This is a genomic window from Streptomyces sp. NPDC056144 (assembly GCF_042264145.1).
Lineage (GTDB): Bacteria > Actinomycetota > Actinomycetes > Streptomycetales > Streptomycetaceae > Streptomyces.
This window is the reverse complement of sequence record NZ_JBHJVF010000005.1, coordinates 300,518-415,860: the sequence shown is the minus strand read 5'-3', so window position 1 is coordinate 415,860 and position 115,343 is coordinate 300,518. Positions and strand designations below refer to the sequence as shown.

Here is a 115,343-nt window from a genome sequence, read left to right as displayed (position 1 = left end):
CGCTGCCGCTGGCCGAGGTCGAGGCCCGTATCGCCGACTTCGACGGCCGCATCGAGACAGCCGCCGTCAACGGCCCCGGCTCCACGGTCGTCGCCGGAAACGCCGACGCCCTCGACGAACTGCACACCGCGTACGAGGCGGAGGGCGTCCGCGCCCGCAAGATCCCCGTCGACTACGCCTCGCACACCAGCCACGTCGAGCGGATCGAGGAGGAACTCGCCCGCGTCCTCGACGGGTTGGCTCCCTCCTCCCCCCGCATCCCGATGTTCTCCACCCTGCGGGGCGCGTGGCTCGACGGCGACACCGTCCTCGACGGCGGCTACTGGTACGCGAACCTCCGCCATCAGGTCCGCTTCGGCGAGTCCGTCGCCCAGCTCGTCGACGCCGGATTCCGCGCGTTCGTCGAGGTCAGCGCCCACCCGGTGCTCAGCATGCCGGTCCAGGAGATCCTGGAGGCGCGGGCCGACGGCCCCTGGGTGACCAGCGGTTCGCTGCGCCGGAACGACGGCGACCTCCAGCGCTTCCTGACCTCCGCCGCCGAGCTGCACGTCCGCGGCGTGGCGCTCGACTGGCGGACCGTGCTCACCGAGGCCCACCCGGCCCGGGTCGAGCTGCCCACCTACCCGTTCCAGCGCCGCCGTTACTGGCTGGAGGGCACCGGCAGCACGGACGCGGGCGCGCTCGGCCTGGCGACCGAGGAGCACCCGCTGCTCGGCGCGCTCGTCGAACTCCCCGGCTCCGGCGGTGTCCTGGCGACGGGCCTGCTGTCCCTGAAGACGCACCCGTGGCTGGCCGCCGACGCGGCCGGCGGGTCCTCCGCCGTCCCCGGCTCGGTCCTCTTCGAGCTCGCGGTGCGCGCCGGTGACCACGTGTCCGCCGGAATGATCGAGGAACTGGTCCTGGAGGAGCCGCTCGTCCTGCCCGAGCGCGGTGCCGTCCGGGTCCGCGTCCAGGTCGGCGCGGCCGGGGAGACCGGTCTTCGCGCGGTCAGCGTCCACTCCCGTACCGACGACTCGGACGACTGGACGCGGAACGCGATCGGCCACCTCGCCGCCCAGGCCCCCTCGTTCGCCGGGGACTTCACGGTCCGCCCGCCGCAGAGCGCCGAGGCCGTCGACGTCGAGGGCCTCGCCGAGGGGCTGCGGAAGGTCTGGCGCCACGGCGACGAGGTGTACGCCGAGGTGGCGCTGCCCGAGGAGCTCGCGGGTGACGCGACCGCCTTCGGCCTGCACCCGGCGCTGCTCGACGCGGCCCTGTCGGTCGCGGCCTTCGGCCCGCTCGGCTCCGCCGCCCGCGACGGCAAGGTGCTGCTCCCGCACACCTGGCGCCGGGTCTCCCTGTACGCGTCGGGCGCGGCCCGCCTCCAGGTCCGCGTCAGCCCGCACGGCGACGGCTCGGTCACCCTGGCGGCGGCCGACTCGGCGGGCTCCCCCGTCCTGTCGGTGCGCGAACTCACCTACCGCGCGGTCGACTCGGCCCGTCTCGCGGGCGGCGGCGACTCCCTGCGGGACTCGCTCTTCCGCGTGGAGTGGCAGGAGACCGCCGCGCCCGGCACCACCGCCGGCGAGCGGTGGCCGCTCCTGGACCTGACCGAGAACACCGAGGACGTGCGGACCGTCACGGCCCGCGCCCTCGCCCTCGTCCAGGCCCACCTGGCCACCGACCCCGACGACACCCGGCTCGTGGTCCTCACCCGGGGCGCGGTCGACAGCCCGGCCCAGGCCGCCGTACGCGGTCTCGTCCGCACGGCGCAGAACGAGCACCCGGACCGGCTGGTCCTGGTCGACACGGACGTCGAGTCGGCGGGCCTGCTCCACGCGGCCCTCGCCACCGGCGAACCGCAGCTCGCCCTGACCGGCGGGAAGATCACCGTCCCCCGCCTGGCCCGCACCACCGTCCCCGGCACCGCGAGCCCGCTGTACGCCGACGGCACGGCCCTGATCACCGGCGGCACCGGCACCCTCGGAGCCCTCACCGCCCGCCACCTGATCACCGAGCACGGCATCCGCCACCTCCTCCTGATCAGCCGCCGCGGCCCGGAGACCCCGGGCGCCGACCAGCTGCGCCAGGAGCTCACCGCCCTCGGCGCGACGGTCACCGTCAAGGCCGTCGACGCGACCGACCTCGACCAGGTCACGGCGCTGGTCGCCGGGATCGACCCGGCCCACCCGCTCACCGCCGTCATCCACACGGCCGGTGTCCTCGACGACGGCGTCATCACCGCCCAGACCCCCGAGCGGCTCGACACCGCCTTCCGCGCCAAGATCGACGCGGCCGAGGTGCTCCACGCGGCCACGAAGCACCTGGACCTGTCCGCCTTCGTGCTCTTCTCCTCCGCCGCCGGCACCCTCGGCAACCCCGGCCAGGCCAACTACGCCGCCGCCAACGCCGCCCTCGACGCCTACGCCCACCAGCTGCGCGCCGAAGGCACCCCGGCGACCTCGCTCGCCTGGGGCTACTGGTCCGACGTCAGCGGCATGACCGCCCACCTCGACGAGGCGGCGCTCCAGCGCCACCGCAGGGACGGCATGCTCGGCCTCTCCGCCGAGGCCGGCATGGCGCTCCTCGACGCCGGATTCCGCTCCCCCGAGGCCGCGTTCGTCGCCGCCCGGCTCGACCTCGCCGGGCTCCGCGCCCGCTCGGTCACGGACCCGGTCCCGCCGCTGCTCCGCGGCCTCGTCCGGCCGCTGCGCCGGGTCGCCGCGCAGGCCGGTCCCGCCGCCACCGCCGGCGGCGGGAACGCCCTGGCGGAGCGGCTCGCCGGGCTCGCCCCCGCCGAGCGCGAGCGGACCCTCGTGGACATCGTGCGGGCCGAGGCCGCGACCGTCCTCGGGCACGCGACCGCCGACGCCATCGACGAGAAGCGCGCCTTCAAGGAGCTGGGCTTCGACTCGCTGACCGCCGTCGAGCTGCGCAACCGCATCGGCAAGCGGGCCGGGCTCACCCTGCCCACCACGCTGGTCTTCGACTACCCGACGCCCACCGTCCTCGCCCGCAAGCTCCTCGCCGACCTGGTCGGCGACGAGCCCGAGCAGGCCGTGAAGGAGCTGGGCCGTACGACGGCCTCCGAGGACGACGACCCGATCGTGATCGTCGCCATGGGCTGCCGCTTCCCCGGCGGCGCGGACGGCCCCGAGGAGCTGTGGCGGATCGTCGCCGACGGCGCCGACATCATCGGCGGGCTCCCGCAGGACCGCGGCTGGGACCTGGAGGCGCTCTACCACGAGGACCCGGAGCACCTGGGGACCTCGTACGCCAAGCACGGGGCGTTCCTGGACACGGCGACCGTGTTCGACGCCGGGTTCTTCGGGATCTCGCCGCGCGAGGCCGTCGCCATGGACCCGCAGCAGCGGCTCCTCCTGGAGACGACCTGGGAGACGTTCGAGCGGGCGGGCATCGACCCGACCGGTCTGGGCGGCGAGCGCGTCGGCGTCTTCGTCGGCGTCAACGACCGCGACTACATCCTGCGGATGCAGCACGGCGCGGGCGAGCTGGAGGGCTACCGGCTGACCGGCACGTCCGGCAGCGTCGCCTCCGGCCGCATCTCGTACACCTTCGGCCTCGAAGGCCCGGCCCTCACGGTCGACACGGCCTGCTCCTCCTCGCTCGTCGCGCTCCACCTGGCCGCGCAGTCGCTGCGCACCGGCGAGTCGACGATGGCGCTCGCCGGCGGTGTCGCGCTGATGACGACCCCGGACGCCTTCGTGGAGTTCTCCCGCCAGCGCGGTCTGTCGACCGACGGCCGCTGCAAGGCCTTCGCCGACGCCGCCGACGGCACCGGCTGGGCCGAGGGCGTGGCGCTGCTGCTCGTCGAGCGGCTCTCCGACGCCGAGCGGCTCGGCCACCCGGTCCTCGCGGTCGTGAAGGGCACGGCGGTCAACCAGGACGGCGCGTCCAACGGCCTCACCGCCCCCAACGGCCCCTCGCAGCAGCGCGTGATCCGCGCCGCCCTCCAGGACGCCGGTCTGACCGGCTCCGAGGTCGACGCGATCGAGGCGCACGGCACGGGCACGCGGCTCGGCGACCCGATCGAGGCGCAGGCGCTGCTCGCCACCTACGGCCAGGACCGCGACGCGGACCGGGAGCCGCTGTGGCTCGGCTCGCTCAAGTCGAACATCGGGCACACGCAGGGCGCCGCCGGCGCCGCGAGCGTGATCAAGATGGTCCAGGCGATCCGGCACGGCGTCCTGCCGCAGACCCTGCACGTGGACGAGCCGTCGACGAAGGTCGACTGGTCGGCCGGCGCGGTGGAGCTCCTCACGGAGGCCCGCCCGTGGCCCGAGGTGGACCGTCCGCGCCGCGCGGCCGTCTCCTCCTTCGGCGTGAGCGGCACCAACGCCCACGTCATCATCGAGCAGGCCCCGGAGAGGGCCCCCGAGGCGGCGGCCGTACGGGAACCCGCCGAGGTCATCCCCTACGTCCTGTCCGCCAAGTCCCCCGAGGCGCTGGCCGGTCAGGCCGCGCGCCTCGCCGAGTGGCTCCGCGACAGCGGGCGCACCACCCGGTCCGAGTTCGCGGACGTCGCGTACTCCCTGGCCGCCTCCCGCGCCGAGCTCGACCACCGGGCCGTCGTCGTGGCGGCCGACCGCGAGGAGCTGCTCGCCGGGCTCGACGGACTCGCCTCCGGCGCGCTCCCGGGCTCGGTCGTCGGCGGCGCCCCCGCCGCGGGCCGTACGGCGTTCCTCTTCACCGGCCAGGGCAGCCAGCGGACCGGCATGGGCCGCGAGCTGTACGACCAGTACCCGGTGTACGCGGAGGCCTTCGACGCGGCCTGCGCCGAGCTCGACACGCACCTGGTCGCCGCCGGTCACGTCGAACTCCCCGTCAAGGACGTGGTGTTCGCCGAGACCGACACCCCGGCCGCCGAGCTGCTGCACCGCACGGTCTACACCCAGTCCGCGCTGTTCGCCGCCCAGGTCGCCCTGTTCCGCCTCGTCGAGTCCTGGGGCGTACGGCCCGACGCGGTCGCCGGTCACTCGATCGGCGAACTGGCCGCCGCCCACGTGGCGGGCGTCTACTCGCTCGCCGACGGTGCCGCCCTGGTCGCCGCGCGCGGCCGGCTCATGCAGGCCCTGCCCGAGGGCGGCGCGATGGTCGCCGTCCAGGCGACCGAGGCCGAGCTGCTCCCGCTGCTGCCGGCCGACGGCCGGGCGGGCGTCGCGGCGGTCAACGGGCCCTCGGCCCTGGTGATCTCGGGCGACGAGGACGCGGTCCTCGCGGTCGCCGAGGTCTGCAAGGCGAAGGGCTGGAAGACGAAGCGCCTCCGGGTCAGCCACGCCTTCCACTCGGCCCGCATGGAGCCGATGCTCGCCGAGTTCCGGAAGATCGCCGCCGGACTCTCGTACGCGGAGCCCCGTATCCCCGTGGTCTCCACCCTGACCGGCACCGGCGTCGGCCTGGACCGGCTCGGCACCGCCGACTACTGGGCGGACCACGTCCGGCAGCCGGTGCGGTTCGCCGACGCCGTGCGCGACCTGCGGGCCGCGGGCACCACCCGCTTCCTGGAGATCGGCCCGGACGCCGTCCTGACGGCGATGGCCCGCGAGACGCTCGACGCCGACGCCTCGGCGAACGGCTCCGAGGTCCTCGTGCCGGGTCTGCGCCGCGAGCGCTCCGAGCCGCGCACCCTCCTCGCCGCCCTCGCCGGGCTGTACGTCCACGGCACCCGCGCCGACTGGTCCGCCGCCTTCGACGGGACCGGCGCCGCCCGCGTCGACCTGCCGACGTACGCCTTCCAGCGCGAGCGGTACTGGGCCGAGGCGACGGCCGGCACGACGGACGTGGCCGGGCTCGGCCTCGCCTCCGCCGAACACCCGCTGCTCGGCGCGGTCGTCGAACTCCCCGAGGACGGCGGGGTCCTGGCCACCGGCCGGCTCTCCCTCAAGAGCCACGCCTGGCTCGCCGACCACGCCAAGTCGGGCACGGTCCTCGTGCCGGGCACCGCGCTCGTCGAGCTGGCCGTCCGCACCGGCGACCAGATCGACGCCGGGGTCCTGGAGGAGCTGGTGCTCCAGTCGCCGATGGTCCTCCCGGAGCGCGGCAGCGTCGAGGTCCGCGTCCTGGTCGGCGCCGCCGACGGCGAGGGCCGCCGCACGGTCGGCATCCACTCCCGTACGGAAGGGGCCGACGGCACCGACGAGTGGGTCCGGCACGCCACCGGCTCCCTCACCTCCGCCGGGCAGGCGCCCGCGCAGACGCTGACGGCCTGGCCGCCGGCGGACGCGGAGCCCGTCGACATCGACGGCTTCTACGACCGGCAGGCCGCCGCGGGCCACGAGTTCGGCCCGCTGTTCCAGGGCCTGCGGACGGTGTGGCGCCGGGGCGAGGAGCTGTTCGCCGAGGTCGCCCTGCCGGACGAGGCCGCCGCCGAGGCCGCCGCGTTCGGTCTGCACCCGGCGCTGCTCGACGCGGCCCTGCACACGACCAGCTTCGGCGCGGTCGCCGAGACGGAGGCAGGACAGGTCCTGCTCCCGTTCGCCTGGAACGGGGTCACCCTGCACGCCGCCGGCGCGGCCCGCCTGCGGGTCCGCATCACCCCCCGGGGCGGCGACACCGTCGCCGTCGAGGCGGCGGACGCCACCGGCGCCCCCGTCGCCACGGTCGGCTCGCTCGCCTTCCGGGCCGTCGACCCGGCGCAGCTGGGCGGCGAGCAGGACCGGCTGAAGGACGCCCTGTTCCGCGTCGAGTGGCAGGAGATCGCCGCCCCCGGCACCACCGCCGGAGCCGACTGGCCGGTCCTGGACCTGACGGAGAGCACCGAGGAGGTGCGGGCCCTCACCGGCCGCGTCCTCGCCGCCGTCCAGGCCCACCTGGCGGGCGACCCCGACGGCAGCCGGCTCGTGGTCCTCACCCGCAACGCGGTGGAGAACCCCGACCAGTCGGCCGTCTGGGGCCTGGTCCGCACCGCGCAGAACGAGCACCCGGACCGCCTGGTCCTGGTCGACACCGACCCCCGGTCGGCCTCGCTGCTCGGCTCCGCGCTGGCGACCGGCGAGCCCCAGCTCGCCCTGCGGGACCGGAAGATCACCGTCCCGCGCCTCGCCCGCACCTCCGTCGCGGACACGAGCAGCCCGCTCGACCCGGACGGCACGGTCCTCGTCACCGGCGGTACGGGCACCCTCGGCGCCCTCACCGCCCGCCACCTGATCACCGAGCACGGCATCAAGCACCTCCAGCTGATCAGCCGGCGCGGCCTCGCGGCGCCCGGCGCGGAGGAGCTCCGCCAGGAGCTCACCGCCCTCGGCGCCACCGTCACCGTGTCGGCGACCGACGCCACCGACCCCGACCAGCTCGCGGCCCTGCTCGCGACGGTCGACCCGGCGCACCCGCTCACCGCCGTCATCCACACGGCCGGTGTGCTCGACGACGGTGTCATCACCGCCCAGACCCCGGAGCGGCTCGACACCGCCTTCCGCGCCAAGATCGACGCGGCGCACCGGCTCCACGAGGCCACGAAGGACCAGGACCTGGCCGCCTTCGTCCTCTTCTCCTCGGCTGCGGGCACGCTCGGCAACCCCGGGCAGGCCAACTACGCGGCGGCCAACACCTACGTGGACGCCCTCGCGGGCCGGCTCCGCGCCGAAGGCACCCCGGCGGTCTCCCTCGCCTGGGGCCTGTGGGCCGAGGCGAGCGGCATGACGGGCGAGCTGAGCGAGGCCGACCTCAAGCGCGGCAAGCGCACCGGCATCACCGCGATGCCGACCGAGCAGGCGCTCGCGCTGCTCGACGCGGGCCTCGCCGCCAAGGACGACACCGCCCTGGTGACCGCCCGGCTCGACCTGGCGGGTCTGCGCAGGCAGGCCGCCACCGACGCCGACGGGATCCCTGCCCTGCTCCGGTCCCTGGTCCGCGCCCCCCGCAAGGCGGCCCGGACGGCGACGGTCGTCGAGGAGTCCCTGACCGACCGCCTGGCGGCCCTGCCGGCCGCCGAACGCTCCAAGGCCGTCCTGGAACTCGTCCGCACGGAGGCGGCGACGGTCCTCGGACACGCCACCGCCAAGGCGATCGGCGCTTCGAGCGCGTTCAAGGAGATCGGCTTCGACTCCCTGGCCGCCGTGGAGCTCCGCAACCGCCTCGCCGCCGCGACCGGGGTCCGGCTGCCGGCCACGCTGATCTTCGACTACCCGACGCCCGGGGAGCTCGCGGAGCAGCTGACCGAGGAGCTCGGCCTCACCGACGCGGCCCCCGACGCCGACGAGGCCCCGTCCGAGCCGTCCACCGGCGAGCTCGGCATCGACCTCGACCTGGACATCGACATCGAGTCGGCGACCGACGACGAGCTGTTCGCGCTCATGGACGGTGAACTCGACCTCTCCTGATCCCTCCTGGTTCCCAGCCGTCCATCCACCGACATCCACGACGTCTCCGACGCCTTGAAGGGGCAGACCCGGTCATGTCCAACGAGTCCCACACGACAGCCACCAGCACCACCGACACCGACAACCAGAAGCTCCGCGACTACCTGAAGCGGGCCCTCGTCGACCTGAAGACGGCCAACAAGCGTCTCCGTGACGCCGAGGCGGCCAAGGCCGAGCCCATCGCCATCGTCGGGATGGCCTGCCGCCTCCCCGGCGGGATATCCACCCCCGACGAGCTGTGGCGGCTCGTCGAGGCCGGCGGCGACGCCGTCGCCGGCTTCCCCGAGGACCGCGGCTGGGACCTGGAGCGGCTCTTCGACCCGGACCCGGAGCGCCGGGGCACCTCGTACGTCAGCGAGGGCGGGTTCCTCGACGGCGCCACCGAGTTCGACGCCGGGTTCTTCGGCATCAACCAGCGCGAGGCGCTGTCGATGAACCCGCAGCAGCGCCTGCTCCTCGAAGCCTCCTGGGAGTCCTTCGAGCGGGCCGGCATCAACCCGGCGGGGCTGAAGGGAAGCCGCGTCGGCGTCTACTCCGGCGTCATGTACCACGACTACGCCACGGACATGGAGAACGCCCCGGCCGAGGTCGAGGGGTACCTGAGCACCGGCACGGCCCCCGCCGTCGCCTCCGGCCGCGTCTCCTACACCCTGGGCCTGGAAGGCCCGTCCCTCACCCTGGACACGGCCTGCTCGTCCTCGCTGGTCGCCCTGCACCTCGCGGTGCGGGCGCTGCGGGACGGCGAGATCGACATGGCGCTCGCGGGCGGCGCCGCCATCATGGCGACGCCCGGCACCTTCGTGGAGTTCTCCCGTCAGCGCGGTCTGTCGACCGACGGCCGCTGCAAGGCCTTCGCCGACGCCGCCGACGGCACCGGCTGGGCCGAGGGCGTCGGCGTCATCCTCGTGGAGCGGCTCTCCGACGCGGAGCGCCTCGGCCACACCGTGCTCGCGGTCGTCCGCGGCACGGCGGTCAACCAGGACGGCGCCTCCAACGGTCTCACCGCCCCCAACGGCCCCTCCCAGCAGCGCGTCATCCGTGCCGCACTCAAGAACGCCGGGCTCACCGGCGACGACGTCGACGCGGTCGAGGCGCACGGCACGGGCACCACGCTCGGCGACCCGATCGAGGCGCAGGCGCTCCTCGCCACCTACGGCAAGGGCCGCAAGGCCGAACAGCCGCTGTGGCTCGGCTCGTTGAAGTCGAACATCGGGCACGCCCAGTCGGCGGCCGGTGTCGCCGGCATCATCAAGATGGTCCAGGCGATCCGGCACGGGGTCCTCCCGAAGACCCTGCACGTCGACAAGCCGTCGACGAAGGTCGACTGGGAGGCGGGGGCCGTCGAGCTCCTCACCGAGGCCCGCGCCTGGCCCGAGACGGCCCGCCCGCGCCGCGCCGCCGTCTCGGCGTTCGGCGTGAGCGGCACCAACGCGCACGTCATCATCGAGCAGGCCCCGGAGGCCACCGCCCCGGCCGAGACGCCGACGGCCCCCGGTGTCGTCCCGTGGCTGCTCTCCGCCAAGTCCCCGGCGGCCCTGCGCGAGCAGGGCGGCCGGCTGGCCGCCGCCGCGGGCGGCCTGACCCCCGCCGATGTCGCGCACACCCTGCTGACCTCCCGGGCGCTCTTCTCCGAGCGTGCCGTGGTGATCGGCGAGGAGCAGGAAGGTTTCGCCGCCGGTCTCGGCGCGCTGGCCTCGGGCGCCCCGGCCGCCGAGCTGGTCTCGGGCACGGCCGACGTGGACGGCAAGACGGCGTTCGTCTTCCCCGGCCAGGGCCACCAGTGGGCCGGCATGGGCGCCCGCCTGATCGGCTCCTCCCCGGTCTTCGCCGAGGCGATCGAGGAGTGCGCCAAGGCCTTCGAGCCGTACGTCGACTGGAACCTCCTCGACGTCGTCTGCCAGACCCCCGACGCCCCCGCCTTCGACCGCGTGGACGTCGTCCAGCCCGCCTCCTTCGCCATCATGGTGTCGCTGGCCCGGCTCTGGCAGCACCACGGTGTCACCCCCGACGCCGTCATCGGCCACTCCCAGGGCGAGATCGCCGCGGCCCACATCGCGGGGGCGCTCACCCTCGACGACGCCGCCCGGATCGTGACCCTGCGCAGCCAGGCCATCGGCGCCCACCTCGCCGGACTCGGCGGCATGATGTCCGTGCCGCTGCCGCTGGCGGACGTGGAGGCGCGCCTCACCGCCTACGCGGGCCGCATAGAGATCGCCGCCGTCAACGGCCCCACCTCCACGGTCGTCGCCGGTGACGCCGACGCCCTCGACGAACTCCACACCGCGTACGAGGCGGAGGGCGTCCGCGCCCGCAAGATCCCCGTCGACTACGCCTCCCACACCAGCCACGTCGAGCGGATCGAGGACGAACTCGCCCGCGTGCTCGCCGAGGTGGCGCCCCGCGCGGCCGAGGTCCCGCTCTTCTCGACGCTGCACGCGGACTGGCTCGACACCACCGCCATGGGCGCCGGGTACTGGTACAGCAACCTGCGCCACCAGGTCCGCTTCGGCGAGTCCGTCGAGAAGCTCGTCGCCGAGGACTTCCGGGTCTTCGTCGAGGTCAGCGCCCACCCGGTGGTCTCCATGGCGGTCCAGGACGTCCTGGACACCCACGCCGACTCCCCCTTCGTCACCACCGGCACCCTGCGCCGGGGCGAGGACACGACGACCCGCTTCCTCACCTCGCTCGCGAGCCTGCACGTCCGGGGCGTCGAGGTCGACTGGGCGCCGACGCTCGCCGACGCCCGTCCGCGCCTGGTCGAGCTGCCCACGTACGCCTTCCAGCGCAGCCGTTACTGGCTGGAGAAGTCCGACAAGGCCGGCGACGTCGGTTCCGCCGGGCTCGACGCGGCGGAGCACCCGCTGCTCGGCGCCTTGGTCGAACTCCCCGACACGGGCGGGATCCTGGCCACCGGCCGGCTGTCCCTGAAGAGCCACCCGTGGCTCGCCGACCACGCCGTCGCGGGCACCGTCCTGCTGCCCGGCACGGCGCTCGTGGAGCTGGCCGTCCGCGCCGGCGACGAGGCGGGCACCGGCGTCCTCGACGAGCTGGTCATCGAGGCCCCGCTGACGCTCCCGGCCTCGGGCGCGGTCCGCGTCCAGGTGGCCGTCGGCGCGCTCGACACGTTCGGCCGTCGCCCGGTGACCGTCCACTCGCGCGCCGAGGACGCCGAGGCCGCCGGTTCGTGGGTCCGCCACGCCACCGGCTTCACCTCCGCGTCGGCGGCCCCGCGGGCGGAGGCGTACGACTTCGGCGTCTGGCCGCCGAAGGGCGCCGAGGGGCTGTCCGTCGAGGACTTCTACGACCTGCGCTTCGCGGCAGGGTACGAGTACGGGCCCGCGTTCCAGGGTCTGCGGGCGGTCTGGCGCCGGGGCGAGGAGCTGTTCGCCGAGGTCGCGCTCCCGGACGGGGCCGCCGACGAGGCCGCCGCGTTCGGCCTGCACCCGGCGCTGCTCGACGCGGCCCTGCACACGGCGGCCTTCGGCACCGGCCCCCAGGCCGACGAGGGCACGACGCTGCTGCCGTTCTCCTGGAACGGCGTGGCCCTGCACGCCACCGGCGCGAACCGGCTGCGGATCCGGCTGGCCCCGCAGGGCGGCGAGACGGTCGTCATCGAGGCGGCCGACGCCACCGGCGCCCCCGTCGCCACGGTCGGCGGCCTCACCTTCCGCGCGGTCGACGCGAGCCGGCTCGGCGAGGGGCAGGACCCGCTGCGGGACTCCCTGTTCCGCCTGGAGTGGCAGGAGATCGCCGCTCCCGCCTCCGCGCAGAGCCCGGACTGGCCGGTCCTGGACCTGACCGGCGGCGCCGAGGACGTCCGGACGCTGGCCGGCCACGCCCTCACCGCCGTCCAGGCCCACCTGGACACCGCCCCCGACGAGACCCGTCTCGTCGTCCTGACCCGGGGCGCGCTCGACGACCCGGCGCAGGCCGCCGTGTGGGGCCTGGTCCGCACCGCGCAGAACGAGCACCCGGACCGCCTGGTCCTGGTCGACACCGACGACCGGTCCGCCCCGCTCCTGAAGGCCGCGCTGGCCACCGGCGAGCCCCAGCTCGCCCTGACCGGCGGGAGGATCACCGTCCCGCGCCTGGCCCGCACGAGCGTCCCGGAGGCGGGCAGCCCGCTCGACCCGGACGGCACGGTCCTGATCACCGGCGGCACCGGCACCCTCGGCGCCCTCACCGCCCGCCACCTGATCACCGAGCACGGCATCAAGCACCTCCAGCTGATCAGCCGTCGCGGCCCGGCCTCCCCGGGCGCCGCCGAACTCCACGCGGAGCTGACGGCCCTCGGCGCGACGGTCACCGTCACGGCGACCGACGCCGGCGACGCCGGCCAGGTCGCGGCCCTGCTCGCCACGGTCGACCCGGCGCACCCGCTCACCGCCGTCATCCACACGGCCGGTGTGCTCGACGACGCCACCGTCACCGCCCAGACCGCCCGCCACCTCGACACCGTCCTCACCCCGAAGACGGACGCCGCCGAGGTGCTCCACGCGGCCACGAAGGACCTCGGCCTCGCCGCCTTCGTCCTCTTCTCCTCCGCCGCCGGCACCCTCGGCAACCCCGGCCAGGCCAACTACGCCGCCGCCAACGCCGCCCTCGACGCATACGCCCACAAGCTCCGCGCCGAAGGCACCCCGGCCGTCTCCCTGGCCTGGGGCCTGTGGGGCGACGCGAGCGGCATGACCGGGCACCTGGACAGCGGCGACCAGACCCGCATGAGCCGCCAGGGCGCCTCCGCGCTGACCGCCGAGGAGGGCATGGCGCTCCTCGACGCGGGCCTGCGCTCCCCGCACCCGGCGCTCGTCACCAGCAAGATGAACTTCCCCGCCCTGCGGCAGGCGGCGGCGGACGGCAGCCTCCAGGTCGTCCTCCAGGGGCTCGTCCGGGTCCCCCGCAAGGCCGCGCACAGCGCGGAGGCCGGCGAGGAGTCCCTCGCCGACCAGCTCGCCGCGCTCCCCGTGGCCGACCGGCAGCGCCGCCTGCTCGACCTCGTACGGAGCCACGCGTCGACCGTCCTCGGCGACACGCCCATCCGGGCCGAACAGCCCTTCAAGGACGTCGGCTTCGACTCCCTCACCGCCGTCGAGCTGCGCAACCGGCTCGCCACGGCGACCGGCATCCGCCTCCCGGCGACGCTGATCTTCGACTACCCGACCCCGGCCGCGCTGACCCGGCACCTGCTCTCCGAGCTGGTCCCCGACACCGACGCGACGGCCGACGACCTCCAGGCCGACGGGATCCCCGCGCAGTCGACCGCCGAGGCCGAGGCGGCCACCGCCGAGGAACTCGACCGGATCGCCTCGATGGACGCCGACGATCTCGTGGCCCGCGCCCTGGGCGCCATCGGCAACTGACGCCGACCGACCGATACCTACGGACTGTTGACAGTGGAGGACACGATGGGAACGCCCAGCGACAAGCTCGTGGAGGCGCTGCGCGCCTCGCTCATGGAGAACGAGCGGCTCAAGCTGGAGAACCAGCGGATCACGGACGCGGCCCGCGAGCCGATCGCCCTGGTCGGCATGGCCTGCCGGCTCCCCGGCGGGGTGTCGACGCCCGAGGAGCTGTGGCGCCTGGTCGACGCGGGCGGGGACGCCGTCTCCGGCTTCCCCGAGACCCGGGGCTGGGACCTGGAGCGGCTCTTCGACCCGGACCCGGAGCGGCCGGGGACCTCGTACGTCAGCGAGGGCGGGTTCCTGCACGAGGCGGGCGAGTTCGACGCCGGCTTCTTCGGGATCTCGCCGCGCGAGGCGCTCGCGATGGACCCGCAGCAGCGGCTGCTCCTGGAGACCTCCTGGGAGGCGTTCGAGCGGGCCGGGATCGACCCGAGCGCGCTCGGCGGCAGCCGGGTCGGCGTGTACTCGGGCGTGATGTACCACGACTACGCGCCGGGTCTGGAGTTCTCCCCGAAGGGCCTGGAGGGCTTCCTCGGGACCGGCAACTCCGGCAGCGTGGCCTCGGGCCGCGTCGCGTACACGCTGGGTCTCGAAGGCCCCGCGATCACCGTGGACACGGCCTGCTCCTCCTCGCTGGTCGCCCTGCACCTCGCGGTGCAGGCGCTGCGCAACGGCGAGATCGACATGGCCCTCGCGGGCGGCGCCGCCGTCATGGGCACGCCGGGCGTCTTCGTCGAGTTCTCGACGCAGCGCGGTCTGTCGGAGGACGGCCGCTGCAAGGCCTTCGCGGAGGCCGCCGACGGCACCGGCTGGGCCGAGGGCGTCGGCGTGCTCCTCGTGGAGCGGCTCTCCGACGCCGAGCGCCTGGGCCACCCGGTCCTCGCGGTCGTGCGCGGTTCGGCGGTCAACCAGGACGGCGCCTCCAACGGCCTCACCGCCCCCAACGGCCCGTCCCAGCAGCGGGTGATCCGCGCCGCGCTCAAGAACGCCGGTCTGACCGCCGCCGACGTCGACACGGTCGAGGCGCACGGCACGGGCACCACGCTCGGCGACCCGATCGAGGCCCAGGCGCTCCTGGCCACCTACGGCAAGGGGCGGGACGCCGATCAGCCGCTGTGGCTCGGCTCGCTCAAGTCGAACATCGGGCACGCGCAGTCGGCGGCCGGTGTCGCCGGCATCATCAAGATGGTCGAGGCGATCCGCCACGGTGTGCTGCCGAAGACCCTGCACGTGGACGAGCCGTCGACGAAGGTCGACTGGTCGGCCGGCGCGGTGGAGCTGCTCACCGAGGCCCGCCCGTGGCCGGAGCTCGACCGTCCGCGCCGGGCGGCCGTCTCCTCCTTCGGCGTGAGCGGCACCAACGCCCACGTCATCATCGAGCAGGCGCCGGAGAAGGCCGTCGAGGAGGCGCCGGCTCAGGATTCGGCCGCCCCCGCGGCCCTCCCCTGGCTGCTCTCCGCCAAGAACGCGGGCGCCCTGCGCGCCCAGGCGGAGCGGCTGCTCACCGGTGCCGAGCGGCTCGACTCCGTGGCGGTCGGCCACGCGCTCGCCTTCGGGCGGGCCCGGCTCGACCGGCGCGCGGTGGTCGTGGGCACGGACCGCGAGGAGCTCAACGGCGGCCTGAAGGCGCTCGCCGCGGGCGAGTCGTCGCCGCTGGTCGTCTCGGGCACGGCGGACGTGGACGGCAAGACGGCGTTCGTCTTCCCCGGCCAGGGCCACCAGTGGGCCGGCATGGGCGCCACGCTCCTCGACTCCTCCCCGGTGTTCGCCGCGGCGATCGAGGAGTGCGCCACGGCCCTGTCCGCGTACGTGGACTGGAACCTGCTCGACGTCCTCCGCCAGGCCCCCGACGCCCCCGCCTTCGACCGCGTGGACGTCGTCCAGCCCGCCTCCTTCGCCATCATGGTGTCCCTCGCGCGGCTCTGGCAGCACCACGGGCTCGTCCCGGACGCCGTCATCGGCCACTCCCAGGGCGAGATCGCGGCGGCCCACATCGCGGGGGCGCTCACCCTCGACGACGCCGCCCGTGTCGTGACCCTGCGCAGCCAGGCCATCGGCGCCCACCTCGCCGGTCTCGGCGGCATGATGTCGGTACCTCTGCCGCTGGCGGACGTGGAGAACCGCCTCACCGCCTACGCGGGCCGCATAGAGATCGCCGCCGTCAACGGCCCCACCTCCACCGTGGTCGCCGGAAACGCCGACGCCCTCGACGAGCTGCACGCCGCGTACGAGGCGGAGGGCGTCCGCGCCCGCAAGATCCCCGTGGACTACGCTTCCCACACGAGCCACGTCGAGCGGATCGAGGACGAACTTTCCCTCGTGCTCGACGGGTTGGCGCCCACCGCCCCGCAGATCCCGATGTTCTCGACCCTGCGCGCCACCTGGCTCGACGGCGGGACCCGCCTGGACCGCACGTACTGGTACGAGAACCTCCGCCACCAGGTCCGCTTCGGCGAGTCCGTCGAGCAGCTCGTCGCCGACGGCTTCCGGGTCTTCGTCGAGGTCAGCGCCCACCCGGTGCTCAACATGCCGGTGCGCGAGATCGCCGAGAGCCGGGCCGGCGCCCCCACCGTGGTCGGCGGGACGCTCCGCCGGAACGACGGCGACCTCCAGCGCTTCCTGACCTCCGCCGCCGAACTGCACGTGCGCGGCGCGGTCCTCGACTGGGCCCCGGCGCTCGGCGGGGCGAAGCCCGCCCACGTCGAACTCCCCACCTATCCCTTCCAGCGCCGCCAGTACTGGCTCGCGCAGGTCCAGCCCTCCGGCGCCGTCGCCGGGGAGCTGTCGGCCGCAGACCTCATCGACCCCGAGAAGGAGAACGCCATGACGTCGTCCGAGGAATCGTTCGCCGAGCGGATCGCCGGCCTGGCCGGCGAGGAGCGCGTCGAGGCGCTGCTCGACCTGGTGCGGACCGAGACGGCCGCCGTCCTCGGGCACGCGACGCCGGACGACGTCGACGACGACGAGGCCTTCTTCGACGTCGGCTTCAACTCGCTGACCGCCGTGGAGCTGCGCAACCGCCTCGCCGAGGAACTCGCCGTCGAGCTGCCCGTGATGCTGCTCTTCGACCACCCGACGCCGTCGATGGTGGCCGAGTTCCTGCTCACCAAGGTCGCCGAGCCGGCCGCCGCCGCCCAGGCCTGACACCCCCTTCTTCTTCCACCAGACACGGAGACCCTCATGTTCGACATCGACGACTACCTCGGGAAACTCGGCCACACCGGTCCGCTCCCGGAGCCGACCCTGGAGACCCTGCGGGTCCTGCACCACGCCCACATGCGGGTGGTCCCCTTCGACAACTTCCTCAACGCCGAGCGCGGCACCCGGATCTGGGAGGGCGTCGACATCGACGTCGACCTGGTCTACAAGGAGGTCGTCACCGGCGGGCGCGGCGGCGTCTGCTACGAACTCAACGGCCTGTTCCGGGCGTTGCTCGGCCGTCTCGGCTTCGAGGTGGTCGTCCTCTCGGCCGGCGTGCGCGGCGCGGACGGCAGCTTCGGCCCCGAGCTGGAGCACCTCTTCAACGGGGTCCGGATCGACGGCGAGTGGTACGTCGCGGACGTCGGCTTCTCCGGCCCGTCGCTGATCGAGCCGGTGCGGGTCTCGCCGGAGCCGCAGGAGCAGTACGGCAGCGAGTTCCGGATCACGGAGACCTCGGCGGCCGACCCGGACGGGGAGGGCTTCCACTACCTGGAGCGCCGGGCGCGGGACGGCGAGTGGGGCACGATCCACCGCTTCCGGCTCCAGCCGCGCCACTTCTCGGAGTGGCTGGAGGCCGACAACCCGGTGCTCGACGCGTACGCCCAGATGCTGGCGGCGAACGTCACGTACATCCGCGGGCGGGCCCTGGAGAACGGTCAGCTCACGCTGACCGGCCGGCGGCTGCTGACGGTGGAGGACGGGCGGGAGACGGTCCGGGTGCTGGTGAAGCAGCCCGACCTCGACGCCGTCATCAACACCATCCTGCTGCAGGACTGATCCCGACCGACCTGCCCTGTCCGGGCGAGAGGAGAGAACGATGGCTGCGTCGGCTGTGAGCGACGCGTGGTGGCCCGAGGACGAGGCCGATCTGCTGGTGGTCGGCTACGGGCCGGTGGGGCAGGTGCTCGCGAACCTGATGGCCCAGCGGGGCCGCCGGGTGATCGTGGTGGAGCGGCACGCCAAGCCGTACACGATGCCGCGCGCGGTGGCGTTCGACGGGGAGGCGGCCCGCGTCCTCGCGACGGCGGGGGTCGCCGACCACCTGACGTCGGTCGGCGAGCCGTCCGGCGACTACATGTGGCGCAACGGCGCCGGCCAGGACCTGCTGTACATCGGGGCGGCGGAGGTGCACGGCCGCAACGGCTGGCCCGAGTCGACGTCGATGTACCAGCCGGGCCTGGAGACGGCGCTGATCGAGCGCGGGGCGGAGCTGCCGCAGCTGACGGTGGTGCGCGGGTACGAGGCCGTGGACCTGGTGGAGACGGGCGACGGCGTCGAGCTGGCGGTCCAGGACCGGGAGGGCGTCCGGCGGACGCTGCGCGGCAAGTGGATCGTGGGCTGCGACGGCGCCAACAGCTTCGTCCGGCGCAGGATCGGTTCGCCGGCGGTCGACCTGGACTTCCACCACGAGTGGCTGATCTGCGACCTGATCCTGCACGACCGGCGGGAGTTCACCCCGAACAACCTCCAGATCTGCGACCCGGCCCGGCCGCGCACCCAGGTGTCGGCGGGCCCCGGGCACCGGCGGTGGGAGTTCATGCTCCTGCCGGGCGAGACCAAGGAGGAGATGGACACGGCGGACACGGCGTGGCGCCTCCTGGAGCTCTGCGGGATCTCGCGCGAGGACGGGATCATGGAGCGGCACGCGGTGTACACGTTCCAGGCGTCCACGGTGAAGGAGTGGCGCTCGGGACGGCTGCTGATCGCCGGCGACGCGGCGCACCTGATGCCGCCGTTCGCGGGGCAGGGCATGAGCTCGGGCTTCCGGGACGTGGCGAACCTGGTGTGGAAGCTGGACCTGGTGCTGTCCGGGCTCGCGGACGAGTCGCTGCTCGACTCGTATCCGGAGGAGCGGCGGGCGCACGTCCAGCACGCGATCACGATGTCGATGAACCTCGGCAAGGTCATCTGCCAGACGGACGCGAAGGCGGCGGCGGACCGGGACGAGGTGATGATCGCGGCCCGTGAGCGGAACCTGGCGCGGCCGCAGCAGTCGCCGTTCCAGCCGCTGACGAAGGGTCTGCTGGCCCGGGACGCGAAGGGCCGGCGGCGGCCGGGCTCGGGCGACCAGGTGCCGCAGCCGCGGGTGGCGGCGGCGGACGGGACGACGGGCCTCTTCGACGAGGTCGTGGGCCGCGGGTTCGTGTTCGTCTCCCGCGACAACCCGGCGGATCAACTGGATGCCGGACGACGGGAGTTCCTCGACCGTCTCGGTGCCCGCCTGGTGTGGCTCCGCGACGCGGACGCCGTCCTCGATGCCCCCGTCGAGGGCGTCGTGCAGGTCCGTGACGTCGAGGGCGCCTTCACGGCGTACGTGGACGGGATCGGCGGCGCGGCGGGTCTGGGCGGCGAAAGGGCCCGGACGGTCCTGGTCCGGCCCGACACCTACGTGTACGGCGCGGCCTTCGACACGGCCTCCGCCGAGCAGCTCGTCGACGGGCTGCGCGAGCGGCTGACGGCTCCCGCGCCGGTGGCGTGAGTCCGGTGACGCGGGCGCCCCTCACCCCTGTGCGGGGCGCCCCGTCGCCGGCCTCCTCGCCGGCCTCCTCGCCGGCCCCGTCGCCGGCAACCGGCTCAGCTCGCCGCGGCGGCCATCAGGTCGTAGTCCTGGCGGGCCCGGTCGATCTCCTCGACGTGCCGTTCGGCCCAGCCGCTGAGGCCGACGAGCGAGTCGTACAGCTCGCGCGCCATCGGCGTCGCCGTGTACTCGACCTTCGGCGGCACCGTCGGGTAGACGGTGCGGGTCAGCAGGCCGTCCCGCTCCAGATTGCGCAGGGTCAGCGTCAGCATGCGGCGGCTGATGCCCTTGACCTGACGCTCCAGCTCGGTGAAACGGGCCGGGCCCTGCGTGGTGACGAGCAGGATGCCGATGCTCCACTTCCCGCTGACCCTGCCGAGCACTTCCAGCACCGAACAGGCGGCCTGCGCGGCAGGAGTTTCGCACTCCTTCAACGCGCTGACCTCGGCGGTCACATCGGTGTTCCCCTGAGACATAAAAGTGCCTCCTTCCACTCCGGTTCATGGTCCCAGACCATGTTCTCTGTAACAAGACGTGCACTTAGGCAGCCGCCCTGAGTGCAGCCGCACTTGTCAGCCCACGTGCAGCACATCCCCTGAACCCCCGAATCCCCCGAAAGAAGAGACCTGTGACTTCAGAGACGAAATCCAGCTCGCGCGGGCTGGCGCTCGCCATTCTCTGCGCCATGCAGTTGATGATCGTCCTGGACGGGACGATCGTGACGGTCGCCCTGCCCACCATCCAGAGCGAACTGGGCTTCACCCAGGGCGGTCTGTCCTGGGTCGTGAACTCGTACCTCATCGCCTTCGCCGGCCTGCTGCTCCTCTCCGGCCGCCTGGGCGACCTCATCGGCACCAAGAAGGTCTTCCTCTCCGGCCTGGTGACCTTCACCCTCGCCTCGCTGCTGTGCGGCATCGCCACCAACTCGGAGATGCTGATCGCCGGCCGCTTCCTCCAGGGCGTGGGCGCGGCACTGGCTTCCGCCGTGGTCCTCGGCATGATCATCGGGCTCTACTCGGAGCCCGCCGAGCAGGTCAAGGCCATGGGCATCTACGGCTTCGTCTCCGCGGGCGGCGCCTCGCTCGGTCTGATCGCCGGTGGCGTCATCACCGAGACGCTGGGCTGGCACTGGGTGTTCCTCATCAACCTGCCGATCGGCGCGGTCGCCCTGGTCTCCGGTCTGAAGCTGCTCCAGGGCCGTCCGGGCCTCGGCCTCAAGGCCGGTGCCGACGCGATCGGCGCGGTCCTGGTCACCGCCGGCCTCTCGCTGGGCGTCTTCACCATCTCGCAGATCTCCGACGAGAACTTCACCGCCGGTGAGCTCTCGGTCTACGGCGCGCTCGCGGTCGTCCTCCTCGTCGCCTTCCTCGTCCGCCAGGCCAAGGCGGCGCGTCCGCTGCTCGCCCTGCGCATCTTCCGCAACCGCGAGATCTCCGGCGCCAACCTGACGGTCGTCCTGCTCTTCGCGGCCGGTTTCGGCTTCCAGTTCCTCAACGCCCTGTACCTCCAGCGCATCCTCGGCTTCGACTCGATGGAGACCGGCCTCGGCTTCCTCCCGGCGCCGATCGTCATCGGCACCATGTCGCTCTTCTTCACCTCGAAGCTGACCGCCAAGTTCGGCACCCGCAAGGTCCTCCTCTCCGGTCTCTTCTTCCTCTCCATCGGTCTGCTCCTGCTCAGCCGGGCGCCCGTCGACGGCAGCTACGCCGCCGACGTCCTGCCGACGCTGATCATCCAGGGCTTCGGCATGGGCCTCACCGTCCCGGCCGTCATCATGCGGGCCATGTCCGCCGCCGCCCCGGAGGACGCCGGTCTCGCCTCCGGCCTCAACACCACCGCCCAGCAGGCCGGTGCCGCCGTCGGCCTCGCGGTCCTCGCCACGGTCGCCACCACCTACAGCAACAACCTGATCGCCGAGGGCACCGCGCAGGTCCAGGCCCTCCGGGACGGCTACAGCCTCGGCTTCATGCTCTCCGCCGGCTTCGTCCTCGCCGCCTGGCTCGTGACCTTCTTCGTCCTGCGGGACAAGCCGGCCGCCGCCCAGGCCGCCGACAAGCCCGCCGAGCAGGCCGCCGTTCCCGCCGAGCCCGTCGTGGTCCACTGACACCGACGGACCGGACACTCTCGGAGCGGGGCGCGACCGGTGAGGAACACCGGTCGCGCCCCGCTCCGTTCACCAGCAGACTCGACCAGAACAACGAAAGATCAAGGGGTTTCACCGTGGCGGACAGGATCCGAGTGGGAGTGGTCGGGGCGCACGCCGAACGCGGCTGGGGACGGGCCATCCACCTCCCCGCCCTCGCGGCCTCGCCGGACGACTACGAGATCACCGCGGTCGCCGGGACCAGCCAGGAGTCGGCCCGTGCCGCCGCCGGGGTGTGGGGCGCCCGGCACGCCTTCGACGACGCCCGCGCCCTGATGGAGCACCCGGAGGTGGACCTCGTCACCATCGCCGTACAACTCCCGCAGCGGGACGGCCTGGTGGACGCGGCCCTCGCGGCCGGCAAGCACGTGTACAGCGAGTGGCCCCTCGCCCTCGACGCGGAGACCGCCGAGCGGTTCCGCGCGGGCGCGGCGGCGGCCGGCGTCCAGGCGGCGGTCGGGCTCCAGTCCCGGCACCACCCGATGGTCCGGTACCTGCGCGACCTCATCGCGGAGGGCGTGATCGGGGACGTGCTGTCGGCCTCGCTGACGTACTCGATCTCCTCCCCCGAGGTCTGGTCGCAGCGGTACGCCAACCTCTTCGACCACACCAAGGGCGTCAACCACGTGGCCGTCATCGGCGGCCACTCGCTCGACATGTTCGGCTCCGCCGTCGGCGGCTTCACCGAGCTGTCCGCGACCCTGACGACCCGGATCCCCACCATCACCATCCAGGAGACCGGCGCGCCCCTCGCGGTGACCTCGCCGGACCAGATCGTGGTGGCGGGCCTCCTGGAGTCGGGCGCCGCGGCCTCCGCCCACTTCATGACGGGCGGACCGCGCGGCGACGGCTTCCGCATCGAGGTGCACGGGCGGGCCGGCCGGTTCGTGCTCCGCTCCACCGACGACTCGCTCGTGGCGCCCACCTGGGTCCTCACGCTCGCCGAGGCGAACGGCGGACCGGTCGAGACGCTCGAACTCCCCCACCGCTACGCCCCCGCGCTCGGCGGCGTGATGTCGGCCGTGAGCAACGTGCACCAGGTGTACGGGGACCTCGCGCGGGCCATCCGTACCGGCGAGTCCTTCGACCCGGACTTCGCCACCGCCGTCCGCACCCACCGCACGCTCGACGCGATCAAGCGGTCCGCGGCGACCGGCGAGCGGCAGCGGCTCGTCTGACGGACCGAACGGTTCCGCGTACGACGGAGGCCGCCTCCAGGCTCTGGAGGCGGCCTCCGTCGTGTACTCCCCCCGGGGGAGTCAGGACGTCGTGGACGACTTCGCGAGCGCGGCCTTGCGCCGGGCCTCGCGGGCCTTGTAGCGGGCCGTGGCGCCCCGCTCGATCAGCCACCACTCGGCGATGAGCAGCGGGATGATCCAGCCCGGCCAGGACGCGAGTCCGGCACGGGCCTGACCCCAGGCGATCAGGGTCGGGATGTCGGTGGTGACCGGCGGCGGCAGCAGCGTGTAGTCGTAGATCACGCCGAGGACGCGGCTGACGATGATCGACATCGTCAGGGCGAAGCTGCGCACCATCCAGCGCTTGTGCTCGTCCATCCGGCCCTGGAGCGCCATCCGGAAGCCCATGAGGGCGGTGAAGACCCACAGCGTGGACGAGGTGACGGTGGCCAGCTGCATGATGAGGCCGGACGGGCTGGCGATCGCGGAGGCGACGCCGGCGATCGAGGACGGCACCACACCGGCGAAGACGTAGAGACGGCCGCTGGTCCGGTGGACCTGCGGGTAACGGTCGCGCAGCACCGGCCACACCTGGAGGCAGCAGGTCACCAGGGCGATGGTGCCGCACAGGATGTGGGTCACGAGGACCGGGTAGTGCCAGGCGTAGTTCGGGTTCGCCGGGATCTTGGAGGTCGCCGGGTCGAAGGTGAGGTAGGGCGGCACCGCGTAGACGATGAATATCGCGGCCACGGTCGCGAGCGGGCCGACCCAGGGGCGACGCCACCAGCTGACGGACGGGGTGCCGGGACCGGTGCCAGAGCCGGAACCGGAGGGCCGCCCGGTGGCGGACTTTCTCTCCGGCTCGGTCGTCGTGATCGTCACGACCGTTCTCCTGTCTTGATGGTCAGGGAGTGTGGGGAGGGGAGGGGGGAGACTTCCGGGCCGCCGCGCGCGGCGGTGCGGCGGCGGCCCGGGAGACGTCCGGCCGTACGGTGGGGACGTACGGCTCAGTCGAGCGCGACGAGGGATTCGCCGGTGGCCTCGACGGTGATGTTGATCGCCCGGTAGGGGCAGTAGTCGGCCGCGTCCAGCACGTCCTCGTCCGGTTCGACGAGGGCCTCGACGGGGACGGCCTTGCCGTTCTCCAGCCGGAAGCGGTCGGGCAGGTTGCCGTTGCAGAGACCGGCACCCATGCAGGCGTGCTGGTCGACCTCGATGCGCCAGGTCATCGGGTCACCACCGGACGGGCAGGGCGGCGACGCCGCGCACCACGTTGTCGGTCTTCCAGGGGACCTCCGCGGCGGGAACGGCGAGTTCGAGCTCGGGCAGCCGGCGGAGCAGGGTGCCGATGGCGACCTGGAGCTCCAGGCGGGCCAGCGGGGCGCCCAGGCAGTGGTGGATGCCGTGGCCGAACGCGATGTGCGGGTTGTGCTCGCGGGTGAGGTCGAGCTCCTCGGGGTTCTCGAAGACCCGCGGGTCGCGGTTGCCGACCGCCGGGAAGATCATGACGGCCTCGCCGGCCTTCACGAGCTGGCCGCCGAGTTCGAGGTCCTCGGTGGCGATGCGGGTGTTCTCCGAGTAGGGGCTGAGCGGGGTGACGCGCAGCAGCTCCTCGATGGCCTTGTTGAGCAGCTCGGGGCTGTCGACCAGGCGCTGCCACTCCTCGCGGCGGTCGAGCAGGATGTACAGGTGGTTGGCGAGCTGGTTCGCCGTGGTGTGGTGGCCGGTCGCGAGGAGCGCGATCGACATGGTGATCAGCTCCTCCTCACTCAGCTTGTCCTCCTCGTCGCGGGCGGCGACGAGGGCGGACAGCAGGTCGTCGCCGGGCTCGGCGCGCCGCTTGGCGATGAGGTCGGCCATGTAGTCCGGGAGCTTCTCGAAGCGGGCTTCGTTCATCTCCTCGACCGTGTACTCGTCGCCGAGGGTCAGCCAGGTGTCGATCCAGGCGCGGAACTTGTAGTGGTCCTCCAGCGGGACGTCGAGCATCTCGCAGATGACGGTGATCGGCAGCATCCAGGCGTACTGGGAGGCCAGGTCGCCGGTGTTGCCGCCGGCCAGCATCTTGTCGAGCAGCTCGTCGGCGATCTCCTGGGCGCGCGGGCGGATCTGCTCCACCCGGCGGACGGTGAACGCCTTGGCGACGAGCTTGCGCAGACGGCCGTGCTCCGGGTCGTCCATGCTGATGATGTTCAGCTCTTCGAAGGTCTTGCGGACCCGGGGCACGTCCTTGCCGACGGTCGCCTCGCGGCTGAACCGGGGGTCGGCGAGGACCGTCTTGACGTCGGCGTGGCGGGTGGCGAGCCACGCCTCGCCGCCGTAGATCATGTCGACGCGGGTGAGCGCCGCCTCCTCGCGCACCTGGGCGTAGGCCGGGTGCAGGTCGGTGGCGACGGGCTCACCGAAGGGGTAGGCCGGGATCTTGCCGTGCATGGGGCAGCCCGGAGGGGGCGTGGCGGCCGCCTGGAGCTCGCCGGTCTCGTTCTCGGTGACCGTCATCGCAAAAGCCTCTCTCAGTGGTGGGGTGACGCGTTGTCAGTTGCCGATGGCGCGGGGGTGGTTGAAGAACTTGTTCGGGTCGTAGGTCTTCTTGACCTGGACCAGGCGGCTGTAGTTCGAGCCGTAGTAGGCGTTCTGCCAGTTCGGCAGGTAGGTGTCCGGGAAGTTGATGTACGAGTGGCCCGTGGACAGCGGGTCGATCGTGTTGAAGCCGTTGGTGGCCCAGGCGACGGCGGCGGAGGACTCCTCCGTGGTCGGCGTCGGGGTGTGCAGCGCGACGCCGAAGCCGACGTGGAAGAGCGCGTTGCGGTGGATGAAGGGGGTGTCGGCGACGGCCTTGTCGGCGACGGCGCCGCCGAGGCCCATGAAGCTGAGGTAGCGGGTCTGGCCGGCGACCGGGGTGCCCTCGAAGGCGGCGAGCGCGGCGGCGGTGCCGGTGGTGCCGAGCGGCTTGGAGACCATGCGGGCGCGCATCCGCTGCCACTGGGTGCGCGGCGGGTGCTGGGCGCCGTCGCCGAGGCCGTACACGTACTGCATGCCGTCGGAGAAGGGCAGGTCGAGGACCTTGCTGGCGACCGGGGTGGCGCCGACACGGCTCTGGAGGTCCGCGAGACCGGCGTCGGCCTGGGCCTTGGTGCCGTAGTACGCGCCCTGCTGGAGGATGATCGGCGGGTTGCCGGAGCCGGCGTCCGGCTGGATCACGATGACCTGGGCGCTGCTGTTGCGCGGGGTCGTGACGTACCACTTCTGCCAGGCGTCGAGGAACGCGTCGGCGTTGTCCCAGCTCCAGATCTGCTCGTAGAAGACCATGCGGGGCGCGGAGACCGGCTTGACCTCGAAGTCGACGACGACGCCGAAGTTGCCGCCGCCGGAGCCGCGGATCGCCCAGAACAGGTCGGAGTTGCAGTCCTTGGAGGCGCGGACGACGCGGCCGTCGGCGAGGACGATCTTCGCGGAGACGACGTTGTCGGAGCCGATGCCGAAGGCGCGGCTCTGGTAGCCGATGCCGCCGCCGGAGAGGAAGCCGCCGACGCAGACGTCGGGGCAGGTGCCGGTGACGAACTGCTGGTTGAACGGCTTGAGGGCGGTGACGGCCTCGATGGACTGGACGCCGGGGCCCAGGTGGACGGTGGGCTGGCCGCCGCCGGTGATGTGCTTGATGCGGCTGACGTCGAGGAGGACGCCGCTGCCGGTGGACCAGCCCGCGAAGTTGTGGCCGCCGCTGCGGGTGCGCAGGGTGAGGCCGCTGTCCTGGGCGAAGCGGATGACGTTGCTGACGTCGGCCGCGGTCTCGGCGTAGACGACGCCGGCCGGGGTGATGGCGTCGAACTCGCCGATGGTGAGCTGCTTGGCGGCCTCGTACGCGGTGTCGCCGGGGAGCACGATGTCGCCCTGGATACGGGTGCTGAGCCCGGCCCAGTCCGCCGAGGCGGTGGCGCCGGCGCTGCCGCCGCCGTCGGCGTAGGCGGCGGTCCCGGTACCGACGGCCGCGGCCGTCGCGGCGAGGGCGCCACCGGCACGGAGCAGGTTCCTGCGGTCGAGCATGAGTCCTCCGTAGAAAGTACGTACTGTCAAAAAGCGAAGTGAGCGGTAATGCCTGATCAGCAATGCCGAAGCAAGGCAGTAATGCAGGTAAACCGTATTCAGCCACCGCGTGACGCGTATTCCCCTAGCGACCCCCTTATTCGCCGGGAGGCGCGGGGCAGGGGGGCGCTAAGGGTTTGCGCCCCGGCGCGCCTTTCCTAATCTCGTCGTGCCGCCATAAACAAGCCACACCGTCCCGAACGAGGAGACACGACGTGTCCGCAACCATGCCCACGGTGGATACCGATCCGGCGATACGAAGAAAGCGTGCCGCGCTGCCCTCGCTGACCGGCGTCCGGTTCTTCGCCGCACTGCTGGTGTTCTTCATCCACGCGCTCCAGCCGATCGGCCCGGTGGACCACACGGGACCGGTCAACCCCTTCGCGGACCAGGACATCGCGAACGGCCTGCTGAAGTTCTTCGGCCCCGCCGGATTCCTCGGCGTCTCCTTCTTCTTCCTGCTCAGCGGCTTCGTCATCACCTGGTCGGTGAAGCCCGGCGAGAAGCTCACCGCGTACTGGCGGCGCCGGTTCGTCAAGGTCTTCCCGAACCACCTCGTGACCTGGGGTCTGGCGCTCGGCCTCTTCGCCTACGCCTACACCTCGGTGACCACCGGATTCCTCAGCTTCTTCCTGGCGAATTCCTGGGTGAACAAGCTCGAAGTGCAGATGAGCGTGAACGCGCCGTCCTGGTCGCTCTGCGCCGAGATGCTCTTCTACCTGACCTTCCCGGCCCTGCTCCTGCTGGTCCGGAAGATCCCGGTGAACCGGCTCTACCACTGGGCCGCCGCGATGGTCGCCGGCACCATCGGCGTGGGCCTGGTGACGACGTACTTCATCACCCCGCTGCCCAGCAACCCGATGATCCCGCTGTCGCCCTCGCAGATGTGGTTCAACTACACCTTCCCGCCGAACCGCATGTTCGAGTTCGTCCTCGGCATGCTGCTCGCCCGGATCGTGCTCGCCGGCAAGTGGCCGAAGATCGGCCCCGTCCCGGTCATCGCGCTCACCGCGATCGGCTACGCGGCCTCCATCTACGTGCCGGCCCCGTACAACTTCGTCGCCACGACCGCGATCCCGTTCAGCGTGGTCATCGCCTCCCTCGCGGCCGCCGACGTCCGCGGCGCCAAGACCCGCCTCAACGGCAAGGTCATGGTGTGGCTGGGCAACGTCTCCTTCGGCTTCTACCTGGCCCAGGGCATCGTGATCTTCTGGGGCCGTCAGGCGCTGCTCGGCAACGGCCAGTTCAGCACCCCGGTCGCCGTCCTGGTCATGATCGGCATGTTCGCGGCGACGCTGCTCGCGGGCTGGCTGCTCTACTACTTCGTCGAGATGCCGGCGATGCGCCTGTGGGCCCGCTCCAAGAAGGACCGTGAGGCCTACGCGGCGGCGCAGCGCGTCGACGAGCCGGCCGGCGACCTCGGCACCGTCCCGGGCCAGCGCCCGGCCGACCGCGCCGAGTCGGAGCGGGTCGCCCGCTCCTGACACACCCCGCACGTCTCCCGGACAGGTCCTCCCCCGTCCGGCTCCGGGAGACCCCCCGTCCGGTGGGCACGGCAGCAGCCGTGCCCACCGGCCTTTTCGCGTGTGCGACGGGGGGACCCCCGGAGTACGGGACACGTCAGCCGCGCATCAGTTCGGCGACGAGGAAGGCGAGCTCGACCGACTGCTCCGGGTTGAGCCGGGGGTCGCAGTTGGTCTCGTAGCGGGCCACGAGCGAGGCGTCGTCGAGCTGCCGGGCGCCGCCGAGGCACTCGGTCACGTCGTCGCCGGTGAGCTCGATGTGCAGGCCGCCGGGGTGGGTGCCGAGGTCGCGGTGGACCTGGAAGAAGCCCTTGACCTCGTCGAGGATGTCGTCGAAGTGGCGGGACTTGTAACCGCTCGGCGTCTCACGGGTGTTGCCGTGCATCGGGTCGCACTGCCAGATCACCTTGTGACCGGTGGCGGTGACCTTCTCGACGATCGCCGGGAGCACCTCGCGGACCTTCCCGGCGCCCATCCGGCTGATCAGCGTGAGCCGGCCCGGCGTGTTCTCCGGGTCCAGCCGCTCGACGTACTCGGCGGCCTGCTCGGGCGTGGTCGTCGGGCCGATCTTGAGCCCGATGGGGTTGGCGAGCAGCTGGGCGAGGGCCACGTGGGCGCCGTCGAGCTGCCGGGTGCGCTCGCCGATCCACAGGAAGTGGCCGGAGAGCCCGTACAGCTTCTCCTCGCCGTCCGCGCCGGTGCCGGTGCGGAGCAGTCCGCGCTCGTAGTCGAGCAGCAGCGCCTCGTGGCTGGCGTAGATCTCGGTGGTGTGCAGGGAGCTGTGGTCGGCCTTGCACGCGGACATGAAGCGGAGTCCGGCGTCGATCTCGGAGGCGAGGGCGCGGTAGCGCTCCCCGGCGGGCGAGTCGCGGACGAAGTCGAGGTTCCAGCCCTGGACGCGACCGAGGTCGGCCATGCCGGAGTCGACGACCGCGCGGACGTGGTTGAGGGCGGCGCTGGAGTGCGCGTACGCCTGGACCATGCGCTGCGGGTCGGCGACCCGGGCGCCCGGGGACGGGGTGACGGCGTTGATGATGTCGCCGCGGTAGACGGGCAGGCCGAGTTCGTCGGTGTCCTTGGAGCGCGGCTTGGCGTACTGTCCGGCGATCCGGCCGACCTTCACCACGGGCAGGCTCGCGCCGTAGGTGAGGACGACGGCCATCTGGAGCAGGGTGCGCAGGTTGGAGCCGACGTGGGCCTCGGTGTTGCCGTCGAAGGTCTCGGCGCAGTCTCCGCCGTGCAGGAGGAAGGCCTGGCCGTTGGCGACCTCGGCGAGGCGGCTGTGGAGGCGGTCGACCTCCCCGGGCAGGACGAGGGAGGGCAGACGCTCCAGGCCGGCGCGGGCGGCGGCGACGGCTTCGGGGTCCGGATAGGTGGGCTGCTGGGCGGCCGGGCGGTCGAGGGCTTCGGCGACCCGTTCCTCCAGCGCCGGCGGAAGCTGCCGGGCCGGAGCGCCGGGACGGGCGGCGGTCTCTATGAGTGCGGGCATGGAAGGGAGAGTAGGAAGAGATCACCGAGGGGAGGCCATCCCCCGGTAATCGTCCCCCCACTGTCCCCCCTACCGCCGCTCAGAGCCGGAAGAAGTCCCTGTACAGGGCCAGTTGTTCGGCGAGCATCGGCGCTCCGTACTGCACCGGAAGCCCCCGTTCCTCGGCGGCCGCGAGCAGGGCGGTGCGGCGCGGCTTCATGACGATGTCGGCGACGACGGTGCCCGGGTCGAGGTCCGCCGGGTCGAAGGGCAGCGGGTCCTCGGGCCGCAGGCCCATGGGGGTCGCGTTGACCGCGATGTCGGCCGGTACGGGTGCGCCGGCGCCGGCGACCCGGTCCGGCCACCGCTCGGCGAGCCGGTCGACGAGGGCCCGGACGCGGTCGGCGTCCCGGTCCCAGACGGTGAGGTCCGCGCCCGCGTCGAGCAGGGCGACGGCGATGGAGCAGCCCGCGCCGCCCGCGCCCGCGAGGCTGACGCGGCGTCCCGCCGGGTCGTGTCCGGCGGCGCGCAGGCCGCGGACGAAGCCCTCGCCGTCGAAGTTGGCGGCCTCCCAGCGGCCGTCGTCGAGGCGGCGGAGCGCGTTGGTGGAGCCGCCGAGCCGGGCGGCGGGGCTGACGACGTCGGCGAAGCCGAGGAGGGCGGTCTTGTGCGGGACCGTGATGAGGAGCCCGTCGAGGTTCCCGATCGCCTGGAGGCCCCGGACGACGTCGGCGAGCCGCTCGGGGGTCGCGTGGACGGGGACGAGGACGGCGTCGGTGCCGAGCCGGGCGAAGAGCGGGTTGAGCATGGCGGGTGCCTGGACCTGCGCCACCGGGTCGCCGAGGACGGCGAACAGCCGGGTGGTGCCGGTGATCTGGGGGCCCTCCGGTGCGGTCTTCACGCGAGGACGCTAGGCGGCGGCGCCGGGGCCCGTCATCCCCTACCGACCCCCTTCTGTGGCACGTGGGGTTCGTCGGGCGTACAACGGGCGGCCACGAGAAAGAAGCTGAACAGTGGTTCACGTTTGCTGTCCTGGGCCCTAGATTCACCCCCGTACGGTCCGCACCCCCTTACCCTCGAAGGGTCCCCCATGGCCGACCTCAATCGCCGCCGGTTCCTCCAACTGACCGGTGGTGCCGCCGCGTTCACCATGCTCTCGGAGAGCATCGCCCGCGCGGCCTCGATACCCGCGCAGGGCTCGACCGGCACCATCCAGGACGTCGAGCACATCGTCGTCCTCATGCAGGAGAACCGCTCCTTCGACCACTACTTCGGCGCGATGAAGGGCGTCCGCGGTTTCGGCGACCCCCGCCCCGTCACCCTGCCCAGCGGCAAGTCGGTCTGGAACCAGTCCTCCGGCGGACAGGTCACCCTCCCCTTCCGCCCCACCAGCGACAAGCTCGGCATGGAGTACCTCCAGGGCCTCAACCACGACTGGGCGGGCGGCCAGAGCGCGTTCAACAAGGGCAAGTACGACAACTGGATCCCGGCCAAGACCAAGGCCACGATGGCGTACCTCAACCGCGAGGACATCCCCTTCCACTACGCCCTCGCCGACGCGTTCACCGTCTGCGACGCGTACCACTGTTCGTTCATCGGCGCGACCGACCCGAACCGGTACTACCTCTGGTCCGGCCACACCGGCAACGACGGCACCGGCGGCGGCCCCGTCCTCAACAACGCCGAGGCGGGCTACGGCTGGAAGACGTACCCCGAGCGCCTGGAGGCGGCCGGGGTCTCCTGGAAGGTGTACCAGGACATCGGCGACGGCCTGAACGCCGCCGGTTCCTGGGGCTGGATCAACGACGCCTTCCGGGGCAACTACGGCGACAACTCGCTCCTGTACTTCAACAGTTACCGCAACGCCCAGCCCGGCAACCCGCTGTACGAGAAGGCCCGCACCGGCACCGACGCCAAGTCCGGGCAGAACTACTTCGACATCCTCCGCGCCGACGTCCAGGCCGGCCGGCTGCCGCAGGTCTCCTGGATCGCCGCCCCCGAGGCCTTCTCCGAGCACGCCAACTGGCCCTCCAACTACGGCGCCTGGTACATCGCGCAGGTCCTCGACGCGCTCACCTCGAACCCGGACGTGTGGGCCCGTACGGCCCTGTTCATCACGTACGACGAGAACGACGGCTTCTTCGACCACGTCGTCCCGCCGTTCGCCCCGGGCGACTCCTCCTGGGGCAAGTCGACGACCGCCACCTCCCTGGACTGGTTCGGCGGCAAGACCGGCTACGTCGCCGGGCCCTACGGCCTCGGCCCGCGCGTCCCGATGATCGTCGTCTCCCCCTGGTCCACCGGCGGTTACGCCTGCTCCGAGACCTTCGACCACACCTCGGTCATCCGGTTCATGGAGAAGCGGTTCGGCGTGCAGGAGCCCCAGATCTCCCCCTGGCGCCGCGCCGTCTGCGGCGACCTGACCTCCGCCTTCGACTTCACCCGGACCAACACCCAGCCCGCCCCGCTCCCGCCGACCGCCGGCTACTTCCCGCCGGACAAGAACCGCCACCCCGACTTCCTCGCCACCGCACCGGCCGTCGGCACCATGCCCCGCCAGGAGCCGGGCTCCAAGCCCACCCGCCCGCTCAAGTACGCCCCGTACGTGGACGGGAGCGCCGACGTCACGGCCGGCACCTACCGCCTCGTCTTCAGCGGCGGCCCGGCCGCCGGCGCCCAGTTCTACGTGACCTCGGCCAACCGCACCGACGTTCCCTGGACGTACACGGCCGAGGCCGGAAAGTCGATCGACGACGTCTGGAACACCAAGTGGTCCAAGGGCGTCACCGACCTCACGGTCCACGGCCCCAACGGCTTCCTGCGCCGCTTCCGCTCCCCCGGCAAGACCGCGGTCCCGGAGGTCACCGCCCGCCACAACGCCACCACGGGCGCCCTGGACCTCACCTTCACCAACGGGACGGCCGCCGCCGTCCAGCTCACCGTGACCAACGCCTACGGCGGCGGCACCGCCAACGTCTCCGTCCCGAAGGGCGCGACGGTCACCCACGCCGTGGCCCCGACCGGCGCCTCCCGCTGGTACGACGTCACGGTCACGACCCCGTCGAACGCCGACTTCGTCCGCCGCCTCGCCGGCCACGTGGAGACCGGCGCGTCCGGCGTCAGCGACCCGGCGATCCTCACGTACTGACACGAAGGCGAGGGCCCGCGCACGGCGTGCGCGGGCCCTCGCCCCTTTCCCGAACGGGGCACGGCTCAGCCGAAGCGGCCCTCCACGTAGTCAGCCGTCCGCTGGTCGCGCGGGCTGGAGAACATCGCGTCCGTCGGGCCGTGCTCGACGATCAGCCCCGGCGTGGCCTGCTCCGCGAGGAAGAACGCGCACTGGTCGGAGACCCGCGCCGCCTGCTGCATGTTGTGCGTGACGATCACGATCGTCACCTCGTCCGCCAGCTCGCGGATGGTCTCCTCGATCCGCCGCGTCGAGGTCGGGTCGAGCGCCGAGCACGGCTCGTCCATCAGCAGGATCCTCGGCCGGACCGCCAGCGAACGCGCGATGCACAGCCGCTGCTGCTGCCCGCCCGACAGCGCCCCGCCCGGCTGCCGCAGCCGGTCGCGGACCTCCTTCCACAGCCCCGCCCGGGTCAGGCACTCCTCGACCAGGCTGTCCCGGTCGGCCGCGCCGACCCGGGTGCCGGTGAGCTTCAGCCCGGCCGTGACGTTGTCGTACACCGACATCGCGGGGAACGGGTTCGGCTTCTGGAAGACCATGCCGATCCGGCGCCGGGCCTCGGTGAGCCGCCGCCCGCGCGCGTAGATGTCCTCGCCGTCGAGGAGCACCTCACCGGCGAGCTCGGCGCCCGGGATCAGCTCGTGCATCCGGTTGAGGATGCGCAGGAACGTCGACTTCCCGCAGCCCGAGGGGCCGATCAGCGCGGTGACCCGGCCCGCCGGCATGGTCAGCGAGACGCGGTTGAGGACCTTGCGGGGCCCGAACCAGGCGGAGATGGAGCGTGCGTCCAGATGGGATGCCACAGCTGTCCTTTGCTTGCCGGATCACGGATCAGAGGAGGTTGGGGAGGAGACGGGCCGCGTGGTCCCCGGCCGTCAGGCCGAGCGCGGCCAGGACCGGGAAACCGACCAGCCACACGTGCGCCCGGGGCACCCGGGAGCGCACCCAGACCAGGAGCCCGGCGGCGAGCAGCAGCGCCTGCGACCACAGGACCAGCGGGATCCAGGCCGAGGGCTGCCCGGCGAGCGGCAGCTCGTCGGCCGGGACCCGGCCGAAGCGGAAGGCGGGCAGGGCGCCGGGCTGCGGGTCCGAGATCAGCTCGGCGTCGACCTGGAGGACCCCCGTCGGGCGGTACGCGGAGCCGGTCGCCGTCATCAGCGTCAGCCGGCCCGTCCCCGCCTGGATGGCGGGCGGCTTCGGGTCCCCGGCCCGGCGGACGCCCATGACCCGGTACGTGTGCTCGCCCTGGCCCGTCGTGACCTGGAAGGTCTCGCCGCGCTGGAGCTCCGCGAGGTCCCGGAACGGGCCGCCGTACCCCGCGAACCGCCCCATGAGGATGCTGTTCCCGGCCTGCCCCGGCAGCACGGTGTCGCGGCGGTGGCCCGGGCCCGAGGACAGCACCTCCGCCGAACTGCCCTCCCGCACGACCTCCTTGAGGCCCAGCTGCGGGACGGTCAGCAGCGCCATCGGCGTACCCGGCTCGATGGCCGCGCCGATCGGGGTGGTCGCGTTGGCGAGGGTGCCGCGCACGTCGGCGTACCCGACGCGGAGGTCGCGCTCGTGGCGCAGGCTCCCGAGCGGGCCGACCCCGGCGACGAAGCCGAGGAGCAGCGCGCCGAGGATGGCCAGGGTCCCGCCGACGGTCCACAGGCGGCTGGAGCGGGGGGCCGCCTCTCTCGTCGCCGTCATCGCGAGAGCAGGCCGCGGCGACGGGCCCAGCGGACGGTGAGGACACCGGCGGCGAGCAGGGCGGCGCTGAGGAGACCGAGGACGACGGGGTCGGAACCGGTGTCGGCGAGCCCGCCGCCGTGACTGCCGCCCGAGCCGCCGGTGGTGCCCGTGGAGCCGCCCGTGCCCCCTCCGGAGGACGAGCCCGACGTCGTGCCCGGCGCCGTGGTGGTCGCCGAGGCCGAGGGGAGCGGCGGGATGCTGGTGGAGACGCCGACGGTGTCACCGCCGGTCGCGGTGGCGGTGGCGGTGGGCGTCGGTGCGGTCGCCGTCGCGGTCGGCGTGGGCGTCGCGGTGTCGGTGGGCGAGGGGGTGCCGGTCGGCGTTCCGGTGGTCGGCGGCGTGCTGGAGGGCGTACCGGACGGGGTTCCGGAGGGCGTACCCGAGGGGGTCCCGGACGGCGTGCCCGACGGGGTTCCCGAGGGAGTGCCCGTGGGGTTCGGACCCGCCGGGTCCGTGTCCTGGTAGACGGTGTTCGAGGTGAACCAGAGCGAGCCGGTGAACTCCCCGAACGTCTCGGTACCGAAGGCCTTCCGGCAGATCACCGTCAGGTCGTACCGCCCCTCCAGGGTGGTGAACCCGGCCTCGTTGGCGTAGTCCCGCATGGTCATCGTCAGCGGCACGACGAAGCCGGTGCCGGTGGGGTCCTGCGGGTAGGTGGTGAGCGGGGAGTTGCCGACGACGTTCTTGCCGTCCTCGGGGAAGCCCTTGCCGGCCACCTTCACGAGGACGTTCGTCGCGGGCGCCGGGCAGGGGCCCGAGGTGGTCAGGGCGATGCTGGTCTCGTCGGTGCCGGTGGCCGGGTCGACCCCGGCCGTGCCCAGCGGGGCGGCCGTGGCCGTCGGCACGGTGAGGACGCCGACACCGGCGAGGGCCGTCGCCGCGGCGAGGGCCGCACCGGCGGCGACCCGCCGGGGGAGGCGGCGTGTGAACTGCACGAGGAGCTCCTTGTCGGGTGTCTCGGGTGTCTCGGAAGGCGTTTCCGTACGCGCGCGCGTCCGCTTGGCCTCGCCCGTACGCCCCCGCCCCCGCCCCCGCCGCCGCCGCCACAGCACCAGGGCCACGAGGAGCAACAGCAGGGCGAGGAGCGTCCACGGCACGGCCCAGATCCCGGCCGACACGGTCAGCGAGGGCAGCCGGGGATCGACCCCGTCGCGGGTCGCGACCGGCTGGACGGAGACGACGGCCGAGGCCCGGAACAGCGGCAGGACGCCGTCGGTCTCGGCGGTCACGGTGAGGGCGCTGCCGGGCAGCAGCTCGCCGAGGTCGCGGACGCCCTTCGCGGTGAGCGAGGAGCCGGTGAGGCCGTTGACGCGGACGGCCTGACGGGCGCCGAGCCGGACGTTGCCGGTGTTGCGGAGGGTGTACGTGACGGTGGCGGCGCCGGTCGCGAAGGGGTTGAGGGTGCCGTGGTACGCGGCGCGGACGTCCTCCACGGTGAGTTCGGGCTTCACCGCGCCCGCCACGCGGACGTAGACGCGGGCGCCGACCCGCTGGTCGAGGCGGACCCGGTTGCCCTTGGCGTCCGTGCCGGTGCCGGAGAGCGAGGCGACGATCCCGCCGGTGTGGTCGCCGGGGGTGACGTCGCGGGGCACGGTGAGGGTGAAGGGGACGATGACGTGCTTCTTGGGCGGCACGGTCACCTTGTTCCGCGCCAGCCTGATCCAACTGCCCGTGTCCGTGGGCTTCTTGCCCGCCGGGAGGAGGTCGAAGCCGCCGTCGACGGTGTTGACGGCGTCGCTCGCGTAGACGGCGAGGGTGAGCGGCTCGGAGCCGTAGTTCCAGAGGGCGATCCGGTCGGTGATCCCGGCGCCGCCGGTGACCCCGTACGAGTAGTGGGGGCGCTGGTCGGGCTTCTTGGGCCCGGCGGGCTGGACGCCGAACACGGCCTTCTTCGGCTGGGGAGCCGCGGAGGAACTGCCGTCGGCGAGGGCGGGAGCCGCGGGCGCGAGGAGCGCGCACAGCGCCCCCAGGACAGCGGCCCACCGGAAGGCGGCCCACCGGAAGGCGGTGCGGGAAGCGGTCATGACGGTTCTCCAGAGGTCAGGGGCGGGGCGGAACCCCGTACGTCGTGTCACGTGGCTCCGCCCCGGAGCTCACGCCTGGATCAGATGGCGGTGAGGGTGAGCGTGGTGGTGTACGTGCCGGCCTGGGTGGAGGTCGGCACGTTGAGGGCGAGTCCGGCGCCGATGTGCGCGGTGCCGAGGCCGGTGCCGTTGGCGAGGGTGCGGGCGGACTTCAGTCCGGCCGTGCCCGTGTCGCCGGGGGCGGCGCCGTTCGCCGCCGCGACGACGGCACCGGGGGTGACGGTCTGGGCGGGCGCCTTGTCGACGACCTTCGGGGACCAGCCGAGGTTCTGGCCGTTGATGCGGTGGGTGGCGCCGTCGGTGAAGTCGCCGACCTGGCCGCTCACGGTCCAGCCGGGGTTCCCGGCGCGGGTGTCGGTGAGGGTCACCGGGCTGAGGGCGCCGGAGGTGGTGAGCAGGTCGCCGTCGCCGTTGAGGACCGGCGAGGGGAGGGTGACCTGCGGGTTGTCGACGCTGATGACGAGCGCGCCGGCGTTGACGGTGGTGGTGATGGTCTCGGAGGCCGTCACTCCGGCGAAGACGCCGATCGTGTAGGGGATGGCGTTCGAGTCGGAGCCGGTGTACCGGGCCGGGTCGGCCGGGACGAAGACGGCGGTGAAGGAGTGCGGTCCGGCCGGGAGGCTGGAGGTGGTGAGGGTCGCGGTGCCGCTCGCGACGGGGACCGTGCCGAGCGGGACGGCCGTGCCGCCGACGGTGTCGGTGAACCTGACCGAGCCGGCCGCGCCCGCCGGGGTGACCGTGGCGGTCAGGGCGACGGGGCTGTACTGCGGGGTGCTCGCCGCCGGGGAGACCGCGAGGGCGGTGCTCGTCCGGGTGGCGGCGGCGGGCTTGACCTCGTACGACACGGCCGTGGACGTCGAGCCGTTGTACGAGGCGTTGGCCGGGGTGAAGACGGCGGTGAGGGCGTGCGTGCCGGCCGTCAGGTTGCTCGTGGTGAGCGCCGCGGTGCCGCCGTTGACGGTCACCGGGGTGCCGAGGTCGGCGGAGCCGTCCTTGAACTGGACGGTTCCGGCGGCGCCGGACGGGGTGACGGTTGCGGTCAGGGTGACCGCCGTGCCGACCTGCGCGGGACCGGCGGGGGTGACCGCGAGCGAGGTCGCGGTGTCCGTCTTCACGGCCGGGTCGTTCGCCTGGTAGGTGGTGTTCGAGGTGAACCAGATCGCGCCGGTGAAGTCGCCGAGGCTGGTCCCGTTGAACGCGGTGCGGCAGATGACGGTGAAGTCGTACCGGCCCTGGAGGGTGGTGAAGCCCGCCTGGGAGGCGTAGTCGCGCATGGTCATCGTCAGCGGGATGACCATGCCGCCGTTGCCCGCCGTGGGGTACGTGGTGATCGGCGAGTTGCCGACGACGTTGAGGCCGCCGGCGGGGAAGCCGGAACCCTCCACCTTCACCAGGACGTTGGTGGCGTTCGCCGGGCAGGCGCCCGAGGTGGTGAAGGCGATGCCGGAGGTGTCGGCGCCGGTGGCCGGCGCGATGTCGATGGCGCCGATCGGGGCCGCGTACGCGGAACCGGCGGTCGCGAGACCCGCCGCGACGGCGGTGGTGACGGCCGCGACACCCAGCGCCAGGGCCCGGGAGATTCTGTTCTTCAGCACGGAAGGAGCTCCTGTCGGGGTCACGGGGTCTGCTTGGTGGTGTCGCCGCAGTTCGGGTTGGTCGCGAAGCCGTAGGTGTTGATCACCGCGGTCTGCTTGCAGATCCCGGAGTTCGGGCCGACGAAGACGTCGCTCCAGGGCGAGGTGGCCACCTTGCTCGTCGGGATGACGTTGTAGACGTCCCGCTTCACGCCGAAGCCGCTGTTGAGGACCGTCGGCGACAGGCCGTCGACCGTGCCGAGGATGGCCCGGCCGCGCAGGTCGGCGATGGTCTGCGAGGACTGCGCCTGGTACTGCGCGATGGAGAAGGGGACGATCGACTTGTCGTCGAGGACCCGGCCGTCGTGCTCCTGGACCGGGGCGGTGCCCTTCTTGTCCTTGACGCAGGGGTAGACGCCCGCGACGACGTCGGCCTCGGTGATGCCCATCTGCGACTGCCAGAAGCTCCGGGTGCCGGAACCGGCCTGGGGAAGGTAGACCGTCACGTCGTAGTTCGGCCCGGCGCCCACGTAGTTGGGGTCGCAGTGGTAGATGGCCTTGAGGTCGGCGAGCGTCAGCTTGCGCGGGATCGAGGAGCCCGGCGTGATGGCGTAGGTGACCGCGTCGACCGCGAACGGCACGTAGGTGAGGCCAGGGCTGGCCGCCGTCAGGTTGAGCGAGGACGAGCGGGAGAAGTCGAGGCAGCCGTTGGCTGCCTGGAGCGAGGTGAGCAGCGCGGAGCGCCCGGCGCCGGAGCCGTTGGGGCGGGCGATCGTGCAGTTCGGGTTGGTCGCCGCGGACTTGGTGGTGACGGTCGCGGAACCGGTGGCGTCGTACGAGCCGATGACCTTCTGGCCGTTGATCGTGACGGCGTCGGCCAGGCCGTTCATGACGTCCTGGGTGGTGTCGGAGCCGACACCGGCGAGCTGGCGGTACTGCGGCGGGCCGGCCGGGTCGGCGGCGGCGAGGCCGGTGCCGACGGTGACGGCGGCGAGCGCCGCGACAACCAGCGCGAGGCCGGTCTTCTTCTTGTTCACTGAGGGTTCTCCTCGGCTAGGCTGCGCACCGGTGGTGCCCGGGCGCGTGTGCAGGACTTCCGTTGGCGCGGATTCGTCAGACGTTTCTTCCGGGCATCACCCCTTTCCCGTGCGTCACCCCTTGCCGAGCCCGCGGCGGGCGGCCGCGACGAGAGCCGGCAGGTAGCGCGGCAGCATCGGGCCGGTGAAGGCCGCGAGGGCGCCGAGGATCAGGCAGATCAGGAGTACGTTCCGCACGGCGCCGACCGCCCATCCGGGGGTCGGGGCGCCGAGCGCGGAGGTGACGGGCGGGCCCTGGGCGGGCTTGGGGGCCGTGGCGGGCACGGCCGTCGAGGACGTCGGGGTCGGGCTCGCGGAGGACCCGCCCGCGCCGGAGCCACCGGTGGCCGTACCGGAGCCGCCGGACGAGCTGCCGGAACCGCCGGAGCCGGTACCCGACCCGCCCCCGGAGGACGTACCCGATCCGCCCGTACCCGATCCGCCCGTGCCCGTACCGCCGACCACACCGTGTCCACCGGAACCGCCCGTGCGCGGCGGCGCGGTCGTGGGCTTCGGGGTGGGTACGCCGGTGGGCTTCGCCGTCGTGGTCGGCGTGGGCCTCGGGGTCGGGGTCGGGGTGGCCGTCGGCGGGGTCCTGCCCGCCTCCGTCGTCACCGTCCGCGCCGCCCGCCGGGTCTGCTCGCGCAGCGCCTCCGGCAGCGGCGCGTAGCCGTGCGGCAGGGTGCCGGTGGCGACGCCCGGGGTCTGGCCGGTCCCGGCCGCGTACGTGAGGAGGGTGCCGTAGTCGCGGCCCTCGGCGGGCTTGAGGTCGGCGGGGACGGTGGCCGCGTAGGTGAGGACGGTCAGCGGGTAGGCCGCCGGGTCCTGCGCGCCGGGGTTCGGCAGGCTCACGCCGTCGCGCCCCGGCGTCCGGGCGTTCGCCCCGGCGGTCAGGGACTCCGGGGTGGGCGCGGTGAACGCGCCGCCCGCGTTGCGGAGTTCGGCCGTCATCAGGCCGTACCGGGCGGCCGTCGCCGTGTCCGTCACCGCGAGCACGGCCCGCTGTCCGCCCGGCTGCGGCGGGTCCTTCTTGTACGCGGGCGGGCTCGCGGTCGCGTCCCAGGACGTACGGGCCAGGGTGTCGCCGCGCCCGGCCGCGCGCGCGGCGGCGTGCATGTCGGTGGCGTACGGGTGCTTGTCCTGGATGCACAGCGGGTGTTCGGGCCGGTCGTCGAAGGGCTGGCAGTACGGGTCGCTCTTGGGGAAGGTGTCGAGCGGCGCCGCGAGGTCCTTGTAGTGCGGGTTCACCTTCATGCCGGAGTTCCCGGCCTCGCCGTGCGCGCCCTCGTCGTCCGGGGTCCCCTTGAGGAACTCGGCGGCGGCCGGGTCCTGGAGGACCCAGTCCCACAGCTGCCGGACGGTGTCGGAGCGCGGCTGCGGCACGAGGGCGTCGCCGAGCTTGCCGCCGAAGTCGAGGTCGGCGTACTCGGGGTTGTGGCGGAGGAACTCCGGGTCGCGGCCGAGGTTCACGGGGTTGTCGGCGACGCTCTCGGCGAAGCGCGAGACGCCGTCCCGGTACGACTCCGTGAGCAGCTTGGCGACGAGTCGCGGGGTGAGTCGGAGGCTGGTCATGCGGGTGCCGTTGCGCTGCCGGACCTCGGCGGGGGCGTTGAAGGAGGCCTGGCTCTCGACGGAGTACGCGAGGGTGATGCCGGAGAGCGCCACGGGGGCGTACACGGGCTTGCGGGTCCCGGCCTGTTCGGCGTCGGCGGCGCGGCCGAGGAAGACGAGGCCGGGCATGCCGGAGAACAGCTTGACGCGGGCGGTCTCGTCGGGGACCTGGGCGTAGCCGTAGATGGCCTGGGCGCCGGTGCGGCAGAGCGCGGGCTGCCAGCGGGTGACGGCCTCGGCGGCCATCTCGCTGCCGAGCGTGCCGCGTTCCTCGGCGCCGATCGGGCAGTAGCTGCCGAGCGGCTCGAAGCCGAGGGGGACGGTGAGGCGGTGCTTCCAGTTGGCGGGGCTGAGCGGCGAGGACTGGAGCTGGCCGCTGGACTGGGAGGTGTACGGGGTGCCGTCGACCTCGCTCGTCCCGCGCGGCACGATCACCAGCCAGCAGCCCCGGCCGGTGACGGTGCCGCCGGTCTCGATCGCCGCCCCGCAGCCGAGGCCGGGGGCCTCGACGCCGGTCTGGGCCTCGAAGTGGACCTCGCCGGTGCCGCGCGCGTCGGTGCGGGCGTACGGGATCTCGTTGGTGCTGTTGACGTCGAAGAACTCGTTCCAGTTGCCGGGGCTGACGGGGTCGCCGGTGACCGACCGGAAGGGTGCGTACGAGATGCCGCTCGGGGTCGGCGGGGGCAGCGGCTGGTTCTCCGCGTCCCGCAGGTGCGCGCCGTAGTTGAGCTGGCGGCCGTTGGTGTAGGCGCCCGCGGCCTGGTTCCCGGAGCCCGCGCCGAGGGCGGAGGAGCCGCCGAACTGGCACTGGTCGGTGGACGGGCCGCGCTCGTCGCCCCAGCACTGCATGATCTGGAGGTAGTTGGCCGCGTACGCGGTGTCGGAGACGGTGGGCGCGCCGCCGGTCCAGCCGATCCTGATCACCTGGTTGACGAGGTTGCGGGTCTGGCTGACGGTCACCCGCAGGCCGGCGAACTCGCCGGTGCCGGAGACGGTGACCGCCGAGCCGTCGCCGGGCGCGGCCTCGGTGTCGGCGGCGTACGCGGGCACGGCGGCGGGTCCGGTGCCGACGCTCGCGACGACGGGGACCAGCGCGAGACAGAGGGCGCCGAGCAGGATCCGGAGCCGCCGGCGGCGGGGAGCGGAGCTCATCACGCGTCCTCCCCCGGGCCCGATCCGGTACGGCGGGCCGCGAGGCGCCGGTGCAGGAGCGGCGGCCCGACCGTGATCCCGCAGAGCAGCAGCGCGCCGAGGACCATCAGGGTCGTCTGGAGGCCGCCGCCGACGCTCGCCGCGGTGGTCACGGGGACGCCGTACAACTCGCCGCCCCCGCCTCCCGCTCCGCCCGCCGCTCCCCCGGCGGCGCCCGCGTCCCCGCCCGTGACGGAGCCGCCGGTCGCCGCGCCGCCCGTGGCCCCCGAGGCGCCCGCGCCGATGGGCTGGCCGGTCTCGGGGTCGAGGGCGCCGCCGGTGGCACCGCCCGAGCCGCCGGTCGCGCCGCCGGTCGCCGCACCGCCGCCGGTGGCAGTACCGCCGGAGCCGCCCGCTCCCCCGGTCGCGCCGCCCGTGCCCGTACCGCCGGAGCCGGCGCCGGTGGCGCCGCCCGTTCCGGTACCGCCGGTGGCACCGCCGGTCCCGCCGGTGGCTCCCGTCCCTCCGGTCGCCGCGGACCCACCGGTCGCTCCCGTCCCACCAGTCGCCCCCGTGCCGCCGGACGCGGAAGCACCGCCCGTACCGCCGGAGGTGCCGCCCGGCCGGGTCGGCGTCCGGTTGCCGCCGGAGCCGGTGTCGCACTGGGTCGGGCCCTGCTTGTCGCAGGCGGGCGGCATCGGGGCGGTCTCGGCGAGGGTGTTCTTGCCGTCGGAGGAGAACGTCGGGTTCTTGCAGTTCCTGATGTCGACGGACTCGGCGACGACGCCGGGGATCCGGCGGACCTGGGTCAGGCCCGCCTGGACGAGGTTGATCGGCAGCGGCGAGTAGCCGAGCCGGTCGACCGACTGCTGTCCCTGGCAGAGGAAGTAATAGGCGAAGGCGCCGAGCGACTTCCCCTTCTGCGGGTTGAAGTTCGCCTCCGCCGCCGTCGGGACGATCATGTAGCTGTAGCTGGAGAGCGGGTAGGTGCGCGGGTCGTCGCTGTTGTAGACGCCTTCGAGCCGCTGCGTGAGGTCGGCGGGGTCGATGCCGGCCCTGGTGAGCGAGACCGCCACGTTCTGGGCGGTGGGCTCGGTGTAGTACCCCTTGGCGTTGAGGACCTTGACCACCGGGAAGCCGGTCGTGGAGGAGGCGTACGAGTACTCGACGTACGTGATCGTGCCCTGGTTGCCCTCCTGGGCGACGTAGCCGGAGACGCCGTTGGAGCCGGACTGGCCGACGAAGCCCTGGCCGCCGACGACCGGGAAGTTGGAGGTCTGGCCGCAGGGGGTGCTCCGGCCCGCCCTGGCGCAGTACGCGTCCCAGATCGCCGCGTGCCGCGTGCTCATCCACTTCGTCAGCTGGGCCGTCGTGCCCGAGCCGTCGGAGCGGACGACGGGGACGATCCGGCGGGCCGGCAGGGAGGCGGCGATCCCGGGGTTGTCGGCCTTGATGGCGGGGTCGTTCCACAGGGTGAGGACGCCGGTGAAGATCTTGGCGATGTTCTCGCCGGACAGCCGCAGGTTGGTGACCCGCCGGTTGCCGATCCTGAGGTTGTACATGAAGGCCGTGCCGCCCGCGACGATCGGCATGTAGGTGAACTTCCGCGAGGGCGGCGGATCGGCCACGCCCGAGTCGTTGATGCCGTACGGGATCTCGGAGACGGCGAAGTCGACGGTGCCGTTGCGGAACTGGTTGCGGCCGTCGGAGGAGCCGGTGCCGTTGTAGTTGACCGTCATCCCGTACTGCTTGACGTTCGCCCGCCACTGGTCGAGGGCGTTCTGGCTCCAGGTGGAGCCCGCGCCGGAGACCGGTACGTAGCTCTCGGCGGCGGCGGGCGGCACGGCGGGCACCACGAGCGCGAGGGCGGTGACGAGCACGGCCAGGGTGCGCCGCAGCACACGCGCGGGGAGCGCGGGTGGGCGTCCGGACATCGGGGTCTCCTGATCGGTGGCGGGTGGAGCGGGTGGGGCGGTGGTGGTACGGGGACGGGTCAGCCGTCCTCCGAAGGCGGCGGGACCCCCGGAACCCCCGGAACTCCCATCCGCCGCGCGTCCTTCAGCGAGGCGGCCGTCCTGCGGCGCTGCTGGCGGCGGCTCAGCTGGCCGGGCCCGCGCCCGCCGATGACCCGGGCGAGCAGGAAGAGCAGCAGCACGAGCGCCATGAGCAGGGCCGCGCAGCCGAAACCGCGGGTGATCATGGTCTTCTCGGGCGAGGCGACCAGGGTGAAGGTGGCCAGCGGCAGCGAGGTCTGCGGCCCGTCGAACGGGTTGAGGTTGAGGCCGGTCGCCGCGCCGGAGGTGAGCAGCACCGGGGAGGTCTCGCCGATGCCGCGGGCGGTGCCGAGAATGACGGCGGTGGTGAGACCGGAGCGCGCGGTCGGCAGGACGACCGTCCAGACCGTGCGCCACTGCCCGGCGCCGAGCGCGTACGAGGCCTCGCGGAGCGAGCCGGGCACGAGCCGGATGACGACGTCCGAGGCCCGGATGATGATCGGGAGCATCATGACGGAGAGCGCGAGGGAGGCGGCGAAGCCGGACTTGCCGAGGCCGAGGGCGAGGATCGCCGTGGCGTAGATGAAGAGGCCCGCGACGATCGAGGGCAGGGCGGTCATCGCCTCGACGATGGTCCGGACGAACCGCGCGTACCTGCCGGGGACTTCGTTGAGGAAGACCGCGCACGCGAGGCCGAGCGGGACGGTGATGAGGAGCGAGATCCCGATCTGCTGGAGGGTGCCGACGATGGCGTGGACCATGCCGCCCTGGGTGATCGGCTGGAGGGGCCCGGTGCCGGACATGTCCTCGGTGAAGAAGTTCGCGTGCGGCAGGGCCTCGCGGCCGCGCCAGAGGGCGTACCCGACGATGAAGAGGAGCGCCGCGAGCAGCAGTCCGGCGAGGGCGTGGACGAGGGTCTGGGCGAGGCGGGCGCGGATCGTGGCGCCGTTCTCGTCGAGGGAGATCAGCACCGCGTACAGCGCCGTGAAGGCGAGGTAGGCGACGGCGGCGAAGCCGAGCGGGGCGTCCCAGGGCAGGACCCGGCCGAAGAGGATCGCGGTGAGCGCGAGGGCCGCGGCGGCGGAGCCGACGAGGGCGAAGACGTCCCGGGCGTGCAGGGACGAGGTGCTGCGGCGGGTCTCGGCGGGGGCGCCGGGGCCGTCGGGGACGACGTCGGGCGTGACCGTGCCGGTGGCGGGGTTCTCCGTGATGAGGGTCATGCCTCGGCTCCCGTTCCGGACCGGCTGCGGGCGACCATGGAGGACGCGACGAAGTTGACGACGAGGGTCATGAGGAAGAGCGAGAGTCCCGCGGCCATCAGGGCGGACATGCCGAGCGGGCTGGCGGCTCCGTAGCGGAGGGCGATCAGCGCGGAGACGGAGTTGGCGCCGTTCTCCAGGATGTGCGGCTGGAAGGAGAAGACCGGCGAGATGATCATGACGACGGCGATGGTCTCGCCGAGCGCGCGGCCGAGCCCCAGCATCGTGCCGCCGATGATGCCGCCCTTGCCGAAGGGCAGGACGACGGTACGGACGACGCCCCACTGGCTGGCGCCGAGCGCGAAGGCGCCCTCGCGTTCGCCGGGCGGCGCCTGGGCGAAGGCCTCGCGCATGACGGAGCAGGCGATCGGGGTGACCATGAGCGCGACGACGATCCCGGCGATGAAGGTCGACGAGGTGTAGACGGTGGCGGGGGCGAGCGGGTCGTCCGGGTCGGCGCCGTCGACCGCGAGGACCGGGATCCATCCGAGGTAGGTGGAGAGCCAGCGGGCGAGGCCGGTGATGTGCGGCTGGAGGAAGAAGAAGCCCCACAGGCCGTAGACCACGCTGGGCACGGCGGCCATCAGGTCGACGAGGCTGACGAGGGTGCGGCGCAGCCGGCGGGGCGCGTACTCGGTGATGTAGAGCGCGGTGCCGAGGGCGAGCGGGAGGGCGAAGAGGATCGCGGTGACGCCGATGAGCAGGGTGCCGGGCAGGACGGCGGCGATGCCGAAGTGCCGGGAGTCGGGCTCCCAGGCGGGTGTGGTGACGAACGAGCCGCCGGCCGCGCCGAGCGCCTGGGCGGCGCGGACGGCGAGGAAGACGCCGACGAGGGTCATGGTCACGAGGACGACGGCCCCGGCGCCGCGGGCACCGACGCGGAAGACCCGGTCGGCGGGGTCGCCGGAGTGGGCCCGCACGCGCGGAAGGTCGGCGGTGTCCGGCACCGGGGAGGTACGGGTCGTCACGAGGCGTTCCTCCGGACGGCGTCGGGCAGCCGGAGACCGCGCAGTCTGCGCGTGTACGTGACCCCGGCGGCCACCTGCCCCTCGGCGGCGGCGACGAGGAAGAGCTGGAGGCTGTGGCGGCACTCGCGCTGACGCCGGAAGGACCGGGCGGCGACGGCCACGCACCGCTCGTCCAGGGCGAGTTGCCAGGTCCAGGCGCCGGTGGTGGGGGCCATGGTGACGTGCGGGACGGCCCGGTCGAGCCCCTCACGGAGCTGCCCGACGGCCGCGCGGCAGGCGGTGTGACCGCCGTGCAGGTCGGGACCGCGCCCGAGTTCGTGGTTGTTGGCCCCGACGAGCCGCCAGGTCACGGCCTCCACGCCGACGGCCCCGGGCGTCCACTCGTGCGGCGCCTGGCGTCTTTCGACGTCCACCCATGAGACAAACAGAAACCGCGGTCGAGACACGCCACCCGCCCCCTTCGCCCCGAACCCACGCGTGACCGTCAATCGCCCACGCGGCCGTGGCTGCGGGCATGACAATCACGGCGCCAGACGCTGGGCGCTCCACGGACCGGTGAAGGAGAGACGGAGAAAACATGAACGAGGAGTGGAAGCCCTCGGGAGGTCGTGTCGAGGGGGAGACTCAGACCAGGGAACCGGGCGGGGCGACGACCCCTTCGAGATGCCCGACGGCCTCGACGACATCGCCCGCGAAGAAGGCGAGCCGCTCCAGCGGCACGGGCAGGAACCCCTCGGCGTCCATCCTCCGCAGCTGCGCCTCGAACCCGTCATAGAAACCGTCGGAGTTGACGAAGACGACGGGCTTGTCGTGCCTGCCGTGCTTCTTCAGCTCCAGCACCTCGGCGACCTCGTCGAGCGTGCCGAGACCGCCGGCCATGACGACGACGGCGTCGGACCTCTCCAGCATGACCGTCTTGCGCTCGGCGAGGTCCCCGGCCATGACGATCTCGTCGGCGGACCACCGCGTCTTGTGCGCGAGGAACTCGACGGAGACCCCGACCATCCGCCCGCCGGCGGCGGCGGCCCCGTCGGCGACGACCCGCATGAGCCCGGCGTCGCACCCGCCCCACACCAGGGTGTGCCCCCGCTCGCCGAGCAGCCGCCCGAGCGCCTCGGCGGGCCCGGAGAACCGCTCGTCGAGGTCGACGGAGGACAGGAAGACACAGATGTTCACGGGCAACCCCTGAATCGACGACGGGCCGTCCCCCGAGGAGGCCGGCCCTGAGACATCGCCACGAGGCATCCGGGTGACATGGACGTGTCGCTACGACACGCCGGGGCCCCACGGGTGCACCGTGGCACGAAAGAACCCGCGGCCACAGGGAAACCTTCCTGCGGGCCACGGGCTGCGGTGGGGCGGGTGGGACTCGAACCCACGGCCGACGGATTATGAGTCCGCTGCTCTAACCGGCTGAGCTACCGCCCCGAGCGTTCAGGCACGTACATGTGTGCGCGCCGTCTGCCGCAGCATAGCCGGTCATACGATCTCCTGCTCCGGGTGATCGGCTCTGCTGACCATGAAGACCGCGTCCCGGCCCGCATGGTTCCCGGAGACGCGAAAAAGGACCCCGAAGGGTCCTTTTCCGTTCCGCTCCCCCGACTGGACTCGAACCAGTAACCCTCCGGTTAACAGCCGAATGCTCTGCCAATTGAGCTACAGGGGATCGCGCTCCCCCGACTGGACTCGAACCAGTAACCTGCCGGTTAACAGCCGGCTGCTCTGCCAATTGAGCTACAGGGGATTGCTGCGTTGCACCGAACGTACCCGATCCGGTCGAACCGGGCGGGCGGTCGCTCGCTGCGAGACATACATTAGCGCAAGCAGGGGGGTGCTCCGCCAATCGGTATCCCCAGGGCCTCCAGGGAAGGATCGCCGCCGTGCGGTACAAGCTGACGTTCGTCGTGGGACTCGCCCTCGGTTACGTGATCGGCACACGGGCGGGACGCGAGCGCTACGAGCAGATGAAGAAGGCCGCGAAGGACTTCTCGCAGAACCCGGCCGTGCGCAACGCCGCCGAGTCCGCCGCCCAGACCGGCCGCCAGTACGCGGGGAAGGCGGTGCACGCCGTCGGCGAGACGGTGGGCGACAAGCTGCCCGCCTCCGTCACCGACCGGGTCCCCGGTCTCCGCGGCCGCGCGGCGGGCAACGGCCGCGTCGAGGACGACGACTGGGGCACCAGCAATACCTGAGGCCGCCGCGTGCGGCAGAATCATGTGCCATGGGGATAGTCGCCGGACTCGACAGCTCTGCAGGTTTCACGCGCATCGTCGTCTGTGACACGGACACGGGTGCCGTCCTGCGCCAGGGGTACGCCCCTCACCAGATCGAACCCAAGGCCACCGAGGTCGACCCGCAGGCCTGGCTGCTCTCGCTCGGGCAGGCCGCGACCGGCGGCCTCCTGGAGGGCGTCCAGGCCATCGGTGTCTCCGCCCAGCAGCACGGCCTCGTGCCGCTCGACGCGCAGGGCGGGCTCGTGCGCCCCGCGCTCGTCGGCAACGACAAGCGCGCCCAGGTCGCCGCCGCCGACCTCGTCGAGTCGTTCGGCGGGCGTGCGGCGTGGGCCGAGGCCGTCGGTTCCGTGCCGGGTGCCGGCCAGCCCGTCGCGAAGCTGCGCTGGCTCGCCCGTACGGAGCCCGAGAACGCCCAGCGGATCGCGGCCGTCCTCCAGCCGCACGACTGGCTCGTCTGGCAGCTCCTCGGCCGGCCCGCGCGCCGGACCACCGACCGGGGCGCCGCCTCCGGCACCGGCTACTGGTCCGCCCAGACCGGCGCCTACCGGACCGACCTGCTCGAACTCGCCCTCGGTCACGCGGCCGAGCTGCCCCACGTGCTCGGGCCCGCCGAGGCCGCCGGGACCACCCCCGAGGGGCTCCTCATCTCCGCCGGCACCGGCGAGACCATGGCCGCCGCCCTCGGCCTGGGCCTCGGCATCGGCGACGCCGTCGTCTCCCTCGGCGCCTCCGGCTCCGTCATGGCCGTCCACCACGAGGCCCTCGCCGACCCCGGCGGCATGATCACCTCCTTCGCCGACGCCACCGGCATGCACCTGCCCGTCGTCCACACCTCCAACGCGGTACGCGCCCTGCGCGGCACCGCCGAGATGCTGGGCACGGAGTCGCTGGAGGAACTGTCCGCGCTGGCGCTGAAGTCGACCCCCGGCTCCTCCGGGCTCGTGCTCCTGCCGTACCTGGAGGGCGAGCGGACGCCCAGCCTTCCGCACACCGCCGGCACCCTCAGCGGGCTGCGCCGCGAGTCGATGAAGCCCGAGCACCTCGCCCGCGCCGCCTTCGAGGGCATGCTCTGCGCCCTCGCCGACGCCATGGACGTCCTGCGCGGCCGGGGCGTCGCCGTGCGGCGGATCTTCCTGCTCGGCGCCGCCGCCGGCCTGCCGGCCGTCCAGGCGATCGCCCCCGCGCTCTTCGGCGCGCAGGTCGTCGTCCCCCAGCCGGCCGACTACGCGGCCCTCGGCGCCGCCCGGCAGGCCGCGTGGGCCCTCGGCGTCGCCCGGGGCACGCTGTACCCCGCCGCTCCCCCGGCCTGGCAGGGTGCCGCCGCCCAGGTCCTGGAGCCGGGCGACGAGCTCGCCGTGGGCCAGGCCGTGCGCCAGCAGTACGTGGCCACGCGGGAGCAGATCCATCCCGGGGCCTTCGGCGAGTGAGCGACGGGACTTCCGGCCCGGTTTCGTAAAGCTTTGACCAGGGTTCCGGGCCGGGTTCCGGGCACTCCCCCTGACACGCGCCAAACTCGCTCGTAACGGCCAGGGCCCGCGGGCGATAGTAGGTCCCGTGCTCATAAGACTTCTCCGGACCCACCTCCGGCCCTACCGAAAACCGATCGCCCTGCTCGTCCTGCTCCAGTTCCTGCAGACCTGCGCGAGCCTCTATCTGCCGACGCTGAACGCGGACATCATCGACAACGGTGTCGTCAACGGCGACACCGGCTACATCCTGCGCTTCGGCGCGCTGATGGTCGGCGTCTCCGTCGTGCAGGTCGTCTGCAACATCGGTGCCGTCTACTACGGCGCCCGCACGGCGTCCGCGCTGGGCCGGGACATCCGGGGAGCGGTCTTCGACCGGGTCCAGTCCTTCTCCGCCCGTGAGCTCGGGCACTTCGGCGCGCCCTCGCTGATCACCCGTACGACCAATGACGTGCAGCAGGTCCAGATGCTGGTCCTGATGGCGTTCACGCTGATGGTCTCCGCGCCGATCATGTGCGTCGGCGGCATCGTGATGGCCCTCGGCCAGGACGTGCCGCTGTCCGCCGTCCTGCTCGCCGTCGTGCCGGTGCTCGGCATCTCCGTGACGCTCATCGTGCGGAGGATGCGCCCGCTGTTCCGGACCATGCAGGAGCGGCTCGACACGGTGAACCGGGTGCTGCGCGAGCAGATCACCGGCAACCGCGTCATCCGCGCCTTCGTGCGGGACGGGTACGAGGAGGAGCGCTTCCGCGGGGCCAACACCGAGCTGACGGACGTCTCCATGGCGACCGGCCGGCTGATGGCGCTGATGTTCCCGGTCGTCATGACCGTCGTGAACGTCTCCAGCGTCGCCGTCGTCTGGTTCGGCGCGCACCGCATCGACAGCGGCGGGATGGAGATCGGCGCGCTGACCGCCTTCCTGGCCTATCTGATGCAGATCGTCATGGCCGTCATGATGGCCACCTTCATGTTCATGATGGTGCCGCGTGCCGAGGTCTGTGCCGAGCGCATCGAGGAGGTCCTCGGGACCGAGACGAGCGTCGTGCCGCCGGCCGAGCCGGTGACGACCCTCGACCGGCGCGGGCACCTGGAGGTCAAGGCCGCGGACTTCCGGTACCCCGGCGCCGAGGAGTCGGTCCTCCAGGACGTCGCCCTCGTGGCGCGGCCGGGTGAGACCACCGCGATCATCGGCTCGACGGGCAGCGGCAAGTCGACGCTGCTCGGGCTCGTGCCCCGGCTCTTCGACGTGACCGGCGGCGAGGTCCTCGTCGACGGCGTCGACGTGCGGAGGCTCGACCCGGCGCTGATGGCGAAGACCGTGAGCCTCGTGCCGCAGAAGCCGTACCTCTTCTCCGGGACGGTGGCGACCAACCTGCGGTACGGGAATCCCGACGCGACCGACGAGGAGCTCTGGCACGCCCTGGAGGTGGCCCAGGCCGCCGACTTCGTACGGAAGCTGGAGCACGGCCTGAACGCGCCGATCGCCCAGGGCGGCACCAACGTCTCCGGCGGTCAGCGGCAGCGGCTCTCGATCGCGCGGACGCTGGTGCAGAAGCCGGAGATCTACCTCTTCGACGACTCGTTCTCCGCGCTCGACTACGAGACGGACGCCCTGCTGCGCGCGGCGCTCCGCGAGGAGACGTCCGACGCGACCGTGGTGATCGTCGCCCAGCGGGTGGCGACCATCCGCGACGCCGACCGGATCGTCGTCCTCGACGAGGGCCGGGTGGTCGGCACGGGCCGGCACCAGGAGCTGATGGCGGACAACGAGACGTACCGGGAGATCGTGCTCTCCCAGCTGACCGAGGCGGAGGCAGCCTGATGGCCGGTCCTGGCGGACGCATGATGGCCGGTGGCGGCCCCGACCAGCGGTCGATGGACTTCAAGGGGTCCACCAAGCGGCTCCTGAAGCAGCTCGCTCCCGAGCGGACCGCGCTCTGGGTGATGCTGATCGCCTGTGTGCTGTCGGTGGCGGCCTCGGTGGTCGGGCCGAAGGTCCTCGGCAAGGCGACGGACCTGGTCTTCGCGGGGGTCGTCGGGCGGCAGATGCCCGAGGGCGTCACGAAGGCGGAGGCCCTCGCGAAGCTCCGCGCCGACGGCGACGGCGGCATGGCCGACATGCTGTCCGGGGTGGACTTCACACCCGGGCAGGGCATCGACTTCGGCGCGGTCGGCGAGGTCCTGTTCTGGGTCCTCCTCGTCTACGTGGCGGCGGGCCTGCTCATGCTGGTCTCCACCCGTATGTCGATCCTGGTGATCAACCGGACGGTCTTCCGCATGCGGGAGGACATCCAGACGAAGCTGTCCCGGCTTCCGCTGTCGTACTTCGACAAGGCGAAGCGCGGCGAGGTGCTGTCGCGGGCGACCAACGACATCGACAACCTCGGGCAGACGCTCCAGCAGTCGATGGGCCAGCTGATCAACTCGCTGCTGACCATCGTCGGCGTGCTCGCGATGATGTTCTGGATCTCGCCGCTGCTCGCCCTGGTGGCGCTGGTGACGGTGCCGGTCTCGGTCTTCGTCGCGGCGAAGATCGGCAAGCGCTCGCAGCCGCACTTCGTGCAGCAGTGGAAGTCCACGGGCACGCTCAACGCGCACATCGAGGAGATGTACACCGGGCACAACCTGGTGAAGGTCTTCGGGCGGCAGGAGGAGTCCGCGGAGGACTTCCGGCGGCAGAACGAGGAGCTGTACGAGGCCGGGTTCAAGGCGCAGTTCAACAGCGGCGTCATGCAGCCGGTGATGTTCTTCGTCTCGAACATCAACTACGTCCTCGTGGCCGTCGTCGGCGGTCTGCGGGTGGCGAGCGGCACGCTCTCCATCGGTGACGTGCAGGCGTTCATCCAGTACTCGCGCCAGTTCTCGATGCCGCTGACGCAGGTCGCGTCGATGGCGAACCTGGTGCAGTCGGGCATCGCCTCGGCCGAGCGGATCTTCGAGCTCCTCGACGCCGAGGAGCAGGAGCCGGACGCGCCGAAGAGCGAGAGGCCGGCCGACTTCAAGGACGGCCTCAAGGGCAAGGTCGCCCTGGAGGACGTCGCCTTCCGCTACGAGGCCGACAAGCCGCTCATCGAGGACCTGTCGCTCACGGTGGAGCCCGGCCAGACGGTCGCGATCGTCGGACCGACCGGCGCGGGCAAGACGACCCTCGTCAACCTCCTCATGCGGTTCTACGAGGTCACGGGCGGCCGGATCACCCTCGACGGGGTCGACATCGCGAAGATGTCCCGCGACGACCTGCGGTCCGGGATCGGCATGGTCCTCCAGGACACCTGGCTCTTCGGCGGCACCATCGCGGAGAACATCGCGTACGGCGCCTCGCGCGAGGTGACCCGGGCGGAGATCGAGGAGGCGGCGCGGGCCGCCCACGCCGACCGGTTCGTCCGCACGCTCCCCGAGGGCTACGACACCGTCATCGACGACGACGGGGCCGGGGTCAGCGCGGGCGAGAAGCAGCTGATCACGATCGCGCGGGCGTTCCTGTCCGACCCGGTGATCCTCGTCCTCGACGAGGCCACCAGCTCGGTCGACACCCGCACCGAGGTCCTGATCCAGAAGGCGATGGCGCGCCTCGCCCACGGGCGGACGTCCTTCGTCATCGCGCACCGGCTCTCCACGATCCGGGACGCGGACGTGATCCTGGTGATGGAGAACGGCTCGATCGTCGAACAGGGCACCCACGAGGAGCTCCTCGCGGCGGGCGGCGCGTACGCCCGGCTGTACGCGGCGCAGTTCGCGCAGGCGGTGGCCGAGGTCGACTGACCCGGCCCGGGACCGGAGGGTCCGCGTCGAGGGGGTGTCCCGCCGGTCCGGCGGGGCACCCCCTCAGTCGAGGTAGCCCCGCAGCTGGTCCGCGTACGCGTGGTCGCGGAGTTTGCCGAGGGTCTTGGACTCGATCTGGCGGATGCGTTCGCGCGTGACGCCGAAGATGCGGCCGATCTCCTCCAGGGTGCGGGGCCTGCCGTCGTCCAGGCCGTAGCGGAGCTGGACGACCTTGCGTTCGCGTTCGCCGAGGGTGGAGAGGACGTCCTCCAGGTGGCGGCGGAGGAGGAGGAAGGCGGCGGACTCGACGGGTGAGGTGGCGTCGCCGTCCTCGATGAGGTCGCCGAGGGAGACGTCCTCCTCCTCGCCGACGGGCGCGTGCAGGGAGACCGGTTCCTGGGCGAGGCGGAGGACCTCGCCGACCCGCTCGGGGGCCAGGTCCAGCTGGGCGGCGACCTCCTCGGCGGTGGGCTCGTACCCCCGCTCCTGGAGCATGCGGCGCTGGACGCGGATGACCCGGTTGATGAGTTCGACGACGTGGACGGGGACCCGGATGGTCCTGGCCTGGTCGGCGAGGGCGCGGGACATGGCCTGGCGGATCCACCAGGTCGCGTACGTGGAGAACTTGTAGCCGCGCGCGTAGTCGAACTTCTCGACGGCCCTGATGAGGCCGAGGTTCCCCTCCTGGACCAGGTCGAGCATGGTGAGGCCACGGCCGACGTACCGCTTGGCGACGGAGACGACGAGGCGGAGGTTGGCCTCGATGAGCTTGCGCTTCGCGATCCGTCCGAGGACGACGAGCCGGTCGAGGTCGCCGGCCAACCGGGTGTCCAGGTCGGGGGTGTTGGCGAGTTTCTCCTCGGCGAAGAGGCCGGCCTCGATCCGGCGGGCCAGGTCGACCTCCTCCACGGCGCTGAGGAGCGGGATGCGGCCGATCTCGCGGAGGTACTGCCGGAAGAGGTCGGAGGAGGGGCCGTTGCCGCCGAGGTCGGTGCGGGCGCGCTGGACGGGTATCTCCGGGAGCTCGGTCTGCTGCTCGTCATCCGGTTCGGAGATCTGGTTCTCGGTCTGGTTCTCGGTCTGGATCTCGGTCTGCACGGCGGGCGACCTCCAGGGAGGGGCGGAACGGCACCGTCATCCAGTGTGGGGTAGGACACATCGCGGCACGAGGGGCGTGCGGTCACTTTTTGAGGTCGCGAAGTGACCCAGCGTGCTTCAGAGCGCCGCCGCTCCGTTGTTTCGCAGCGACTGGCCGTACTGCGTGAGCACCCACAGTTCGTTCTGGACGGCCGCGACCTGCGCGGGATCGCCGTTGGCGCCGAGGCGGGCGAGGGTGCCCTGGACGTCGCGGATGCGGCGGTCGACGGCCCGGAGCCGTACGGTCACGAGCTGGTCGCCCGCGTAGGCCTCGTCGACGGACTTCGCGAAGATCGTCTCGACGGCGAGCTCGGTGACGAGGGCGCGGACCGAGTCGTTGGGCGCGGCCTCGCGGACGGCGTCGAGGTAGTCGGAGGGGGCGCCGGTGGCGCCGCCCGCGTCCTGGACGCACTGGCGGACGGCCGCGTAGGGCGGTGCGGTGAATTCGTCGATCCCGTACGCGTCGAAGGCCGGGGAGACCAGTTCGGGGCGCTGGAGCGCGAGCTTGAGGAGTTCGCGCTCGGTGCGGTGGGCGGGGCTGCGCAGGTTGAGCGCGGGGCCGGGGGTGACGGCGGCCGGCGCCGGGGTGTCGTACGTGCGCTGCTGGGGCCGGTTCTGCCGGTCGGCGCCGCGCTCGCCGCCCTGCCGCTGCCAGCGGGCGATCTGCGAGACCCGGCGGACGACGAACCGCTCGTCGAGGATGCCGAGCATGCCGGCCAGCTGGACGGCGACCTCGTGCTGGGAGGCGATGTTCTTGATCTTCGCGACGATCGGCGCGGCCTCGTCGAGGGCGGCGGCGCGCCCCGCCGGGGTCTCCAGGTCGTACCGGTTCACGATCTGCCGGAGGGCGAACTCGAAGAGCGGGGTGCGGGGCTGGACGAGCTCGACGACGGCCTCGTCGCCCTTGGCGAGCCGCAGTTCGCAGGGGTCCATGCCGTCGGGGGCGATGGCGATGTACGTCTCCGCCGCGAACTTCTGGTCGTCCTCGAAGGCGCGCAGGGCGGCCTTCTGGCCGGCGGCGTCGCCGTCGAAGGTGAAGATCACCCGGGCCGAGCCGTTGTCCATGAGGAGGCGGCGGAGGATCTTGATGTGGTCGGCGCCGAAGGCGGTGCCGCAGGTGGCGATGGCGGTGGTGACGCCGGCGAGGTGGCAGGCCATGACGTCGGTGTAGCCCTCGACGACGACGGCCCGGCTGACCTTGGCGATGTCCTTCTTCGCCAGGTCGACGCCGTAGAGCACCTGGGACTTCTTGTAGATCGGCGTCTCGGGCGTGTTGAGGTACTTGGGGCCGTTGTCGTCGTCGCGGAGCTTGCGCGCGCCGAAGCCGACGATCTCGCCGCCGACGTCCCTGATCGGCCACATGAGGCGGCCGCGGAAGCGGTCGATGGGGCCGCGGCGGCCGTCCTGGGAGAGGCCGGAGAGGATCAGCTCCTTGTCGGAGAAGCCCTTGCCGCGCAGGAAGCGGGTGAGGTGGTCCCAGCCGGCCGGGGAGTAGCCGACGCCGAAGTGGGCGGCGGCGGCCTGGTCGAAGCCGCGCTCGGCGAGGAACTTGCGGCCGATCTCGGCCTCGGGCGAGCCGAGTTGGTCGATGTAGTACTGGGCGGCGACCTTGTGCGCCTCGACCAGGCGGATGCGCTCCCCGCGCTGGTGGCCGGGGTTGTAGCCGCCCTCCTCGTACCGCAGGGTGATGCCCGCCTTCGCGGCGAGGCGCTCGACCGTCTCCGAGAAGGAGAGGTGGTCGATCTTCATCACGAAGGCGATGGTGTCGCCGCCCTCCTGGCAGCCGAAGCAGTGGAACAGTCCCTTGCTGGGGCTGACCTGGAAGGAGGGCGACTTCTCGTCGTGGAAGGGGCAGAGACCCTTGAGGTTTCCGCCGCCCGCGTTGCGCAGCTGGAGGTACTCGGACACGACGGCGTCGATCGGGACCGCGTCCCGTACCGCCTTCACGTCGTCTTCGTTGATCCTGCCTGCCACGCAGGAAGTCTACGTGGTCAGACGAGTGATTCCAGGGGTACGGAGGGGTCGCAGAGGGCGTCCGCATCCACGGGGGTACGGGCGCGGATGAGCTGCTGGATCGGGTCTGTGACGTCCCACACGTTCACGTTCATCCCGGCGAGGACCCGGCCCTCCTTCAGCCAGAAGGCGATGAACTCGCGCTTGCCCGTGTCGCCCCGGACGACGACCTGGTCGTACGTCCCCGGGGGCGCCCAGCCCGAGTACTCCATGCCCAGGTCGTACTGGTCGGAGAAGAAGTACGGCACCCGGTCGTAGGAGACGTGCTGCCCGAGCATGGCGCGGGCGGCGGCGGGGCCGCCGTTGAGGGCGTTGGCCCAGTGCTCGACGCGGAGCCGGTGGCGCAGGAGCGGGTGGTGGGCGGCGGCGACGTCGCCGGCCGCGTAGACGTCGGGGTCGGAGGTGCGCAGCGACTCGTCGACGGCGATGCCGCCGCCGTCGGCGCGGTCCACGAGCGCGAGCCCGGAGTTCTCGGCGAGGGCGGTGCGGGGGGCGGCGCCGATCGCGGCGAGCACGGCGTGCGCCGGGTGCTCCTCGCCGTCGTCGGTGCGGACGGCGAGGACCATGCCGTCCTGGCCGACGATCTCGGTGATCCGGGCGCCGAAGTGGAAGCGGACGCCGTGGTCGGCGTGGAGGTCGGCGAAGAGCTGGCCGAGCTCGGGGCCGAGGACCCGGTGGAGCGGGGTGGGGTCGGCCTCGACGACGGTGACCTCGGCGCCGTAGCCGCGGGCGGCGGCGGCGACCTCCAGGCCGATCCAGCCGCCTCCGGCGATCACCAGGTGGCCGTTGTCCCGGCCGAGTCCGGTGAGGACCTGGCGGAGCCGGTCGGCGTGGGCGAGGCGGCGCAGGTGGTGGACGCCGGCGAGCTCGGTGCCGGGGACGTCGAGACGGCGGGGCTCGGCGCCGGTGGCGAGGAGCAGCTTGTCGTACCGGATGACGGTGCCGTCGCCGAGGCGGACGGTGTGCGCGTCGCGGTCGATCGCGGTGACGGACTGGCCGAGGTGCAGTTCGATGTCGTGCGCCGCGTACCAGGCGGCCTCGTGGACGAAGACGCTGTCGCGCTCCTTCGCGCCGGTCAGGTAGCCCTTGGAGAGCGGCGGCCGTTCGTAGGGGTGGTCGCGTTCGTCGCCGATCAGGATCACCCGGCCGTTGTACCCCTCCTCGCGGAGGGTCTCCGCCGCCTTGGCCCCTGCCAGGCCCCCGCCGACGATGACAAAGGTCTGATCTGCGTCGACCACGTCGATTCCTCCTCGTTGCGACCGCTTCCAACCTACGCCCCCGGGGCGTGCCTGCGAGGGTCCCGCACGGAACGGGACGGCGGAAGAGGGCCGGGACGCGGACCGGCTCAGCGGTGGTGGGGGTGCAGATGGGGATGGAGGTAGGTGTGGAGGGCGCGGGCGGAGGCGTCGGTGAGGCTGGCGATCTGGTCGACGATCACCCGCTTGCGGGCCCGGTCGTCGGGGGCCGCGTCGAACGCGGCCCTGAACTGCGGTTCGAGGCCGTCGGGGGCGCGCAGGACGAGGGCCTCGGCGAGTTCGGTGACGACGACCCGCTGGTCGGCGCGGAGCACCTCCTGCTCGGCGCGCTGCATCACGTACCGGTCGGCGACCGCCTTGAGAACGGCGCATTCGTGCCGGGTCTCGCGCGGGACGACGAGCTCCGCCCCGTACCGCGTGAGGCGTCCGGATCCGTACTCCTGCCGCGTGGCGGCCTCGGCGGCGAGGCAGAAACGGCCGATGAGCTGGCTGGTGGCGTCCTTGAGGCGGGCCTGCGCGACGGCCGAGCCGTCGTAGCCGTGCGGCCACCACTCCTGGTCGACGAGGCGGTCGAGGGCCTCGGCGAGCTCCTGGGGGTCGGTGTCCTCGGGGACGTAACGCCCGATGGCGACGGCGAAGATGTCGGCGCGCTCGGGCTCCGCGAGGAGGAGGTTCGGGTCGATGTGGCCGGCGTGCAGGCCGTCCTCGAAGTCGTGGACCGAGTAGGCCACGTCGTCGGACCAGTCCATGACCTGGGCCTCGAAGCACTTGCGGTGGGCGGGGGCGCCCTCGCGGATCCAGGCGAAGACGGGGAGGTCGTCCTCGTACACCCCGAACTTGGGCGAGCCCGGGTCCTCGGGGTGACCGCCGCGCGGCCAGGGGTACTTGGTGGCGGCGTCGAGCGCGGCCCGGGTGAGGTTGAGCCCGACGCTGACGAGCTCGCCCTCGTCGTTCTTCACGAAGCGCTTGGGCTCGATACGGGTGAGGAGGCGCAGCGACTGGGCGTTGCCCTCGAAGCCGCCGCAGTCCTTGGCGACGTCGTTGAGCGCCTGCTCGCCGTTGTGCCCGAAGGGCGGGTGGCCCATGTCGTGGGAGAGGCAGGCGGCTTCGACGAGATCGGGATCGCAGCCGAGGGCGGCGCCGAGCTCACGGCCGACCTGGGCGCACTCCAGGGAGTGGGTGAGCCGGGTACGGGGGCTGGCGTCCCACCGGTGGCCCCGGGTGCCGGGGGTGACGACCTGGGTCTTCCCGGCGAGTCTGCGCAGGGCGGCGGAGTGCAGGACGCGGGCGCGGTCGCGCTGGAAGGCGGTGCGGCCGGGCCGCTTGTCGGGCTCGGCGGCCCAGCGCTCGGTGGCGGCGGTGTCGTAGCCGGGCGTGCCGGTGGTACCCGTGGTGTCCTCGATGCCTTCCATGTCTCGAAGGTAACCGGAGGCACCGACAGAAGCGCTCAGATGGCGACGAGTTGCCGCACGCCGCTCACGGAAAGGGCGGGGCGGCCCTCCTCGTACCGGCGCAGGACCAGGCGCGCCAGGGCCGGGTGGTCGCCGAGCGGAGCGGAGGCGATCCAGGGAGCGTGGGCGGCGGCGCGGGTCGCGAAGAGGCCGGGAGCGGTGAAGCAGGAGGCGACGGCGACGCGGTGCCGGCCGCGGGCGGCGAAGGCGCGGAGGGCGTCGGGGACGGTGGGGGCGGCGGCGGAGGCGTACGCGGGGACGACGGGCACGCCTCCGAGGCGCTCGCCGAGGAGGGCGGCGATCCGCCGGGTCTCGGCGCCGGAACGGGGGTCCCGCGAACCGGCCGAGGCCAGCACCACGCCGTCCCCACCGACCCCGCCGTCCCCACCGACCCCGCCGTCTTCGCCGACCCCGCCGTCCTCGCCGACCCCTCCGACCCATCCGGCCTCGGCGAGCCGGTCGGCCAGCGCCTCGACGAGGAGCGGGTGGGCGCCCAGGGGCCGGGCGACGGCGGCGCGGAGCCCCGGTACGGCCGCGACGGCGGCGGGCAGGTCGTGGGTGACGTGGTGGCCGGGCGCGAACAGCAGCGGTACGAGGACGGCCTCGCGCCCCTCGGCGGCGATCCCCGCGAGCGTCTCGTCGAGCGGCGGCGCGTCGATCTCGATGTGCGCGAGCCGCACGTCGAGCCCGGGCCGCGCCTCCCGCACCCGGCGGAGCAGACGCTCCAGGGTCTCCCGGGCGCGGGGGTCCCGCGAGCCGTGCCCGACGGCGACGAGAACGGGCTGCCGGAAGGGGGTACGAGGCGGGGTCATGCCCCTGATCGTGCCGCCGCGACGTTGCGTCCCCGTTGCGCGGGGGTCACGGGTGATTGCGCCGGCCTCACACGCGGCCCGCACCCCCTGTGGGCACCAACCGGGCTGCGCCCCGCCGTTTCGTTGCGGGCCGCGCCCGCGCCCGCGTGTGGGCTGCGCCCGCCGTTGCGTTGTGGGCATGCGTTCCGCCGGGGCGGAACGGGTGGGCACAACGGAACGGCGCCCCTGCCGGGCCTAGGCTTCCGCGCCTGGACCCGCACCCCCAGTGCGGTGCGGTACCGGTGCGGGTTCAGGCGCGGAGTGCGAGGCGCCGCTGAGGGCGCCGTCCCGTGTGCCCACCCGTCCCGCCCTGCGGGACGATTGCCCACACGGGGGGCGCGGCCGGGCACCGGCCCCCGGGCGCGGGCGCCGCCCGCAACGAAACGGAGGGGCGCCGCCCACACGTGGGCCCGGCCTGCAGCGGGCCGGAACGGCGGGGCGGATCGGTCAGGCGGTCGGGTTCCACGTGTAGCGGACGTCCGGTTCGCGTTCCTCGTTGCGGGCGCCGTCCGTGCGTTCCGCCGCGACGAAGCCGTGCCGTTCGTAGAAGCGCGCGGCCGGGCCGTTGACCTGGAAGGTCCAGAGCGTCAGGCCGTCCGGGCTGCGCCGCTTGGCCAGGTCCACGAGCCGGTCCCCGACGCCCCGCCCGCGCCACGGCGGGTCCACGTAGAGCTGGTCGAGCTCCTCGCCGTCGAGGACGAGGAGGGCGACGACCTCGCCGTCGGCGGTGGCCACCCAGGCCTCCTGGTGGGGCACGACCACGTGCCGGATCCAGGACCGGACCTCGTCGTCCGTGTGGGCCCGGCGCACGTCCGGGAGCGCCGCCGTGTAGGAGCGGAGCCAGACCTCGGCGGCGGCGGGGGCGTCGGCCTCCTCGGCCCGGCGGATGTCCAGGGGGTGCAAGGGGGGCAAGGGGGCCTTGTTGATCATGGGCCGGATCGTACGGGTTCGACCCCGCCCCCCACTCTTCCTTTTTCGTTCCGGATCACGGAAAATCTTTTCCGCTATGAGAATGTCACCGCCCTCCCTCCCCCGCCGCGCCGCCGCCGAGTTCATCGGCACCGCCGCCCTCGTCGCCGTCGTCGTCGGCTCCGGCATCCGCGCCGACGCGCTCAGCCAGGACATCGGCGTCCGGCTGCTCGCCAACGCCGCCGCCTCCGCCCTCGGCCTCGGGCTCCTCATCGCGCTCATCGGGCCGCTCTCCGGGGCCCACTTCAACCCGGTCGTCACCCTCTCCGAGTGGTGGTCCGACCGCCGCGACAGCGAGAAGGCCCGGCAGGCCCGGCAGGCCCTCGTCTACATCGGCGCCCAGCTCGCCGGCGCCGTCGCCGGCGCCCTCCTCGCCGAGGCCATGTTCGGCCGCGCGCCCGGCTCCTGGGCCACCGAGCCCCGCTCGGCCCCCCACCTGCTGCTCGGCGAGGCCGTCGCCACCGCCGGGCTCGTCCTCGTCGTGCAGGGCCTGCGCCACATCGGCCGCCCCGGCCTCGCCCCGGTCGCCGTCGCCGGGTACATCGCCGCCGCCATCTGGTTCACCTCCTCCGGCTCCTTCGCCAACCCGGCCGCCACCCTCGGCCGCGCCTTCACCGACTCCTTCACCGGCATCGCCCCCGGCTCCGTCCCCGCCTACGCCGCCGCCCAGCTCCTCGGCATGGTCCTCGGCCTCACGCTCTCCGGTGTGCTGTACGGAACAGTCCGCCGCGCCGGTGAACCGAATCCCGCCGAAGCGCGTCGGACGGGGTGACAGCGCACCCCACCCACGGAGGCCCCCGCATGACCGGACGACCCGGACGACCCGGACGACGGCTCACCCGACTGATCCCCCGTACCACCCGGGCCCGCCGCCGCACCGTCCAGGCCGTCATGCTCGGCGCCGTCCTCGCGCTCGCCCCCGCGACCTGGATGCACACGGCCGCCGCCGGGAAGCTCCGTACCGCCGCCGACGTCCCCGCCCGGGACGTCGCCGTCGTCTTCGGCGCCGGACTGTGGAACGGCCGCCCGACCCCGTACCTCGCGCACCGCCTCGACACCGCCGCCGAGCTCTACCGCACCGGCAAGGTCCGTGTCCTGCTCGTCACCGGCGACAACAGCAGGACCTCCTACGACGAACCCAGCGCCATGCGCGCGTACCTCGCCGAACGCGGGGTCCCCGAGACCCGGATCGTCAGCGACTTCGCGGGCTTCGACACCTGGGACTCCTGCGTCCGCGCCAAGAAGGTCTTCGGTGTCGACCGGGCCGTCCTCGTCACCCAGGACTTCCACATCAAGCGCGCGGTCGCCCTCTGCGACCGGGCGGGAGTGGAGTCGTACGGCGTCGGGGTCGCCGAACCCCACGACAGCGTCTGGTACTACGGCACCACCCGCGAGATCCTCGCCGCGGGCAAGGCCGCCCTCGACGCGGGGACCCGCCGCACCCCCACCTTCCTCGGCCCGGAGGAGAAGGGCGTCGCCGAGGCCCTGGCCTCACCGGCGCCGACCCGGTGAGCTGAGCGGAGAGCCCCCCGGCCGTAATACGCCGCGCCGTCCCGCGTAACACGCCTGACCCACGCTGGCCGCATGTCCGACGCCACCACCGGTGCCACGACCGGCGCCACCACCGGTGCCACCGCCTCCCCGGTCCCGACGCCGACGCCGACGCCGACACCGACGCACTGCCCCTACTGCGCCCTGCAGTGCGGCATGTCGCTGCGCCCCACCGGCGACCCGGCCCTCCCCGCCGAGGTGGTCGAGCGGACCGACTTCCCCGTCAACCGGGGCGCGCTCTGCGGCAAGGGCCGCACCGCCCCCTCCGTACTCTCCTCCCGGGTCCGGCTCACGGAGCCCCTGGTCCGACGCCCTGACACCGGGGCCCTGGAGCCCGCGACCTGGGAGGAGGCGCTCACCGCCGTCGCCGAAGGACTACGGGGGACCCGAGCCGACCACGGCGCCGACGCCGTGGGGGTCTTCGGCGGCGGCGGGCTCACCAACGAGAAGGCGTACACGCTCGGCAAGTTCGCCCGCGTCGTGCTCGGCACCTCGCAGATCGACTACAACGGCCGCTTCTGCATGTCCTCCGCCGCCGCCGCGGGCAACAAGGCCTTCGGCCTCGACCGGGGACTCCCCTTCCCGCTGGAGGACATCCCGAAGACCGGCTGCGTGATCCTCGTCGGCTCCAACCTCGCCGAGACCATGCCGCCCGCCCTGCGCTACCTCACCGAACTGCGCGCCAACGGCGGCCGGTTGATCGTGATCGACCCGCGCCGGACCCGTACCGCCGAACAGGCCGACCTCCACCTCGCCCCGCGCCCCGGCACCGACCTCGCGCTCGCCCTCGGCATGCTGCACCTCGTGGTCTCCGAAGGCCGGGTCGACGAGGAGTTCGTGGCGGAACGCACCGAGGGCTGGGCCGCCGCCCGCGCCGGGTCCATGTCCCACTGGCCGGAGCAGGTCGAGCGGATCACGGGCGTGCCCGTGCCGCGCCTGCGCGAGGCCGTCGCGATGTTCTGCGAGGCCGAGACCGGCATGGTCCTCACCGCGCGCGGCCCCGAGCAGCAGTCCAAGGGCACCGACACCGTCGGCGCCTGGATCAACCTCTGCCTCGCCACCGGCCGCGCCGGACGGCCGTACTCCGGGTACGGCTGCCTCACCGGCCAGGGCAACGGCCAGGGCGGCCGCGAACACGGCCAGAAGGCCGACCAGTTGCCCGGCTACCGCAAGCTCGACGACCCCGCCGCCCGCGCGCACGTCGCCGAGGTCTGGGGCGTTCCGCCGGAAACCCTGCCCGGGCCCGGGCGGAGCGCGTACGAGCTCCTCGACGCGCTCGGCGGCGACATCAAGGCCCTGCTCCTCATGGGCTCCAACCCGGTCGTCTCCGCCCCCGCCGCCGCGCACGTCGAGGAGCGCATCCGCTCGCTCGACTTCCTCGCCGTCGCCGACGTCGTCCTCTCCGAGACCGCCCGACTCGCGGACGTGGTCCTGCCCGTGACCCAGTGGGCCGAGGAGACGGGAACCATGACCAACCTCGAAGGCCGGGTCCTGCTCCGCCGCCAGGCCCTCACCCCTCCCCCGGGCGTACGGAGCGACCTGGAAGTCCTGCACGCGCTCGCCGACCTCCTCGGACACGACAAGGGCTTCCCCGCCGACCCCGAGGACGTCTTCGACGAACTCCGCCGCGCCTCCGCCGGCGGCGCCGCCGACTACGCGGGCATCAGCTACCGCCGCATCGAGAAGGAGAACGGCGTCTTCTGGCCCTGCCCCGCCGAAGACCACACCGGCACGCCCCGGCTCTTCCTCGACCGCTTCGCGACCCCCGACGGACGCGCCCGCTTCGTACCCGTCGTCCACCGCCCGGCGGCCGAGGAGACCGACTCCGACTACCCGGTGGTCCTCACCACGGGCCGGGTCGTCTCCCAGTACCAGTCCGGCGCGCAGACCCGGCGCGTCGACGAGCTGAACGCGGCGGCACCCGGCCCCTTCGTCGAGCTCCACCCGCGCCTCGCCGAACGGCTCGGCGTCGCCGAGGGCGAACCGCTCGCGGTCGTCTCCCGGCGCGGCCGAGCGGTCGCACCCGCCCGGATCACGACGGCGATCCGCGCCGACACGGTCTTCATGCCCTTCCACTGGTACGGGGAGGGGCGGGCGAACACGCTGGTGAACCCGGCGCTCGACCCGGTGTCGCGGATGCCGGAGTTCAAGGTGTGCGCGGTACGGGTGGAGCGGGTCGAGCGGCTTCCGGAAGCGACTCCGTCATAAACCAGTCGCCGGAGGGAATCAGCGGACCGACCCGGGTCCCCGGCGCGGCCACGTACACCCAGGCGGTCACCGGGCGCCCGTCCCGCTCCCGCACGACCTCGCGGGCGGTCCGCTCGTACCCCGCCTCGCACTCCATCCGGTCCAGTACGCCGAGGAGTTCGCCGTACGCCTCCGGTGCCGCCGTCACGAGCGTGCCCGCGACGACCCCTTCCCCCGGGACGACGACGTACGGATAACCCGGACCGTCGTGCAGGAACGCACCCGGCAGCCGGGCCCCCTCCTCGACGGCGGTCCGGCCGAGAAGGAACCGGTCGTGGTTGTACGCGCCCGGGCGCAGCGTCCCGTACACGAAGAACGGCAGCCCGCTCACGGCCGAGCGACCTCCCTGCCCAGCCACGCCAGATACGCGGCGGAGCCCCGGACGACGGGGATCGCGAGGATCTCGGGCGTCTCGTAGTCGTGCGCGGCGAGGAGATGGGCCTCCAGGGCCTCGTAACCGTCCTCCGTCGTCTTGAACACGACCTGCCACTCCTCGGCGGTCTCGATCGCCCGCCGCCAGTGATAGACGGACGTCACGGGCCCCGACACCTGCGCACAGGCGGCGAGCCGCGCCTCGACGGCGCCACGGGCGAGAGCCTCGGCCTTCTCGGGGCTGTCGGTGGTGGTGAGGACGGTGAGGGCGACGGGGGCGGGGCCGTCGAAGAGGGGGCTCATCCCCTCACGGTACGCGCGGGGCCGCTGCGCGGGGCGTCTCCCCCACCCCGCCCCTTCCCGAAACCGGGGGCGCCGCCCCCGGACCCCCGCGCCTCAGACGCCAGGCGGGCTGAAGCACTCGGGGCTCCGCCCCGGACCCCGCGCCTCAAACGCCGGCGGGGCTGGATTTCCCGCCCTACGGGCGGAAACTCAGCCCGCCCGGCGTTCGAGGCCACAGCAGCCAGGCCACTTCAGCCCGTCCGGCGCTTGAGGACCGGGGCCTGGGGCGGAGCCCGGCACCCCAGCCCCGCCGCGCTTGAGGCGCGGGGTCCGGGGCGGAGCCCCGAATGCTTCAGCCCCGCCGGCCCTTGAGGCACGGGGCCTGGGGCGAAGCCCCGTACTTCAGCCCCGCCGGCACTTGAAGCGCGGGGCCTGGGGCGAAGCCCCGTACTTCAGCCCCGCCGGCACTTGAAGCGCGGGGCCTGGGGCGAAGCCCCGTACTTCAGCCCCGCCGGCGTTTGAGGCGCGGGGTCTGGGGCGGAGCCCCAGTTCGGGAAGGGGCGGGGTGGGGAAAGGGCCCCGCGCAGCGGCCCCCGCCCCCGCCCTCCCCCGGACGTACCGTGGCCCCATGACGACACCGCCCACCCACCCCCCGTACATCGAGATCGACGGCACCCCCGCCCCCGACCCCGACCTCCTCACCACCCTCATGAGCGGCTTCGGGCACTTCACCGCGTTCCAGGTGCGGGACGGGCGGTTCGTGAAGGGGCTCGGGCTGCATCTGGAGCGGCTCGACCGGTCGACGCGGGAGCTGTTCGGGCGGGGGCTGGCCGGGGCCGAGGTCAGGGCCCGGGTCGCGGGGGCCGTCGCCGCCGCCGGGCGGCGGGACTGCTCCGCGCGGGTGTACGTGTACGAGGGCGCCCGGATCGCCGTCGTCGTCGCCGACCCCGCCGCTGACACGCTCGGCGCCCCGCAGCGGCTGATGAGCGTGGAGTACCTGCGCCCCGCCCCGCACCTGAAGCACCTGGGCGGTTTCGGGCAGCACTACCACCGGGCGGCGGCTTTCCGCGCCGGCTACGACGAGGCGCTGCTGACCTCGGGACACGGCGAGATCGCCGAGGCCGCGGTCAGCAACATCGCTTTCTGGGACGGCGTTTCGGTGGTCTGGCCGACGGCTCCCCAACTCTCGGGCGTGACGATGACGCTTCTCGAACCCCTCCTCGGTTCGACGAGGAAGCCGGTGTCGGTGACGGATCTCAAGGACTACCGCGCCGCCTTCGTGGCGAACGCCCGGGGCATCGCCCCGGTCTCCGGCGTCGACACGGTGGACTTCGCGGTGGACGCGGAGCTCATGGAGCGGGTGGGCGCGGCCTACGCCTCCGTCGAGCCGGAGGAGATCCTGCCGTCGGGTCCTTCGGGCAGTCCGCCCAGGTAGTGGGCGAGTGACGGGAGCGCGGTCCACAGCTGGTCGAAGTAGGCCGCGAAGTACCGCATGAACCGGGGGTGTTCGACCATGAAGCCGTTGAGCCGCTGCTTCGGCCCGCCGGAGAAGGCCAGGAACGCGAGACTGTCGTCGATGAGTGCCATGTTGAGGCCGTCGGCGGAGGCCGCGGTCCACCGCAGCACGGCGGCCTCGTAGTTGAGGACGCCGCCGGTCTCGGCGTGGTGGCGCCTGGCCCAGGCGAGGACGTCCGGGTCGGGCACGCCGTCCCGCTCGGGCACGCCGATGATCCGGCGTACGGCGCGCTCGTCCTCGCTGTCGGCGGCGGCCCACTCCTGGACGGCGGCGAAGTACCGGCGGGAGGCGGGGGTGGCGGTCTGGTCCGGCGGGTAGCGGCGGGTGTACGTGACCCGGATCTCGGCGCGCGCCCCGCGTACCCCTTCCTCCGCGGCCTCGTAGAACTCCCGGTTGTCCTTGAACCAGTGGATCCCGGGCAGCCGCTCCCCGCCGACGAACGCCGCCGGGTCGAGCGGCGGGGGCGGGGGCGAGGTCAGGGGTGAGGTCGGGGGCTGCGGGAGTGGTGTGGTCAGGGGGGCGCTCGGCGTCCTCGCAGGCATCATCGGCCTTGCCGCTCCCACCGGCCCCGCCGCCCCTCCGCGCCCCGCCTCCTCGATCTGCCGCCGCGTGCTCCTCCAGCGTTCGCTCCAGTCGGCGGGGTTCCCGCCGAGGGCGCTGACGAGCGTGGACATCTGCTCCCAGGTGGGGAAGCGCTGGCCATTGAGGATCACCGACACGGTGCTGCGCGCGCACTTCATGGGGCGCGCCAGCGCGGCCTGTGTCGGCAGCGTCGGCATCTGTCGGCGCAGCTCCCTCAGGTCGGCGGCGAGCCGCTCCCGCGCTTCCTGTGCCGCCGGCGAGGAGTCCGGGTCAGTCATGAACGGCGCCCTTCGCGTCGCGGAGTGTCTCCGCTCGGTCTCCGATGGTCCGTCATTGTCCGCCGGTTGCCCAGACGTTCGCGGACATCCGCCGACATTCCTCTGGCGTCGGCGCCGGTCTACGCGTGTCTTCCAGCCGTTGGCCGCACCCGGGGACGGCCCCACACTCGGTCACATCGAGCCGGGGCTCGCATCCGGCGGGAAGGAGGACCGGCCATGTGACCTGATCCCGCGCCTTCATGAGAACGGCCAAGGCCGCCCCTCCGCATCCGGACGGAGCTCCGAACGGAGCCCCGAACGGAGCGGGGGGCGGCCTTCCCAGCAACACACAAGGGAGAAGCTCGTGTTCGTCGATTTCAGGGTAGACCTTTCCGTCAGGGGCCTCGCGTTCCTGGCCTCACTCGTCCTCGGCGTCGTCCTGGTGTTCCAGCCGGCGGGCGTCGCGGCCCCGGAGGAGGCGTGGCTGCTCCTCGGGACGCTCGCCGCCCTCGGCGCCGGTGCCCGTACCGGCGCCGGCGCGAGCACTCGTACCGGCGTCCGCACCGGCGCGGGGGCGGTGGCACGGTGACGACGACCGGAACCGAGCGCGTGCGCCACTGCCTCCGGTGCGGCACGGAGACCCCGCACCGCACGACCACCTCACCCGAGGTGAGCTGCTCGGGTGACCGGATCGTCCTCGCCTTCCACGAGTGCCGGCGATGTCGGTACACGTCGGTGGGGGCCGCGGGCCGGGCGTCCGGCTGCATGCCGGCGGGGCCGGGCTGCGGGGCAGACCGCGAGCCGGTCACCCATTCGGAACGGAGTGTCACCTGACGCCTAGACACCCGCACTGACCTGCATAAACGCCGGAAATCCAGGGGACTCGCCGTATCGGACGGCGCAATCCTGATGTCCTGTCAGGAGGCGGGGCGCGCCGCGCGGCCGTTATCTCGGTCACAGAAGGTCCGTCTTCGGGAAGTCCCTCCCGGGAGGACCACCGGCAAGACCGGCATGACCGCTCGCGCGCCCCGGAGGACCCCATGCGCACCACCGCCCGTGCCCGCCTGTTCACCGGAACCGCGCTGACGGTCCTCGCCGTCGGGGCGTTCGCCGCCCCCTCGGCGTACGCGAACGACAACGGCAACAACGACAACGGCTGGAACAACAACAACGACCACAGTTACCAGTCCCTGGAGATCTACCCGTCCTCCGCCGAACCGGGGACGACGGTCACCGTGAACACGCTGGCCTGCGGCGAGCACGGCCACGGCGTGGGTGACGCAAACTCGCTCGGCGCGGGCGAGTTCCAGCTGAGCCCGAGCACCCACAAGGAGGTCGTCGTCGGCCAGTTCCGGGTGCCGGAGCACGTCAAGGCCGGCTCGTACGGCATCAGTGTCGCCTGCGACAACGGGAAGACGGCCCGGGGAGACCTGACCGTCAAGCACCGGGGTCCCAGCGGACACGTCCAGACCGGTGTCGGGGGCAGTATCGGCCCCGACACCGCCCAGGTCACGGCGGGTGCGGCGGTGCTGGCCGCGGCTGCCGTGGGCGGGGTCGTGCTCCTGCGTCGCCGGGCGAGCGGCACGCAGGGCAGCTAGGGACCGGGTCGACCGGGCCCGGGTCACCCCCCGCCCGTCCTGCCCCCACCGCGCGCCCGCACACGGCCCGGCGGGGGCAGGGCCACACTCCCGCCACACTCCCACCGACACTCCCACCGACACGTGACACGAGGATTCCGAGTGAGCAGCAGGAACAAGGGCTGGGGCATAGCCGTGGCCGCCTGCGTGGGCCTCTGGCTGGTCCAGAACGGCTCGCAGGACGTCGCCCCGCCCGTGCCGTCCGCCGCGCAGGCCTTCGCGGCCGGGCCGAGCGTGCACACCGAGGCGGCCGCCGACCCGCTGCCGTACTCGGCGCCGGTGCGGCTGCGCATCCCGGAGACCGACGTGGACACCCCGATGATGCGGCTCGGGCTCGGCGCGAACGGCTCGCTCGACGTGCCGCCGGCCGCGGACCGGAACATGGCCGGCTGGTACGGGGACGGCACACCGCCCGGCGCGAAGGGCACGGCGATCGTCGCCGGGCACGTCGACAACGCGCAGGGACCCGCGGTCTTCTACACGCTGGGGGCCCTGAAGAAGGGCCACCGGATCGAGGTGGACCGGCAGGACGGCCGTACCGCCGTGTTCACGGTCGACGCGGTCGAGGTGTACGCGAACAAGGACTTCCCGGACCGGAAGGTATACGGCGGGACGGACCGCGCCGAGATCCGGCTCATCACCTGCGGCGGCGGCTTCTCCGAGAAGGGCGGCGGCTACCAGGGGAACGTGGTGGCCTTCGGTCACCTCATCGGAGTGCGGTGACGTCCATGCTCAGCCACTGGTCGTAGCCGAGCTTCACGACCAGCGAGCAGACGACGACGAGCAGGACGACGCGCACGAACTCGGTGCCCTTGCTGAGTGCCATCCGCGCGCCGGCCATCCCGCCCGCGAGGTTGAAGACGGCCATGACGGCGGCGAGCTGCCAGTAGACGTTCCCCTGGTAGGCGAACATCGCGAGCGCGCCGGCGTTGGTGCAGACGTTGACGATCTTGGCGGTGGCGGAGGCGGTCACCAGGTCGAGGTGGAGGACGGCGGTCAGCGCGAGGACGAGGAAGGTGCCCGTGCCGGGCCCGAAGAGCCCGTCGTAGAAGCCGATGCCGCCGCCGACGAGGACGATCGCGGTGACGATCCGCGCGCGGGTGAGCGGCGTCCGGTCCGCGCCCTCCGGCCGGGCCCCGAAGGTGGGCCGGAAGAGGACGAAGGCGGCCACGGCGAGCAGGACGACCATGGTCAGCGGGCGGAGCGCGTCCTTGCTGATCATGGAGACGAACGAGGCGCCGGCCATGGAGCCGAGGAGCGCCGCGAGGCCGACCCGCACGGCCATGCCGACCGGGACGGGTGTCCTGCGCGCGTAGGTGATCGCGGCGCCGGTGGTGCCGACGATCGCGACGGCCTTGTTGGTGCCGAGGACGACCGTGTGCGCGCCCGGGAGGCCGATCATCAGGGCCGGGAGCAGCAGCAGCCCTCCCCCGCCCACCACGGCGTCGATCCACCCCGCGACGAGTGCGGCGAGGCAGAGCAGGACAAGGGTGGTGAGCGTTATCTCGGGCATGGCGGCGACCCTACGGAGCGGATCGTTGCCCCGTCCATCGATCCCGTGATCGTTGAGACAGTTCTGAGGTTCGGGGCGTCCGGGGCCTCACACCGCGCCGGGGCACGGGCGGAGATCAGCGTTCCGTACGGGAAACAGGCGGGATGCCGACGGGTAACACCGGCGACGCACGCTTCCGGGTATGAGTACACGGATCGTGGTGGTCGGGGGCGGGACGGCGGGCGCCCGGCTCGCCCAGCGCCTGCCCGTCACCCTCCTCGGCGAGGAGCGGCACGCCCCGTACAACCGGGTGCTGCTCGCCGACGTCCTCGCCGGGCGGTACGCCCCCGAGGTCATCGCCCTGCCCGAGGCCCGGGAGCCGGTGCGGCTCGGGACGCGGGCGGTGCGGATCGACCGGGCGGCGCGGACGGTGGAGTGCGCGGACGGCTCCCTCGTCGGGTACGACCGGCTGGTCCTGGCGACGGGCTCCAACCCGGTCCTGCCGCCCCTGCGGGGCCTGCGCGGCGCCGCGGACCTGCCGGCGGGCGTCCATCCCTTCCGCACCCTGGACGACTGCCTGGCCCTGCGGGCGCTGGTGCGCCCCGGGGTGCGGGCGGTGGTCGTCGGCGGCGGGCTGCTCGGCGTCTCGGCGGCGCGGGCCCTCGCGGAGCTGGGCGCGGAGGTCGTCCTCACGCAGCAGGGCGAGCGCCTGATGGAACGCCAGCTGGACGCGGCGGCCTCGGCCCTGCTCCGCGAGCACGTCGAGTCCCTCGGCGTCGAGGTGCACACCGAGTGCCGGGTGAGCGGTCTGCGGCAGCGGGAGGGCGCGGTGACGGCGGTCGAACTGGCCGACGGCTACGTGCTCGACGCTGGGGTCGTGGTCCTGGCCTGCGGGGTACGGCCCCGGGTGGCCCTGGCCCGCGAGGCGGGGCTCGACGTGGCGCGGGGCGTCGTGATCGACGACGAGCTCCGGACCTCGGACCCGCACATCCACGCGGTCGGCGACTGCGCGGAGCACGCCGGCCACCTCTACGGCCTGGCGGGCCCAGCCGTCGAGCAGGCGGACGCCCTGGCGGACCTGCTGCTCTCGGAGACGGCCGGTCACCGCCGCGCCGGCCCCCTCACCGGCACCCGCTACACCGGCACCCGCGCGCTCACCCGGCTCACGCTCTCCGGTCCCCGGCCGCTCGATCTCGCCGCGTTCGGGGAGGCGACCGCGCAGCCGGGGGACGACGTCGTGCAGCTGACGGACGCGACCCGGGGGGCGTACCGGAAGGTCGTCGTCCGCGGGGACCGGCTCGTCGGGGGCGTCCTGCTCGGCGACCTCGCCGCGGTCGGCACGCTCGCCCGGGCCTGGGAGGGCGACGAAGCCCTCCCCGAGGCCCCTCTTCTCCACCTGCTCACCCACGAAGGCCACGAAGGCCGCACCGGACTCGACGGCCACGACGGAGGCCCCTCATGACCACCCCCACCATCGTCCTGGTCGGCCACGGAATGGTCGGCCAGCGCTTCCTGGAGGCCCTCGCCGAGCGTGGTGTCACCGAGCGCGCCCGGATCGTGGTCCTCTGCGAGGAGCCCCGCCCGGCCTACGACCGCGTCCACCTGACCTCGTACTTCTCCGGCAAGACCCCGGAGGACCTCTCGATGGTCGAGGAGGGCTTCCTGGAGAAGCACGGCATCGAGCTGTACGTGGGCGACCCGGCGGAGTCCGTCGACCGCGAGGCCCGTACCGTCACGGCCCGTTCCGGCCGCGTCTTCGCGTACGACTCCCTGGTCCTGGCCACCGGCTCGTACCCCTTCGTCCCGCCCGTTCCCGGCAAGGACGCCACCGGCTGCTTCGTCTACCGCACGATCGAGGACCTCCTCGCGATCGAGGAGTACGCGAAGACGGCGACGACCGGCGCGGTCGTCGGCGGCGGGCTCCTCGGCCTGGAGGCGGCGGGCGCGCTCAAGGGCCTCGGGCTCGACACGCACGTCGTGGAGTTCGCGCCGCGCCTGATGCCGGTGCAGGTCGACGAGGGCGGTGGCGCGGCCCTGCTCCGCACGATCGAGAAGATGGGCCTGACCGTCCACACGGGCACCGGGACCCAGGAGGTCGTGGTCTCGGCCGACGGCGCCGTGACGGGCATGAGGCTGTCGGACGGCTCCGAACTCGCCACGGACATGGTCGTGTTCTCGGCCGGCGTCCGCCCCCGCGACCAGCTGGCCCGCGACTGCGGTCTGGCCGTCGGCGAGCGCGGCGGCATCACGGTCGACGAGCGGTGCCGTACGTCCGACCCGGCGGTCTTCGCGATCGGCGAGTGCGCGCTCGCCTCGGACGGCCGGGTGTACGGCCTGGTGGCGCCCGGCTACGAGATGGCCCTGACGGTGGCGGCGGCCCTCGACGAGGACGGGGACGGGAAGTCGTTCACCGGCGCCGACCTCTCCACCAAGCTGAAGCTCCTCGGCGTCGACGTCGCCTCCTTCGGCGACGCCCACGGCACCACCGAGGACTGCCTCGACGTCGTGTACGCCGACTCCCGCTCGGGCGTCTACAAGAAGCTGGTCGTCTCCGGCGAGGGCGTCCTCCTCGGCGGCGTCCTGGTCGGCGACGCCGAGCAGTACGGCATCCTCCGCCCGCTCACCGGCTCCGTCCCGCCCGTCTCCCCCGAGCAGCTGGTCCTCCCGGCCGGCCTGGGCGCGCCGGTCGCGCTCGGCCCCTCGGCCCTGCCGGACGACGCCGTCATCTGCTCCTGCCACAACGTCACGAAGCACGCCATCGGCCAGTGCGAGTTGCTCGCCGAGGTGAAGAAGTGCACGAAGGCCGGTACGGGCTGCGGCAGTTGCGTGAAGGTCATCGAGAAGCTGCTCCCGGCCCCGGCCGACAACGGCCTGTGCCGCGACTTCTCGTACACCCGGAGCGAGCTGTACGAGATCGCCCGCACCCTCCGGATCACCTCGTTCGCCGCGCTGCTCGACTCGCACGGCCGGGACGCGGCGAAGGGCGGCGAGGGCTGCGAGATCTGCAAGCCGACCGTCGGCTCGATCCTGGCCAGCCTCAACAATGGCTACATCCTCGACGGCGAGCAGGCCTCCCTCCAGGACACCAACGACCACTTCCTCGCCAACATGCAGCGCAACGGCTCCTACTCGGTCGTGCCCCGCATCCCCGGCGGCGAGATCACCCCGGAGAAGCTGATCGTGATCGGCGAGGTGGCACGGGACTTCGGGCTCTACACGAAGATCACCGGCGGCCAGCGCATCGACCTCTTCGGCGCCCGGGTCGACCAGCTCCCCTCCATCTGGACCCGCCTGGTCGACGCGGGCTTCGAGTCGGGGCACGCGTACGGCAAGTCGCTCCGCACGGTGAAGTCCTGCGTCGGGCAGACCTGGTGCCGCTACGGCGTCCAGGACTCGGTGAGGATGGCGATCCAGCTGGAGCTGCGCTACCGGGGCCTGCGCTCCCCGCACAAGCTCAAGTCGGCGGTCTCGGGCTGCGCCCGCGAGTGCGCGGAGGCGCAGTCGAAGGACTTCGGGATCATCGCCACGGCGAACGGCTGGAACCTGTACGTCGGCGGGAACGGCGGCGCGACCCCGCGCCACGCGGACCTGCTCGCCCAGGACCTCTCGGACGCCGAACTCGTCCGGCTCATCGACCGGTTCCTCATGTTCTACATCCGGACGGCGGACCGCCTGGAGCGGACGTCGACCTGGCTGGAGCGCCTGGAGGGCGGTCTCGCCCACCTCAAGGACGTGGTGGTGCACGACTCCCTCGGCCTCTGCGACGAGCTGGAGGCGCTGATGGCGGCGCACATCGAGGACTACCAGGACGAGTGGGCGCAGACCCTGGACGACCCGGACCGGCTGCGGCGCTTCGTCTCCTTCGTGAACGCGCCCGAGACGCCCGACCCGTCGGTCCGGTTCACGCCGGAGCGCGACCAGATCAAGCCGGATCTCACGTTCCTCACCCTGGAAGGGGTCACCTCCCGATGACGACGCTCGAACCGATGACGACGCTCGAACCGATGCCGACGCCCGAACCGACGTCGACGCTCGAACTCTCCCCTTCTCCCGATGCCTGGATCACGGTCTGCGAGGAGTCCCGGCTCACCCCGGGCCGGGGCGTGGCCGCCCTGCTCCCCGACGGCCGGCAGGCCGCCGTCTTCCGGGACCGCGCGGGACGGACGTACGCGATCGGCAACCGCGACCCGTTCACGGGCGCCCAGGTGCTCTCCCGGGGCCTCCTCGGCTCGGTCGACGGCCGGCCGTTCGTCGCCTCGCCGCTCCTGAAGCAGCGCTTCGACCTGGAGACGGGCCGGTGCCTGGACGACGACGAGGTGACGGTGCCGGTCTATCCGGTCCGCAGGAAGTGACTTGACCGATCGTTCCAGTTGATCGTACGGTCGCTTCATGGCCAGGACCAAGGAATTCGATCCCGAGGCCGCGCTCCGGGCAGCCCTGGAACTCTTCTGGGAGCGCGGCTACGAGGCGACGTCGATGGCCGACCTCGTGGAGCACCTCGGGATCGGCCGGGCCAGTCTCTACGCGACCTTCGGGAACAAGCACGACCTGTACATGAAGGCGCTCGACCGGTACCTGGAGACCCGGGACCCGGAGATCGTCGAGGCGCTCTCGGCGCCGGGGCCGGCCCTGCCGGGCGTACGGGCGCTCGTCCGCCGCTTCACCGCCGAGGCGGCGAGCGAGGGCCGGCAGCGGCTGAACGGCTGCTTCGTCACCAACTCGGCGGCCGAGCTCGCCCCGCACGACCCGGCGGTCGCGCGACGGGTCGAGCTCAGCTGGGAGCAGCTGGAGACGCTGCTGCACGGGGCCCTCGCCCGGGCCCGGGCCGGCGGCGAGCTCCCGGCGGACCGGGACCCGCGCGCGCTGGCCCGGATGCTGCTCGTCCTGCTCCAGGGCATCCGGGTCGTCGGCAAGGCGTCGACGGAGCCGGGCCGGGTCCTGGACGCGGCGGAGCAGGCGCTGGCCCTGCTGGACTGAGGAGTACGAGGGAAGGGCGCCCACGGGGGCGCCCTTTCTTCGGACTCGATTCTAGAACGTACGGTCAAGTTCAGAGCATCGACAACACCACCACATCGCTGAGGAGTCACCCATGACGTCCACGTCCGCCCGCTTCACCGGCCGCTCCGCCCTCGTCACCGGCGCGGGATCCGGCCTCGGCCGGGCCATCGCGCGCGCCCTCGCCGCCGAGGGCGCGAAGGTCGTCGTCTCCGGCCGCACCGCCGGGCCCCTCGCGGAGACGGTGGCCCTCATCGAGGCGGCGGGCGGCACCGCGGCCGCCGTCACCGCCGACGTGACGGACGCCGGGTCCGTGCGGGAGCTCGTACGGCGCACGGTCGCCCTGCACGGCGGGCTCGACGTGGCCGTGAACAACGCGGGGATCTTCCGGGGCGGGCAGAGCGCCGCCGACTTCCCGCTCGACGCGTGGCAGGAGCTGCTCGACACCAACCTGACGGGCGTCCTGCACTCGCTCCAGGCGGAGATCGCGTACATGCGGGCGCACGGCGGCGGCTCGATCGTGAACATCTCGTCCAACCTCGGCGCCCACGTCCGCTTCCCCGGACTCTCCGGCTACCAGGTCTCGAAGGCGGCCGTCTCGGTGCTCACCCGGGCCGCGGCCCTCGACCACATCGCCGAGGGGGTGCGGATCAACGCGGTCAGCCCGGGGGCCTCGGAGTCCGCGATGTCGCTGCTGCCGGGCGAGACCGAGGCCGAGCGGGACGTACGGATGAAGGGACAGTCGCCGCTGGGCCGGCTCTCGTCCGCCGCGGAGGTGGCGGCGGCGGTCCTGTACCTCGCGTCGGACGACGCGGGCTCCGCCGTCGGCACGGACCTGGTGGTCGACGGCGGGGTCTCGGCCTGACCGGTCCCGACCCCTGACGGGTCAGGCCTGGCCGCCCGCGGCGGCGGCCGGGTCCATCCAGAAGACCTCCCAGTGGTGGCCGTCGAGGTCGGCGAAGGAGCGGCCGTACATGAAGCCCATGTCCATCGGCTCCTTCGCCGGGCTGCCACCGGCGGCCAGCGCCGCGTCGGCGAGCTCGTCGGTCTTCTCGCGGCTCTCGGCGCTCAGGGTGATCAGCACCTCGGTGGCCTTCGTGGCGTCGGAGATCGCCTTGCCCGGGGCGGTGAAGCTCGCGAACTTCTCCTCGGTGAGCAGCATCGCGAAGATCGTGTCGCTGATGACCACACAGGCGGCGGTCTCGTCGCTGAACTGCGGGTTGATGGAGTAGCCGAGCTTCTCGTAGAAGGCCTTGCTCGCGTCGAGGTCCTTCACGGGCAGGTTCACGAAGATCATCTGCGGGGCCATGGCGTTCTCTCTTCTTCCGTCGTGCGGTGCTGTCGAGAGGTAAGACCGGCCGACCTCCCGGGACTCATCGCTCCCGGAGAAGATTCTTCGAAGATTTTTTCGCTCCGGCCACTCGGGCCGCACCAGGCCACGTCAGGCCACCTCGTCGGACTGCCCCAGGCCGCCCCAGGCCGCCTCAGGCCGCCGAGCGGAGCCGGATCGCCGCCAGGGGGACGAACCCGCCCTCGCCGCCGCCGGTCGGGGCGTCGCGCCCCGCGAGCCTGCGCAGCAGGGAGAGCGCGATCCGCTCGCCCTGCGCCTTGGCCCGGTCGGCGAGCGGGCCCGTGTGGAGGCCGTCGACGGTGGCGTGCCAGAGCTGCACCCAGCGCCCGAAGTGGGCGGCGGTGAGGGGGCGGGCCGCGTGCAGGGCGGCGTGCGGGGCGAAGGCGTCCTTGCGGTACTCGGCGGTACGGAAGAGGGCGCGCTCCCAGAAGTCGGTGATGCCCGGCAGGTGGGCCTCCAGGTCCGTCCCGGCGACCTCGGTGAAGAAGGGGCCGATGAGGGGGTCGGCGAAGGCGGCGCCGTAGAAGCGGCGGAGCAGCACGTCGAGGTCGGCGCGGTCGCGGATGTCCCTGGTGACAGGCATGCGCCCCAGTCTCCCGCACGGGCCCGGCGTCCCTCCAGAGACGAAGGTCCCGGCAGTCGCCTCTTCCGCTTCACCGCTTGTTGATGCACAGTCAACTCCGTACTCCTAGGTTCCGGAAGCGCGCGACCCCGCCGCCGACCGGCGAGGCGGGGCGGTTCATCACCCTCATCAGGAGTGAGACGTGGAGCGACGCAGTTTCCTGCGTGGAGCGGTCATCGGCACCTCGGCCGCCGCCTTCGGCGGCAGCCTCTGGCACGGCGCGGCCTTCGCCGCCCCCGCCCAGCCCGGCGCGGGCCCCTACGGGGCGCTCGGCGCGGCCGACGCGAACGGCATCCAGCTGCCGGCCGGGTTCACCAGCCGGGTGATCGCCCGGTCCGGCCAGACCGTGACCGGCACCTCGTACACCTGGCACAACGCCCCCGACGGCGGCGCCTGCTTCGCCGACGGCACGGGCTGGATCTACGTGTCCAACTCGGAGATCAACCCGAGCGGCGGCGCGAGCGCGGTCAAGTTCAACTCCTCCGGCACGATCACCGGCGCCTACCGGATCCTCTCCGGCACCCGCCAGAACTGCGCGGGCGGCGCCACCCCGTGGAACACCTGGCTCTCCTGCGAGGAGGTGTCCCTCGGCTACGTCTACGAGACGAACCCCTGGGGCGGCACCGCCACCCGTCGCGACGCGATGGGCCGGTTCAAGCACGAGGCCGCCGCGGCCGACCCCGTCCGCAAGGCGATCTACCTGACCGAGGACGAGACCGACGGCTGCTTCTACCGCTTCATCCCCACGACCTGGGGCAACCTCTCCTCCGGCACCCTCCAGGTCTTCACGGCCGGCAGCGGCACCTCGGGCACCTTCACCTGGACGAACGTGCCGGACCCGGACGGCTCGCCGACCACCACCCGCACCCAGGTCTCCGGCGCCAAGCACTTCAGCGGCGGCGAGGGCTGCTACTACGCGAACGACACCGTCTGGTTCACCACCAAGGGCGACAACCGGGTCTGGCAGGTCAACCTGGCCGCCGGGACCTACGAGCTCGCCTACGACGACTCGCTCGTCTCCGGCGGCGGCGCCCCGCTGACCGGTGTCGACAACATCACCGGCACCTCCTCCGGCGACCTGTTCGTCGCCGAGGACGGCGGCAACCTGGAGATCTGCGTCATCACCCCGGACGACATCGTGGCGCCGTTCCTCCGGGTCACCGGCCAGTCGAGCTCCGAGATCACCGGCCCGGCCTTCTCCCCCGACGGCCGCCGCCTGTACTTCTCCAGCCAGCGCGGCACGAGCGGCAGCTCATCGGGCGGCATCACCTACGAGGTGACCGGGCCGTTCCGCGCGTAGGACCTGCGGGAGCCCAGCTCCACCGTCCGCTGGGCGCCGCCGAGGAGGGCGGCGCCCAGTGGCGTCAGGGTGTGCAGGACCGCGTTGCCGTGGCGCAGGGTCGCGATGAGGCCCGCCTCGCGCAGGACGCCCGCGTGCTGGCTCGCGGAGGCCAGGGAGACCCCGGCCCTGCGGGCCAGCTCGCTCGTCGTCCCGCCGTCGCCTATGGCGTGCAGGACCGTCGAGCGGGTCTGGCCGACCAGCTTGGCGAGCGAGGAGCCGCCCGGCGCGCGGACGGTCGGCGCCTCGCCGTGGGTGATCGGGTAGACGAGCACCGGCGGCAGCACGGGGTCGCGCAGCACGACCGGGGTGCCCCGGCAGAAGTACGAGGGCTGGAGCAGCAGCCCGCGGCCGTCGAGGTGGACGTCCCGGTCGACCGGGTAGTCGGCCTCCAGGACGGGCGCGCGCCAGCGCAGCATCGGCGGCAGCGAGGCGAGGAGCTCCTCGGCCCCGCCGTCGAGCAGGGCCCGGCCGCGCCGCGCCCGGTCCGCCTCGACCCGCGCCCGCAGGTGCGGCCAGTACGGCTCGATCGCGGCCCGGTGATAGCTCCGCAGGGCCCCCACGAGCCGGTCGAAGGGCTCCGCACCGCCGTCGGCGAGGGCACGGAGCGAGTGGGGGACCGTACGGGCTCCGGAGCGGTCGGCCGCGAGGAGCGAGAGCTCGGACCGGAGCCGGCCCGGCTCGGTCCCGCGGATCGCCTGGAGTCCTTCGTCGAGTCCGTGGACGCCTTCGGCGGGCGTCAGGAAGTCGGGGAAATACCCCCGGCTCGGGACGAGCGCGGCGAGGAGCCTGGTCTCACCGCCGAGCCTCGTCCTGGCATCCGTACGCCATTGCTTGTAGACGACGGATCCGCGGCGGTCCCTTAAGCGGTGAAAACTCAGAATCGTTTCCCACAGAACATCAGGCCGTGCGGCCGTCCGCACCCCCGCCAAGTCGCTTCCTGTGAAATGAATCCGCAGCATGATGACGTCCCCACCTGTGCACTCGCAACCACCCCCGGCAACGAGTATGCACAGCATCACAGCACGTTACCAGGGTGTTTCAGCCAGAGTTGAAAAGCATCGCGGCAAACGCCGTCGAAACGAAAAGCTAGGCGGGTCGGACAGGAAACCTTCAGGACCGAGGTGGCGTGGCGAAGACCGTGGGGGGCTTTGCGCGTCCGGCGGCGGTCGGCGAGGTTGCGGCTCACCTGCCCGGCATCGGAAAAGGGCGCGGCCTCCGGGTGGGGATCCGGAGGCCGCGCCTGTCCGTTTCTTCACTTGAGAAAACGTGAAGAAACAGAAAAGTTCAATGGCGAAGAATTATAGCGTCCTCAATTGAACAGGAACTCACATCTGATCGACGGCCGCGATAAATGAGCGGGGCCAAAAGACGACGGGACGGACACCTCCGCACAAAGGTGTCCGTCCCGTCTCTCTTTGGTGCCCGGAGCCGCCGCCCGTCGGTGAGGGTGGTGAGAGACCGACGACGGCCCCGGTGGTACCACTGCCGAACCGGGGGCCGGGGGGCCCGACCGCCACACCCGGGCCCCGGTTCAGCAGGCTCTGCGGGGCCCTGAGGCCCTGTCCCGGCCGAGTGTCAGCGGCTGTCGCTGCCCTTGGCCTCGGCGGCGGCACGACCGGCCTCCAGGCGCGCCACCGGGATCCGGAAGGGCGAGCAGGAGACGTAGTCGAGACCGACCTCGTGGAAGAAGTGCACCGACTCCGGGTCGCCGCCGTGCTCGCCGCAGACACCGAGCTTGATGTCGGGGCGGGTGGCGCGGCCGGCCTGGGCGGCGCTGCGCACGAGGGCGCCGACGCCGTCCTTGTCGATGGTCTCGAAGGGGCTGACGCCGAAGATGCCCTTCTCCAGGTACGCGGTGAAGAACGAGGCCTCCACGTCGTCGCGGGAGAAGCCCCAGACCGTCTGCGTCAGGTCGTTGGTGCCGAAGGAGAAGAACTCCGCGGCCTCGGCGATCTGGCCGGCGGTGACGGCGGCGCGGGGCAGCTCGATCATGGTGCCGAGCGCGAGCTTGAGCTCGACGCCGGTGCGGGCGACGACCTCGGCGATGACCTGCTCGGCCTCCTCGCGGACGATCTCCAGCTCCTGGACGGTGCCGACGAGCGGGATCATGATCTCGACGCGCGGGTCGCCCTTGGCGTCGACGCGCTGGGCGGCGGCCTCGGCGATGGCGCGGACCTGCATGGTGAACAGGCCGGGGATGACCAGACCGAGGCGGACACCGCGCAGACCCAGCATCGGGTTCTGCTCGTGCAGGCGGTGCACGGCCTGGAGCAGGCGCAGGTCGTTCTCGTGCGGCTCCTTGCGGGACTCCGCGAGGGCGACGCGCACCGAAAGCTCGGTGATGTCGGGGAGGAACTCGTGCAGCGGCGGGTCGAGCAGGCGGACCGTGACGGGCAGCCCGTCCATGGCCTCGAAGAGCTCGACGAAGTCCGTCTTCTGCAGCGGCAGCAGGGCCTCCAGGGCCTGCTCGCGCTCGGCGTCCGTGTCGGCCAGGATCAGCCGCTCGACGAACTGGCGGCGCTCGCCGAGGAACATGTGCTCCGTGCGGCACAGGCCGATGCCCTGCGCGCCGAAGCGGCGGGCGCGGAGCGCGTCCTCGGCGTTGTCCGCGTTGGCGCGGACCCGGAGGCGGCGGACGCGGTCGGCGTACGCCATGAGGCGGTGCACGGCGGCGACGAGCTCGTCGGCGTCGTCGGCGCCGGCGTGCATGCGGCCCTCGAAGTACTCGACGACCGGGGAGGGTACGACGGGTACCTCTCCGAGGTAGACCTTGCCGGTGGAGCCGTCGATGGAGACGACGTCGCCCTCCTCGACGACCTGGCCGTCGGCCGTGGTCATGCGGCGGCGCTTGGTGTCGACCTCGAGCTCCTCGGCGCCGCAGACACAGGTCTTGCCCATGCCGCGGGCGACGACGGCGGCATGCGAGGTCTTGCCGCCGCGCGAGGTGAGGATGCCCTCGGCGGCGATCATGCCGTCCAGGTCGTCCGGGTTGGTCTCGCGGCGGATCAGGATGACCTTCTCGCCGGAGCGGGACCACTTGACGGCCGTGTACGAGTCGAAGACGGCCTTGCCGACGGCCGCGCCCGGGGAGGCGGCGATGCCGCGGCCGATCTGCTCGACCTTCGCGTTCTCGTCGAACTTCGGGAACATCAGCTGGGCGAGCTGGGCGCCGGTGACGCGCTGGAGCGCCTCGGCCTCGTCGATCAGGCCCTGGTCCACGAGCTGGGTCGCGATGCGGAAGGCGGCACCGGCGGTGCGCTTGCCGACGCGGGTCTGGAGCATCCAGAGCTGGCCGCGCTCGATGGTGAACTCGATGTCGCAGAGATCCTTGTAGTGGGTCTCCAGCGTGCTCATGATGTGCATGAGCTGGTCGTACGACGTCTTGTCGATCGACTCGAGGTCGGCGAGCGGCACGGTGTTGCGGATACCGGCGACGACGTCCTCGCCCTGCGCGTTCTGCAGGTAGTCGCCGTAGACGCCGGCGTGGCCGGAGGCGGGGTCGCGGGTGAAGGCGACGCCGGTGCCCGAGTCGGGGCCGAGGTTGCCGAAGACCATCGAACACACGTTGACGGCGGTGCCGAGGTCGCTCGGGATGCGCTCCTGGCGGCGGTACAGCTTCGCGCGGTCGGTGTTCCAGGAGTTGAAGACGGCCTCGATGGCGAGGTCCATCTGCTCGCGGGCGTCCTGGGGGAAGTCGCGGCCGGTCTCGGTCTTCACGATCTTCTTGAAGTGCTCGACGACCTTGCGCAGGTCGGCGGCGTCCAGGTCGGTGTCGCTGGCGACGCCCTTGGCGGCCTTGGCCTCGTCGAGGGCCTCCTCGAAGAGCTCGCCGTCGACGCCGAGGACGGTCTTGCCGAACATCTGGATCAGGCGGCGGTACGAGTCCCACGCGAAGCGCTCGTTGTCGGCCTGGGCGGCGAGACCGTTGACGGACTCGTCCGAGAGGCCGATGTTCAGGACCGTGTCCATCATGCCGGGCATGGAGAACTTGGCGCCCGAGCGGACGGAGACGAGCAGCGGGTCGTCGGCCTGGCCGAGCTTCTTGCCCATCTGCGTCTCGAGGGCGTCGAGGTGCGCGGACACCTCGTCGCGGAGGGCGGCAGGCTCCGAGCCGCTCTCCAGGTAGACCTTGCACGCTTCGGTGGTGATCGTGAAGCCCGGAGGCACCGGGAGGCCGAGGTTGGTCATCTCGGCGAGGTTGGCGCCCTTGCCACCGAGCAGGTCCTTCAGGTCCCTGTTGCCCTCGGTGAAGTCGTAGACGAACTTCTGATCATTAATTTCCGACACGGGTCCCGACTCCTCGATGACTCGGTTGGCTGCCCTGACGGCGAGGAACATACCCAGATCGAAGGCTTCTGTGGAGGTACGCCTAGCGGACACATGGTCTTAACCACCCGTCCGCCAGCACTTCGAAAGTAACTGAGAGGTAGCTTCCGCTTTCAGGACCCGAAGCCCGAATGGCCGAATCTTGACGCTAGCCGCTCATCCGAGCGCCATCCCCTCCACTTGCGTTCAACTCTTGAACGCAAAAAGGGTGGCACCCCGTGCCACCCTTCAGGCGGTGCAGCTGTCCGTAACCTGCTCATGTGAGCGCCACCCCCCTCAGGGGTGGCGAGGATCACTCCACTGAGCGCACGAATGAGCGCCCCGATCTCACCCTCCGGACGTGTCCAGCTCGGCGTCCTCGCTCACACCGGCGCAGTCGTACGGGTCCTTCAACCAGCCGTCAGGCAGGACAACTCGGTTGTTTCCGGACGTACGACCCCGGGGGCCGTCCGCGCCCACCGGCCACGGCTGGTCCAGATCAAGCTCGCTCAACTGAGCGCGCAACTCGTCCAGGGAGGAGGTGATCGCCAGCTTCTTGCGCATCTCGGAGCCGACCGCGAAGCCCTTCAGGTACCAGGCCACGTGCTTGCGGAAGTCGATGACACCGCGTGCCTCGTCGCCCAGCCACTCGCCGAGCAGCGCCGCGTGCCGCACCATCGCGTCCGCGACCTCCCGCAGCCCCGGCTGCGCGTAGGCGCCCGTACCCTCGAACCCGGCCACCAGGTCGCCGAAGAGCCAGGGCCGCCCCAGGCAGCCGCGCCCGACCACGACGCCGTCGCAGCCGGTCTCCTTCATCATCCGCAGCGCGTCGTCCGCCGACCAGATGTCGCCGTTGCCGAGCACCGGGATCTCCGGCACGTGCTCCTTGAGCCGCGCGATGGCGTCCCAGTCGGCCGTGCCGCCGTAGTGCTGGGCGGCGGTCCGCCCGTGCAGCGCGATGGCGGTGACGCCCTCCTCGACGGCGATCCGCCCCGCGTCGAGGTAGGTGATGTGGTCGTCGTCGATGCCCTTGCGCATCTTCATCGTGACGGGCAGGTCGCCCGCGTTCGACACGGCCTCGTGGAGGATCGCGCGCAGCAGCGGCCGCTTGTACGGCAGTGCCGAGCCGCCGCCCTTGCGGGTCACCTTCGGGACCGGGCAGCCGAAGTTCAGGTCGATGTGGTCGGCGAGGTCCTCGTCGACGATCATCCGCACGGCCTTGCCGACGGTCACCGGGTCGACGCCGTACAGCTGGATCGAGCGCGGCTGCTCGGTCGCGTCGAAGCGGATGAGCTGCATCGTCTTCTCGTTGCGCTCGACCAGGGCGCGCGTCGTGATCATCTCGCTCACGAACAGCCCCTTGCCGCCGGAGTACTCGCGGCAGAGGGTACGGAAGGGGGCGTTGGTGATGCCGGCCATGGGCGCGAGCACCACCGGCGGCTGCACGATGTGCGGGCCGATGGCGAGAGGGGAGAACGCGGTCATTCCCCTATTGTCACGCACTGCGCGCTCAAGCCGTCAGCCCTACGATCCGCACATGCCCGAGCTCACACCCCCGAAGCTCACGCCCCCGCCGGCCCCCGACCAGCTCCCCCGCCGCAGACAGCTGCTCGTCCTCGCCATCTGCTGCATGAGCCTGCTCATCGTCAGCCTCGACAACACCGCGCTCAACGTCGCCCTGCCGTCCATCGGCCGCGAGCTCGACGCGGGCGTCTCCGGACTCCAGTGGACGATCGACGCCTACAGCCTCGTCATCGCCACCCTCCTCATGCTCGGCGGCTCCACCGCCGACCGGATCGGCCGCCGCAAGGTCTTCACGACCGGCCTCGTCGTCTTCGCGCTCGGCTCGCTGCTCTGCTCCCTCGCCCCCAGCCTGGAGGCGCTGATCGCCTTCCGGGCGCTCCAGGCCGTCGGCGGCGCGATGCTCAACCCGGTCGCGATGTCGATCATCACCAACACCTTCACCGAGCCCGCCGCCCGCGCCCGCGCCATCGGCGTCTGGGGCGCGGTCGTCGGCGTCTCCATGGCCGCCGGGCCGCTCGTGGGCGGCCTCCTCGTCGAGGCCGTGGACTGGCGGGCGATCTTCTGGCTGAACCTCCCGGTCGCGACCGCCGCCCTCGTCCTCACCCTGCGGTACGTCCCCGAGTCCAAGGCCCCCCGGCCCCGCCGCCCCGACCCGGTCGGACAGCTCCTCGTCGCGGTGCTCCTCGGCTCGCTCACGTACGCGATCATCGAGACCGCCCCGCTCTTCGCCCTGGTCTCGGCCGCCGCCCTCGCCGGCCTGCTCCTCTACGAGCCCCGGCGCCGCGAGCCCCTGATCGACCTGCGGTTCTTCCGCAGCGCGCCGTTCAGCGGGGCCACCGTCATCGCGGTCTGCGCCTTCGCGGCGCTCGGCGGCTTCCTCTTCCTCAACACCCTGTACCTCCAGGACGTGCGCGGCCTCTCGCCCCTGGACGCGGGCCTGTACATGCTGCCGATGGCCGGCATGACCTTCGTCTTCGCCCCTCTCTCCGGGCGGCTCACGGGCGCGCGCGGGCCGCGCCCCTCGCTGCTGATCGCGGGGACGGCGATGGCCTCGGGCTCGCTGCTCTTCGCCGCCTTCGAGGCGGAGACGAACGACGCGCTGCTCTTCACCGGGTACGTGCTCTTCGGCATCGGCTTCGGTGTCGTGAACGCGCCGATCACGAACACGGCCGTCTCCGGCATGCCCCGCGCCCAGGCCGGGGTGGCGGCGGCGGTCGCCTCCACGAGCCGCCAGATCGGGCAGACCCTCGGCGTCGCGGTGGTCGGCGCGGTCCTGGGTGCCGGGGTGGCCGGGGGCTCGCGCGAGGAGATGTTCACGGCCGCCGCCCGCCCCGGCTACTGGATCGTGACGGCCTGCGGCCTCGCCGTCCTCGCCGTGGGCGCACTGACGAGCGGCGCGTGGGCCCGTGGCACGGCGGAGCGGACGGCACGGGCCCTGGAGCCGCCGGCGCCCGCGCCGCACGATGGGGTAGGGAGTGACAGATATTGAAATCTGTCATCACACATGTCATGGTTGTTCCATGACGACTTCGACGACCCCTTCGACGACCCCTTCGGCGACTCCCGCGACGACCTCCTCGACGGCCCCCTCCCTCCCCGTCCGCCCCCTCGGCGCGACCGGCCCCGCCGTCTCCGCCCTCGGTCTCGGCTGCATGGGCATGTCCGCCCTGTACGGCGAGAGCGACCGCACCGAGTCGATCGCCACGATCCACGCGGCCCTCGACGCCGGCGTGACCCTCCTCGACACCGGCGACTTCTACGGCATGGGCCACAACGAGCTGCTGATCGCCGAGGCGCTCCGCGGCGTCCCCGCCGCCGTCCGCGAGCGGGCCCTGACGAGCGTGAAGTTCGGCGCGCTCCGCACGGTCGAGGGCGGCTTCACCGGGTACGACGGCCGCCCGGCCGCGGTGAAGAACTTCGCGGCGTACTCGCTCCAGCGCCTGGGCACCGACCACATCGACATCTACCGGATCGCCCGCGTCGACCCGGACGTCCCGATCGAGGAGACCGTCGGCGCCATCGCGGAGCTCGTCGAGGCCGGGCACGTCCGGCACATCGGCCTCTCCGAGGTCGGCGCGGACACCCTGCGCCGCGCGGCGGCCGTGGCCCCGATCGCGGACCTCCAGATCGAGTACAGCCTCGTGTCCCGGGGCATCGAGGAGAAGATCCTCCCCACCGCCCGCGAGCTCGGCATCGGGATCACCGCGTACGGGGTCCTCTCCCGCGGCCTGATCGGCGGCCACTTCTCCCGCGACCGCGAGCTGGCGCCCGGCGACTTCCGGGGCATGAGCCCGCGCTTCCAGGGCGAGAACCTCCAGCGGAACCTGGACCTGGTGGACCGGCTGCGCGCGGTCGCCGAGGCGAAGGGCGCGACGGTCGCCCAGACGGCCATCGCCTGGGTCCTCGCCCAGGGCCCCCGGCACGGCGCCGACATCGTCCCGCTGGTCGGCGCCCGCCGCCGGGACCGGCTCGCGGAGGCGCTCGGCGCCCTGGACGTCACCTTCGACGCCGCCGACCTCTCCGCGATCGAGGAGGCCGTCCCGGCGGGCGCCGCGGCGGGCGAGCGCTACCCGGCGGCCCAGATGGCCCACCTGGACAGCGAGCACTGACAGGTACTGTCCTTGCATGGCCGCCACCGAGACCCTGACCGCAGAGCGCATCCTCGAAGCCACCGAGGAGGTGCTGCGCCGGTACGGCCCCGCGAAGGCGACGGTCGTCGACGTCGCCCGGGTCCTCGGCGTCAGCCACGGCAGCGTCTACCGCCACTTCCGCACGAAGGCGGCCCTCCGCGAGGCCGTCACGGAGCGGTGGCTCCAGGGCACGATCGTCGCGCTCCTGCCGTACGCCGAGGGTGACGGGCCCGCCGACGAGCGGCTGACCGGCTGGCTGACGGAGCTCTTCGCCCTCAAGCGCCGCAAGGCGGGCGGCGACCCGGAGCTGATGGCGACCTTCCAGGTCCTGATCGGCGAGAACAGCGCCGTCGTCGACCGGCACGAGGAGCACCTCGTCGGGCAGATCGCCCGGATCCTGGAGGCCGGCCGGAACGAGGGCCTGTTCGCGGCCCCGGAGCGGGACACCACGACGACGGCCCGCGCGGTCTTCGACGCCACGGCCCGCTTCCACAACCCGGCGCACGCGGCAGACTGGACGGCCCCCGGCATCGAGGACGCGTTCACGGCGATCGTCTCGCTCGTCCAGCGGGCCCTGCGCGCCTGACCGGCGCCGCCCTCCTTGAAGATCATTTGACCGGGAATCCCCCCTCCCTGTCCGGTGCATGACTAGCCTTCCGGGGCAGCACCCGACCGTCTTCACTCAGGGGGAACCTTGTCCGCATCCGCCCCGTCATCCGCCCCGTCGGGCCCTCCGGCCCGCTCCGGCTCCGCCTCCGCGCTCGGCTGGATCCTGACCATCGGACTCAACGTGGTCGCGCCGATCGTCACGTACAACCAGCTGACCGAGAACCACGGCTGGTCCGAGTTCGCCGCGCTGCTCGCGAGCAGCGCGTGGCCGGTCCTCGACACCGCGATCATGGTGGCCTGGCGCCGCAAGGTCGACGAGTTCGCCCTGGTCACCCTGGTCTTCCTGGTGATCACGGCCGTGGTCTCGCTGGTCGGCGCGCACACCGCCCGCGCGCTCCTGATCAAGGACTCGGGCGTGACGGGCCTCTTCGGCCTGCTCTGCCTGGCGACCCTCCTGGCCCGCCGCCCGCTGATGTTCTACTTCGGCCGCAAGTTCGCGACGGACGGCACCCCGGCGAGCACGGCCTGGTGGAACGGCATGTGGGAGTACGAGGGCTTCCGCTCGACCATGCGCACGATGACGCTGGTGTGGGGCGTGGCGTACGTGGCCGAGGCCGTGGTCCGTATCGCCCTGGCGTACGCGCTGCCGACCGACACCATGGTGGTCGTCAGCCCGGTCCTGCTCTACTCGGTCCTCGGCGGACTGGGCGTCTGGACGGCCTGGTTCGGGAAGCGCCGCGCGGCCGAGGGCGCCCGGCGCCAGGCGGAGGCGGAAGCGGCGGCAGCGGCGGCGGCCTCCTGAGGCGTACGGAGAAGCCCCCGGCTCCGAGAACGGAACCGGGGGCTTTCCCGTACGGGAACCCAGCGGGTCAGCAGCCGAGCAGGCGGCTGCCCAGGTAGCTCTGGATCTGGTCGAGCGAGACGCGCTCCTGCTTCATGGTGTCGCGCTCGCGCACGGTCACCGCGTTGTCGTCGAGCGTGTCGAAGTCGACGGTGACGCAGAACGGGGTGCCGATCTCGTCCTGGCGACGGTAGCGGCGGCCGATGGCGCCGGCGTCGTCGAACTCGATGTTCCAGTTCTGGCGCAGGTCCGCCGCGAGACCCTTGGCCTTCGGGGAGAGCTGCGGGTTGCGGGAGAGCGGCAGGACCGCGACCTTGACCGGGGCCAGACGGTGGTCGAGGCGCAGCACCGTGCGCTTCTCCATGACGCCCTTGGCGTTCGGCGCCTCGTCCTCGACGTACGCGTCGAGGAGGAAGGCCAGCATCGTGCGGCCGACACCGGCGGCCGGCTCGATGACGAACGGCGTGTAGCGCTCGCCGGACTCCTGGTCCAGGTACGTCAGGTTGGCGCCCGAGGCCTTGGAGTGCGCGGTCAGGTCGTAGTCGGTGCGGTTGGCGACGCCTTCCAGCTCGCCCCACTCGCTGCCGCCGAAGGAGAAGCGGTACTCGATGTCGGCGGTGCGCTTCGAGTAGTGGGAGAGCTTCTCCTGCGGGTGCTCGAACCAGCGCATGTTCTCCTCGCGGAGACCGAGGCCGGTGTACCAGTTCCAGCGCTGCTGCATCCAGTACTCCTGCCACTCCTCGTCCTCACCCGGCTTGACGAAGAACTCCATCTCCATCTGCTCGAACTCGCGGGTGCGGAAGATGAAGTTGCCCGGAGTGATCTCGTTCCGGAAGGACTTGCCCATCTGCGCGATGCCGAACGGGGGCTTCTTGCGCGAGGTGGTCTGCACCTGGGCGAAGTTGGTGAAGATGCCCTGGGCGGTCTCGGGACGCAGGTACGCGACGGAGCCGCTGTCCTGGGTCGGGCCGAGGTGCGTGGAGAGCAGGCCGGAGAAGTTCTTCGGCTCGGTGAAGGTGCCCTTGTTGCCGCAGTTGGGGCAGTTGAGCTCCTGGAGGCTCGCGGGGACGCGGCCGTGCTTCTCCTCGTACGCCTCCTCCAGGTGGTCCGCGCGGAAGCGCTTGTGGCAGGAGGTGCACTCGGTCAGCGGGTCGGTGAAGGTCGCGACGTGGCCGGAGGCCTCCCAGACCTCGGTGGCCAGGATGACCGACGAGTCGATGCCGACGACGTCCTCGCGCGCGGTGACCATGTAACGCCACCACTGGCGCTTGATGTTCTCCTTCAGCTCGACACCCAGCGGCCCGTAGTCCCAGGCGGCACGCTGACCGCCGTAGATCTCGCTGCACGGGTAGACGAAGCCACGGCGCTTGCTCAGGCTGACGATGGTGTCGATCTTGTCGGCGGCCACGGTGCTCTCTTCATTACGACGACGAAGTGCGAATGCCACAGGTTACCGGCGCGCCCACCCCCCGCATCAAATCGGTTCCCCGCACGCGACGCCCCCGACGGCACGGGGGCACGCGTGGCTTGGGCCACACATATGACAATTGACAATCGTTTCCAGTTTTGTTGAAAATGAGTGTCATGAACGTGCGACGCCTGATACCCAGCACCGCCCTCGCCGGAGCCGTCACCCTCGGCCTCGTGACCCTCACCGCCTGCGGCGGAACCTCCGACGCGGCGGACAAGGGGAGCGGCGGCAAGCTGGACGTGGTGGCGTCGTTCTATCCCATGCAGTACCTGGCCGAGCAGATAGGCGGCGGCCACGTCGCCGTCAACACGCTGACCAAGCCCGGCGTCGAACCCCACGACCTGGAGCTCAAGCCGAAGCAGATCGGCGAGCTCGGCGAGGCCGACGTCGTCCTCTACCTCAAGGGCATCCAGCCCGCCGTCGACGAGGCCATCGCCCAGGCCGGCGTCAAGAACACGGTCGACGCCGCCACCCTCACGAAGCTCGAAGAGCACGGCAACGAGGTCGGCCACGCGCACGAGGGCGAGGAGCACGCCGCCGAGGAGGCGGGCCACGACGAGCACGAGGGCCACGACCACGGCTCCGAGGCCGGCACCGACCCCCACATCTGGCTCGACCCCGTGAAGTACGCCGAGGTCGCCAAGGGCGTGGGCGCGGCCCTGGAGAAGGCGGACCCGGACCACGCCGCCGACTACAAGAAGAACACCGACGCGCTGGTGAAGAAGCTCGGCGACCTGAACACCGAGTTCGAGACGGGCCTCAAGAACACCGCGACGAAGACCTTCATCACCACCCACTCCGCCTTCGGCTACCTCGCCGAGCGCTACGGCCTGGAGCAGGAGGGCATCACCGGCATCGACCCCGAGTCGGAGCCGAGCCCCGCCCGCATCAAGGAGCTCCAGGACATCGCGAAGCAGGACAAGGTGTCCACCGTCTTCTTCGAGACCCTCGCGAGCGACAAGACCGCGAAGACCCTCGCGGGCGACACCGGTCTCAAGACCGACGTGCTCGACCCGCTGGAGGGAATCACCGACAAGTCCCAGGGCGATGACTACATCGAGGTCATGCGGTCCAACCTCACCGCGCTGAAGAAGGCCCTCGGCGCCAAGTGACCACGGCAGCAGCACAGCAGGAAACAGGCACGGAGGCACCCATGAGCGACGAGCCCGTCATTTCCGTCCGCGGAGCCACGGCGACGCTCGGCGCCCGGCCCGTCCTCCGGGGCGTCGACCTCACCGTCCACCGCGGTGAGGTCGTCGCCCTGCTCGGCGCCAACGGCTCCGGCAAGTCGACCGCCGTCCGCTCCGTCATAGGCCAGGTGCCGCTGACCGGCGGCCGGATCGAACTGTTCGGCACGGAGCAGAAGCGGTTCCGCGACTGGGCCCGCGTCGGCTACGTACCGCAGCGGACCACCGCCGCCAGCGGCGTCCCCGCCACCATCCGCGAGGTCGTCTCCTCCGGCCGGCTGTCCCGCCGGAAGTTCGGCTGGATGGGCCGGGACGACCGGGCCGCCGTCGAGCGGGCCATCGAGCTCGTCGGCCTCGCCGACCGCGCCAAGGACTCCGTCGCCGCGCTCTCCGGCGGCCAGCACCAGCGCGTCCTGATCGCCCGCGCGCTCGCCTCCGAGCCCGAACTCCTGATCATGGACGAGCCGATGGCCGGCGTGGACCTCGCGAGCCAGGAGATCCTCGCCTCGACCCTGCGCGAGCAGGTCGCGGGCGGCACGTCCGTCCTCCTCGTCCTGCACGAGCTCGGCCCCCTCGAACCGCTCATCGACCGCGCGGTCGTCCTCCGCGACGGCTGCGTCGTCCACGACGGCCCGCCGCCGGAGGCCGTCGGCCAGCACGCGCTGCCCGGCCACGACCACGTACATCCGCACGCGGCCGGCGAGCCGCTCCGCACGGGACTGCTGACCTGATCATGGACTTCCTCGAACCGGCCTTCATGCAGCGGGCGCTCCTCGCGGCCGTCCTCGTCGGCATCACCGCCCCCGCCGTCGGCATCTACCTCGTCCAGCGCCGCCAGGCCCTCATGGGCGACGGCATCGGCCACGTCGCCATGACCGGTGTCGGCCTCGGCTTCCTGATGAACGCCAACCCGGTCTGGATGGCGACCCTCGTCGCCGTCGCGGGCGCCGTCGCGATGGAGCTGATCAGGGCGTACGGGAAGACCCGCGGCGACATGGCGCTCGCGCTGCTCTTCTACGGCGGCATGGCCGGCGGCGTCCTGCTGATCAACCTCTCGCCGACCGGCTCGAACGCCAACCTCAGCTCGTACCTCTTCGGCTCGCTGTCGACGGTCTCCTCCGAGGACATCACGGCCATCGCGCTCCTCGCGGCCTTCGTCGTCCTCGTCACGGTCGGCCTGCGCCGCCAGCTCTTCGCCGTCAGCCAGGACGAGGAGTTCGCCCGCGTCACCGGCCTCCCGGTGCGCGCCCTGAACCTCCTCATCGCGGTCACGGCCGCGGTGACCGTCACGGTCGCCATGCGGGTCGTCGGCCTGCTGCTCGTCAGCGCGCTCATGGTGGTGCCGGTCGCGGCGGCCCAGCAGCTGTCGAAGTCCTTCCGCGCGACCTTCGTCCTCGCGGTCGCGACGGGCGTCGCCGTCACCCTGGCCGGCACGGTCACCTCGTACTACCAGGACGTCCCGCCCGGCGCGACGATCGTCCTGTACGCGATCGGGGTCTTCGTCGCCCTGACCCTCCTCGCCACCCCGCTCGCCCGGCGCCGCGCCCGCGCGGCGGAGGCCGCGGACTCCGGGACGGCCGGGGCCGCGAACTGCGACGTGAAGGTCTAGGGCCTGTCCGGCGGATCAGGGGCGGATAGGCCCCGCGACCCCGGCCATGATCCGCCGGACAGGACCTAGGGGGACCGCACACGGGGGGCTGGCAGAATGGCGGGGGCAGCACATTCATCCAAGGAGGCCCCCGTGGTGACGGCAGGACCCCCCGTACGAGGCCGCTCGACGAAGCAGCGGGCCGCCGTGGCGGCGGCGCTGAACGAGGTGGACGAGTTCCGCAGCGCCCAGGAGCTGCACGACATGCTCAAGCACCGCGGCGACTCCGTGGGCCTCACCACCGTCTACCGCACGCTCCAGTCCCTCGCGGACGCGGGCGAGGTCGACGCGCTGCGCACGAGCGACGGCGAGACGGTCTACCGCCGCTGTTCGACCGAGGACCACCACCACCATCTGGTCTGCCGCCTCTGCGGCAAGGCCGTGGAGGTGGAGGGCCCGATGGTGGAGCAGTGGGCCGAGACGATCGCCACGGAACACGGCTTCGTGAACGTGGCGCACACGGTCGAGATCTTCGGCACGTGCGCGGAGTGCGCGGCGAAGTAGTCAGCAGGCGTACGAAGGGGCCCGCACCGAAACGATTCGGTGCGGGCCCCTTCGCGTACGGTCACGCGCGGGCGGTGTACCGGTCCAGGACCGCCCGGAGCCGGTCCACGTCGGCGGGATCGGCGAGCCCGCGCTTCGGCAGATACGCGAAGCCGGTGCCGGACCGCTGGGCGGTGAGCAGGACGAAGAGCCGGGGCGTCTCCACGTACCGGGGCAGCAGCGCCCACCGGATCGTGGTGTCGGTGTCCCGCGAGGTCCACCGTCCGCCGTCCTCGTCCACGACCGCCGTGGCGTCCCCCTGGGACCCGATCAGCCGGAAGAGGCTCCAGGCCGTCCCCCACGGGATCAGCTCGGCGGCGCCCACGGCCACCGCACCGAGCAGCACGAGCGTGACGGCGGCGCCCGCGTCCCCGATCCACAGGGCGAGCCCGGCGACCAGGACGGCGAAGCCGCCGACGATCCGCGTGGTCCACCGCATGGCCGGCCACCAGCGGGTGGCCCGCAGCCTGACCCGTACCGCCTCGTGCACGTCGGCGAACTCCGCCGAGTAACCGAGCCGCACCGTTTCCCCCACCGTCTCCCCCACGGCGGAGCCCTACGCCTTGTCGAGGACGGCGAGGTCCGCCGGGTCGACCCCGCCGAAGCGGCGGTCGCGGGAGGCGTACTCGACGCACGCCCGCCACAGGTCGCGGCGGTCGAAGTCCGGCCACAGCACGTCCTGGAAGACCATCTCGGCGTACGCGCTCTGCCAGATCAGGTAGTTGGAGGTGCGCTGCTCGCCGCTGGGCCGCAGGAAGAGGTCGACGTCCGGCATGTCCGGGTAGTACAGGTACTTCTGGATCGTCTTCTCGGTGATCTTCGCCGGGTCGAGCTTTCCGGCCCTCACGTCCTCCGCGAGCGCCTGCGCCGCGTCCGTGAGCTCGGCGCGACCGCCGTAGTTCATGCAGAAGTAGAGCGTGAGCTTGGTGTTGTCCTTGGTCTGCTCCTGCGCGACCTGGAGCTCCTTCGCCACCGACTTCCACAGCTTCGGCATGCGGCCGACCCAGCGGACCCGGATGCCGAGCGCGTCGAGCTGGTCGCGGGTCTTGCGGATGAAGTCACGGTTGAAGTTCATGAGGAAGCGCACCTCCTCGGGCGAGCGCTTCCAGTTCTCGGTGGAGAAGGCGTACAGCGAGATCGCGCCGACGCCCATCTCGATCGCGCCCTGGAGGACGTCGAGCACCTGCTCGGCGCCGACCTTGTGCCCCTCGGTGCGCGGCAGACCGCGCTCCTTGGCCCAGCGGCCGTTGCCGTCCATGACGATCGCGACGTGCTCGGGCACGAGCTCGGCCGGGAGCTTCGGCGGGCGGGCGCCGGAGGGGTGCGGTTCGGGGGTGGCGTACTCCCGACGCTGGCGCCCGAGGATGCGTCCGATGGCCATGAGTGCTCTCTCCTAGCTTTTCTCTACGTACCGCAGGGAGCGCAGGCCGCGCTCCAGGTGCCAGTGCAGATAGGCGGACACGAGCCCGCTGCCCTCCCTGACGTGACGCGGCTCGCACGCGTCCGCCGTCGCCCAGTCGCCGGTGAGCAGCGCGCTGAGCAGGCCGATGGCCTCCGCAGAGGGTACGACGCTTCCGGGGACCCGGCAGTCGCCGCAGATGACTCCGCCCGCGGCGACCGAAAAGAACCGGTTGGGGCCGGGAAGACCGCATTTCGCACAGTCGTCGAAGCTCGGCGCGTAACCGTTCACGGCGAGGGAGCGGAGGAGGAAGGCGTCCAGGATGAGGTGCGGGGCGTGCTCGCCCCGGGAGAGGGTCCGCAGACCCCCGACGAGCAGCAGGTACTGCTGGACGGCGGGCTCGCCCTCGTGGTCGGTGAACCGTTCCGCCGTCTCCAGCATGGCGGTGCCCGCCGTGTACCGGGCGTAGTCGGTGACGATGCCCCCGCCGTACGCCGAGATCGTCTCGCTCTGTGTGCAGAGCGGCAGCCCGCGTCCGACCAGCTCACTCCCCCGGGCGAAGAACTGCACGTCCACGTGCGAGAACGGTTCGAGCCGCGCGCCGAACTTCGACTTCGTCCGGCGCACGCCGCGCGCGACGGCGCGTACGCGGCCGTGACCGCGCGTGAGGAGCGTGATGATGCGGTCCGCTTCACCCAGCTTCTGGGTGCGCAGCACGATGCCGTCGTCGCGGAACAGACTCATGCGGCCATTCTCCCGTACGGGTACGACAGCCCGGCGCGAGGAGCCCCGGGGAGACCCAGGTCACACGCGCCCGTGTCACAGGCGCGTGCCCTGTCTCGTCCCAAGGGTGAAGCCACTCCGACGGACACAGATCAGGAGCACACGCCATGGACGCCCGACTGAACCTCTTCACCAACCCGACCTTCGGCAAGGCCTTCAAGCACCTCATGGCGGCGGGCAAGGCGGTCAAGGACTCGACGGTCCCCGCCGCGACGCAGGAGCTCGTCGCCCTCCGCGTGAGCCAGATCAACGGCTGTGCGGCCTGCGTCGACATGCACACCAAGGACGCGGCCCACGCGGGCGAGACCGCGCAGCGGCTGAACCTGGTGGCCGTCTGGCGCGAGGCGACCGTCTACACCGAGGCCGAGCGGGCCGCCCTCGAACTCGCCGAGGAGGGCACCCGGACCGCCGACGCGGCCGGCGGCGTCAGCGACGAGGTCTGGGCACGGGCCGCCCTCCACTACGACGAGGAGCAGCTCGCCGCGCTCGTCCTGCACATCGGGTTCATGAACCTCGCGAACCGTCTGAACGTGATCACGCAGCAGCCGGCGGGCGACTACGTCCCCGGCCAGTTCCACTGACAAGATCGCGAACGACACGAAGGGGGCCGTGACATGAGCAAGGTCGAGGAGTTCGAAGAGCTGCGTCCGCTGCTCTTCTCGATCGCCTACCGCATCCTGGGCAGCGTCGGCGAGGCGGAGGACGCCGTCCAGGAGACGTGGCTGCGCTTCGACGCCTCCCCGACCAGGCCGGACAACACCAAGGCGTTCCTCTCCACCACCGTCACCCGCCTCGCGATCGACGTGCTGCGCTCCGCGCGCGTACGGCGGGAGGAGTACGTCGGCCCCTGGTTCCCCGAGCCGCTGCTCTCCGACCCGTACGAGGACCCGGCCCGCGCGGCGGAACTCGCCGACTCGGTGTCGATGGCGTCCCTGCTCCTCCTCGAACGCCTCACCCCTCTCGAACGGGCCGTCTTCCTCCTCCGCGAGGTCTTCGCCTTCGACTTCGCGGAGATCGCCGAGGCGGTCGACCGCTCGGAGGCGGCCTGCCGCCAGCTGCTCGTACGCGCCCGGCGCCACATGCACGAGGGCCGCCCGCGTTTCGCGGCGGACCGCGAGGAACGCCAGAAGCTGGCGGCACGCTTCTTCGACGCCCTCCAGAACGGCGACGTCGACGGACTCCGCGGCCTCCTCTCCGCCGACGTCCAGCTCGTCGGCGACGGCGGCGGCAAGGCGCCGAACTTCGCCCGCACGATCCTGGGCGCGGACAACGTGGCCCGGCTCCTCGGCACGGTCTTCCCGTCGCTCCTCGCCATCGACGTCACCTGCGAGCCGCACGAGGTCAACGGCCAGCCCGGCGCGGTCTACCGCGACCGGGACGGCAAGGTCCTCCAGACCATCGCCCTGGACTTCGCCGAGGGCCGGATCCAGACGATCCGAGCCGTCCTCAACCCCGACAAGCTGGCCCACCTGGGCCCGGTGGCGGACGCGTGGGCACTCACGAAGGAGGTCCAGCAGATCCGCCGAGGGCACGGCGGCTCCTAGGTCCTAGGGGACCTCGCCCCGGCTCCGGGCATTCACGTGCGCGGTGGCGGCGCTCAGCCGCTCCGCCGAGGTCGCCTCGCGCACGCCGTCGGGCTCCACGTCCCACTCGCGCCCGCCGCCGATGCCACGGAGCTGGATGTACGGGCCCTCATGCCCCATGACCGTCCCGACCCGTCCGGTCCGGATCTCCACGACGTACGACCCGATGGGCAACGTCATACCTCGCCCTCCTCCCCTGCCGGCAGCGCCGCGGCGATCAGCCGAGCGGTCTCCGCCGTGCAGCATCCCAATTCCACGAGCGGCCTCGGGGGGTCCGCGGCGAGAGTGACGACGTCGAGCCCGAGCGAGGGCAGTGTGATTCCCGCCCTGGCCAGCGCCTCGCGCAATTCCGTCACGGCCGCTTGTGCGTCTTCGAGTGTCCCCGGGGTCGTCTTCATGATGTCTTCCTTCACCAACGTATGCCTTTCTGAATCCATTTCCGGCTTCGCCTCTCCAGGGTGGGGCGGGATCCGTAGAATCGGCAGACGCGCAGGCCCTACAACTGTGTTGTAGCGATGAGGAGTTAACCCTTGGCCACGATTGGACAGCAGGAAGCATGGAGCTTCTACGGGGAGCTCCTGAAGGACTATCGCGAGGCGGCGGGCCTCACACAGAGGCAACTGGCCGGACAGGCTTCCGTATCCGGCACGTATATCGGACTGTTCGAGCAGGGAATTCGAAAGCCACAACTGGACGTGTCAGTACGAATCGACGAAGCCCTGAAAACCGGCGACCTTTTCGAGCGGACATGGCGCCGACTCATCAACAAGGCGGGCTTCGCCTCGTACTTCCAGCCCGCGGCGGAGCTTGAGGCGATCTCGACGCGATTGTTCGAGTTCTCCCCGCTCCTGGTCCCCGGTCTGCTGCAGACGGCGGGGTACGCGCGGGCGCTGACAACGGCGGGACACCCACTCGCCTCGGAGGAGTACATCGAGGACTCGGTCGCCGCACGAGTCGACCGGGCAAGGATTCTCAAAGGCCCTACAAGCCCCGAGTTGTGGGTCGTACTCCACGAGAACACGATCCTGACCCCCGTCGGCGGCCCGGCGGGCATGGCCGAACAGCTGGAGCACATCGCCACGCTGGCCAGGGACAGGACGGCCCTTGTCACCGTGATTCCCCGCTCAGTGGGCGCGCACGCGTCCATGAGCAGCATGCTTCGACTCATGGAGTTCGAGGACCAGCCCACGGCCGCCTACACGGAGACGAGCTTTTCGGGCACGCTCATCGAGGATCCGTCCGTAGTGAAGCGCGCGCAGTATGCCTACGATCTGCTCAAGGTCTCCACCCTGCCCCCTGCGGCGTCCCTGGCCCTGATCGAATCCACAGCGGAGAACTTCAGACGATGCGCGAGTACGACCTGAGCAACACCAGCTGGCGCAAGAGCACCTACAGCGACGGCGACGGCGGCAACTGCGTCGAGGTCCTCGACAACACCCCAGGTGTCGTTCCTGTCCGCGACAGCAAGAACCCCACCGGCCCCGTCCTCGTCGTCCCCGCCGCCGCCTGGTCCGTGTTCGTCGCCGGTATCGCCGGGTGACGACAGGGCTCCCCACGCTCGTCCTGCGCGGCAGCGGCGACGTCGTACTCCGCTGCCAGGACGACGCGGTGACGCTCCGCCGCGCGCGCGAGGAGCTTCACATACCGTTCGCCGCCATCGCGCGCGTCCATGCCGCGCAGCGGACGGTCACGGTCGAGCTCACCGCGCCGGAGGGCGCCGAGGCGGCCTCGTACCGCGTGACGGACGTCAGCGAGGCCGCCGCCACCGCCTTCGCGGCGGCGGTCTCCGCGGCGCTGCCGGACGAAAGGGCGCTCGACGGCGGGACGCTCGTCGTCAGGAGCGTCTTCGGCGCCCCGGCGCGGCGCCGTGACGGCCGGCTCCTGGCCGCCGTCGCCGCCGTTCCGGTCGTCGGGCTGGACGTGTTCCTGGGCGTGGCGGGCCACTGGGGGTACGCGGGGCTGTTCTGGCCGGCGTTCCTGTTCGCCGCGCTGGGCGTGTTCCTGGTGTGGTTCATGGGGCAGGGCCTGTACCGCATGTGGTACCTGCCGAAGCACGGGATCACGACGGTGGCGGAGTTCTCCCACTTCACCAACAACACACGCGTGTACCGCTACACGGACACCACCGGTGCCTCGCACACCCACAACAACAACGTGGGCGGGGACCGGTTCGAGCTGTCCTACGACCCGCGTGACCCGAAGGTCGCGGTCCAGCGGGAGGGGCTCTACGTCCGCTGCATGATGGCGCTCATGGCCGTCATCGGGTGCGGCCTCGCCGGCGGCGGGCTGTACGCGATCGGGTGGCTGGCCGTCACGTCCCTGACGGACTGACGGAAACGCCCTTCACCAGTCGCTCACACAGCCTTTACCCTCTCCGCCATGTCGATCCTCTCGTCCATACCCGTCCTCACGGGCAACGACCGCACCAACCTCACCGCCATCGATGACGGACTCCTCCTGCGCACGCGCCATGAGGAGATCACCATCCTCGCGAAGGCCGTCGCCCGCGTACGGGCCGAGGGGAGCTCGGCCGTCGTCGAGCTGCGGGCGCGCGCCGGGGCCGTACCGGGGGTGTTCCGGATCGACGGCGTGGACGATCGGCGGGCCGTCGCCTTCGCCGACGGCGTCAACTCCCTGCTCCTCGAACCGGAGGAGGAGGTCGACGGTCTGTCCCTCGTCGTCTGCGACACCCGTAAGACGCGCTGGGCCCTGCGGCACGCGCGGCACGTCAAGTGGCTGATGCTCGGCGCCGTCGTGGTGATGGTGCTCCTGGCGGCAGTGGGCGCGGCGACCGAGGGCGCGTACTACCCGCCGGTGTTCGTGTTCGTCACGGGCCTCGCCGTCGGATTCTCCATCGCCGGCGGGCAGGAGTTCGTGGAGTGGCTGCACAAGCGGGGCATCCGCAAGCACGGCGTCAAGGAGTTCGCCCGGCCGGCGAACCTGCCGGGGTCGTTCATCTATCCCGACAGGACGGGGATGATGCGCGCCATCATCAACTTCGGTGGCGGGCCGTACCTGGAGGTCGCGTACGACCCGGAGGACCCGGCGGACGTCGTGGCGCTGCGCCCGGCGCTGACGGAGCGGCTGTTCAACGCGGCGGGGATGTTTTGCGGCTTCGTCGCGCTCCTGTGCGTGGGGCTGATGGCCCTGATCCTCGCGGACGTCTAGGGCTTCACCGCCCGCCGTCCCGCCCTTACGATCACGACCATGCCGATCACCCCGCACATACCCGCCCTCGCGGGCCCCGACGGCACCGGCGCGCGCGTAGACCGGGACATCCTGCTCGTGCGGGGGCCCTTCGAGGAGATGCAGGTCTACCTGAAGGCCGTCGCACACCTGCGCGCGGAGGGGCGGGCCCTCACCATCGAGCTGACGGCCGCGGCCGGAGCCGTACCGGCGGTGTACCGCTTCCAGGGGGCGGACGAGGCCTCCGTCGCGGCCTTCGCGGACGCGGTGAACGCGGTCCTGCCGGAGACGCCCGAGCAGATCGACGCGACGGACTACATGGCGGGGATCCGCATCGGCGGCGATCTCCAGCAGCGGCGGCTCCGGCGCACGGTCAAGCACTCCTTGCTGTACGGGGTTCTCGTGATCGTCGCGCTGGCCGTGGCGGCGGCTGTCACGGGGCCCGCCTCCGACATCGCCGCCGCCACCGGGATCGTCGTGATCGGCACCCTGGGGCTGCTGATCCTGGCGGGGTGCGCGCTGGCCTCGTACGCCCCGTACCGTGAGCGGTACCTGCGGCGGCACGGCGTGCGTGTCTCCGCCGCACGCGTCCCGGGCGAGACGAACAGGTACGCCTACCGGGATGCCGACGGACTCGAACGGCTCGTGACGAAGCCCGGCGGCGCGTGGACCGTCGACGCCGCCTACGACCCCCGGGACCCCGGGCGCGTGGTCGCCCTCCGGTCCACGGGTCAGCGGGTGCCCCGCCTCCTCGGGATCGGGTTCGCCGGCCTCTTCGGTCTCGGCCTCCTCGCCCTGGCGGTCACGGGCGCGGTCCTGATGCTGTTCGGCCTCGACGGCGCCTGACCCGTCGCGGCGAGCCCCCTCATCGCCCCCCTTATAGACCCCATAAGTTCGCCTTATGAGTCCATAGACCGGGCCCGGGTACCGCTCCGCGCCAGAAGTTATTTAGGGTGACCTAAGTGTCGGCGGCTTCGCCGCCACGTCGCTTGCGAAGGGAACCCAGTCATGCCCCGCCCCCTCCGGGTCGCGATCGTCGGCGCCGGCCCCGCCGGAATCTACGCCGCCGATGCGCTGCTGAAGTCCGAGGCCGCCGCCGAGCCGGGCGTGTCGATCGACCTCTTCGAGCGGATGCCGGCCCCCTTCGGCCTCATCCGGTACGGCGTCGCCCCCGACCACCCCCGCATCAAGGGCATCGTCAACGCCCTCCACCAGGTCCTCGACAAGCCGCAGGTCCGCCTCTTCGGCAACGTGAACTACGGCACGGACGTCCACCTCGACGACCTGCGTTCCTTCTACGACGCGGTGGTCTTCTCCACCGGCGCCATGTTCGACCGCGAGCTCCGCATACCCGGCGTCGAGCTCGACGGTTCGTACGGCGCGGCCGACTTCGCCTCCTGGTACGACGGCCACCCGGACGTCCCGCGCACCTGGCCCCTGGAGGCCGAGAAGGTCGCCGTCCTGGGCGTCGGCAACGTGGCGCTCGACATCGCCCGCATCCTCGCCAAGACGGCGGACGAGCTGCTGCCGACCGAGATCCCGGCCAATGTCTACGAGGGCCTGAAGGCCAACAAGGCCCTTGAGGTCCACGTCTTCGGCCGTCGCGGCCCCGCGCAGGCGAAGTTCAGCCCGATGGAGCTGCGCGAGCTCGACCACTCGCCGAACATCGAGGTCATCGTCAACCCCGAGGACATCGACTACGACGAGGGCTCGATCGCCGAGCGCCGCAAGAACAAGCAGACCGACATGGTCGCCAAGACCCTGGAGAACTGGGCGATCCGCGACGTCGGCGACCGCCCGCACAAGCTCTTCCTCCACTTCTTCGAGTCGCCCGTCGAGATCCTCGGCGAGGACGGCAAGGTCGTCGGTCTCCGTACCGAGCGCACCGAGCTCGACGGCACCGGCAACGTCACGGGCACCGGCACCACCACCGACTGGGACGTCTCCGCCGTCTACCGCGCGGTCGGCTACCTCTCCGACGAGCTCCCGAAGATCCCGTGGGACACCACGACCGGCACCATCCCCGACCAGGGCGGCCGCGTGATCGAGGAGTCCGGCGAGCCCATGGCCTCCACGTACTGCACGGGCTGGATCCGCCGCGGCCCGGTCGGCCTCATCGGCCACACCAAGGGCGACGCGAACGAGACCGTCGCCAACCTCCTGGACGACTTCGCGAACGGCCGCCTGCTGACGCCGGAGGCCCCGGAGACGGACGCGGTCGTGTCCTTCCTGGAGGGCAAGGGCGTCACGTACACGACGTGGGAGGGCTGGTACGCCCTCGACGCCGCCGAGAAGGCGCTGGGCGAGCCGGAGGGCCGCGAGCGCATCAAGATCGTCGAGCGCGAGGACATGCTGCGCGCCAGCGGCGCGATCAAGTAGTCACCTGAGTGCTTTCGCCCCTTCCCCGTCCTAGGCTGAAAGGACAGGGAAGGGGCGAAAGCATGTCCGCACCCACGGCACCCGCACCCCCCACCGCCGGTTCCGGGTCCTACGCGCTGCTGCACGCCGAGGACCGGCACCCCACCCGTGCCCAGACCGGCGAGGACCTGCTCGCGCTCGCCGACGCCGCCTGGTGGTCGGGGCACGTCGAGGAGTCCGTCACCGCGCGCCTCCGCGCCCACGCCGCCTGCCTCGCCGCCAACGACCACCGGGGCGCCGGACTGGCCGCCTGGTGGCTGTCGTACGAGTACGAGGCCCTGGGCCGCCCCGCCGCCGCGGCCGGCTGGCTGCACCGCGCCCGGCACCACCTCGCGGAGCTGCCGCCCTGCCCCGAGCAGTCCTTCCTCGCCTGGACGGACGCCGGGGAGGCCACCGCGCGCGGCGACCACGCCGCCGCCCTCGCCGAGGCCGCCCGCATGGCCAGCCTCGCCTCCGGCGACCCCGACCTCCTCGCGCTCGCCCGCCAGGCCACATCCGCCGCCCTCCTCGCCCAGGGCCGCCGCGCCGAGGCGCTCGGCGCGCTCGACGACGCGATGTGCGCGGTGACGGCGGGCGAGCTGAGCGAGGCGTTCACCGGCTGGCTGTACTGCCTGGCGATCACCGAGTGCATGGAGTGCGCGGACCTCGGCCGGGCCGTGGAGTGGACGAACGCGGCGATGCGCTGGTGCGCGCCCGCCGGGGAGAACCCCTTCCGAGGGGTCTGCCGGGCCCACCGCGTCGAGGTCCTGGACCTCCTCGGCGTCTGGGCCCCCGCCGAGGCCGAGGCCCGGCAGGCCTGCCGGGAGGTCCCGGTCGACTGCCTGGAGTCGGCGGCCGCCGCGTACTACGCAGCCGGGGACGTCCAGCGCCGCCAGGGCCGTCTGGACGAGGCCGCCGTCTCGTACGGGCACGCCCACGAACTCGGCAGGATCCCGCAGCCGGGCCTGGCGCTGCTGCGCCTCGCGCAGGGCCGCGCGGACGCCGCCGTCGCCGGGATCGCGCTCGCCCTGGCCTGCGAGGGCGAGCACGGCCCCGACCTCCTCGGCCGCGCCCGCCTCCTCTCCGCCCGTACGGAGGTGGCCCTCGCCGTCCGGGACGTCGCCGGGGCCGCGGAGGCGGCGGCCGCGCTCGACTCGCTGGCCGCGGCGGCCGGGGACGTACCGCTGCTGCGGGCGACGGCGGAAACGGCGCTCGGGGCGGTCGCGCTCGCCGAGACCCGCACCGGCCCCGCCCTGCGGCTCCTGCGCCGGGCGCTGGCCGGGTGGCTCGACCTCCGCGTCCCGTACGAGGCCGCGCAGGTACGGATGCTCCTCGCGGCGGCCGACCGGACGCTCGGCGACGAGGAGGCGGCCCGCCTGGAGCTGGCCGCCGCGCGGACGGCCTTCGAGCGGCTCGGGGCCGTACCGGACGCGCGGCGCGCGACGGCCCTGCTCTCCGGCGGGAAGCACGACAGGAACGGGCTGCCCGGCGGGCTCACCGCCCGCGAGGCGGAGGTCCTGCGGCTCGTCGCCGGGGGCGGCACGAACAAGGAGATCGCGCACTCCCTCGTCATCAGCGAGCACACCGTCTCCCGGCACCTGAACAACATCTTCGCGAAGCTGGGCGTGGGGTCGCGGGCGGCGGCGACGGCGTACGCGTGCGCCCACGACCTCGTACCGCCGTCCCCGTCCGTGGTGTGAACGGCCCATCCCCGCTCCCGCCCCACGATGGGCGGTTCCGGCGATGCGGCCCGCTCCCCCGCCCGGCTAGACCGGAACCATGACCACCACGACCACTCCCCTGGACACGCTCCGCGGTGCCGTGCGCGGCACCGTCGTGACCCCCGGCGACCCGTCGTACGACGTGTCCCGTCGGGTCTACAACGCCCTGCACGACCGCCGCCCCGCCGTCGTCGTCCACGCCGTGGACGCCGGTGACGTGATCGCGGCGGTGCTGTACGCCCGGGAGCACGCGCTCCCGCTCGCCGTGCGCGGCGGTGCGCACGCGGTCGCCGGGCACGGCACCGTCGACGACGGCCTCGTGGTCGACCTGTCCCGCATGCGGGGCGTCCGCGTCGACCCGGAGGCCCGTACGGCCCGGGCCGAGGGCGGCGCCACCTGGGGCGACTTCAACCACGCGGCCCACGCCTTCGGCCTCGCCACGACCGGCGGCGTGGTCTCCACGACCGGTGTCGGCGGCCTGACGCTCGGCGGCGGCATGGGCCATCTCGCCCGCCGGTACGGCCTGAGCTGCGACAACCTGATCGGCGCCGATGTCGTCACCGCCGAGGGCACGCTCGTCGGCTGCGACGCCGAGCGGAATCCCGACCTGTACTGGGCGCTGCGCGGCGGCGGCGGGAACTTCGGGGTCGCGACCTCGCTCGTGTTCCGGCTGCACCCCGTGGGCGACGTCTTCGCCGGGCTCACCTGCTACCCGCTCGACGGGGACGTGGCCCGCGCCTGGCAGGCGATGAACGCGGACGCGCCCGTCGAGCTCAACACGATCTTCGTGATCGCGCTCGGCCCCGAGGAACCGTTCCTGCCCGAGCGCTGGCACGGCCGCCCGATCTGCGCCGCGTTCACCTGCTTCACCGGCCCCGAGTCCGAGGACGAGAAGGTCCTCGCCCGCCTGGACACGCTCGGTCCGGTCGTCGGCCGGTTCATGGAGCGGATGCCGTACCCGGTGATCAACACCCTCTTCGACGAGCAGCTCCCCCCGGGGCTCTACCACTACTGGAAGGGCAACTTCAGCCGGGAGCTCACCGAGGGCGCCGTCGCCGCGCACCTCGCGTACGGCGAGACGATGCCGGCGATGGAGTCGGACACGGCGATCTTCCCGATCGACGGGGTCTGCCACGAGGTGGGGCCCGAGGAGACCGCGTTCGCCTACCGGGACGCCGTCTTCTCGCACTCGTTCGGCGCCAGCTGGAGCCGGGCGGCGGACTCCGAGGCGAACATCGCCTGGACCCGCGCCTACGACGAGGCCCTGCGCCCGCACACCGAGGCCGGCGGGTACGTGAACTTCATGGACACCGACGACCAGGACCGGGTGCGGGTCAACTACCGCCAGAACTACGACCGGTTGCGCGAGGTCAAGCGCCGGTACGACCCCGACAACGTGTTCCGGCTGAACCAGAACATCGTTCCCTGAGCCGCTCGTCCGGCCGTTACGGGACCTTGCGGGCCGAGGCGAGGAGGCGGACGGTGTCGTCGGGCGCGAGCGAGAGCGCGGTGCCGACGGTCCCGAGGACCTCCATCTCGACCGGGCTGTACGCGCCGTCGCCGAGGGCGATCCGGGCGGCGTCGAGGAGGATCGACTCCCGCCCCGAGGCCGCGAGATGGGGGGCGAGCGGTTCCAGCGCCTCGTGGATCTCGATCGCGAGGAGGGTGCCCTCGGGGGCGCACTCGGGGCCTGCCTCGGGCAGGAAGCGGCCGGTGTCGGCCGCGAGCGCCTCGACGAGGTCGACGAGCTGGACGGCCGTGCAGTCGGCATAACCGGCGGCCCGGACGGCGCTCACGGCCCGGTCGAGAACCGCGCGGGAATCCGTACCCCCGGCGCAGAGGACGGCCAGGGCGACGGTGTGCACGCCGTCCCTGAGCATGGCCGAGAAGCGCGCCGTCGTCGGGCGTTCGAGGACCTCCACACCGAAGTGGGTGTGGCAGGCCGCGCACTCGACGACGGGCCCCGTACAGCCCCTGGGCAGGACCGGGACGCCGAGGACGGCGAACCTGCGGCGGCCGGTGCGCCGCCGGTAGTTCCGGTCGCCGCCGCACTCCTCGCAGAAGAACTCGCCGTCGCCGATCGTGTTCCAGGAGGTGCGGATTCCGCAGACGCCCACTTTCCCACCACGTGAATTCCGGGCAGACCGCACACGCACCTCCTCAACGGCCCGGCTGCACTGCCGGCGTTGGCGTGATGTTAGCCACATCCATGATGCGGCGTCAGCACCTCGTCGACAGTTCACCGTGGAGATGGCCGAGACACGTCACTGCCCGGCGGCGCCTCAGGAGGCGCGGCGGCGGCGCTTTGCGAAGGCCAGGAAGCCTCCGCCGGCGAGGAGCGCGGCCACGGCGGCGCCGATCACGCCGGGACCGACGGACGAACCGGTCGTCGCGAGATCACCCTCCGGGGTGGCGGACGGCGCGGGGGTTCCGGTGGCCCCGTCGGGGATCGCGGAGGCGCCGGGCGTCACGGACGCGTCGGGGGTCCCGGCGGTCTCGCCGGGCGCCGACGGGGAGGCGGAGTCCCCGGGAGTCCCGGGGGTCTCCGAGGCCTCGGGGGTCTCCGGCGTCCCGGTGGTGCCCGGGGTCTCCGGCGTACCGCCCTCGCTCTCGGTCGGGGTCGGCTCCGGGGTCGCGGGCGGGGTCGGGACGGAGGTCTCGGTGGGCGTCGGGGGCTTCGGGGGGACGACCTCCTCCGTGGTGGTCGTCTTCGGGAGGCAGCCGGTGAAGTTCATCTGGTGGGTCTCGGCGCCGGGGGCGGTGACGAGCTCCTCGGCGATGACCGATCCGTTGACGTGGCCGGGACCGTACGGCTGCCCGTTGGCGCCGGTGCCGCCCATCTCGACCTTGGCGTTCGGCGCGAGGATCGTGCCGGGCCACGAGGTGTAGTTCTTCTTCACGCTCTCGGCCTGCGGGAAGTTCCACAGCATCCGGGAGCGGATCCCCGCGAAGGCGTCGCTCGCGAGGGCGTAGTCGTCGACGACCGGGGCCGTGCCGTCGGCGCCCTGGTAGTAGACGCCGTAGGTGGGCGCGGTGCTCATGTCGTACGAGGAGCCGAGCACGTTCACGAGGGTCGAGGAACCGGCCGGGACCTTGAAGGTGATCGCGCCGGCCTTCTGCAGGTCCGCGGCGGCGACGGCGAAGACGTTGAGCTTCGCGTCCGTGCCGGTGAGGAAGAGGCCGAGGCCGTCCTTGGCGACGGTTCCGTTGGCCGCGACGCCCGCCCAGCCGGTGGAGAGCGCGCGGAGCGAGGCGAACTCCTTGCCGAAGTCGACCGGGGAGGCCGGGGAGGCGCCCTCGGCGACCTTGTCGCCGTCGACGCCGAAGCCCTGGCCCTTGGTGGAGCGGTCGACGACCTTGCCGGCGACGCCCGTGCCGTTGTCCAGGACGACCTGGTTCGCGTACAGCGTGCCGCCGACGACGAGGCTGTGGCCGCCGGGGAGCTTCGCGAGGTCGGCGGGGGTCAGCTTGTGGCCGATGGAGAAGCCGGAGGGCTGCTTCGGGTCGCCGAAGGTGGCGTCGCCGCCGACCGCGACCGCGCCCTCGGAGTCGGAGTGGCGGACCGAGTCCTTCTCGACGAACTCCGCGTACAGACCGGCCGTGCCGAGCGGGTTCGTCACGCATTCCGCGGCGGCCGGGGCGGCGGAGGCGGAGGGCGCCCAGGCGAGGGTCGCGCCGGTCACGGCGAGGACGGCGGCCACGGCTGCGGACGTGCGCATGCGCATGCGGAACTCCAGGTCAGGGAGTACGAGAAGGAGGATGTCCGAGGGGACGAGCCGACCTTCCGCCATGCCCAGATCTGCCGTCAACTCCCCTGATATGGCACCGATTCCGACATGCCGTCACGATCTTCCTTAAGCGAACCTGAAACGATTCCGCTAAGTGACGCGGCTCACAGACGGGAACTGCCCCGCACCCTCCGGAGAGGGTGCGGGGCAGTCGGGGCGCGCAGGGTCAGCGGGCGGCGCGGTTGACCGCCGAGATGACCGCCTTCAGGGAGGCGCGGGTCGTGTTGGCGTCGATGCCGATGCCCCACAGGACCTTGCCGTCGATGGCGCACTCGATGTACGAGGCGGCCTGCGCGGAGGCGCCCTCGCTCATCGTGTGCTCCTGGTAGTCCAGCAGGCGGGCGTCCACGCCGATCTCCTGCAGCGCGGCGAAGAAGGCCGAGATGGGACCGTTGCCGGAGCCGGACAGGACGACCTCGGCGCCGTCGACGACGGCCTCGACGGTCAGCGTGTCCGTGCCGTCGGTGTCGGAGGTGGTCTGACCGGAGCGCAGCTGGATACGACCCCAGGCGGAACCGTCGTTACCGGTGCTGGGCAGGTACTCGTCCTGGAAGACGGCCCAGATCGCGGCCGGCGTGACCTCGCCGCCCTCACTGTCGGTCTTCTGCTGGATGATCCGCGAGAACTCGATCTGCATCCGGCGGGGCAGGTCCAGCTTGTGGTCGTTCTTCAGGACGTACGCGATGCCGCCCTTGCCCGACTGGGAGTTGACCCGGATGACGGCCTCGTAGGAGCGGCCGACGTCCTTCGGGTCGATCGGCAGGTACGGGACCGCCCACTCGATGTCGTCCACCGTCTTGCCCTGGGCGGCCGCGTCGGCCTCCATGGCGTCGAAGCCCTTCTTGATGGCGTCCTGGTGGGAGCCGGAGAAGGCGGTGTAGACGAGGTCGCCCGCGTAGGGGTGGCGCGGGTGGACCTCCATCTGGTTGCAGTACTCCGAGGTCCGGCGTACCTCGTCGATCTGCGAGAAGTCGATCTGCGGGTCGACGCCCTGGCTGAACAGGTTCATGCCCAGCGTCACCAGGTCGACGTTGCCGGTCCGCTCGCCCTGCCCGAACAGGCAGCCCTCGATGCGGTCGGCGCCGGCCATGATGGCCAGCTCGGCCGCCGCCACGGCCGTACCGCGGTCGTTGTGCGGGTGGACGGACAGGCAGACGTGCTCGCGGCGGGTCAGGTTCCGGGACATCCACTCGAACCGGTCCGCGTGCGTGGACGGCGTCGAACGCTCCACGGTGGCGGGCAGGTTGAGGATGATCTCGCGGCCCGGGCCCGGCTGCCAGACGTCACAGACGGCCTCGCAGACCTCCAGGGCGAAGTCCAGCTCGGTGTCCGTGAAGATCTCGGGGCTGTACTGGTAGCCGAAGGTCGTCTCCGGGCCCAGCAGCTTCTCCGCGTACTCCATGACCAGGCGGGTGCCGTCCACCGCGATCTGCTTGATCTGCTCCTTCGAGCCGCGGAAGACGACCCGGCGGAAGGTGGGCGCGGTGGCGTTGTACAGGTGGACGGTGGCGCGCTTGGCGCCGACCAGGGACTCCACGGTCCGCTCGATCAGGTCCTCGCGGGCCTGGGTCAGGACGGAGATGGTGACGTCGTCCGGGATCGCGCCCTCTTCGATGATCGAGCGGACGAAGGCGAAGTCGGTCTCGCCGGAGGACGGGAAGCCGACCTCGATCTCCTTGTAGCCCATGCGGACCAGCAGGTCGAACATCTCGCGCTTGCGCGCCGGGGACATCGGGTCGATCAGGGCCTGGTTGCCGTCGCGCAGGTCGGTGGAGAGCCAGCGGGGCGCCTGGGTGATGCGGGCCTCGGGCCAGGTGCGGTCGGGGATCTCGACGGCCTCGTACCGGCCGTACTTGTGGATCGGCATCCCGGACGGCTTCTGCGCGTGCGTGGCGTTGGTGATCGGCGTCGGGCGGCTGACGAAAGGCGACTGAGACATGGCGTAGGGCTCCTCGGGGGTCCAACGGAGGGACGGCCGACTGTCGAACGCAACGCCAATAACCCGCGGGGAGGGGGTCGGCCTACGACTACAGGCCCTCGCCGCGGCAGCTAAGGAGAAGCAGCCCGAAACGCATGATGGGCGTCACCCTAGCCGAGGTACGCGGGAGCCGGACGTCCTGTTTCAGTATGCGGGACGGGCCGCGCGTCAAGACGCGAAGGTGACTCATCACTCCATTTCGCCAATCCTCGTCGCATCCCGTGACACGGGCACCACGCAGTGCCACATTGCGGTCATGACTCCCCACACCTCCGCCATGCCGCCGGCCTTCTGCTCGATCGTCCCGCCGCACCTCCTGGAGCACCTCGCGCACTCCTCGGACCCGGCCGTCGCCGCCGCCGCGCGCCGCACCCTGATCGCGGACGCGGCGGCCCGTACGTTCCGGGTGCTGCCCCTGCCCGGCGCGGCGCCCACCCTCGCGGCCGCCGAGGCCGGGCGGCCGCACCGCACGGTCTACGACTGCCGCCACGGCACCGACCTGCCGGGCGAGCGGGTCCGGGCGGAGGGCGAGGAGCCGACCGCCGACGCCACCGTCAACCGGGCGTACGCGGGGCTCGGCGCCACCTTCGACCTCTTCCTCGACGCGTTCGGGCACGACTCGATCGACGGCGCCGGGCTGCCGCTGCACGCCTCCGTCCACTACGACGAGAAGTACGGCAACGCCTTCTGGAACGGCGAGCAGATGGTGTTCGGCGACGGGGACGGCGAGATCTTCCTCGACTTCACGCTCCCCGTCGACGTCATCGGCCACGAGCTGGCCCACGGCTTCACCCAGTACACGGCGAACCTGGAGTACTTCGGCCAGTCCGGCGCGCTCAACGAGTCCGTGTCCGACGTCTTCGGCTCGCTCGTGAAGCAGCACGCGCGCGGCCAGAACGCGGAGGAGGCCGACTGGCTCATCGGCGAGGGCCTCTTCGCCGCCGGTGTCGAAGGCACGGCGCTGCGCTCGATGAAGGCCCCGGGCACGGCGTACGACGACGACGTCCTCGGCAAGGACCCGCAGCCGGCCCACATGGACGACTACGTCCGCACCAACCGCGACAACGGCGGCGTGCACATCAACTCCGGCATCCCCAACCACGCCTTCTACCTGGTCGCGACCGGCCTCACGGGCAACGCGTGGGAGCGGGCCGGGCGGATCTGGTACGACGTGATGACCGGCGGGACGCTCACCCCCGACACCCGCTTCTCGGAGTTCGCGGCGGCCACGGTCGCGGCGGCGAAGGCCCGCTTCGGCGACGGCGAGGAGGTCAAGGTCGTCCACCGCGCCTGGACGACCGTGGGCGTACCCACGACCTGACCCGGACCGGGCTGGTAGACAGGTCCCATGCGGATTCGAGTGCGACGCACGGGTGGTTTCGCGGGCATCGAGCGGTCGGCGGAGGTCGAGGTCACGGACCCGGCCCTCCGCTCCCTGGCCGCGACCGTCCTGGCGGACGGCGAAGGAGACCTCCGGGCCGTCCCCGACGGCTTCTCCTACGAGATCACCATCGACGGCCACACCATCCGCTGCTGCGACCCCCGCCTGACGGAAGCACAGAGGACCCTCGTGACGAGGGTCCTCAAAGAAGGCGCGTAGGCGCTAGAAGCACTGGAAGCCTTAGAAGCCCAGCTTCCGCAGCTGCTTCGGGTCGCGCTGCCAGTCCTTCGCGACCTTGACGTGGAGGTCGAGGAAGACCGGCGTGCCGAGGAGGGCCTCGATGTGCTTGCGGGACTTCATGCCGACCTCCTTGAGGCGGCTGCCCTTCGGGCCGATGATGATGCCCTTCTGGCTGGGGCGCTCGATGTACACGTTGGCGTGGATGTCGAGCAGCGGCCGGTCCGCGGGGCGGCCCTCGCGGGGGATCATCTCCTCGACGACGACCGCGATGGAGTGCGGCAGCTCGTCGCGTACGCCTTCGAGCGCGGCCTCGCGGATCAGCTCCGCGACCATGACCTGCTCGGGCTCGTCCGTGAGGTCGCCCTCCGGGTAGAGCGGCGGGGACTCCGGGAGGAGGGGGATGATCAGGTCCGCGACGAGCTGGACCTGCTTGTCGCCGACGGCGGAGACCGGGACGATCTGCTGCCACTCGAAGCCCAGCTCCTTGCCGAGCTGGTCGACGGCGATGAGCTGCTCGGCGAGGGTCTTGGAGTCGACCAGGTCGGTCTTGGTGATGATCGCGACCTTGGGGGTCTTCTTGATCGCGGCGAGTTCCTTGACGATGAACTTGTCGCCGGGGCCGAGCTTCTGGTCGGCCGGCAGGCAGAAGCCGATCACGTCGACCTCGGCCCAGGTGGTGCGCACGACGTCGTTGAGCCGCTCGCCGAGGAGCGTGCGCGGCTTGTGGAGGCCGGGGGTGTCGACCAGGATCAGCTGCGCGTCCGGGCGGTGCACGATGCCGCGGACGGTGTGCCGGGTGGTCTGCGGCCGGTTCGAGGTGATGGCCACCTTCTGGCCGACCAGAGCGTTCGTGAGGGTGGACTTGCCCGCGTTGGGGCGGCCGACGAAGCAGGCGAAGCCGGCCCGGTGGACGGCTTCGGTTTCAGGGTTGCGAGCGCTCATGGGGGCCATTGTCCCCGATGAGCGCCCGCCTCACGTACTCAGTACGCGCTCAGCGCGCTCCCAGCGTGGTCTCGGCGCGCTCTCAGGCGTCGACCAGGTCGTCGGCCGGGGCCTCGTCGGGTGCCTCGGAGGCCGCCCGGCGGTGCCGCATCCGCAGGGCGACGACGCCCCCCGCACCCCCGATGAGCAGGACGGCGGCGGCGAGCCAGGGCACGGCGAGGAAGGACACCTCCGCCGTTTCCTTCACGTCCTTCGCGGTGGCGGTGAGGGTCACGTCGCCCCAGTCGAACTGCGGTGAGCCGTTCCACCGCTCGGTGAGCCGGATCTTCTGCCGGGGCAGCAGCTCGGAGGGGACGCCCGTGAGGTCGCGGGCGAGGAGGGTGCGGCCGAAGAGCCCCTCGGCCCGGAGGGCGACCTTGGGGTTGAGGGTGACGTTCCCCCGGTTGTGGAGGGTGTACGAGACGACGGCGCCGCTCTTCCCGACGCCGGGCACGAGCGGCCGGTCCTGTGCGAGGGTGACGTCCTCCAGGCCGAGCGCGGGAACGGTGGGCCCGTTGACCCGCAGGTAGACCCGGGCGCCGACGGCCCGCTGGACGCCGACGGCGACGGAGCCCTGCCCGCCGGCGCTGATCCGCTCGTCGAGGGCGACGACGGCGCCGGGGTGGTCGCCGGGGTCGGCGTCGGCGGGGACGGTCAGGGTGTACGGCACGGTGACGGCGGAGCGCGGCGGGACGGTGATCCGGGTCCGTTCGAGCGTGATCCACGCCCCGGTCCCGGTCTGTTTCTCGGTCCGCGTGCGGATCGCGAAGCCGCCGTCGCGGTCGGTGTTGTACGCGTCGGCGCCGTACAGCCGGAAGCTGAGCGGCGCGGCCGTCTTGTTGGTGACGGTGACCCGGTCGGTGAGCGAGGTGCCGGGGTCGAGCGAGAGGTAGAAGTACGGGCGGCTGCCGGGCTTGGCGGCGGCCGGGGTGGCCGGGTAGACGGCCCATTCGCCGTTCTCGGCGGCGGCGGCCGGCGGAGGGGCCCCGAGCAGCACGAGGAAGGCGCTCAGGAGGACGGGCAGGATCAGGTACGGCTTGCTGCTGCTGCGCACGGTGCGGAACCCCCGGGTGCGGAGCGGGCCGGCCGGGAGGTTCCCCCGCCGGCCCGCCGGGTGGTCAGGACAGGGTCAGCGCTGTCTCTTATAAACAACTGACGCTGCCGACGATACAGGTGGTGTAGATAACGCTGGTCTCCCGCTCATTAAACAGCGTCGGTGGGGAGCGGGTGGCCGTAGCGGGGGCGCCCTCCGCGTTGGGGGGCGGGGGGTGGGGGTGT

General features: G+C 72.4%; 89 protein-coding genes, 3 tRNA genes and 1 pseudogene (1 of these 93 cut by a window edge). 46 read left to right on the top strand and 47 right to left on the bottom strand.

From position 1 onward, the window contains the following. The 5 genes and pseudogenes from ACFC0Z_RS18480 to ACFC0Z_RS18460 all read left to right on the top strand — a co-directional run. Positions 1 to 8,318, top strand: the 3' portion of a protein-coding gene (locus ACFC0Z_RS18480; RefSeq protein WP_376438732.1) for an SDR family NAD(P)-dependent oxidoreductase. 5,206 nt of this gene lie to the left of the window's left edge; the window shows 8,318 of its 13,524 coding nt (coding positions 5,207-13,524); the start codon falls outside the window, past its left edge; its stop codon occupies positions 8,316 to 8,318. A 119-nt stretch (positions 8,319 to 8,437) separates the two neighbouring features. Next, a pseudogene (locus tag ACFC0Z_RS18475) lies at positions 8,438 to 13,717 on the top strand (type I polyketide synthase); the annotation flags it as partial. A gap of 45 nt (positions 13,718 to 13,762) precedes the next feature. After that, positions 13,763 to 16,903: a type I polyketide synthase gene (locus ACFC0Z_RS18470; RefSeq protein ID WP_376438730.1), complete on the top strand. Its 3,141-nt coding sequence runs from the start codon at positions 13,763 to 13,765 to the stop codon at positions 16,901 to 16,903. Between the two features lie 36 nt (positions 16,904 to 16,939). After that, entirely contained in the window at positions 16,940 to 17,737 is a 798-nt protein-coding gene (locus tag ACFC0Z_RS18465) for an arylamine N-acetyltransferase (protein WP_376438728.1), read from the top strand. Positions 17,738 to 17,777: 40 nt separating this feature from the next. Then, positions 17,778 to 19,439 (top strand): bifunctional 3-(3-hydroxy-phenyl)propionate/3-hydroxycinnamic acid hydroxylase, encoded by a 1,662-nt coding sequence (locus ACFC0Z_RS18460; protein ID WP_376438725.1) that lies wholly within the window; start codon positions 17,778 to 17,780, stop codon positions 19,437 to 19,439. A 95-nt stretch (positions 19,440 to 19,534) separates the two neighbouring features. On the opposite strand, the gene ACFC0Z_RS18455 is transcribed toward ACFC0Z_RS18460, so the two are convergent. Further along, complete coding sequence (locus tag ACFC0Z_RS18455) at positions 19,535 to 19,954, bottom strand: winged helix-turn-helix transcriptional regulator (protein WP_376438722.1); 420 nt, start codon at positions 19,952 to 19,954, stop codon at positions 19,535 to 19,537. A gap of 209 nt (positions 19,955 to 20,163) precedes the next feature. On the opposite strand from ACFC0Z_RS18455, the gene ACFC0Z_RS18450 reads away from it, so the two are divergent. After that, positions 20,164 to 21,582, top strand: coding sequence for an MFS transporter (locus ACFC0Z_RS18450; protein WP_376438719.1), 1,419 nt, complete (start codon positions 20,164 to 20,166; stop codon positions 21,580 to 21,582). A gap of 116 nt (positions 21,583 to 21,698) precedes the next feature. After that, positions 21,699 to 22,799 (top strand): Gfo/Idh/MocA family protein, encoded by a 1,101-nt coding sequence (locus tag ACFC0Z_RS18445; protein ID WP_376438717.1) that lies wholly within the window; start codon positions 21,699 to 21,701, stop codon positions 22,797 to 22,799. A gap of 81 nt (positions 22,800 to 22,880) precedes the next feature. Here the strand turns inward: ACFC0Z_RS18445 and ACFC0Z_RS18440 are convergent, their stop codons facing one another. From ACFC0Z_RS18440 to ACFC0Z_RS18425, 4 genes are all read right to left on the bottom strand, one after another. Continuing rightward, the gene (locus ACFC0Z_RS18440; RefSeq protein WP_376438714.1) at positions 22,881 to 23,681 is read right to left on the bottom strand and encodes a DUF2306 domain-containing protein; all 801 of its coding nucleotides are present in this window, start codon (positions 23,679 to 23,681) and stop codon (positions 22,881 to 22,883) included. A 125-nt stretch (positions 23,682 to 23,806) separates the two neighbouring features. Further along, entirely contained in the window at positions 23,807 to 24,028 is a 222-nt protein-coding gene (locus tag ACFC0Z_RS18435; protein ID WP_360802920.1) for a ferredoxin, read from the bottom strand. Between the two features lie 4 nt (positions 24,029 to 24,032). Beyond that, positions 24,033 to 25,295 carry a cytochrome P450 gene (locus tag ACFC0Z_RS18430; RefSeq protein WP_376438710.1) on the bottom strand — a complete coding sequence of 421 codons (1,263 nt, stop codon included), beginning with the start codon at positions 25,293 to 25,295 and terminating at the stop codon, positions 24,033 to 24,035. A gap of 36 nt (positions 25,296 to 25,331) precedes the next feature. Further along, positions 25,332 to 26,840, bottom strand: coding sequence for an FAD-binding oxidoreductase (locus ACFC0Z_RS18425; protein WP_376438707.1), 1,509 nt, complete (start codon positions 26,838 to 26,840; stop codon positions 25,332 to 25,334). A gap of 254 nt (positions 26,841 to 27,094) precedes the next feature. Between ACFC0Z_RS18425 and ACFC0Z_RS18420 the strand changes: the two genes are divergently transcribed. Further along, complete coding sequence (locus tag ACFC0Z_RS18420) at positions 27,095 to 28,363, top strand: acyltransferase family protein (protein ID WP_376438704.1); 1,269 nt, start codon at positions 27,095 to 27,097, stop codon at positions 28,361 to 28,363. A 136-nt stretch (positions 28,364 to 28,499) separates the two neighbouring features. On the opposite strand, the gene ACFC0Z_RS18415 is transcribed toward ACFC0Z_RS18420, so the two are convergent. Beyond that, positions 28,500 to 29,891 carry a class II 3-deoxy-7-phosphoheptulonate synthase gene (locus tag ACFC0Z_RS18415; RefSeq protein ID WP_376438701.1) on the bottom strand — a complete coding sequence of 464 codons (1,392 nt, stop codon included), beginning with the start codon at positions 29,889 to 29,891 and terminating at the stop codon, positions 28,500 to 28,502. Positions 29,892 to 29,970: 79 nt separating this feature from the next. Further along, positions 29,971 to 30,771: a shikimate dehydrogenase family protein gene (locus tag ACFC0Z_RS18410; RefSeq protein WP_376438698.1), complete on the bottom strand. Its 801-nt coding sequence runs from the start codon at positions 30,769 to 30,771 to the stop codon at positions 29,971 to 29,973. A 189-nt stretch (positions 30,772 to 30,960) separates the two neighbouring features. Between ACFC0Z_RS18410 and ACFC0Z_RS18405 the strand changes: the two genes are divergently transcribed. Then, entirely contained in the window at positions 30,961 to 33,018 is a 2,058-nt protein-coding gene (locus tag ACFC0Z_RS18405) for a phosphocholine-specific phospholipase C (protein WP_376438695.1), read from the top strand. Positions 33,019 to 33,083: 65 nt separating this feature from the next. Here ACFC0Z_RS18405 and ACFC0Z_RS18400 read toward each other — a convergent pair whose 3' ends face one another. The 14 genes from ACFC0Z_RS18400 to ACFC0Z_RS18335 all read right to left on the bottom strand — a co-directional run bounded on the left by ACFC0Z_RS18400 (position 33,084) and on the right by ACFC0Z_RS18335 (position 48,229). Further along, positions 33,084 to 33,860: a phosphate ABC transporter ATP-binding protein gene (locus tag ACFC0Z_RS18400; protein ID WP_376438692.1), complete on the bottom strand. Its 777-nt coding sequence runs from the start codon at positions 33,858 to 33,860 to the stop codon at positions 33,084 to 33,086. A 28-nt stretch (positions 33,861 to 33,888) separates the two neighbouring features. Beyond that, positions 33,889 to 34,746 (bottom strand): sortase, encoded by an 858-nt coding sequence (locus tag ACFC0Z_RS18395; protein ID WP_376438689.1) that lies wholly within the window; start codon positions 34,744 to 34,746, stop codon positions 33,889 to 33,891. Further along, a complete protein-coding gene (locus ACFC0Z_RS18390; RefSeq protein WP_376438688.1) occupies positions 34,743 to 36,812 on the bottom strand; it encodes a WxL protein peptidoglycan domain-containing protein in 2,070 nt (689 codons plus the stop codon). The genes ACFC0Z_RS18395 and ACFC0Z_RS18390 overlap by 4 nt, the downstream gene beginning before the upstream one ends. Positions 36,813 to 36,892: 80 nt before the next feature. Continuing rightward, on the bottom strand, positions 36,893 to 38,467 hold the full coding sequence (locus ACFC0Z_RS18385; RefSeq protein WP_376438685.1) for an Ig-like domain repeat protein: 1,575 nt from the start codon (positions 38,465 to 38,467) through the stop codon (positions 36,893 to 36,895). Positions 38,468 to 38,487: 20 nt separating this feature from the next. Beyond that, positions 38,488 to 39,483, bottom strand: a complete 996-nt coding sequence (locus ACFC0Z_RS18380; protein ID WP_376438683.1) for a substrate-binding domain-containing protein — start codon at positions 39,481 to 39,483, stop codon at positions 38,488 to 38,490. A gap of 114 nt (positions 39,484 to 39,597) precedes the next feature. Then, on the bottom strand, positions 39,598 to 42,285 hold the full coding sequence (locus ACFC0Z_RS18375; protein ID WP_376438680.1) for a hypothetical protein: 2,688 nt from the start codon (positions 42,283 to 42,285) through the stop codon (positions 39,598 to 39,600). Further along, positions 42,285 to 44,198, bottom strand: a complete 1,914-nt coding sequence (locus ACFC0Z_RS18370; RefSeq protein WP_376438677.1) for a phosphate ABC transporter substrate-binding protein PstS — start codon at positions 44,196 to 44,198, stop codon at positions 42,285 to 42,287. Before ACFC0Z_RS18370 ends, ACFC0Z_RS18375 begins: the two co-directional genes overlap by 1 nt. Positions 44,199 to 44,257: 59 nt before the next feature. Beyond that, positions 44,258 to 45,478 carry a phosphate ABC transporter permease PstA gene (pstA, locus tag ACFC0Z_RS18365; protein ID WP_376438674.1) on the bottom strand — a complete coding sequence of 407 codons (1,221 nt, stop codon included), beginning with the start codon at positions 45,476 to 45,478 and terminating at the stop codon, positions 44,258 to 44,260. Next, a complete protein-coding gene (gene pstC, locus ACFC0Z_RS18360) occupies positions 45,475 to 46,485 on the bottom strand; it encodes a phosphate ABC transporter permease subunit PstC (protein WP_376438671.1) in 1,011 nt (336 codons plus the stop codon). Before pstC ends, pstA begins: the two co-directional genes overlap by 4 nt. After that, complete coding sequence (locus ACFC0Z_RS18355; protein ID WP_376438668.1) at positions 46,482 to 46,898, bottom strand: hypothetical protein; 417 nt, start codon at positions 46,896 to 46,898, stop codon at positions 46,482 to 46,484. Before ACFC0Z_RS18355 ends, pstC begins: the two co-directional genes overlap by 4 nt. Before the next feature lie 211 nt (positions 46,899 to 47,109). Beyond that, on the bottom strand, positions 47,110 to 47,661 hold the full coding sequence (locus ACFC0Z_RS18350) for a TIGR00730 family Rossman fold protein (protein ID WP_376438666.1): 552 nt from the start codon (positions 47,659 to 47,661) through the stop codon (positions 47,110 to 47,112). A gap of 178 nt (positions 47,662 to 47,839) precedes the next feature. After that, a tRNA-Ile gene (locus tag ACFC0Z_RS18345) sits at positions 47,840 to 47,913 on the bottom strand. A gap of 165 nt (positions 47,914 to 48,078) precedes the next feature. Further along, positions 48,079 to 48,151: transfer RNA gene (locus ACFC0Z_RS18340), tRNA-Asn, on the bottom strand. Positions 48,152 to 48,156: 5 nt separating this feature from the next. Further along, a tRNA-Asn gene (locus ACFC0Z_RS18335) sits at positions 48,157 to 48,229 on the bottom strand. A 136-nt stretch (positions 48,230 to 48,365) separates the two neighbouring features. On the opposite strand from ACFC0Z_RS18335, the gene ACFC0Z_RS18330 reads away from it, so the two are divergent. From ACFC0Z_RS18330 to ACFC0Z_RS18315, 4 genes are all read left to right on the top strand, one after another. Further along, on the top strand, positions 48,366 to 48,677 hold the full coding sequence (locus ACFC0Z_RS18330; protein ID WP_376438664.1) for a YtxH domain-containing protein: 312 nt from the start codon (positions 48,366 to 48,368) through the stop codon (positions 48,675 to 48,677). 29 nt (positions 48,678 to 48,706) lie between these two features. Next, on the top strand, positions 48,707 to 50,146 hold the full coding sequence (locus tag ACFC0Z_RS18325) for an FGGY family carbohydrate kinase (RefSeq protein ID WP_376438662.1): 1,440 nt from the start codon (positions 48,707 to 48,709) through the stop codon (positions 50,144 to 50,146). 127 nt (positions 50,147 to 50,273) lie between these two features. Continuing rightward, on the top strand, positions 50,274 to 52,007 hold the full coding sequence (locus ACFC0Z_RS18320; RefSeq protein ID WP_376438659.1) for an ABC transporter ATP-binding protein: 1,734 nt from the start codon (positions 50,274 to 50,276) through the stop codon (positions 52,005 to 52,007). Continuing rightward, the gene (locus ACFC0Z_RS18315; RefSeq protein WP_376438656.1) at positions 52,007 to 53,947 is read left to right on the top strand and encodes an ABC transporter ATP-binding protein; all 1,941 of its coding nucleotides are present in this window, start codon (positions 52,007 to 52,009) and stop codon (positions 53,945 to 53,947) included. The genes ACFC0Z_RS18320 and ACFC0Z_RS18315 overlap by 1 nt, the downstream gene beginning before the upstream one ends. 63 nt (positions 53,948 to 54,010) lie before the next feature. Here the strand turns inward: ACFC0Z_RS18315 and ACFC0Z_RS18310 are convergent, their stop codons facing one another. The 6 genes from ACFC0Z_RS18310 to ACFC0Z_RS18285 all read right to left on the bottom strand — a co-directional run bounded on the left by ACFC0Z_RS18310 (position 54,011) and on the right by ACFC0Z_RS18285 (position 61,585). Beyond that, positions 54,011 to 55,003 (bottom strand): RNA polymerase sigma factor, encoded by a 993-nt coding sequence (locus ACFC0Z_RS18310; RefSeq protein WP_376439148.1) that lies wholly within the window; start codon positions 55,001 to 55,003, stop codon positions 54,011 to 54,013. A 159-nt stretch (positions 55,004 to 55,162) separates the two neighbouring features. Next, on the bottom strand, positions 55,163 to 57,058 hold the full coding sequence (gene dnaG, locus ACFC0Z_RS18305; protein ID WP_376438654.1) for a DNA primase: 1,896 nt from the start codon (positions 57,056 to 57,058) through the stop codon (positions 55,163 to 55,165). Between the two features lie 17 nt (positions 57,059 to 57,075). Then, the gene (locus ACFC0Z_RS18300) at positions 57,076 to 58,335 is read right to left on the bottom strand and encodes an NAD(P)/FAD-dependent oxidoreductase (RefSeq protein ID WP_376438652.1); all 1,260 of its coding nucleotides are present in this window, start codon (positions 58,333 to 58,335) and stop codon (positions 57,076 to 57,078) included. 107 nt (positions 58,336 to 58,442) lie between these two features. Further along, on the bottom strand, positions 58,443 to 59,765 hold the full coding sequence (locus ACFC0Z_RS18295) for a deoxyguanosinetriphosphate triphosphohydrolase (RefSeq protein WP_376438649.1): 1,323 nt from the start codon (positions 59,763 to 59,765) through the stop codon (positions 58,443 to 58,445). A gap of 35 nt (positions 59,766 to 59,800) precedes the next feature. Beyond that, the gene (locus tag ACFC0Z_RS18290) at positions 59,801 to 60,616 is read right to left on the bottom strand and encodes a sirohydrochlorin chelatase (protein WP_376438646.1); all 816 of its coding nucleotides are present in this window, start codon (positions 60,614 to 60,616) and stop codon (positions 59,801 to 59,803) included. A 486-nt stretch (positions 60,617 to 61,102) separates the two neighbouring features. Continuing rightward, positions 61,103 to 61,585: a GNAT family N-acetyltransferase gene (locus tag ACFC0Z_RS18285; RefSeq protein ID WP_376438644.1), complete on the bottom strand. Its 483-nt coding sequence runs from the start codon at positions 61,583 to 61,585 to the stop codon at positions 61,103 to 61,105. A gap of 76 nt (positions 61,586 to 61,661) precedes the next feature. Between ACFC0Z_RS18285 and ACFC0Z_RS18280 the strand changes: the two genes are divergently transcribed. From ACFC0Z_RS18280 to ACFC0Z_RS18270, 3 genes are all read left to right on the top strand, one after another. Further along, positions 61,662 to 62,396, top strand: a complete 735-nt coding sequence (locus ACFC0Z_RS18280) for an aquaporin (protein WP_376438641.1) — start codon at positions 61,662 to 61,664, stop codon at positions 62,394 to 62,396. Positions 62,397 to 62,425: 29 nt separating this feature from the next. Next, complete coding sequence (locus tag ACFC0Z_RS18275) at positions 62,426 to 63,136, top strand: vancomycin high temperature exclusion protein (RefSeq protein ID WP_376438639.1); 711 nt, start codon at positions 62,426 to 62,428, stop codon at positions 63,134 to 63,136. A 72-nt stretch (positions 63,137 to 63,208) separates the two neighbouring features. Further along, positions 63,209 to 65,383 carry a molybdopterin oxidoreductase family protein gene (locus ACFC0Z_RS18270; protein WP_376438636.1) on the top strand — a complete coding sequence of 725 codons (2,175 nt, stop codon included), beginning with the start codon at positions 63,209 to 63,211 and terminating at the stop codon, positions 65,381 to 65,383. On the opposite strand, the gene ACFC0Z_RS18265 is transcribed toward ACFC0Z_RS18270, so the two are convergent. Both ACFC0Z_RS18265 and cutA read right to left on the bottom strand, forming a co-directional pair. Then, positions 65,322 to 65,753, bottom strand: coding sequence for a gamma-glutamylcyclotransferase family protein (locus ACFC0Z_RS18265; protein WP_376438633.1), 432 nt, complete (start codon positions 65,751 to 65,753; stop codon positions 65,322 to 65,324). The genes ACFC0Z_RS18270 and ACFC0Z_RS18265 overlap by 62 nt on opposite strands. Beyond that, positions 65,750 to 66,097 (bottom strand): divalent-cation tolerance protein CutA, encoded by a 348-nt coding sequence (gene cutA, locus ACFC0Z_RS18260; protein ID WP_376438630.1) that lies wholly within the window; start codon positions 66,095 to 66,097, stop codon positions 65,750 to 65,752. Before cutA ends, ACFC0Z_RS18265 begins: the two co-directional genes overlap by 4 nt. 607 nt (positions 66,098 to 66,704) lie before the next feature. On the opposite strand from cutA, the gene ACFC0Z_RS18255 reads away from it, so the two are divergent. After that, positions 66,705 to 67,511 carry an aminotransferase class IV gene (locus tag ACFC0Z_RS18255; RefSeq protein WP_376438627.1) on the top strand — a complete coding sequence of 269 codons (807 nt, stop codon included), beginning with the start codon at positions 66,705 to 66,707 and terminating at the stop codon, positions 67,509 to 67,511. Here ACFC0Z_RS18255 and ACFC0Z_RS18250 read toward each other — a convergent pair. Beyond that, positions 67,448 to 68,452 carry a helix-turn-helix domain-containing protein gene (locus ACFC0Z_RS18250; protein ID WP_376438624.1) on the bottom strand — a complete coding sequence of 335 codons (1,005 nt, stop codon included), beginning with the start codon at positions 68,450 to 68,452 and terminating at the stop codon, positions 67,448 to 67,450. The two genes, ACFC0Z_RS18255 and ACFC0Z_RS18250, sit on opposite strands and share 64 nt — an antisense overlap. A 343-nt stretch (positions 68,453 to 68,795) precedes the next feature. Between ACFC0Z_RS18250 and ACFC0Z_RS18245 the strand changes: the two genes are divergently transcribed. The 3 genes from ACFC0Z_RS18245 to ACFC0Z_RS18235 all read left to right on the top strand — a co-directional run bounded on the left by ACFC0Z_RS18245 (position 68,796) and on the right by ACFC0Z_RS18235 (position 70,791). Beyond that, positions 68,796 to 69,020 carry a hypothetical protein gene (locus ACFC0Z_RS18245; RefSeq protein WP_376438621.1) on the top strand — a complete coding sequence of 75 codons (225 nt, stop codon included), beginning with the start codon at positions 68,796 to 68,798 and terminating at the stop codon, positions 69,018 to 69,020. Positions 69,021 to 69,471: 451 nt separating this feature from the next. Beyond that, positions 69,472 to 70,029 carry a hypothetical protein gene (locus ACFC0Z_RS18240; protein ID WP_376438618.1) on the top strand — a complete coding sequence of 186 codons (558 nt, stop codon included), beginning with the start codon at positions 69,472 to 69,474 and terminating at the stop codon, positions 70,027 to 70,029. A gap of 141 nt (positions 70,030 to 70,170) precedes the next feature. Next, a complete protein-coding gene (locus ACFC0Z_RS18235; protein WP_376438615.1) occupies positions 70,171 to 70,791 on the top strand; it encodes a class F sortase in 621 nt (206 codons plus the stop codon). On the opposite strand, the gene ACFC0Z_RS18230 is transcribed toward ACFC0Z_RS18235, so the two are convergent. Next, positions 70,775 to 71,581, bottom strand: coding sequence for a TSUP family transporter (locus ACFC0Z_RS18230; RefSeq protein ID WP_376438612.1), 807 nt, complete (start codon positions 71,579 to 71,581; stop codon positions 70,775 to 70,777). The genes ACFC0Z_RS18235 and ACFC0Z_RS18230 overlap by 17 nt on opposite strands. Positions 71,582 to 71,762: 181 nt before the next feature. Between ACFC0Z_RS18230 and ACFC0Z_RS18225 the strand changes: the two genes are divergently transcribed. The 5 genes from ACFC0Z_RS18225 (at position 71,763) to ACFC0Z_RS18205 (ending at position 77,420) form a co-directional block, all read left to right on the top strand. Then, positions 71,763 to 73,022 (top strand): NAD(P)/FAD-dependent oxidoreductase, encoded by a 1,260-nt coding sequence (locus ACFC0Z_RS18225; protein WP_376438609.1) that lies wholly within the window; start codon positions 71,763 to 71,765, stop codon positions 73,020 to 73,022. Next, complete coding sequence (gene nirB, locus ACFC0Z_RS18220) at positions 73,019 to 75,532, top strand: nitrite reductase large subunit NirB (protein ID WP_376438607.1); 2,514 nt, start codon at positions 73,019 to 73,021, stop codon at positions 75,530 to 75,532. Before ACFC0Z_RS18225 ends, nirB begins: the two co-directional genes overlap by 4 nt. A 32-nt stretch (positions 75,533 to 75,564) precedes the next feature. Further along, positions 75,565 to 75,912 carry a nitrite reductase small subunit NirD gene (nirD, locus tag ACFC0Z_RS18215; protein ID WP_376439146.1) on the top strand — a complete coding sequence of 116 codons (348 nt, stop codon included), beginning with the start codon at positions 75,565 to 75,567 and terminating at the stop codon, positions 75,910 to 75,912. Positions 75,913 to 75,949: 37 nt separating this feature from the next. Further along, a complete protein-coding gene (locus tag ACFC0Z_RS18210; protein ID WP_376438604.1) occupies positions 75,950 to 76,537 on the top strand; it encodes a TetR/AcrR family transcriptional regulator in 588 nt (195 codons plus the stop codon). Between the two features lie 112 nt (positions 76,538 to 76,649). Continuing rightward, positions 76,650 to 77,420: an SDR family NAD(P)-dependent oxidoreductase gene (locus tag ACFC0Z_RS18205; protein ID WP_376438601.1), complete on the top strand. Its 771-nt coding sequence runs from the start codon at positions 76,650 to 76,652 to the stop codon at positions 77,418 to 77,420. 21 nt (positions 77,421 to 77,441) lie between these two features. Here ACFC0Z_RS18205 and ACFC0Z_RS18200 read toward each other — a convergent pair whose 3' ends face one another. Together ACFC0Z_RS18200 and ACFC0Z_RS18195 are read right to left on the bottom strand one after the other, a co-directional pair. Then, the gene (locus ACFC0Z_RS18200) at positions 77,442 to 77,864 is read right to left on the bottom strand and encodes a VOC family protein (RefSeq protein WP_376438599.1); all 423 of its coding nucleotides are present in this window, start codon (positions 77,862 to 77,864) and stop codon (positions 77,442 to 77,444) included. Positions 77,865 to 78,039: 175 nt separating this feature from the next. Continuing rightward, positions 78,040 to 78,489, bottom strand: a complete 450-nt coding sequence (locus ACFC0Z_RS18195) for a group III truncated hemoglobin (RefSeq protein WP_376438596.1) — start codon at positions 78,487 to 78,489, stop codon at positions 78,040 to 78,042. Between the two features lie 181 nt (positions 78,490 to 78,670). Between ACFC0Z_RS18195 and ACFC0Z_RS18190 the strand changes: the two genes are divergently transcribed. Beyond that, entirely contained in the window at positions 78,671 to 79,828 is a 1,158-nt protein-coding gene (locus ACFC0Z_RS18190) for an alkaline phosphatase PhoX (protein ID WP_376438593.1), read from the top strand. On the opposite strand, the gene ACFC0Z_RS18185 is transcribed toward ACFC0Z_RS18190, so the two are convergent. From ACFC0Z_RS18185 to dusB, 3 genes are all read right to left on the bottom strand, one after another. Next, on the bottom strand, positions 79,798 to 80,829 hold the full coding sequence (locus tag ACFC0Z_RS18185; protein WP_376438591.1) for a helix-turn-helix domain-containing protein: 1,032 nt from the start codon (positions 80,827 to 80,829) through the stop codon (positions 79,798 to 79,800). The two genes, ACFC0Z_RS18190 and ACFC0Z_RS18185, sit on opposite strands and share 31 nt — an antisense overlap. A 616-nt stretch (positions 80,830 to 81,445) precedes the next feature. Then, positions 81,446 to 84,157, bottom strand: a complete 2,712-nt coding sequence (ppdK, locus tag ACFC0Z_RS18180) for a pyruvate, phosphate dikinase (protein WP_376439143.1) — start codon at positions 84,155 to 84,157, stop codon at positions 81,446 to 81,448. 366 nt (positions 84,158 to 84,523) lie between these two features. After that, entirely contained in the window at positions 84,524 to 85,660 is a 1,137-nt protein-coding gene (gene dusB, locus ACFC0Z_RS18175; protein WP_376438588.1) for a tRNA dihydrouridine synthase DusB, read from the bottom strand. Between the two features lie 52 nt (positions 85,661 to 85,712). Between dusB and ACFC0Z_RS18170 the strand changes: the two genes are divergently transcribed. From ACFC0Z_RS18170 to ACFC0Z_RS18155, 4 genes are all read left to right on the top strand, one after another. Continuing rightward, entirely contained in the window at positions 85,713 to 87,188 is a 1,476-nt protein-coding gene (locus ACFC0Z_RS18170; protein WP_376438586.1) for an MFS transporter, read from the top strand. A gap of 31 nt (positions 87,189 to 87,219) precedes the next feature. Further along, on the top strand, positions 87,220 to 88,308 hold the full coding sequence (locus ACFC0Z_RS18165) for an aldo/keto reductase (RefSeq protein ID WP_376438583.1): 1,089 nt from the start codon (positions 87,220 to 87,222) through the stop codon (positions 88,306 to 88,308). A 16-nt stretch (positions 88,309 to 88,324) separates the two neighbouring features. Further along, positions 88,325 to 88,915, top strand: coding sequence for a TetR family transcriptional regulator (locus ACFC0Z_RS18160; protein ID WP_376438581.1), 591 nt, complete (start codon positions 88,325 to 88,327; stop codon positions 88,913 to 88,915). A gap of 108 nt (positions 88,916 to 89,023) precedes the next feature. Next, on the top strand, positions 89,024 to 89,740 hold the full coding sequence (locus tag ACFC0Z_RS18155; protein WP_376438579.1) for a VC0807 family protein: 717 nt from the start codon (positions 89,024 to 89,026) through the stop codon (positions 89,738 to 89,740). Positions 89,741 to 89,807: 67 nt separating this feature from the next. Here ACFC0Z_RS18155 and ACFC0Z_RS18150 read toward each other — a convergent pair whose 3' ends face one another. After that, positions 89,808 to 91,187 carry a glycine--tRNA ligase gene (locus ACFC0Z_RS18150; RefSeq protein WP_376438576.1) on the bottom strand — a complete coding sequence of 460 codons (1,380 nt, stop codon included), beginning with the start codon at positions 91,185 to 91,187 and terminating at the stop codon, positions 89,808 to 89,810. 176 nt (positions 91,188 to 91,363) lie between these two features. On the opposite strand from ACFC0Z_RS18150, the gene ACFC0Z_RS18145 reads away from it, so the two are divergent. From ACFC0Z_RS18145 to ACFC0Z_RS18130, 4 genes are all read left to right on the top strand, one after another. Then, positions 91,364 to 92,362, top strand: coding sequence for a metal ABC transporter substrate-binding protein (locus ACFC0Z_RS18145; RefSeq protein WP_376438573.1), 999 nt, complete (start codon positions 91,364 to 91,366; stop codon positions 92,360 to 92,362). Positions 92,363 to 92,403: 41 nt separating this feature from the next. Then, positions 92,404 to 93,168 (top strand): metal ABC transporter ATP-binding protein, encoded by a 765-nt coding sequence (locus tag ACFC0Z_RS18140; RefSeq protein WP_376438571.1) that lies wholly within the window; start codon positions 92,404 to 92,406, stop codon positions 93,166 to 93,168. A gap of 2 nt (positions 93,169 to 93,170) precedes the next feature. Further along, positions 93,171 to 94,046, top strand: a complete 876-nt coding sequence (locus ACFC0Z_RS18135) for a metal ABC transporter permease (protein WP_376438568.1) — start codon at positions 93,171 to 93,173, stop codon at positions 94,044 to 94,046. 132 nt (positions 94,047 to 94,178) lie between these two features. After that, positions 94,179 to 94,589 (top strand): Fur family transcriptional regulator, encoded by a 411-nt coding sequence (locus tag ACFC0Z_RS18130; protein ID WP_376438565.1) that lies wholly within the window; start codon positions 94,179 to 94,181, stop codon positions 94,587 to 94,589. 61 nt (positions 94,590 to 94,650) lie between these two features. On the opposite strand, the gene ACFC0Z_RS18125 is transcribed toward ACFC0Z_RS18130, so the two are convergent. Genes ACFC0Z_RS18125 through recO form a run of 3 tightly spaced genes read right to left on the bottom strand, consistent with a single transcriptional unit; the run spans position 94,651 to position 96,771 of the window. Beyond that, positions 94,651 to 95,175 carry a YcxB family protein gene (locus ACFC0Z_RS18125; RefSeq protein ID WP_376438562.1) on the bottom strand — a complete coding sequence of 175 codons (525 nt, stop codon included), beginning with the start codon at positions 95,173 to 95,175 and terminating at the stop codon, positions 94,651 to 94,653. Positions 95,176 to 95,184: 9 nt separating this feature from the next. Beyond that, entirely contained in the window at positions 95,185 to 96,009 is an 825-nt protein-coding gene (locus ACFC0Z_RS18120) for an isoprenyl transferase (protein ID WP_376438560.1), read from the bottom strand. A gap of 12 nt (positions 96,010 to 96,021) precedes the next feature. After that, complete coding sequence (gene recO / locus ACFC0Z_RS18115) at positions 96,022 to 96,771, bottom strand: DNA repair protein RecO (protein ID WP_376438558.1); 750 nt, start codon at positions 96,769 to 96,771, stop codon at positions 96,022 to 96,024. Positions 96,772 to 96,917: 146 nt separating this feature from the next. Here recO and ACFC0Z_RS18110 point away from each other — a divergent pair, with 146 nt between their 5' ends. Continuing rightward, positions 96,918 to 97,391 (top strand): carboxymuconolactone decarboxylase family protein, encoded by a 474-nt coding sequence (locus tag ACFC0Z_RS18110; RefSeq protein ID WP_376438555.1) that lies wholly within the window; start codon positions 96,918 to 96,920, stop codon positions 97,389 to 97,391. Between the two features lie 33 nt (positions 97,392 to 97,424). Continuing rightward, positions 97,425 to 98,354, top strand: a complete 930-nt coding sequence (locus ACFC0Z_RS18105) for an RNA polymerase sigma-70 factor (RefSeq protein ID WP_376438552.1) — start codon at positions 97,425 to 97,427, stop codon at positions 98,352 to 98,354. A 3-nt stretch (positions 98,355 to 98,357) separates the two neighbouring features. On the opposite strand, the gene ACFC0Z_RS18100 is transcribed toward ACFC0Z_RS18105, so the two are convergent. After that, the gene (locus tag ACFC0Z_RS18100) at positions 98,358 to 98,573 is read right to left on the bottom strand and encodes a hypothetical protein (protein WP_360801733.1); all 216 of its coding nucleotides are present in this window, start codon (positions 98,571 to 98,573) and stop codon (positions 98,358 to 98,360) included. After that, entirely contained in the window at positions 98,570 to 98,791 is a 222-nt protein-coding gene (locus tag ACFC0Z_RS18095) for a hypothetical protein (RefSeq protein WP_376438549.1), read from the bottom strand. Before ACFC0Z_RS18095 ends, ACFC0Z_RS18100 begins: the two co-directional genes overlap by 4 nt. 132 nt (positions 98,792 to 98,923) lie before the next feature. Between ACFC0Z_RS18095 and ACFC0Z_RS18090 the strand changes: the two genes are divergently transcribed. The 8 genes from ACFC0Z_RS18090 to ACFC0Z_RS18055 all read left to right on the top strand — a co-directional run bounded on the left by ACFC0Z_RS18090 (position 98,924) and on the right by ACFC0Z_RS18055 (position 107,126). Further along, the gene (locus tag ACFC0Z_RS18090; RefSeq protein ID WP_376438547.1) at positions 98,924 to 99,757 is read left to right on the top strand and encodes a Scr1 family TA system antitoxin-like transcriptional regulator; all 834 of its coding nucleotides are present in this window, start codon (positions 98,924 to 98,926) and stop codon (positions 99,755 to 99,757) included. After that, positions 99,739 to 99,933, top strand: coding sequence for a DUF397 domain-containing protein (locus ACFC0Z_RS18085; RefSeq protein WP_376438544.1), 195 nt, complete (start codon positions 99,739 to 99,741; stop codon positions 99,931 to 99,933). Before ACFC0Z_RS18090 ends, ACFC0Z_RS18085 begins: the two co-directional genes overlap by 19 nt. Beyond that, complete coding sequence (locus ACFC0Z_RS18080; protein ID WP_376438541.1) at positions 99,930 to 100,724, top strand: hypothetical protein; 795 nt, start codon at positions 99,930 to 99,932, stop codon at positions 100,722 to 100,724. Before ACFC0Z_RS18085 ends, ACFC0Z_RS18080 begins: the two co-directional genes overlap by 4 nt. Positions 100,725 to 100,772: 48 nt before the next feature. Then, positions 100,773 to 101,561, top strand: coding sequence for a hypothetical protein (locus ACFC0Z_RS18075; protein WP_376438540.1), 789 nt, complete (start codon positions 100,773 to 100,775; stop codon positions 101,559 to 101,561). A 39-nt stretch (positions 101,562 to 101,600) separates the two neighbouring features. Next, positions 101,601 to 102,425, top strand: a complete 825-nt coding sequence (locus ACFC0Z_RS18070; RefSeq protein WP_376438537.1) for a hypothetical protein — start codon at positions 101,601 to 101,603, stop codon at positions 102,423 to 102,425. A gap of 162 nt (positions 102,426 to 102,587) precedes the next feature. After that, a complete protein-coding gene (locus tag ACFC0Z_RS18065) occupies positions 102,588 to 103,958 on the top strand; it encodes an FAD-dependent oxidoreductase (protein ID WP_376438534.1) in 1,371 nt (456 codons plus the stop codon). Between the two features lie 62 nt (positions 103,959 to 104,020). Beyond that, positions 104,021 to 105,676, top strand: a complete 1,656-nt coding sequence (locus ACFC0Z_RS18060; protein ID WP_376438531.1) for a LuxR C-terminal-related transcriptional regulator — start codon at positions 104,021 to 104,023, stop codon at positions 105,674 to 105,676. 79 nt (positions 105,677 to 105,755) lie between these two features. After that, a complete protein-coding gene (locus ACFC0Z_RS18055) occupies positions 105,756 to 107,126 on the top strand; it encodes an FAD-binding oxidoreductase (RefSeq protein WP_376438529.1) in 1,371 nt (456 codons plus the stop codon). Between the two features lie 16 nt (positions 107,127 to 107,142). On the opposite strand, the gene ACFC0Z_RS18050 is transcribed toward ACFC0Z_RS18055, so the two are convergent. From ACFC0Z_RS18050 to leuA, 3 genes are all read right to left on the bottom strand, one after another. Continuing rightward, positions 107,143 to 107,847: a TerB family tellurite resistance protein gene (locus ACFC0Z_RS18050; RefSeq protein WP_376438526.1), complete on the bottom strand. Its 705-nt coding sequence runs from the start codon at positions 107,845 to 107,847 to the stop codon at positions 107,143 to 107,145. Between the two features lie 132 nt (positions 107,848 to 107,979). Further along, complete coding sequence (locus tag ACFC0Z_RS18045; protein ID WP_376438523.1) at positions 107,980 to 109,422, bottom strand: choice-of-anchor A family protein; 1,443 nt, start codon at positions 109,420 to 109,422, stop codon at positions 107,980 to 107,982. A gap of 229 nt (positions 109,423 to 109,651) precedes the next feature. Then, the gene (gene leuA / locus ACFC0Z_RS18040; protein WP_376438521.1) at positions 109,652 to 111,424 is read right to left on the bottom strand and encodes a 2-isopropylmalate synthase; all 1,773 of its coding nucleotides are present in this window, start codon (positions 111,422 to 111,424) and stop codon (positions 109,652 to 109,654) included. A gap of 295 nt (positions 111,425 to 111,719) precedes the next feature. Between leuA and ACFC0Z_RS18035 the strand changes: the two genes are divergently transcribed. Both ACFC0Z_RS18035 and ACFC0Z_RS18030 read left to right on the top strand, forming a co-directional pair. Then, positions 111,720 to 112,784: a M4 family metallopeptidase gene (locus ACFC0Z_RS18035; protein ID WP_376438518.1), complete on the top strand. Its 1,065-nt coding sequence runs from the start codon at positions 111,720 to 111,722 to the stop codon at positions 112,782 to 112,784. A 27-nt stretch (positions 112,785 to 112,811) separates the two neighbouring features. Beyond that, positions 112,812 to 113,063 carry a protealysin inhibitor emfourin gene (locus ACFC0Z_RS18030; RefSeq protein WP_376438515.1) on the top strand — a complete coding sequence of 84 codons (252 nt, stop codon included), beginning with the start codon at positions 112,812 to 112,814 and terminating at the stop codon, positions 113,061 to 113,063. Between the two features lie 21 nt (positions 113,064 to 113,084). Here ACFC0Z_RS18030 and era read toward each other — a convergent pair whose 3' ends face one another. After that, entirely contained in the window at positions 113,085 to 114,035 is a 951-nt protein-coding gene (gene era, locus ACFC0Z_RS18025) for a GTPase Era (RefSeq protein ID WP_376438512.1), read from the bottom strand. A 73-nt stretch (positions 114,036 to 114,108) separates the two neighbouring features. After that, positions 114,109 to 115,119: a WxL protein peptidoglycan domain-containing protein gene (locus tag ACFC0Z_RS18020; protein ID WP_376438509.1), complete on the bottom strand. Its 1,011-nt coding sequence runs from the start codon at positions 115,117 to 115,119 to the stop codon at positions 114,109 to 114,111. Positions 115,120 to 115,343: the final 224 nt, after the last annotated feature.

Bases quoted from the DNA above. Each gene is read 5' to 3' on its own strand.
- ACFC0Z_RS18205 (WP_376438601.1), top strand. From the start codon at position 76,650: ATGACGTCCACGTCCGCCCGCTTCACCGGCCGCTCCGCCCTCGTCACC.
- ACFC0Z_RS18455 (WP_376438722.1), bottom strand. From the start codon at position 19,954: ATGTCTCAGGGGAACACCGATGTGACCGCCGAGGTCAGCGCGTTGAAG.
- ACFC0Z_RS18060 (WP_376438531.1), top strand. From the start codon at position 104,021: ATGTCCGCACCCACGGCACCCGCACCCCCCACCGCCGGTTCCGGGTCC.
- ACFC0Z_RS18450 (WP_376438719.1), top strand. From the start codon at position 20,164: ATGCAGTTGATGATCGTCCTGGACGGGACGATCGTGACGGTCGCCCTG.
- ACFC0Z_RS18295 (WP_376438649.1), bottom strand. From the start codon at position 59,765: ATGGAAGGCATCGAGGACACCACGGGTACCACCGGCACGCCCGGCTAC.
- ACFC0Z_RS18135 (WP_376438568.1), top strand. From the start codon at position 93,171: ATGGACTTCCTCGAACCGGCCTTCATGCAGCGGGCGCTCCTCGCGGCC.
- ACFC0Z_RS18425 (WP_376438707.1), bottom strand. From the start codon at position 26,840: ATGCTCGACCGCAGGAACCTGCTCCGTGCCGGTGGCGCCCTCGCCGCG.
- ACFC0Z_RS18085 (WP_376438544.1), top strand. From the start codon at position 99,739: ATGCGCGAGTACGACCTGAGCAACACCAGCTGGCGCAAGAGCACCTAC.
- ACFC0Z_RS18165 (WP_376438583.1), top strand. From the start codon at position 87,220: ATGACGACTTCGACGACCCCTTCGACGACCCCTTCGGCGACTCCCGCG.
- ACFC0Z_RS18270 (WP_376438636.1), top strand. From the start codon at position 63,209: ATGTCCGACGCCACCACCGGTGCCACGACCGGCGCCACCACCGGTGCC.
- ACFC0Z_RS18195 (WP_376438596.1), bottom strand. From the start codon at position 78,489: ATGCCTGTCACCAGGGACATCCGCGACCGCGCCGACCTCGACGTGCTG.
- ACFC0Z_RS18275 (WP_376438639.1), top strand. From the start codon at position 62,426: ATGACCGGACGACCCGGACGACCCGGACGACGGCTCACCCGACTGATC.
- dusB (WP_376438588.1), bottom strand. From the start codon at position 85,660: ATGACCGCGTTCTCCCCTCTCGCCATCGGCCCGCACATCGTGCAGCCG.
- era (WP_376438512.1), bottom strand. From the start codon at position 114,035: ATGGCCCCCATGAGCGCTCGCAACCCTGAAACCGAAGCCGTCCACCGG.
- ACFC0Z_RS18325 (WP_376438662.1), top strand. From the start codon at position 48,707: ATGGGGATAGTCGCCGGACTCGACAGCTCTGCAGGTTTCACGCGCATC.
- recO (WP_376438558.1), bottom strand. From the start codon at position 96,771: ATGAGTCTGTTCCGCGACGACGGCATCGTGCTGCGCACCCAGAAGCTG.
- ACFC0Z_RS18465 (WP_376438728.1), top strand. From the start codon at position 16,940: ATGTTCGACATCGACGACTACCTCGGGAAACTCGGCCACACCGGTCCG.
- ACFC0Z_RS18370 (WP_376438677.1), bottom strand. From the start codon at position 44,198: ATGTCCGGACGCCCACCCGCGCTCCCCGCGCGTGTGCTGCGGCGCACC.
- ACFC0Z_RS18110 (WP_376438555.1), top strand. From the start codon at position 96,918: ATGGACGCCCGACTGAACCTCTTCACCAACCCGACCTTCGGCAAGGCC.
- ACFC0Z_RS18095 (WP_376438549.1), bottom strand. From the start codon at position 98,791: ATGAAGACGACCCCGGGGACACTCGAAGACGCACAAGCGGCCGTGACG.
- ACFC0Z_RS18240 (WP_376438618.1), top strand. From the start codon at position 69,472: ATGCGCACCACCGCCCGTGCCCGCCTGTTCACCGGAACCGCGCTGACG.
- nirD (WP_376439146.1), top strand. From the start codon at position 75,565: ATGCCGACGCCCGAACCGACGTCGACGCTCGAACTCTCCCCTTCTCCC.
- ACFC0Z_RS18460 (WP_376438725.1), top strand. From the start codon at position 17,778: ATGGCTGCGTCGGCTGTGAGCGACGCGTGGTGGCCCGAGGACGAGGCC.
- ACFC0Z_RS18140 (WP_376438571.1), top strand. From the start codon at position 92,404: ATGAGCGACGAGCCCGTCATTTCCGTCCGCGGAGCCACGGCGACGCTC.
- ACFC0Z_RS18045 (WP_376438523.1), bottom strand. From the start codon at position 109,422: ATGCGCATGCGCACGTCCGCAGCCGTGGCCGCCGTCCTCGCCGTGACC.
- ACFC0Z_RS18075 (WP_376438540.1), top strand. From the start codon at position 100,773: ATGTCGATCCTCTCGTCCATACCCGTCCTCACGGGCAACGACCGCACC.
- cutA (WP_376438630.1), bottom strand. From the start codon at position 66,097: ATGAGCCCCCTCTTCGACGGCCCCGCCCCCGTCGCCCTCACCGTCCTC.
- ACFC0Z_RS18030 (WP_376438515.1), top strand. From the start codon at position 112,812: ATGCGGATTCGAGTGCGACGCACGGGTGGTTTCGCGGGCATCGAGCGG.
- ACFC0Z_RS18285 (WP_376438644.1), bottom strand. From the start codon at position 61,585: ATGATCAACAAGGCCCCCTTGCCCCCCTTGCACCCCCTGGACATCCGC.
- ACFC0Z_RS18395 (WP_376438689.1), bottom strand. From the start codon at position 34,746: ATGACGGCGACGAGAGAGGCGGCCCCCCGCTCCAGCCGCCTGTGGACC.
- ACFC0Z_RS18170 (WP_376438586.1), top strand. From the start codon at position 85,713: ATGCCCGAGCTCACACCCCCGAAGCTCACGCCCCCGCCGGCCCCCGAC.
- ACFC0Z_RS18405 (WP_376438695.1), top strand. From the start codon at position 30,961: ATGGCCGACCTCAATCGCCGCCGGTTCCTCCAACTGACCGGTGGTGCC.
- ACFC0Z_RS18435 (WP_360802920.1), bottom strand. From the start codon at position 24,028: ATGACCTGGCGCATCGAGGTCGACCAGCACGCCTGCATGGGTGCCGGT.
- leuA (WP_376438521.1), bottom strand. From the start codon at position 111,424: ATGTCTCAGTCGCCTTTCGTCAGCCGCCCGACGCCGATCACCAACGCC.
- ACFC0Z_RS18250 (WP_376438624.1), bottom strand. From the start codon at position 68,452: ATGACTGACCCGGACTCCTCGCCGGCGGCACAGGAAGCGCGGGAGCGG.
- ACFC0Z_RS18105 (WP_376438552.1), top strand. From the start codon at position 97,425: ATGAGCAAGGTCGAGGAGTTCGAAGAGCTGCGTCCGCTGCTCTTCTCG.
- ACFC0Z_RS18390 (WP_376438688.1), bottom strand. From the start codon at position 36,812: ATGACCGCTTCCCGCACCGCCTTCCGGTGGGCCGCCTTCCGGTGGGCC.
- ACFC0Z_RS18415 (WP_376438701.1), bottom strand. From the start codon at position 29,891: ATGCCCGCACTCATAGAGACCGCCGCCCGTCCCGGCGCTCCGGCCCGG.
- ACFC0Z_RS18225 (WP_376438609.1), top strand. From the start codon at position 71,763: ATGAGTACACGGATCGTGGTGGTCGGGGGCGGGACGGCGGGCGCCCGG.
- ACFC0Z_RS18230 (WP_376438612.1), bottom strand. From the start codon at position 71,581: ATGCCCGAGATAACGCTCACCACCCTTGTCCTGCTCTGCCTCGCCGCA.
- ACFC0Z_RS18470 (WP_376438730.1), top strand. From the start codon at position 13,763: ATGGGAACGCCCAGCGACAAGCTCGTGGAGGCGCTGCGCGCCTCGCTC.
- ACFC0Z_RS18055 (WP_376438529.1), top strand. From the start codon at position 105,756: ATGACCACCACGACCACTCCCCTGGACACGCTCCGCGGTGCCGTGCGC.
- ACFC0Z_RS18255 (WP_376438627.1), top strand. From the start codon at position 66,705: ATGACGACACCGCCCACCCACCCCCCGTACATCGAGATCGACGGCACC.
- ACFC0Z_RS18100 (WP_360801733.1), bottom strand. From the start codon at position 98,573: ATGACGTTGCCCATCGGGTCGTACGTCGTGGAGATCCGGACCGGACGG.
- ACFC0Z_RS18070 (WP_376438537.1), top strand. From the start codon at position 101,601: ATGCCGATCACCCCGCACATACCCGCCCTCGCGGGCCCCGACGGCACC.
- ACFC0Z_RS18280 (WP_376438641.1), top strand. From the start codon at position 61,662: ATGAGAATGTCACCGCCCTCCCTCCCCCGCCGCGCCGCCGCCGAGTTC.
- ACFC0Z_RS18375 (WP_376438680.1), bottom strand. From the start codon at position 42,285: ATGAGCTCCGCTCCCCGCCGCCGGCGGCTCCGGATCCTGCTCGGCGCC.
- ACFC0Z_RS18430 (WP_376438710.1), bottom strand. From the start codon at position 25,295: ATGACGGTCACCGAGAACGAGACCGGCGAGCTCCAGGCGGCCGCCACG.
- ACFC0Z_RS18185 (WP_376438591.1), bottom strand. From the start codon at position 80,829: ATGCTGCGGATTCATTTCACAGGAAGCGACTTGGCGGGGGTGCGGACG.
- ACFC0Z_RS18290 (WP_376438646.1), bottom strand. From the start codon at position 60,616: ATGACCCCGCCTCGTACCCCCTTCCGGCAGCCCGTTCTCGTCGCCGTC.
- ACFC0Z_RS18210 (WP_376438604.1), top strand. From the start codon at position 75,950: ATGGCCAGGACCAAGGAATTCGATCCCGAGGCCGCGCTCCGGGCAGCC.
- ACFC0Z_RS18315 (WP_376438656.1), top strand. From the start codon at position 52,007: ATGGCCGGTCCTGGCGGACGCATGATGGCCGGTGGCGGCCCCGACCAG.
- pstA (WP_376438674.1), bottom strand. From the start codon at position 45,478: ATGACCCTCATCACGGAGAACCCCGCCACCGGCACGGTCACGCCCGAC.
- ACFC0Z_RS18035 (WP_376438518.1), top strand. From the start codon at position 111,720: ATGACTCCCCACACCTCCGCCATGCCGCCGGCCTTCTGCTCGATCGTC.
- nirB (WP_376438607.1), top strand. From the start codon at position 73,019: ATGACCACCCCCACCATCGTCCTGGTCGGCCACGGAATGGTCGGCCAG.
- ACFC0Z_RS18145 (WP_376438573.1), top strand. From the start codon at position 91,364: ATGAACGTGCGACGCCTGATACCCAGCACCGCCCTCGCCGGAGCCGTC.
- ACFC0Z_RS18200 (WP_376438599.1), bottom strand. From the start codon at position 77,864: ATGGCCCCGCAGATGATCTTCGTGAACCTGCCCGTGAAGGACCTCGAC.
- ACFC0Z_RS18065 (WP_376438534.1), top strand. From the start codon at position 102,588: ATGCCCCGCCCCCTCCGGGTCGCGATCGTCGGCGCCGGCCCCGCCGGA.
- ACFC0Z_RS18120 (WP_376438560.1), bottom strand. From the start codon at position 96,009: ATGGCCATCGGACGCATCCTCGGGCGCCAGCGTCGGGAGTACGCCACC.
- ACFC0Z_RS18160 (WP_376438581.1), top strand. From the start codon at position 88,325: ATGGCCGCCACCGAGACCCTGACCGCAGAGCGCATCCTCGAAGCCACC.